107 protein-coding genes, 2 pseudogenes and 1 riboswitch (1 of these 110 only partly in view) are annotated in these 115,343 nt (G+C 35.3%); of the genes and pseudogenes, 58 read left to right on the top strand and 51 right to left on the bottom strand.

Going from position 1 to position 115,343, the window contains the following annotated elements; all coding sequences use genetic code 11:
- Nucleotides 1–302: 302 nt before the first annotated feature.
- Nucleotides 303–1,346, bottom strand: a complete 1,044-nt coding sequence (sohB, locus tag J3U27_RS03605) for a protease SohB (protein WP_065734628.1) — start codon at nucleotides 1,344–1,346, stop codon at nucleotides 303–305.
- Between the two features lie 151 nt (nucleotides 1,347–1,497).
- Here sohB and J3U27_RS03600 point away from each other — a divergent pair, with 151 nt between their 5' ends.
- Entirely contained in the window at nucleotides 1,498–3,198 is a 1,701-nt protein-coding gene (locus J3U27_RS03600) for a formate--tetrahydrofolate ligase (RefSeq protein ID WP_220225742.1), read from the top strand.
- Between the two features lie 13 nt (nucleotides 3,199–3,211).
- Complete coding sequence (locus tag J3U27_RS03595) at nucleotides 3,212–3,598, top strand: RnfABCDGE type electron transport complex subunit B (protein WP_065563547.1); 387 nt, start codon at nucleotides 3,212–3,214, stop codon at nucleotides 3,596–3,598.
- A gap of 39 nt (nucleotides 3,599–3,637) precedes the next feature.
- Here J3U27_RS03595 and typA read toward each other — a convergent pair whose 3' ends face one another.
- A complete protein-coding gene (typA, locus tag J3U27_RS03590) occupies nucleotides 3,638–5,461 on the bottom strand; it encodes a ribosome-dependent GTPase TypA (RefSeq protein WP_065563548.1) in 1,824 nt (607 codons plus the stop codon).
- 154 nt (nucleotides 5,462–5,615) lie between these two features.
- Entirely contained in the window at nucleotides 5,616–6,152 is a 537-nt protein-coding gene (gene hemG / locus J3U27_RS03585) for a menaquinone-dependent protoporphyrinogen IX dehydrogenase (protein ID WP_416380531.1), read from the bottom strand.
- Between the two features lie 153 nt (nucleotides 6,153–6,305).
- On the opposite strand from hemG, the gene glmU reads away from it, so the two are divergent.
- Together glmU and glmS are read left to right on the top strand one after the other, a co-directional pair.
- Nucleotides 6,306–7,682 (top strand): bifunctional UDP-N-acetylglucosamine diphosphorylase/glucosamine-1-phosphate N-acetyltransferase GlmU, encoded by a 1,377-nt coding sequence (gene glmU / locus J3U27_RS03580; protein ID WP_416379890.1) that lies wholly within the window; start codon nucleotides 6,306–6,308, stop codon nucleotides 7,680–7,682.
- A 3-nt stretch (nucleotides 7,683–7,685) separates the two neighbouring features.
- On the top strand, nucleotides 7,686–9,518 hold the full coding sequence (glmS, locus tag J3U27_RS03575; protein WP_267330499.1) for a glutamine--fructose-6-phosphate transaminase (isomerizing): 1,833 nt from the start codon (nucleotides 7,686–7,688) through the stop codon (nucleotides 9,516–9,518).
- A gap of 158 nt (nucleotides 9,519–9,676) precedes the next feature.
- Here glmS and J3U27_RS03570 read toward each other — a convergent pair whose 3' ends face one another.
- Nucleotides 9,677–10,474: a hypothetical protein gene (locus tag J3U27_RS03570; RefSeq protein WP_267337027.1), complete on the bottom strand. Its 798-nt coding sequence runs from the start codon at nucleotides 10,472–10,474 to the stop codon at nucleotides 9,677–9,679.
- Nucleotides 10,475–10,858: 384 nt separating this feature from the next.
- On the opposite strand from J3U27_RS03570, the gene J3U27_RS03565 reads away from it, so the two are divergent.
- The 4 genes from J3U27_RS03565 to rlmKL all read left to right on the top strand — a co-directional run bounded on the left by J3U27_RS03565 (nucleotide 10,859) and on the right by rlmKL (nucleotide 16,851).
- Nucleotides 10,859–12,742, top strand: coding sequence for a PTS mannitol transporter subunit IICBA (locus J3U27_RS03565; RefSeq protein ID WP_065563554.1), 1,884 nt, complete (start codon nucleotides 10,859–10,861; stop codon nucleotides 12,740–12,742).
- A gap of 65 nt (nucleotides 12,743–12,807) precedes the next feature.
- Nucleotides 12,808–13,968: a mannitol-1-phosphate 5-dehydrogenase gene (locus tag J3U27_RS03560; RefSeq protein WP_065734634.1), complete on the top strand. Its 1,161-nt coding sequence runs from the start codon at nucleotides 12,808–12,810 to the stop codon at nucleotides 13,966–13,968.
- A gap of 6 nt (nucleotides 13,969–13,974) precedes the next feature.
- A complete protein-coding gene (locus tag J3U27_RS03555) occupies nucleotides 13,975–14,517 on the top strand; it encodes an MltR family transcriptional regulator (RefSeq protein ID WP_220225735.1) in 543 nt (180 codons plus the stop codon).
- 213 nt (nucleotides 14,518–14,730) lie between these two features.
- Nucleotides 14,731–16,851: a bifunctional 23S rRNA (guanine(2069)-N(7))-methyltransferase RlmK/23S rRNA (guanine(2445)-N(2))-methyltransferase RlmL gene (gene rlmKL, locus J3U27_RS03550; protein WP_267376843.1), complete on the top strand. Its 2,121-nt coding sequence runs from the start codon at nucleotides 14,731–14,733 to the stop codon at nucleotides 16,849–16,851.
- A gap of 329 nt (nucleotides 16,852–17,180) precedes the next feature.
- Here the strand turns inward: rlmKL and J3U27_RS03545 are convergent, their stop codons facing one another.
- Nucleotides 17,181–17,609, bottom strand: coding sequence for a universal stress protein (locus tag J3U27_RS03545; protein WP_065734636.1), 429 nt, complete (start codon nucleotides 17,607–17,609; stop codon nucleotides 17,181–17,183).
- Nucleotides 17,610–17,747: 138 nt separating this feature from the next.
- On the opposite strand from J3U27_RS03545, the gene J3U27_RS03540 reads away from it, so the two are divergent.
- Entirely contained in the window at nucleotides 17,748–18,158 is a 411-nt protein-coding gene (locus tag J3U27_RS03540) for a GNAT family N-acetyltransferase (protein ID WP_267376842.1), read from the top strand.
- Nucleotides 18,155–18,736 (top strand): Maf family protein, encoded by a 582-nt coding sequence (locus tag J3U27_RS03535; protein WP_267357197.1) that lies wholly within the window; start codon nucleotides 18,155–18,157, stop codon nucleotides 18,734–18,736. Before J3U27_RS03540 ends, J3U27_RS03535 begins: the two co-directional genes overlap by 4 nt.
- Nucleotides 18,737–18,760: 24 nt before the next feature.
- On the opposite strand, the gene J3U27_RS03530 is transcribed toward J3U27_RS03535, so the two are convergent.
- The 10 genes from J3U27_RS03530 to J3U27_RS03485 all read right to left on the bottom strand — a co-directional run bounded on the left by J3U27_RS03530 (nucleotide 18,761) and on the right by J3U27_RS03485 (nucleotide 28,140).
- Complete coding sequence (locus J3U27_RS03530; protein WP_065563561.1) at nucleotides 18,761–19,426, bottom strand: ABC transporter ATP-binding protein; 666 nt, start codon at nucleotides 19,424–19,426, stop codon at nucleotides 18,761–18,763.
- Nucleotides 19,426–20,631, bottom strand: coding sequence for an ABC transporter permease (locus J3U27_RS03525; RefSeq protein ID WP_267376841.1), 1,206 nt, complete (start codon nucleotides 20,629–20,631; stop codon nucleotides 19,426–19,428). The genes J3U27_RS03530 and J3U27_RS03525 overlap by 1 nt, the downstream gene beginning before the upstream one ends.
- Nucleotides 20,632–20,693: 62 nt before the next feature.
- Entirely contained in the window at nucleotides 20,694–21,161 is a 468-nt protein-coding gene (locus tag J3U27_RS03520; RefSeq protein ID WP_267331767.1) for a DUF4418 family protein, read from the bottom strand.
- Between the two features lie 20 nt (nucleotides 21,162–21,181).
- Nucleotides 21,182–21,841, bottom strand: a complete 660-nt coding sequence (locus J3U27_RS03515; RefSeq protein ID WP_065563564.1) for an ABC transporter ATP-binding protein — start codon at nucleotides 21,839–21,841, stop codon at nucleotides 21,182–21,184.
- Nucleotides 21,842–21,852: 11 nt separating this feature from the next.
- Nucleotides 21,853–22,995: an ABC transporter permease gene (locus J3U27_RS03510; protein ID WP_267376840.1), complete on the bottom strand. Its 1,143-nt coding sequence runs from the start codon at nucleotides 22,993–22,995 to the stop codon at nucleotides 21,853–21,855.
- Nucleotides 22,996–23,008: 13 nt separating this feature from the next.
- Entirely contained in the window at nucleotides 23,009–24,277 is a 1,269-nt protein-coding gene (locus tag J3U27_RS03505) for an ABC transporter permease (RefSeq protein WP_267376839.1), read from the bottom strand.
- A gap of 22 nt (nucleotides 24,278–24,299) precedes the next feature.
- Nucleotides 24,300–25,520 (bottom strand): Fe-S-containing protein, encoded by a 1,221-nt coding sequence (locus J3U27_RS03500; RefSeq protein ID WP_267376838.1) that lies wholly within the window; start codon nucleotides 25,518–25,520, stop codon nucleotides 24,300–24,302.
- A gap of 98 nt (nucleotides 25,521–25,618) precedes the next feature.
- Entirely contained in the window at nucleotides 25,619–26,182 is a 564-nt protein-coding gene (locus J3U27_RS03495; protein ID WP_065734643.1) for an iron transporter, read from the bottom strand.
- Between the two features lie 132 nt (nucleotides 26,183–26,314).
- Entirely contained in the window at nucleotides 26,315–27,502 is a 1,188-nt protein-coding gene (locus tag J3U27_RS03490) for an FTR1 family iron permease (RefSeq protein WP_267376837.1), read from the bottom strand.
- Nucleotides 27,503–27,513: 11 nt separating this feature from the next.
- Nucleotides 27,514–28,140, bottom strand: coding sequence for a nitroreductase family protein (locus J3U27_RS03485; RefSeq protein WP_065563570.1), 627 nt, complete (start codon nucleotides 28,138–28,140; stop codon nucleotides 27,514–27,516).
- 223 nt (nucleotides 28,141–28,363) lie between these two features.
- Here J3U27_RS03485 and J3U27_RS03480 point away from each other — a divergent pair, with 223 nt between their 5' ends.
- The 13 genes from J3U27_RS03480 (at nucleotide 28,364) to thiD (ending at nucleotide 40,326) form a co-directional block, all read left to right on the top strand.
- Nucleotides 28,364–29,806 (top strand): LTA synthase family protein, encoded by a 1,443-nt coding sequence (locus J3U27_RS03480; protein ID WP_267376836.1) that lies wholly within the window; start codon nucleotides 28,364–28,366, stop codon nucleotides 29,804–29,806.
- Nucleotides 29,803–30,426: a LysE family transporter gene (locus tag J3U27_RS03475; RefSeq protein WP_267376835.1), complete on the top strand. Its 624-nt coding sequence runs from the start codon at nucleotides 29,803–29,805 to the stop codon at nucleotides 30,424–30,426. The genes J3U27_RS03480 and J3U27_RS03475 overlap by 4 nt, the downstream gene beginning before the upstream one ends.
- 170 nt (nucleotides 30,427–30,596) lie before the next feature.
- On the top strand, nucleotides 30,597–31,559 hold the full coding sequence (gene gutQ / locus J3U27_RS03470) for an arabinose-5-phosphate isomerase GutQ (protein WP_267376834.1): 963 nt from the start codon (nucleotides 30,597–30,599) through the stop codon (nucleotides 31,557–31,559).
- Nucleotides 31,560–31,747: 188 nt separating this feature from the next.
- A complete protein-coding gene (aroK, locus tag J3U27_RS03465) occupies nucleotides 31,748–32,269 on the top strand; it encodes a shikimate kinase AroK (protein ID WP_065563574.1) in 522 nt (173 codons plus the stop codon).
- A 60-nt stretch (nucleotides 32,270–32,329) separates the two neighbouring features.
- Complete coding sequence (locus J3U27_RS03460) at nucleotides 32,330–33,139, top strand: SPOR domain-containing protein (RefSeq protein WP_065563575.1); 810 nt, start codon at nucleotides 32,330–32,332, stop codon at nucleotides 33,137–33,139.
- Between the two features lie 9 nt (nucleotides 33,140–33,148).
- Nucleotides 33,149–33,967: a Dam family site-specific DNA-(adenine-N6)-methyltransferase gene (locus J3U27_RS03455; protein WP_065563576.1), complete on the top strand. Its 819-nt coding sequence runs from the start codon at nucleotides 33,149–33,151 to the stop codon at nucleotides 33,965–33,967.
- A 39-nt stretch (nucleotides 33,968–34,006) separates the two neighbouring features.
- Nucleotides 34,007–34,684, top strand: a complete 678-nt coding sequence (gene rpe, locus J3U27_RS03450) for a ribulose-phosphate 3-epimerase (RefSeq protein ID WP_267376833.1) — start codon at nucleotides 34,007–34,009, stop codon at nucleotides 34,682–34,684.
- A complete protein-coding gene (locus tag J3U27_RS03445) occupies nucleotides 34,677–35,372 on the top strand; it encodes a phosphoglycolate phosphatase (RefSeq protein ID WP_267376832.1) in 696 nt (231 codons plus the stop codon). Before rpe ends, J3U27_RS03445 begins: the two co-directional genes overlap by 8 nt.
- Before the next feature lie 23 nt (nucleotides 35,373–35,395).
- Nucleotides 35,396–36,391 (top strand): tryptophan--tRNA ligase, encoded by a 996-nt coding sequence (gene trpS, locus J3U27_RS03440; protein WP_267330483.1) that lies wholly within the window; start codon nucleotides 35,396–35,398, stop codon nucleotides 36,389–36,391.
- Between the two features lie 114 nt (nucleotides 36,392–36,505).
- Entirely contained in the window at nucleotides 36,506–37,867 is a 1,362-nt protein-coding gene (gene trkA, locus J3U27_RS03435) for a Trk system potassium transporter TrkA (protein ID WP_065563580.1), read from the top strand.
- Nucleotides 37,868–37,921: 54 nt separating this feature from the next.
- Nucleotides 37,922–38,023: riboswitch (TPP riboswitch) on the top strand.
- A 52-nt stretch (nucleotides 38,024–38,075) separates the two neighbouring features.
- The gene (gene thiM, locus J3U27_RS03430) at nucleotides 38,076–38,861 is read left to right on the top strand and encodes a hydroxyethylthiazole kinase (RefSeq protein ID WP_267330482.1); all 786 of its coding nucleotides are present in this window, start codon (nucleotides 38,076–38,078) and stop codon (nucleotides 38,859–38,861) included.
- Nucleotides 38,861–39,502, top strand: coding sequence for a thiamine phosphate synthase (thiE, locus tag J3U27_RS03425; protein WP_267376831.1), 642 nt, complete (start codon nucleotides 38,861–38,863; stop codon nucleotides 39,500–39,502). Before thiM ends, thiE begins: the two co-directional genes overlap by 1 nt.
- An 11-nt stretch (nucleotides 39,503–39,513) precedes the next feature.
- The gene (thiD, locus tag J3U27_RS03420) at nucleotides 39,514–40,326 is read left to right on the top strand and encodes a bifunctional hydroxymethylpyrimidine kinase/phosphomethylpyrimidine kinase (protein ID WP_065563583.1); all 813 of its coding nucleotides are present in this window, start codon (nucleotides 39,514–39,516) and stop codon (nucleotides 40,324–40,326) included.
- A 196-nt stretch (nucleotides 40,327–40,522) separates the two neighbouring features.
- On the opposite strand, the gene J3U27_RS03415 is transcribed toward thiD, so the two are convergent.
- Nucleotides 40,523–40,729: a heavy-metal-associated domain-containing protein gene (locus tag J3U27_RS03415; RefSeq protein WP_267376829.1), complete on the bottom strand. Its 207-nt coding sequence runs from the start codon at nucleotides 40,727–40,729 to the stop codon at nucleotides 40,523–40,525.
- Nucleotides 40,730–41,157: 428 nt separating this feature from the next.
- Between J3U27_RS03415 and J3U27_RS03410 the strand changes: the two genes are divergently transcribed.
- Both J3U27_RS03410 and J3U27_RS03405 read left to right on the top strand, forming a co-directional pair.
- Complete coding sequence (locus tag J3U27_RS03410; RefSeq protein WP_267376827.1) at nucleotides 41,158–42,330, top strand: M20 aminoacylase family protein; 1,173 nt, start codon at nucleotides 41,158–41,160, stop codon at nucleotides 42,328–42,330.
- Between the two features lie 15 nt (nucleotides 42,331–42,345).
- Complete coding sequence (locus J3U27_RS03405) at nucleotides 42,346–43,770, top strand: MFS transporter (protein ID WP_267353007.1); 1,425 nt, start codon at nucleotides 42,346–42,348, stop codon at nucleotides 43,768–43,770.
- A gap of 89 nt (nucleotides 43,771–43,859) precedes the next feature.
- Here J3U27_RS03405 and J3U27_RS03400 read toward each other — a convergent pair.
- Both J3U27_RS03400 and J3U27_RS03395 read right to left on the bottom strand, forming a co-directional pair.
- A pseudogene (locus J3U27_RS03400) lies at nucleotides 43,860–44,042 on the bottom strand (tRNA uridine-5-carboxymethylaminomethyl(34) synthesis GTPase MnmE); the annotation flags it as partial.
- Nucleotides 44,043–44,314: 272 nt separating this feature from the next.
- Nucleotides 44,315–45,217: a DMT family transporter gene (locus J3U27_RS03395; protein WP_065734652.1), complete on the bottom strand. Its 903-nt coding sequence runs from the start codon at nucleotides 45,215–45,217 to the stop codon at nucleotides 44,315–44,317.
- Nucleotides 45,218–45,365: 148 nt separating this feature from the next.
- Here J3U27_RS03395 and J3U27_RS03390 point away from each other — a divergent pair, with 148 nt between their 5' ends.
- A complete protein-coding gene (locus J3U27_RS03390; RefSeq protein ID WP_267376825.1) occupies nucleotides 45,366–46,256 on the top strand; it encodes a LysR family transcriptional regulator in 891 nt (296 codons plus the stop codon).
- Between the two features lie 182 nt (nucleotides 46,257–46,438).
- Here the strand turns inward: J3U27_RS03390 and mnmE are convergent, their stop codons facing one another.
- From mnmE to J3U27_RS03375, 3 genes are all read right to left on the bottom strand, one after another.
- The gene (gene mnmE, locus J3U27_RS03385) at nucleotides 46,439–47,800 is read right to left on the bottom strand and encodes a tRNA uridine-5-carboxymethylaminomethyl(34) synthesis GTPase MnmE (protein ID WP_267330476.1); all 1,362 of its coding nucleotides are present in this window, start codon (nucleotides 47,798–47,800) and stop codon (nucleotides 46,439–46,441) included.
- A 95-nt stretch (nucleotides 47,801–47,895) separates the two neighbouring features.
- Complete coding sequence (locus J3U27_RS03380; protein ID WP_267376824.1) at nucleotides 47,896–48,489, bottom strand: YdcF family protein; 594 nt, start codon at nucleotides 48,487–48,489, stop codon at nucleotides 47,896–47,898.
- A gap of 19 nt (nucleotides 48,490–48,508) precedes the next feature.
- The gene (locus tag J3U27_RS03375; RefSeq protein WP_267330474.1) at nucleotides 48,509–49,060 is read right to left on the bottom strand and encodes a DNA-3-methyladenine glycosylase I; all 552 of its coding nucleotides are present in this window, start codon (nucleotides 49,058–49,060) and stop codon (nucleotides 48,509–48,511) included.
- A 243-nt stretch (nucleotides 49,061–49,303) separates the two neighbouring features.
- Here J3U27_RS03375 and J3U27_RS03370 point away from each other — a divergent pair, with 243 nt between their 5' ends.
- Nucleotides 49,304–50,653, top strand: a complete 1,350-nt coding sequence (locus tag J3U27_RS03370; protein ID WP_267353001.1) for an MFS transporter — start codon at nucleotides 49,304–49,306, stop codon at nucleotides 50,651–50,653.
- A 74-nt stretch (nucleotides 50,654–50,727) separates the two neighbouring features.
- Here the strand turns inward: J3U27_RS03370 and gorA are convergent, their stop codons facing one another.
- The 11 genes and pseudogenes from gorA to ribE all read right to left on the bottom strand — a co-directional run bounded on the left by gorA (nucleotide 50,728) and on the right by ribE (nucleotide 60,553).
- Nucleotides 50,728–52,080: a glutathione-disulfide reductase gene (gene gorA / locus J3U27_RS03365; RefSeq protein ID WP_065734658.1), complete on the bottom strand. Its 1,353-nt coding sequence runs from the start codon at nucleotides 52,078–52,080 to the stop codon at nucleotides 50,728–50,730.
- 192 nt (nucleotides 52,081–52,272) lie between these two features.
- On the bottom strand, nucleotides 52,273–53,697 hold the full coding sequence (gene hldE, locus J3U27_RS03360; protein ID WP_065563591.1) for a bifunctional D-glycero-beta-D-manno-heptose-7-phosphate kinase/D-glycero-beta-D-manno-heptose 1-phosphate adenylyltransferase HldE: 1,425 nt from the start codon (nucleotides 53,695–53,697) through the stop codon (nucleotides 52,273–52,275).
- Between the two features lie 44 nt (nucleotides 53,698–53,741).
- A complete protein-coding gene (gene tatC, locus J3U27_RS03355) occupies nucleotides 53,742–54,503 on the bottom strand; it encodes a twin-arginine translocase subunit TatC (RefSeq protein WP_065563592.1) in 762 nt (253 codons plus the stop codon).
- 14 nt (nucleotides 54,504–54,517) lie between these two features.
- Nucleotides 54,518–54,841, bottom strand: a pseudogene (gene tatB, locus J3U27_RS03350) (Sec-independent protein translocase protein TatB); the annotation flags it as partial.
- Nucleotides 54,842–54,844: 3 nt separating this feature from the next.
- Nucleotides 54,845–55,057: a twin-arginine translocase TatA/TatE family subunit gene (gene tatA / locus J3U27_RS03345; protein ID WP_065563594.1), complete on the bottom strand. Its 213-nt coding sequence runs from the start codon at nucleotides 55,055–55,057 to the stop codon at nucleotides 54,845–54,847.
- 72 nt (nucleotides 55,058–55,129) lie between these two features.
- The gene (ubiB, locus tag J3U27_RS03340; protein WP_267376822.1) at nucleotides 55,130–56,671 is read right to left on the bottom strand and encodes a ubiquinone biosynthesis regulatory protein kinase UbiB; all 1,542 of its coding nucleotides are present in this window, start codon (nucleotides 56,669–56,671) and stop codon (nucleotides 55,130–55,132) included.
- A gap of 15 nt (nucleotides 56,672–56,686) precedes the next feature.
- Nucleotides 56,687–57,457: a bifunctional demethylmenaquinone methyltransferase/2-methoxy-6-polyprenyl-1,4-benzoquinol methylase UbiE gene (gene ubiE / locus J3U27_RS03335; RefSeq protein WP_065563595.1), complete on the bottom strand. Its 771-nt coding sequence runs from the start codon at nucleotides 57,455–57,457 to the stop codon at nucleotides 56,687–56,689.
- 62 nt (nucleotides 57,458–57,519) lie between these two features.
- The gene (gene nadR / locus J3U27_RS03330) at nucleotides 57,520–58,455 is read right to left on the bottom strand and encodes a multifunctional transcriptional regulator/nicotinamide-nucleotide adenylyltransferase/ribosylnicotinamide kinase NadR (protein ID WP_065563596.1); all 936 of its coding nucleotides are present in this window, start codon (nucleotides 58,453–58,455) and stop codon (nucleotides 57,520–57,522) included.
- 144 nt (nucleotides 58,456–58,599) lie between these two features.
- Nucleotides 58,600–59,637, bottom strand: a complete 1,038-nt coding sequence (locus tag J3U27_RS03325; RefSeq protein ID WP_267330469.1) for a TrmH family RNA methyltransferase — start codon at nucleotides 59,635–59,637, stop codon at nucleotides 58,600–58,602.
- Nucleotides 59,638–59,658: 21 nt separating this feature from the next.
- On the bottom strand, nucleotides 59,659–60,078 hold the full coding sequence (nusB, locus tag J3U27_RS03320; RefSeq protein WP_267376821.1) for a transcription antitermination factor NusB: 420 nt from the start codon (nucleotides 60,076–60,078) through the stop codon (nucleotides 59,659–59,661).
- Between the two features lie 4 nt (nucleotides 60,079–60,082).
- Entirely contained in the window at nucleotides 60,083–60,553 is a 471-nt protein-coding gene (ribE, locus tag J3U27_RS03315) for a 6,7-dimethyl-8-ribityllumazine synthase (RefSeq protein ID WP_065563599.1), read from the bottom strand.
- A gap of 360 nt (nucleotides 60,554–60,913) precedes the next feature.
- Here ribE and lpcA point away from each other — a divergent pair, with 360 nt between their 5' ends.
- Together lpcA and J3U27_RS03305 are read left to right on the top strand one after the other, a co-directional pair.
- Nucleotides 60,914–61,489, top strand: coding sequence for a D-sedoheptulose 7-phosphate isomerase (gene lpcA, locus J3U27_RS03310; protein WP_065734664.1), 576 nt, complete (start codon nucleotides 60,914–60,916; stop codon nucleotides 61,487–61,489).
- Between the two features lies 1 nt (nucleotide 61,490).
- On the top strand, nucleotides 61,491–62,270 hold the full coding sequence (locus J3U27_RS03305) for a class II glutamine amidotransferase (protein WP_065563601.1): 780 nt from the start codon (nucleotides 61,491–61,493) through the stop codon (nucleotides 62,268–62,270).
- Here the strand turns inward: J3U27_RS03305 and mdtH are convergent.
- The 6 genes from mdtH to pncB form a co-directional block, all read right to left on the bottom strand.
- Complete coding sequence (gene mdtH / locus J3U27_RS03300; protein ID WP_065734665.1) at nucleotides 62,248–63,459, bottom strand: multidrug efflux MFS transporter MdtH; 1,212 nt, start codon at nucleotides 63,457–63,459, stop codon at nucleotides 62,248–62,250. The genes J3U27_RS03305 and mdtH overlap by 23 nt on opposite strands.
- Complete coding sequence (locus J3U27_RS03295; RefSeq protein WP_065734666.1) at nucleotides 63,460–63,918, bottom strand: methylglyoxal synthase; 459 nt, start codon at nucleotides 63,916–63,918, stop codon at nucleotides 63,460–63,462.
- 132 nt (nucleotides 63,919–64,050) lie between these two features.
- Nucleotides 64,051–65,196 carry a porin gene (locus J3U27_RS03290; protein WP_065734667.1) on the bottom strand — a complete coding sequence of 382 codons (1,146 nt, stop codon included), beginning with the start codon at nucleotides 65,194–65,196 and terminating at the stop codon, nucleotides 64,051–64,053.
- Between the two features lie 309 nt (nucleotides 65,197–65,505).
- Nucleotides 65,506–66,699 (bottom strand): porin, encoded by a 1,194-nt coding sequence (locus J3U27_RS03285; protein ID WP_267376820.1) that lies wholly within the window; start codon nucleotides 66,697–66,699, stop codon nucleotides 65,506–65,508.
- 306 nt (nucleotides 66,700–67,005) lie between these two features.
- A complete protein-coding gene (gene asnS / locus J3U27_RS03280) occupies nucleotides 67,006–68,409 on the bottom strand; it encodes an asparagine--tRNA ligase (RefSeq protein ID WP_267376819.1) in 1,404 nt (467 codons plus the stop codon).
- 161 nt (nucleotides 68,410–68,570) lie between these two features.
- The gene (gene pncB, locus J3U27_RS03275) at nucleotides 68,571–69,758 is read right to left on the bottom strand and encodes a nicotinate phosphoribosyltransferase (RefSeq protein ID WP_267376818.1); all 1,188 of its coding nucleotides are present in this window, start codon (nucleotides 69,756–69,758) and stop codon (nucleotides 68,571–68,573) included.
- Nucleotides 69,759–70,031: 273 nt separating this feature from the next.
- On the opposite strand from pncB, the gene pepN reads away from it, so the two are divergent.
- Together pepN and J3U27_RS03265 are read left to right on the top strand one after the other, a co-directional pair.
- Complete coding sequence (pepN, locus tag J3U27_RS03270) at nucleotides 70,032–72,659, top strand: aminopeptidase N (RefSeq protein ID WP_267376817.1); 2,628 nt, start codon at nucleotides 70,032–70,034, stop codon at nucleotides 72,657–72,659.
- 114 nt (nucleotides 72,660–72,773) lie between these two features.
- Entirely contained in the window at nucleotides 72,774–73,106 is a 333-nt protein-coding gene (locus tag J3U27_RS03265; protein ID WP_065563609.1) for a rhodanese-like domain-containing protein, read from the top strand.
- Nucleotides 73,107–73,137: 31 nt separating this feature from the next.
- Here the strand turns inward: J3U27_RS03265 and J3U27_RS03260 are convergent, their stop codons facing one another.
- On the bottom strand, nucleotides 73,138–73,986 hold the full coding sequence (locus tag J3U27_RS03260) for a MetQ/NlpA family ABC transporter substrate-binding protein (RefSeq protein ID WP_220225705.1): 849 nt from the start codon (nucleotides 73,984–73,986) through the stop codon (nucleotides 73,138–73,140).
- A 182-nt stretch (nucleotides 73,987–74,168) separates the two neighbouring features.
- Between J3U27_RS03260 and J3U27_RS03255 the strand changes: the two genes are divergently transcribed.
- From J3U27_RS03255 to J3U27_RS11600, 15 genes are all read left to right on the top strand, one after another.
- Complete coding sequence (locus J3U27_RS03255) at nucleotides 74,169–75,305, top strand: amidohydrolase (protein WP_267337058.1); 1,137 nt, start codon at nucleotides 74,169–74,171, stop codon at nucleotides 75,303–75,305.
- A gap of 13 nt (nucleotides 75,306–75,318) precedes the next feature.
- A complete protein-coding gene (locus J3U27_RS03250; protein ID WP_267376816.1) occupies nucleotides 75,319–76,362 on the top strand; it encodes a methionine ABC transporter ATP-binding protein in 1,044 nt (347 codons plus the stop codon).
- 98 nt (nucleotides 76,363–76,460) lie between these two features.
- The gene (locus J3U27_RS03245) at nucleotides 76,461–77,060 is read left to right on the top strand and encodes a methionine ABC transporter permease (protein WP_065563747.1); all 600 of its coding nucleotides are present in this window, start codon (nucleotides 76,461–76,463) and stop codon (nucleotides 77,058–77,060) included.
- Nucleotides 77,061–77,324: 264 nt separating this feature from the next.
- On the top strand, nucleotides 77,325–78,143 hold the full coding sequence (mlaF, locus tag J3U27_RS03240; protein ID WP_081299570.1) for a phospholipid ABC transporter ATP-binding protein MlaF: 819 nt from the start codon (nucleotides 77,325–77,327) through the stop codon (nucleotides 78,141–78,143).
- Nucleotides 78,143–78,922: a lipid asymmetry maintenance ABC transporter permease subunit MlaE gene (gene mlaE / locus J3U27_RS03235; protein WP_267376815.1), complete on the top strand. Its 780-nt coding sequence runs from the start codon at nucleotides 78,143–78,145 to the stop codon at nucleotides 78,920–78,922. Before mlaF ends, mlaE begins: the two co-directional genes overlap by 1 nt.
- 11 nt (nucleotides 78,923–78,933) lie before the next feature.
- Nucleotides 78,934–79,506, top strand: a complete 573-nt coding sequence (gene mlaD / locus J3U27_RS03230) for an outer membrane lipid asymmetry maintenance protein MlaD (RefSeq protein ID WP_065563613.1) — start codon at nucleotides 78,934–78,936, stop codon at nucleotides 79,504–79,506.
- 2 nt (nucleotides 79,507–79,508) lie between these two features.
- Complete coding sequence (mlaC, locus tag J3U27_RS03225) at nucleotides 79,509–80,150, top strand: phospholipid-binding protein MlaC (protein WP_065563614.1); 642 nt, start codon at nucleotides 79,509–79,511, stop codon at nucleotides 80,148–80,150.
- 6 nt (nucleotides 80,151–80,156) lie between these two features.
- On the top strand, nucleotides 80,157–80,429 hold the full coding sequence (locus J3U27_RS03220; RefSeq protein WP_267330454.1) for an STAS domain-containing protein: 273 nt from the start codon (nucleotides 80,157–80,159) through the stop codon (nucleotides 80,427–80,429).
- 77 nt (nucleotides 80,430–80,506) lie between these two features.
- Entirely contained in the window at nucleotides 80,507–80,764 is a 258-nt protein-coding gene (locus J3U27_RS03215) for a BolA family protein (RefSeq protein ID WP_220225699.1), read from the top strand.
- Between the two features lie 89 nt (nucleotides 80,765–80,853).
- Entirely contained in the window at nucleotides 80,854–82,881 is a 2,028-nt protein-coding gene (gene prlC, locus J3U27_RS03210; RefSeq protein WP_267376814.1) for an oligopeptidase A, read from the top strand.
- Entirely contained in the window at nucleotides 82,868–83,599 is a 732-nt protein-coding gene (locus J3U27_RS03205) for a class I SAM-dependent methyltransferase (protein WP_267376813.1), read from the top strand. Before prlC ends, J3U27_RS03205 begins: the two co-directional genes overlap by 14 nt.
- Before the next feature lie 15 nt (nucleotides 83,600–83,614).
- A complete protein-coding gene (gene rsuA / locus J3U27_RS03200; protein ID WP_220225696.1) occupies nucleotides 83,615–84,304 on the top strand; it encodes a 16S rRNA pseudouridine(516) synthase RsuA in 690 nt (229 codons plus the stop codon).
- Between the two features lie 82 nt (nucleotides 84,305–84,386).
- Nucleotides 84,387–85,628 (top strand): Bcr/CflA family multidrug efflux MFS transporter, encoded by a 1,242-nt coding sequence (locus tag J3U27_RS03195; RefSeq protein ID WP_220225695.1) that lies wholly within the window; start codon nucleotides 84,387–84,389, stop codon nucleotides 85,626–85,628.
- A gap of 2 nt (nucleotides 85,629–85,630) precedes the next feature.
- Nucleotides 85,631–86,152, top strand: coding sequence for a gamma carbonic anhydrase family protein (locus tag J3U27_RS03190; protein ID WP_065734685.1), 522 nt, complete (start codon nucleotides 85,631–85,633; stop codon nucleotides 86,150–86,152).
- Between the two features lie 105 nt (nucleotides 86,153–86,257).
- Nucleotides 86,258–89,137 (top strand): DNA translocase FtsK 4TM domain-containing protein, encoded by a 2,880-nt coding sequence (locus tag J3U27_RS11600; RefSeq protein WP_416380528.1) that lies wholly within the window; start codon nucleotides 86,258–86,260, stop codon nucleotides 89,135–89,137.
- A gap of 68 nt (nucleotides 89,138–89,205) precedes the next feature.
- Here the strand turns inward: J3U27_RS11600 and J3U27_RS03175 are convergent, their stop codons facing one another.
- On the bottom strand, nucleotides 89,206–90,360 hold the full coding sequence (locus J3U27_RS03175) for an MFS transporter (RefSeq protein ID WP_267376812.1): 1,155 nt from the start codon (nucleotides 90,358–90,360) through the stop codon (nucleotides 89,206–89,208).
- Nucleotides 90,361–90,616: 256 nt separating this feature from the next.
- Here J3U27_RS03175 and J3U27_RS03170 point away from each other — a divergent pair, with 256 nt between their 5' ends.
- The gene (locus J3U27_RS03170; protein ID WP_267376811.1) at nucleotides 90,617–92,461 is read left to right on the top strand and encodes a beta-glucoside-specific PTS transporter subunit IIABC; all 1,845 of its coding nucleotides are present in this window, start codon (nucleotides 90,617–90,619) and stop codon (nucleotides 92,459–92,461) included.
- 10 nt (nucleotides 92,462–92,471) lie between these two features.
- On the top strand, nucleotides 92,472–93,875 hold the full coding sequence (locus J3U27_RS03165; protein WP_267362407.1) for a glycoside hydrolase family 1 protein: 1,404 nt from the start codon (nucleotides 92,472–92,474) through the stop codon (nucleotides 93,873–93,875).
- A 342-nt stretch (nucleotides 93,876–94,217) separates the two neighbouring features.
- On the opposite strand, the gene metB is transcribed toward J3U27_RS03165, so the two are convergent.
- Nucleotides 94,218–95,402, bottom strand: coding sequence for a cystathionine gamma-synthase (gene metB, locus J3U27_RS03160; RefSeq protein WP_267376809.1), 1,185 nt, complete (start codon nucleotides 95,400–95,402; stop codon nucleotides 94,218–94,220).
- Nucleotides 95,403–95,573: 171 nt separating this feature from the next.
- Between metB and metJ the strand changes: the two genes are divergently transcribed.
- Nucleotides 95,574–95,891, top strand: a complete 318-nt coding sequence (gene metJ, locus J3U27_RS03155) for a met regulon transcriptional regulator MetJ (protein ID WP_065563626.1) — start codon at nucleotides 95,574–95,576, stop codon at nucleotides 95,889–95,891.
- 73 nt (nucleotides 95,892–95,964) lie between these two features.
- Here metJ and rpmE read toward each other — a convergent pair whose 3' ends face one another.
- The 8 genes from rpmE to J3U27_RS03115 all read right to left on the bottom strand — a co-directional run bounded on the left by rpmE (nucleotide 95,965) and on the right by J3U27_RS03115 (nucleotide 104,313).
- Complete coding sequence (gene rpmE / locus J3U27_RS03150) at nucleotides 95,965–96,180, bottom strand: 50S ribosomal protein L31 (protein ID WP_065563627.1); 216 nt, start codon at nucleotides 96,178–96,180, stop codon at nucleotides 95,965–95,967.
- A gap of 141 nt (nucleotides 96,181–96,321) precedes the next feature.
- Nucleotides 96,322–97,374: an outer membrane-stress sensor serine endopeptidase DegS gene (gene degS / locus J3U27_RS03145; RefSeq protein WP_065563628.1), complete on the bottom strand. Its 1,053-nt coding sequence runs from the start codon at nucleotides 97,372–97,374 to the stop codon at nucleotides 96,322–96,324.
- Between the two features lie 110 nt (nucleotides 97,375–97,484).
- Entirely contained in the window at nucleotides 97,485–98,858 is a 1,374-nt protein-coding gene (locus J3U27_RS03140; RefSeq protein WP_065563750.1) for a Do family serine endopeptidase, read from the bottom strand.
- A gap of 78 nt (nucleotides 98,859–98,936) precedes the next feature.
- Nucleotides 98,937–99,344, bottom strand: a complete 408-nt coding sequence (locus J3U27_RS03135) for a YhcB family protein (RefSeq protein WP_065563629.1) — start codon at nucleotides 99,342–99,344, stop codon at nucleotides 98,937–98,939.
- A gap of 48 nt (nucleotides 99,345–99,392) precedes the next feature.
- Nucleotides 99,393–99,854 carry a DUF721 domain-containing protein gene (locus J3U27_RS03130; RefSeq protein ID WP_065563630.1) on the bottom strand — a complete coding sequence of 154 codons (462 nt, stop codon included), beginning with the start codon at nucleotides 99,852–99,854 and terminating at the stop codon, nucleotides 99,393–99,395.
- Between the two features lie 265 nt (nucleotides 99,855–100,119).
- Nucleotides 100,120–101,385, bottom strand: coding sequence for an MFS transporter (locus J3U27_RS03125; RefSeq protein WP_065563631.1), 1,266 nt, complete (start codon nucleotides 101,383–101,385; stop codon nucleotides 100,120–100,122).
- 35 nt (nucleotides 101,386–101,420) lie between these two features.
- Nucleotides 101,421–102,827: a glucuronate isomerase gene (gene uxaC / locus J3U27_RS03120; protein WP_267376806.1), complete on the bottom strand. Its 1,407-nt coding sequence runs from the start codon at nucleotides 102,825–102,827 to the stop codon at nucleotides 101,421–101,423.
- A 16-nt stretch (nucleotides 102,828–102,843) separates the two neighbouring features.
- The gene (locus tag J3U27_RS03115; protein WP_220225687.1) at nucleotides 102,844–104,313 is read right to left on the bottom strand and encodes a mannitol dehydrogenase family protein; all 1,470 of its coding nucleotides are present in this window, start codon (nucleotides 104,311–104,313) and stop codon (nucleotides 102,844–102,846) included.
- Nucleotides 104,314–104,591: 278 nt separating this feature from the next.
- Here J3U27_RS03115 and J3U27_RS03110 point away from each other — a divergent pair, with 278 nt between their 5' ends.
- The 3 genes from J3U27_RS03110 (at nucleotide 104,592) to J3U27_RS03100 (ending at nucleotide 107,643) form a co-directional block, all read left to right on the top strand.
- Nucleotides 104,592–105,353: a GntR family transcriptional regulator gene (locus J3U27_RS03110; RefSeq protein ID WP_065734694.1), complete on the top strand. Its 762-nt coding sequence runs from the start codon at nucleotides 104,592–104,594 to the stop codon at nucleotides 105,351–105,353.
- Between the two features lie 75 nt (nucleotides 105,354–105,428).
- Entirely contained in the window at nucleotides 105,429–106,610 is a 1,182-nt protein-coding gene (gene uxuA, locus J3U27_RS03105; protein WP_065734695.1) for a mannonate dehydratase, read from the top strand.
- Between the two features lie 583 nt (nucleotides 106,611–107,193).
- A complete protein-coding gene (locus J3U27_RS03100) occupies nucleotides 107,194–107,643 on the top strand; it encodes a DUF3597 domain-containing protein (protein WP_065563636.1) in 450 nt (149 codons plus the stop codon).
- Between the two features lie 92 nt (nucleotides 107,644–107,735).
- Here J3U27_RS03100 and pth read toward each other — a convergent pair whose 3' ends face one another.
- On the bottom strand, nucleotides 107,736–108,320 hold the full coding sequence (pth, locus tag J3U27_RS03095) for an aminoacyl-tRNA hydrolase (RefSeq protein ID WP_065563637.1): 585 nt from the start codon (nucleotides 108,318–108,320) through the stop codon (nucleotides 107,736–107,738).
- Nucleotides 108,321–108,389: 69 nt separating this feature from the next.
- Nucleotides 108,390–109,337 carry a ribose-phosphate pyrophosphokinase gene (locus tag J3U27_RS03090; RefSeq protein WP_086319756.1) on the bottom strand — a complete coding sequence of 316 codons (948 nt, stop codon included), beginning with the start codon at nucleotides 109,335–109,337 and terminating at the stop codon, nucleotides 108,390–108,392.
- A 260-nt stretch (nucleotides 109,338–109,597) separates the two neighbouring features.
- Here J3U27_RS03090 and trmB point away from each other — a divergent pair, with 260 nt between their 5' ends.
- The 6 genes from trmB to galT form a co-directional block, all read left to right on the top strand.
- A complete protein-coding gene (trmB, locus tag J3U27_RS03085; RefSeq protein ID WP_065734697.1) occupies nucleotides 109,598–110,299 on the top strand; it encodes a tRNA (guanosine(46)-N7)-methyltransferase TrmB in 702 nt (233 codons plus the stop codon).
- 18 nt (nucleotides 110,300–110,317) lie between these two features.
- Nucleotides 110,318–111,043 carry an oxygen-insensitive NADPH nitroreductase gene (nfsA, locus tag J3U27_RS03080; protein WP_065734698.1) on the top strand — a complete coding sequence of 242 codons (726 nt, stop codon included), beginning with the start codon at nucleotides 110,318–110,320 and terminating at the stop codon, nucleotides 111,041–111,043.
- Entirely contained in the window at nucleotides 111,040–112,200 is a 1,161-nt protein-coding gene (locus J3U27_RS03075; RefSeq protein ID WP_267331820.1) for a histidine-type phosphatase, read from the top strand. The genes nfsA and J3U27_RS03075 overlap by 4 nt, the downstream gene beginning before the upstream one ends.
- Nucleotides 112,201–112,633: 433 nt before the next feature.
- The gene (locus J3U27_RS03070; RefSeq protein ID WP_256122109.1) at nucleotides 112,634–113,908 is read left to right on the top strand and encodes an MFS transporter; all 1,275 of its coding nucleotides are present in this window, start codon (nucleotides 112,634–112,636) and stop codon (nucleotides 113,906–113,908) included.
- A 36-nt stretch (nucleotides 113,909–113,944) separates the two neighbouring features.
- Complete coding sequence (gene galE, locus J3U27_RS03065; RefSeq protein WP_065563641.1) at nucleotides 113,945–114,961, top strand: UDP-glucose 4-epimerase GalE; 1,017 nt, start codon at nucleotides 113,945–113,947, stop codon at nucleotides 114,959–114,961.
- Between the two features lie 50 nt (nucleotides 114,962–115,011).
- Nucleotides 115,012–115,343: the 5' portion of a galactose-1-phosphate uridylyltransferase gene (gene galT, locus J3U27_RS03060; RefSeq protein ID WP_065563642.1), read on the top strand. Its footprint extends 718 nt past the window's final position; only the first 332 of its 1,050 coding nucleotides appear in the window; its start codon is at nucleotides 115,012–115,014; the stop codon falls past the right edge of the window.

Below are 115,343 nucleotides of genomic sequence, written 5' to 3'. Positions count from 1 at the left end.
AAGTATAGTGACTGAAAAAATACGATGCAACAATTTTTCACTTTAGATCGTTAATCTTTGTAAAGAAAAACATCTAAAAAAACAAAAATAACCGAGCAGATGCGGTTTAATTCAAAAACAGTTTATTTACAATTCTTTAAGGATCACATTTTTAAGATAAATCGTTTTGTATTAGAAATTAGACTTTTTAGTAATTTTGAGATTTTTAGACCAAATTTTAGGGTTAAAAAACCCCGCTCCTCAACTTTTTTTGAGGAATCGGGGTTTTAAAGATGTAAAATAGTGATTTTAGGTTAAACCTTTTACAGTCCGTTTCCTTGTCTAAAAAATAACTTTTCCATGCCTTTCACGACATTTTTGGAGAGTTTTTCGGATAGTTTTTGTTTGCGTTGATAGTTAACAGCAATGATTTTATGCGTTTCTAGGTGTGATAAGATAAAATCATCACTGGTGCTAATTTCGTCAACCAGCCCCATTTCTTTGGCTTGAGTAGCAAACCAGTGTTCGCCTGTTGCAACCTGATCTATATCGATATTTGGTCGATATTCTTTTACAAAGTCTTTAAATAATAGATGCGTTTGTTCAAGTTCTTGTTTGAATTTTTGGCGACCTTCGTCCGTGTTTTCACCAAACATAGTTAGGGTTCGTTTGTATTCTCCTGCCGTTTGTAATTCAATATCGACATCATGTTTTTTTAGCAATCGGTTGAAGTTAGGAATTTGGGCAACAACACCAATTGAACCCACAATTGCAAATGGCGCTGCGACAATTTTGCTAGCAGTACAAGCCATCATATAACCGCCACTGGCTGCAACTTTGTCAACTACAGCAGTAAATGGAATGTTACGCGTTCTAAAGCGTAATAGTTGGGAGGCAGCAAGGCCATATCCATGCACTACTCCACCAGGGCTTTCAAGTTTTACGACCACTTGATCTTCAGGTTTGATGACAGCTAGGACTGCGGTAATTTCTTGACGCAGTTCTTCAACTTCATGTGCATCCATACTGCCGTTAAACGATAAGACAAATAATTTAGGCTTTGCATCTGATGATTTAGCATTATCATCTTTCTTTTTAGCCGCTTGTTTAGCTTGTTTCTTTTCAAGTTTTTTTTGTTTTTTGAGATCTTTTGTAAACTGTTTAGCTTCGATTTCATCCATGCTCGACGTTAGCATGTCATCTTTGACTTGTTCATATTCTTCGCTAATATCTTTGACAGATAAACGTCCAGCAATTGTTGATGATTTTCGGCGTTGACTTAAAATAAAAATTAATACCGCTAAAATAGCAATAACCACCGTTGCTGTTTCAGCCAAGAAGAGAGAATACTGCGAAAACCAGTTCATTTAATCATTATCCTTTAGTTGAAAATTTTCGCTATTATAACAAGATAATTAGAGATTGTGCCGAAAATCAATAAAGATTAAATTGTTGCTTTATTCGGCATTTTAAATTCTTTATACTGACAGCCTAATTTATTGTTATACGAGAATGAAAATGCCACTACGCCCAATAACTGAAATCGCTAAACAATGTCAGATCCCTGAACAATACGTGCTTCCTTACGGTAAATATGTTGCCAAAATTGATTTATCAATCCTTAATGCGAAGGAAAATCGCGCTAATGGTAAATTAGTTTTAGTTACCGCTATTACACCAACACCACTCGGTGAGGGTAAAACCGTCAATACCATTGGTCTAAGTGAAGGCCTTAATTATTTAGGTAAATCAGCTATCGCTTGTATTCGTCAACCAAGCTTAGGACCTGTTTTTGGCGTAAAAGGCGGTGCAGCCGGTGGTGGGCAAGCAGAAGTTTTGCCGATGGAGACGCTAAATCTTCATCTTACTGGTGATATTCATGCAATAACGGCAGCACATGATTTAGCATCTGCCGCGTTGGATTCTCGTCTTTATCATGAAGATCGTCTTGGCGATGAGTTTACCGCTCAAACCGGTTTACCTCGTTTAAATATTGATGTTAATCGCATTGTATGGAAACGGGTTATCGATCACAATGATCGCGCTCTGCGTAATATCACTGTCGGTGTTGGTGGCGGTGTGAATGGTGTTGAACGCCGTGACGGATTTGAGATTACGGCAGCGTCTGAGCTAATGGCAATTTTGGCTTTGGCTTCTGATTTACATGATATGCGTGCGCGTATTGGTCGTATTATTTTGGCCTATAATACGCAAGGCGAGCCAATCACAGCTGAACAGCTCGAAGTTGCAGGCGCGATGACAGTACTTCTTAAAAATGCGATTAATCCTAACTTGATGCAAACCGTTGAGAATACGCCTGTACTAATCCATGCTGGACCATTTGCTAATATTGCTCATGGTAATTCATCAGTTATCGCTGATCGCATTGCAATGAATTTAGCCGATTATGTGATAACCGAAGCTGGTTTTGGTTCTGACATGGGTATGGAGAAATTCTTTAATATTAAATATCGTCAAGCTGGCATTAAGGCTTCTTGCGTGGTTTTAGTGGCAACGGTTCGTAGCTTAAAATCCAATAGTGGTAAATATAATATCAAACCAGGACAAGCTATCCCTAAAGAGATTTCAGAATCAAATGTGGAGTTACTTGAAATTGGTGCAGCCAATTTAGCTTGGCATATTAAGAATGCAAAGAGCTATGGTTTACAAGTGATTGTTGCGATTAATCGATTCCCACATGATAGTGAAGAAGAGTTGGCGTTTTTACAAAAATATGCCGTTGAACATGGTGCTTTTGCTTGCGAAGTGAGCGAAGTGTTCACTCAAGGTGGTAAAGGTGCTGAAAAACTTGCTAAACATGTTATTGAGGCATGTGATATGCCAAGTGAAATCAAATTACCTTATCCTGACAGTATGTCATTGATGGATAAAATCCAAACTATGGTTAAAAAGTACGGTGCCAATAAAGCGAACTTGTCTGAAACTGCGCTTAAGAACATTAAAGAGATTGAAGCGTTAAAACTTGATCACTTACCACTTTGTATTGCCAAGACGCCGATGTCGATTAGCGCTGATGCTAATTTAAAGAATGTACCAACTGACTTTGATGTTGATATCAGCCATTTAGCCATTTCAGCCGGTGCTGGTTTTATTCGAGTTTATGCCGGTAATGTGATGACCATGCCGGGGCTTGGCACGAATCCAGCTTATCGACATATTGATATTGACAAAGATGGTAATATTGTTGGTTTAAGTTAATTTAAATTTTATTATGCAATATAAAGCCTTTATTGATGAAGAAAATTGTATTGGTTGTGGCAAATGTATCCGTGTTTGCCCTACTGATGCTATTGTTGGTAGTAAACAGGTGTTACATACGGTATTACCGCAATTTTGCACTGCGTGTAGTAATTGTATTAATACCTGTCCAACTGACTGTATTACCTTAAGTACTCTTGGCGTTGAATTAAGTGAGCAAGAAGAGTTGCTGTTAACTGAGAAGAAACAACAACGCTTAAATCGTAATCAATTGGTTCCACCGACTATTCTATTTCCTAGGTCGATGCCTGCAAGCAGTGCGACTACTCAGAAAGATCGTAAACAATCGATTGCCGATGCTATTGCTCGCGTTAGAGCCAAAAAAAACCTCGCTAATTAGCGAGGTTTTGTAATTTGATTATTTAAATCATAATTCACATTATTCTTTATTACTTCTAAATGCACGTTTACGATCGTTTTCAGTTAGATGACGTTTACGTAGACGAACAGATAATGGTGTTACTTCAACTAATTCATCATCATCAATAAATTCTAACGCTTGTTCTAACGACATTTTTACTGGTGGTGATAAGGTCGTCGCTTCATCAGTACCTGATGCTCGCATGTTAGTTAATTTTTTACCCGTTAAGCAGTTAACGGTTAAATCATTTGAGCGAGTATGGATACCAATAATTTGCCCTTCATAAACTTCAGCACCATGACCAAGGAATAATTTACCACGATCTTGCAAGCTATAAAGCGCATAAGCCAAAGCTTTACCAGTACCGTTTGAAATCATTACCCCATTATTACGTTGGCCGATTTCACCCGGACGCACATCATCGTAATGGCTAAATGTTGAGTAAAGTAAACCAGTACCTGATGTCATGGTCATAAATTCAGTTCTAAATCCAATAAGACCACGGCTAGGAATCACATAATCTAGACGTACACGTCCTTTACCATCAGGTAACATATTGGTCAAATCACCTTTACGTAAACCTAAGGCTTCCATCACTGAACCTTGGTGTTGCTCTTCGATATCTAAAGTAACTTGTTCGAAAGGCTCTTGTTTTTTGCCATCGATTTCTCTGTAGATAACTTTAGGACGAGATACCCCAAGTTCATAACCTTCACGACGCATATTTTCAATAAGAACAGATAAGTGCAATTCACCACGACCAGAAACTTTGAATGCGTCCGGATCTGGGGTTTCTTCAACACGAAGAGCCACGTTATGTACAAGTTCTTTATTTAGACGTTCAAGAATTTGACGAGAAGTTACATATTTACCTTCTTTACCTGCAAATGGTGAACTATTTACATTAAAGAACATGGTAACTGTTGGTTCATCAACGCTTAGTGCTGGCAGAGCTTCAACACAGCTGTTATCACAAATTGTGTCAGAAATACCAAGTTCACCTAATCCAGTGATAGCAATGATATCCCCTGCTTCTGCAACTTCAGCTTCATAACGTTGTAAGCCTAGGTGACCTAATACTTGTCCGACTTTGCCAGTACGTTTGTTACCTTCGCTATCGACAATAGTAACTTGTTGATTTGGTTTAACGCGACCGCGTTTAATACGACCAATCCCAATAACACCAACATAATTGTTGTAATCAAGTTGAGAAATTTGCATTTGGAATGGACCATCTAAATCAACTTTAGGTGGTTCTACATGTTCAACAATTGCTTCAAATAGTGGTGTCATGTCTTGTGCCATATCTTCATGATCAAGACCTGCAATCCCCATTAAAGCTGATGCATAAACGATTGGGAAATCAAGTTGTTCATCAGTTGCACCAAGGTTAACGAATAAGTCGAATACTTGATCCACAACCCAATCTGGGCGCGCACCCGGACGGTCAACTTTATTAATAACCACAATTGGTTTTAAACCATGAGCGAATGCTTTTTGAGTCACAAAACGTGTTTGTGGCATTGGTCCGTCCATTGCATCAACAAGCAGTAGTACAGAGTCAACCATTGACATTACACGCTCAACTTCACCACCAAAATCGGCATGGCCTGGAGTATCAACGATATTAATTCGGTAACCATTCCAATCGATAGCCGTATTTTTAGCTAAAATAGTAATACCACGCTCTTTTTCAAGCGCATTTGAGTCCATTATTCTTTCATTGTCATCACCACGCAAATTATCAAGCGTGCCTGATTGTTTTAATAGTTTATCAACCAAGGTTGTTTTACCATGGTCAACGTGAGCAATAATGGCTATATTTCTTAAATTTTCAATCACAATTAAAATCCCAGTTAGGAGACAGATTCTTTAGGCGCAATATTGTACACCTTTTTAGTAAAAAAGTTGATCTATATCACAAAGTTTCTTCAAAACAACTTTAAGACTTGATATTTAACGAAAATAGTGACTTATTTTATCAAGATAACTAAGACTAATTATCAATAAGTTCCACAAATTGCTCGGCAAATTCATCCACTTTTGTCCAATTTGTGTACTCTATTACTTCTTTTGTCACATCTGTATCACCCTTACCTAACCACATAATAAATCGAATCATATTACGATCAAACCAGTTATATTTAGGATAATAAAGCGCACCAGCAAATACCGCTTTGATAGTCGGTTGCCAGGCAATTTTGGCAAGGAATTTTTTAGTATATAGGTTAGTTTCAGGTGTATTTTTATTTGGTTTTCTAGCCACCACATTTACCCCAAAAAAACCTGATTTTAACGCATTTAATTGCTGATAATTGGCATCAATAAACTTCTTCATGGTTTTACTGTAAAAACCATATCGAATTGAACAACCAATTAATACGGCTTTGTAGTTACCAAGATCAATCTTGGTATCGGGCAATAACTCAATCAAATCACAATCACATTTACCCTCAAGATGTGTTTTTATTCGTTGCATAATTTTAAGGGTTTGCTTTTCGTGAGTGGTGTAAAGCAATAAGACCTTGGTAATGCTATTCATAACAATGCTTCCTTTTATTAAAACACTTGGTAAATTTCAATAATTCTTTTTTTAGGATAAAAATTAACAATTACGGGATGATTTCGTGGAAAACTTTGATTATAGTATTAGCCTTATTTAACCAGACCGGAACTGATTATGGCAATTTCACCTCCAAAACGTAGTGCAATTATTTTGGCGGCAGGAAAAGGCACACGGATGTATTCCAACCTACCTAAAGTTTTACATAAAATCGGCGGTAAGCCGATGTTACAACATGTTATTGATACAGTTCAACAACTTAATACTGATCGCATCAATATTGTTTATGGTCATGGCAAAAGCGAGTTAGAAAAATCGTTACAAGATCAACCTGTGCAACTTGTTTATCAAGCAGAACAGTTGGGTACAGGACATGCTGTTCAACAAGCTATTCCCTTTATTGAAGATGATGAAGATATCTTGATTTTATATGGTGATACACCTCTTATCTCAATTGAAACTTTGCAGAATTTAATTGCCAGTAAACCACATGAAGGCATTGCCTTATTGACAGTGATTTTAGATGATCCTACTGGCTATGGGCGAATCGAACGCAAAGACGGTAAAGTGGTAGCGATCGTTGAACAAAAAGATGCGAATGTTGAACAACAAAAAATTAACGAAATTAATACCGGTATTATGCTGGTTACCGGCAAGTTACTTAAAAAGTGGCTATCTCGTTTAACCAATAATAATGCGCAAAAAGAGTATTATTTGACCGATATTATCGCCTTTGCCCACCAAGATGGTTACGACATTTTAACGTCTCACCCAGTTAAAAAATTCGAAGTTGAAGGTGTCAATAATCGCTTGCAACTTGCAACTTTAGAACGGCATTATCAACAGCATCAAGCTGAGCAACTTTTACTTGCCGGTGTCACGTTGCTTGACCCTGCGCGTTTTGATTTACGTGGTAAATTGACTCATGGCAAGGATGTCACTATTGATACAAATGTGATTATTCAAGGTGATGTTACATTGGGAAACAATGTCGTTATCGGTTCAGGTTGCATTTTAAAAAACTGCACCATCGCTGATGATAGCGTAATTAGCCCTTTCTCAGTAATTGAAGATTCAATCATTGCCAAACACTGTACTATCGGACCTTTTGCTCGAATAAGACCTGGTAGCCAACTGGATGATCATGCCCATGTTGGTAACTTTGTCGAATTGAAAAAAGCTCATCTTGGTCATGCTACCAAAGCAGGACATTTAAGTTATTTAGGTGATAGCGAAATTGGCTGTAACGTCAACATTGGTGCTGGCACAATTACTTGTAACTATGATGGTGCGAACAAATTTAAAACCGTGATCGAAGATGATGTATTTGTGGGTTCCGATACTCAACTAATTGCACCAGTCAAAATTGGCAAAGGTGCAACCATTGCAGCTGGAACAACGGTAACCAATGATGTCAATGACAATGAGCTTGTGGTTAGCCGGGTAAAACAGAAACAACTTGCAGGTTGGAAAAGACCAACTAAATTGAAAGAGGAATAAACAATGTGTGGTATTGTGGGCGCGATCGCCAAACGTGATGTGGCAGAAATATTATTAGAAGGTTTAAAACGATTAGAATATCGTGGTTATGATTCTGCTGGGCTTGCTATTATCTCTCCAACAGGTGAATTACAGCGAGTAAGACGTGTCGGAAAAGTAAAAGCGCTTAAAGATGCGGTAGATGAGCATCCAATCAAAGGTTCAACTGGGATTGCTCACACTCGTTGGGCGACGCACGGCGAACCAGTCGAACACAATGCACACCCTCATGTATCGGGTTTTATTGCCGTTGTGCACAATGGTATTATTGAAAATTTTGAGCCTCTGCGTGAAACACTCATCGCAAAAGGATATCAATTCCGTTCAGAAACCGATACCGAAGTTATTGCCCACTTAATTCACGATATTATCTCAACCGAAGATTGCTCACTTTTTGAAGCAGTACAAAAAGCAATCCCACAATTACGAGGTGCTTATGGCACCGTTGTAATGGATACGCGTAATCCCGATATTCTCGTCGCGGCACGTTCAGGTAGTCCACTAGTGATTGGTTGTGGCGTTGGTGAAAACTTTATTGCTTCAGATCAATTAGCTTTATTACCGGTTACTCGTCAATTTATCTTCTTAGAAGAGGGTGATATTGCACTAATCACCCACCGCACTGTGAATATTTTTGATAAAAACCATCAAGAAGTTAACCGTCCATGCATCGAATCTGATGCGAAATATGACGCAGGCAGTAAAGCTGGCTTTAATCACTACATGCAAAAAGAGATTTACGAACAACCTAATGCTATAAAAAATACCCTTGAAGGACGAATGGCTCATGGCAAAGTGGATTTATCTGAACTTGGCGATGATGCGGAAAATATTCTTAAGCAAGTTGAACATGTGCAAATTGTTGCTTGTGGTACCGCCTATAATGCCGGAATGGTTGCTCGTTATTGGTTTGAGGCATTAGCTGGTATTCCTTGTGATGTGGAGATCGCTTCGGAATTTCGCTATCGAAAACCCGCTCGTCGTAAAAACAGTTTATTCATCACGCTATCACAATCAGGTGAAACGGCAGATACGCTTGCAGCATTACGCTTAGCAAAAGAGAATAATTACTTAAGCACTCTTGCCGTTTGTAATGTGGCTGCCTCTACCTTAGTTCGTGAAGCTGATTTGGTGTTACTAACCAAAGCTGGCGTTGAAATTGGCGTTGCTTCAACTAAAGCCTTTACCACACAATTAACCGTATTATTGCTTTTAGTTGCCAAATTAGGCCGACTTAATGACATGGCTGAAATCACTGAACAAGCGATCGTCCATGCCTTACAAACTTTGCCAAATCGCATTGAGCAAGTGTTAATGGCCGAGCCAGAAATCAAAAAACTTGCTGGACACTTTGTCGATAAACATCACGCCCTATTTTTAGGCCGTGGCGATGAATACCCAATCGCAATGGAAGCGTCATTAAAACTAAAAGAGATCTCCTACATTCATGCAGAAGCGTATGCCGCAGGTGAATTAAAACATGGTCCTTTAGCGCTTATCGATGCAGATATGCCAGTTATTGTTATGGCTCCGACCAATGACCTACTCGAAAAACTTAAAGCTAATATCGAAGAAGTTCGTGCCCGTGGTGGACAACTTTATGTATTTGCAGAGCAAGATGCAGGCTTTGTGAGTGATGACACAATGCATATCATCAACTTACCTCATATTGAAGAACTTACAGCGCCAATCTACTACACGGTACCAACCCAATTGCTTGCTTACCATGTAGCTTTAATCAAAGGTACAGATGTCGATCAGCCTCGTAATTTGGCAAAATCTGTGACTGTGGAGTAAAGTTCGTTGTATTAATGTGAGAAGTTAGTGGATGGTTTTAAAATCATCATTAAGTTCTCGCATTAAATCAATTAGAAAAGATTAAAGTATAGATTAATTTAGCTAATTACCATCTTATTTGTATTAACAAGTTTTGTGCCAATATTAGTTTTACATAATTACCAATACTCTATTTCTCTCGTAAAATTCCCTATATTTTTTTTATTTAAAACACAAGAACCTTTGGTCCAATCTCCATGTTTGTTATGGTCAGTAAAATAACAATCCATATTAATTACATCTTTGGTTTCACTTAAATGCATTGATTGTTTGGTTTGAAGAAGTTGATTAGCATCATCATATATATATTCTATTACTTCATTACCCATTTCATCCGATGGTGAAAGTTTTGGTTCTATAAAGCTTTCACTAGTAATTAATTTAGCTAAATTTTGGTTTGTATAATCAATTTTTTTTATTATAGAAATACCATTAACTTTTTCTTTAGAATCGATTAATCTTTTATTTTCGTCATAATTATAAATAGTGTTAATAGCAAAATAATCATTTTTAGATAGCGACTCTTTTTTAATATCATTATTTTCATTAAAAGTAATCTCAAATTTAGAAGTATTTGTAAATTCATAATCAGAACTTAAATTAAAAAAAGAGTTACTATGTAATCTAATTTTTTTATCGTAATCAATGTACCACGAACCTTTAATTTTTTTACCAATAAAAAAAATCAAACCATTCTTTTGAGACTCTATAATTGCATTTTCTCCAGCAACTCTAGTAAATATGATGTTAAAAGGTATCGTAGAGGAAATTTTTTGTCGTTTTATCGTATTGGAATGAGGTGACAATTCAGGAGTAGAGTATATTAAGTAATTATTATATATTTTAGTATTTACATCTGCATATGAACAACAACTGATAACACTAAGTACGGCTAATAAACATTTTCTCATCGTCATAATAGAATCTCTTTATTTACCTTTTCAAGATAATTACGATGATATTAAAAAATCATTTAAAGTACCAGCGATTTAGTTTAGTTCAGTTAATTTAGTTGCCTAAACAAAATTATGTAAAATTTCTTATCAAGTTTACGATTTAATCATTTTCTGACAAAAAATTACCTCACCAATACTCAAAACCACCAAATAAATTTAGAAAAATTTAGCTTAAAAGCGTTCTATCACTGCATTAATGTGATCTAGATCACAAAACCTAAAAATACCCCACTTTTAACAGTGTGATATATGTCACATTTTTTGATTATTTTGGATGAATCGAGTAACTAAATGCTTCTACAATAACAGCATAATGATTATATCAATCAATAAGGAAAGATTTGTATGACAACATCAAACATTAAACTTAAAGTCCAAAATTTTGGGCGATTTCTAAGTAATATGGTGATGCCTAATATCGGCGCATTTATTGCTTGGGGCTTTATTACTGCAATTTTTTTATATAATGCTAACGATCCATCTGCTGGAGGATGGTTTCCAAATGAAGGCGTATCAACTGCTTTTATTGGACCAATGATCACTTATCTACTTCCATTATTAATTGGTTATACTGGTGGTAAATTGGTTTACGGTGATCGTGGTGGTGTAGTTGGTGCGGTCACCACAATTGGCGTAATTGTTGGCGTATCGATTCCAATGTTTTTAGGCGCAATGATATCTGGACCTTTAGGTGGATGGTGCATTAAACAGTTCGATAAATTCATTGATGGTAAAATCAAAAGTGGCTTTGAAATGTTAGTTAATAACTTTTCAGCTGGCATTATTGGTATGATTCTTGCGCTTATCGCTTATTTTGGAATCGGTCCGGCTGTTGCTTCGTTAACTAATGTACTTATTGTTGCAGTACAATTCATGGTTGATCATGGTTTATTACCACTTACTTCAATTCTGGTTGAACCAGCAAAAATACTCTTCCTTAATAATGCTATCAATCATGGTGTATTTACTTCACTAGGTGTAACACAAGTAGCAGAAACAGGTAAGTCTATCTTCTTCTTGATTGAAGCAAACCCAGGTCCAGGTTTAGGTTTATTACTTGCTTATATGTTCTTTGGTAAAGGTGCGGCAAAAGGATCAGCAAGTGGTGCGGCAATTATTCACTTCTTTGGTGGTATCCATGAAATTTACTTTCCTTATGTTTTAATGAATCCTCGACTAATCATTGCTGTAATTTTAGGTGGCATGACAGGTGTATTTACTTTAACTTTATTTAATGCAGGTTTAACAGCACCCGCATCACCAGGATCTATTTTTGCGGTAATGAGTATGGCAAAAGGTTCATATTTAGGTGTAACGTTATCTGTGCTTGCAGCAACTACAGTATCATTTATTGTGTCGGCTATTTTATTAAAAACAACAAAAGATAATGGCAAAAGTTTAGACGAAGCCATGTCTGATGTCACTGCAATGAAAAGCGAAGCCAAAGGAGTAAGCGAAAATAGTAAACTTGATCTTGCTAAAGTGAAAAAAATCATCGTTGCTTGTGATGCAGGTATGGGCTCAAGTGCTATGGGTGCGGGTGTTTTACGTAAAAAAGCAGAAGATGCTCATTTAGATATCAGTGTTACCAATTTAGCAATTAATAACTTGCCAACTGATGCGGATATCATCATCACACATAAAGATTTAACCGCACGAGCAAAACAATATGCACCAAACGCTTATCATATTTCATTAACTAACTTTTTAGATAGTGATTTATATACTCAGTTAGTGAATGATTTAGTCAAAGCAAAAGGTGGTCAACAAGTTGTACAACCAACACCTACCCACCAACCGCTGTTTAAGTTGAATGCAAAAAATGTCTTTTTAGGTTTAACGGCGCAAACTAAAGAAGAAGCCATCCGTTTTGCAGGCCAAAAACTAGTCGAAAATGGTTACGTAAAAACAGCTTATATTGATGCCATGTTAGAACGTGAACGATTAACATCCACCTATTTAGGCGAATCGATTGCTGTACCTCACGGCACAATTGAGTCTAAAGATGATGTGATTAATACAGGTATCGTATTTTGCCAATATCCAGCAGGTGTACAGTTTGGCGAAGAAGAGCAAGATAAAGCAAAAATCGTAATTGGAATTGCTGCTCGTAACAATGAACATCTTGATGTTATCGCCAAGTTAACCAATGCACTTGATGACGAAAAGATTATTGCAAAACTGACTACCACTAATGATATTGAAGAAGTTCTAGCAATATTAAGCTAACTTTCCTACGAAGGTAGGAAGTGTTTTAACAGATTAAAAATGATTCAAAATTAAGGATTATTATTATGCAAGCATTACATTTTGGCGCCGGCAATATTGGCCGTGGTTTTATTGGTAAATTATTATCTGATGCCGGTGTCCACGTCACTTTTGCAGATGTTAATCAACAAGTTATTGATGAACTTGCTAGCCGTCATCAATATCCAGTCAATGTGGTTGGTGAGCAGTCGGTTACCGAAACGGTGAAGAATGTTGATGCCATCAACAGTACTTCACCTAAAGTCGCTGATTACATCGCGAAAGTTGATCTAGTTACCACTGCGGTCGGTCCTCAAATTTTAGCGCGCATTGCGCAAAGTGTGGCACAAGGCATTATTGCTCGACATGCTCAAGGTAATAACGCTCCACTCAATATTATTGCTTGTGAAAACATGGTACGTGGCACGAGCCAGTTCAAACAGGAAATCGTAAAGTATCTACCAGAAAATCTTCACCAATGGGTTAATGAGCATATTGGTTTTGTTGATTCTGCGGTTGACCGCATTGTGCCACCTGCAACTTCTAAAACAGGTGATATTTTAGAGGTGACGGTTGAAACATTCTCTGAATGGATTGTCGATAAAACTCAATTTATTGGCACAATCCCTCAAATCAAAGGTATGGAGCCCGTTGATAACCTAATGGCCTTTGTGGAGCGTAAACTATTTACTTTAAATACCGGACATGCTATTACAGCCTATCTCGGTTTTTATAACAATATTGCGACCATTCGGGATGCGATTTTAAACGATAAAATTCGTAAAATTGTACGTGGAGCCATGGAAGAAAGTGGACAAGTACTGATCAAACGCTATGATTTTGATCCAGCCAAACATCAAGCCTATATTGAAAAAATCCTAACTCGATTTGAGAATCCTTATCTACATGATGATACCGCACGAGTAGGACGTCAACCAATACGCAAACTAGGTCCTGGCGATCGTTTGATCAAACCATTACTTGGCACATTTGAATATAAACTTAGCAATCAAAATCTGCTTATCGGTATTGCAGCTGCACTTAACTATCGTAATGATGACGACGAACAAGCAATCGAACTGGCAAATCAAATTGCTAACAAGGGTTTAAAACAAGCATTTTGCGATATTTCTGGTATTGAAAGTGATAATCCAGTTGTTAGCCAAATCGAACAACTTTATACTGCTATGCAAAATCATCAATTTTAAGTGACAATGCAAACATTAGCAGAAGACACCATCCTCGAAAAACTCAATCAGCAAGCTGATATACACAGCTTGCTAAAGGTTGCGATCAATTTGATTAATGACAGTGTCAATCAATTGATTCTAAAGGTTTTTCGTAAAGAGCCTCATGCTATCAAGTTTGTTATTCCATCATTGGTGGGCAAGAATGGCCCACTTAATGATACCTCTGTCTGTTTGAAATTACTTTATGCACTAGGCATCATCACGCGTGAAGATTATGAAGATATTGAATTGTTAATGGCAATTTTAGATGAGCTAGAACAAGACGATAAAAATTACACCTATCTGGATGACGAAATCCTAGGTCCAATCAGCTTACTGCACGACATGATCCTTCCCCCTAACTCTCCATTAAATAACCCGCAAGAGAACGGTATTGTCGATACCTTAAAATCATCCATTTACCAAAACCGTTATCAACAAATGATCCGCTCAGCGTTGATCATCGCCATTACAGATTTAACCTTACGTATCGTAAATAAACAGAAAATTGATTATTTCCCTGAGTAATATTAATTTATAGAGATGAATTTTAAGTATTAATATAAAAAGGATATTAAGTGAATAGTCAAAAATTGGGCGATTTTGAAGCTCAAAAACCCCGCTCCTCAACTTTTTTTTGATTACTTTTTAGTTAGATTGGCTGTTGTTTAGGGCAATCATTTCCCACTCTGGTAATTAGTCGGTATAATGCCTGCAATTTTATTGTTAAGTGGATTATGCATGAAAACGCTATTTGCCAGCACATCGCGCGGGCTTGAAGAGTTATTAAAAAAAGAGTTAGAAAATATTGGGGCGGATAATTGTCGGGTGGCGCAGGGTGGTGTCTATTTCGATGCTAATGAATCAACGATGTACCAATCGTTATTGTGGTCTCGTTTAGCCTCTCGTATTTTATTGCCAATTGCCGAGTTTGACATCTATAGTGATTTAGATCTTTATTCATGTGTGATGAATATCAAATGGACCGATATCTTCGCGGTAGATAACTCATTTGTTATCAACTTTGTTGGTGTTAATGACTTTATTCGTAACAGTCAATATGGCGCGCTAAAGATCAAAGATGCCATTGTTGATCACTTTATGCGACAAACCAATCAGCGCCCAAATGTTGCAAAGCAAAATCCTGATGTTCGTTTACATGCTTATCTTAGCAAAAATCGAGTTACACTATCATTAGATCTGAGCGGTGAAAGCTTACATCAACGTGGTTATCGCCAACAAACAGGGCAAGCACCGTTAAAAGAGAGTCTAGCCGCGGCTATTATTCTCCGTTCTGGCTGGCGGTTTGATGAACCACTTATCGATCCAATGTGTGGTTCAGGAACGTTATTGATTGAAGCTGCGATGATGGCGTCTCATATCCCACCAGGGCTGCTACGCAAACAATGGGGATTTTTTGCTTGGAAAGAATTTAACCCGACACTTTGGAATGACTTACTGTTTAGCGCTAAGCATAATGTAAAAAAAACTAACACGATTTTTATCGGTTATGATAATAACCCTACAGTACTGGAGCGAGCCAAACAAAATGCGATCCAAGCAGGAGTTGGTGATTTAATTACGTTTGCATTGCAGGATGTGACACAATTAACCAATCCACTTGATCACCATATACATGGCATGATCATCAGCAATCCGCCTTACGGTGAACGGTTAGAAAGCGAACCAGCACTTGTAGCTTTACACTCAGCACTTGGTTGCCAAATTAAACAACAATTTGGTGGGTGGAGATTATCATTATTTAGTGGCGCGCCACAGCTTTTAGATTGTTTACAAATGCGTGCTGACAAACAATTTAAAGCCAAAAATGGCCCTTTAGATTGTCTACAAAAAAATTATTCGATTGCGGATCGTCAAGTGGAGCAGGCGGTCATATCAACAAATTTACCAGCTGCCGACTTTGCCAATCGTTTACGTAAAAATTGTCAAAAATTGGAAAAATGGGCCAACCAAGAACAACTTGAATGTTACCGTCTTTATGATGCTGATTTGCCGGAATATAATGTGGCTATCGATCGTTACAAAGATAAAATTGTGGTACAAGAATATGCTGCACCTAAAAATATTGATCCACAAAAAACTCGGCAACGACTATTTGATATTATTAATGCTACCATGTCGGTATTGAAATTAACCGCCGATCAATTGGTACTAAAAACCCGTGAAAAGCAAAAGGGAAAACAACAATATCAAAAACTTGGACAAAAACAAGATTATTTTTTAGTTCATGAATATCCAATTAATCACAAAAAAACGCAGTTTTGGGTTAATGTGGTGGATTATTTGGATACTGGTTTGTTTTTAGATCACCGCTTAGCCAGAAAAATGATCGGACAAATGAGTGCAGGCAAAGACTTTCTAAATCTATTTGCCTACACGGGTAGTGCAACCGTCTACGCAGGCCTTGGTGGAGCAAAATCGACCACGACAGTTGATATGTCACGCACCTATTTAGAGTGGGCCGATCGTAATCTAAAACAAAATGGCTTAACCGGTAAAAATCATCGATTAATACAGGCTGACTGCTTGCTCTATTTATCTCAAGCTGATGAGCAGTTTGATTTAATTTTTATCGATCCTCCAACATTTTCCAACTCTAAACGGATGAACGATACTTTTGATGTTCAGCGCGATCATCTTAAATTAATGAGTGATTTAAAACGATTATTAAGACCAAACGGTGTAATTGTCTTTTCTAATAACAAACGAGGCTTCAAAATGGATGCCGACGGTATGCAAAAATTAGGTCTGACGTTTCAAGACATCACCGACAAAACCTTATCGCTCGATTTCAGACGCAATAAACAGATCCACTGCTGTTTTCTTGTTAAACATCAATAATAAAATACCGCCGAAAGGCGGTATAATCTTAGCTTAGCTATGATGTTCAATTCTTTAGGAAAGCCCCACGAGAAATCATGACGGCATACCCCCTACTCCATCATTCCATCTTCGCGTACACTAGATTATGCCATTAATTATCTCTAATTTATAAAAAGACAACCTTTTGCACAACAATCTTATTTGGAGTAAATAAATTTTTTATTATCGTTTCCAGTACTTACTTTTTGTGAATATATTGGAGCTTAAAAGCTTTTTTAAAATCAAAAAAGGTTGAGGATTTTGAGCAAAAACTGATGTCCTTTTGGAGGACATCAGAAAAATAAAAATTAACGTACTACTAGCACTGATGTTTGTGCACCTCTCACTACACCAGAAGCATTTGATCCAAGTAGATGTGTTGAGATATTTGGCCGTCTAGACCCTATGATAATTAGATCAGGCTCAATCTCTTCCGCTAGATGTAAGATCTCATCTCGTGGATTACCAAACGCGATTGAAAAAGATAAATTTTCTTTTGGTAAATTAATTGAGTCAATCAAGCGATGTAGCCATTGCTCTGTTTGTACTGTAGCTTGATCTTTAAACTCATCAAAACCAAATGAGTAAGCATTTACAATAGCCGATGCAACCGGTAAGGTATGAAAAAAGATAACTTGCGCATTGGATAACTTCGCTAAACACTCAACATGGGGGATCACTTTTTGAGTGAGTTCATCTTCAAGGACATCAATCGGAACTAATATTTTTTTGTACATACCGCCTCCTCATTTTAACTTATCTTTCTTAATTAATTTAAGATGGTGTTAATTTTAAATTAAATCTAATATTGTTATCCTAACGCTAATTTAAAATATTGAAATAACTTTTTTGCAAAATCATGATGGAGATCAACTATGGGTAATATTATTTATCGCCATGACATCAAACCCAGTATAGAACAAGCGATATTATTATATTCTCGCTGCTCATTGGCGGAACGTCGACCAATAAGTGATAAACCTCGTTTTCAAGCAATGTTAGATAATGCTAATTTAGTCATTACCGCATGGCATGATCAGAAACTTGTCGGTATTGCCCGCTGTTTAACTGACTTTGTCTACATAACTTATTTAGCTGATTTAGCCGTTGATGAAGCTTATCAAAAATCAGGTATTGGTAAACAGTTGATAAAAGAGATTCAAATTCATACCGATAATCAATGTGCAATTACTTTGCTTGCAGCACCTCAAGCAGTCGATTATTATGGTCATATTGGTTTTAATGCTCATCCTTCCGCATGGATTTTACAAGAACAGTTAAAATGAAAATTATCCTAGCATCAACATCACTTTCACGTAAAAAAGTACTTGAAAAATTAGCTATTCCTTTCGATTGTGTGCCACCGATTTGTGATGAAACACCTCTACCAAATGAAAGTGCACAGCAGCTGGTGGTACGATTGGCTAATGCTAAAGCGCAGTCATTGGTGGCAAGCAATCCTGATAGTTTAATTATTGGTTCCGACCAAGTAGGTGTTTTAGATGGAAAGATTGTATGTAAACCCCTCACTATTGAAAACGCTAAGCAACAATTAAAAAATAGCAGTGGTAAAGCGTTTTACTTTTATACTGGAATGACGGTCATTAATACTCACACAGGCCAATCGCAAACGATTTGTGAACCGTTTAAAGTCACCTTTCGTCAGTTAACTGATGCAGAAATTGACGCTTATATCGCTAAAGAGATGCCACTACAATGTGCTGGCAGTTTTAAATGTGATGAGTTAGGGATTACTCTTTTCGATAAGCTTGAAGGCGATGATATTAATTCTTTAGTCGGATTACCGCTAATAAAGTTAAATAAAATTATGATTGATATGGGCTGTAATCCGCTGTTTTTATAATTGATGATAATGACAGCGCCGAATTTAATCGATTAACCGCCCCGCTGACATTTTTAATGTTTTTTGGCTGTAACTTGCTACATCATTATCATGAGTAACAATCAAGAGTCCTGTGCCTTGTTGATGAATATCGGCTAATAATGCCATAATTTGTGTTGAACTTTCATCGTCAAGATCGCTGGTGGGTTCGTCGGCAATGACTATTTGTGGCTGGCAAATTAGTGCACGTAAAATAGCTATTCGACGCATTTCACCACCTGACATGTTGGCTGGATAAGCATCTTTTAAATAACTAATTTGGGCTTTTTCTAGCAGTTCCATTGCAGAATTTAAGCTCGATTGGTTTTCACGTTTCGTTAAAGAAAACGGTAAGCGAATATTTTCCAGAGCAGTTAAATTAGGTAATAAACTGCTGCCTTGTGGAATGTAACCAATATTTTGATTACGAAACGCCGATACTTGTTTGTCATCAAGATCGAATAAATTGGTGCCGTTAATCGTGATTTTACCTTGAGTAGGCGTTAACAACCCAGCAATCATATTAAGTAGCGTCGTTTTACCACTGCCTGATTTACCCATAATGCTGATAAAGTCACTTTGTGCCATTGAAAAACTAACATTATTCACCGCTGAAAAGTGTTGTGATCCGCGCTTGTAATCTTTGCGAAGGTTTTTGATATCCAATAACATTATTCACCCTCTCTTAATGTTTGATAAGTATCAAACTTAGTTAATGATAATGCTGAATAAATACTAGACAGCGGACCAATAATTAATGTCAGCAAAAATACGATGAATGCATAAATTAATCCATCCGTAATTGAAATATTCATACATGGCAAACCTATCGTTTGGCATATCAATAAGCTGAAGGCATAAATTAATACGCCAGCAACCACTATACCTGCAAGGCCACCTAAAGCACTAATGATAAGGGATTCTCGCAGTAACATTTTAACCAGATCACTGCGCGATGCACCTAGAATACGTAATAAGCTGATTTCGCGTTTTCGTTCATTAAGAGATGATGAAAATATTACAAAGATCACAATAATCGCTAACACCCAAAATATTGCCGATAAGCTATAGACAATAGTTGAGAAGCCATTTAACCATTTAGATATATTACTTAACATACCTTTGGTCATCACAAAATCAATATTGTAATCGATAGCATATTTGGGCATGATTTGATTAACAATATCTTTAGACTGATAGTCAGGGTCGACTTTAACAAAAATCGATGACACATAGTTAGCAAAGTGGTCAGTATCGCCTTCAATTAAATTGGCTTCTTTCATAAGCGAATGAGCAGCAGGAATGGTCATAAAAACTGAGGTGTCAAAGCCCATTCCTGTGCTATCCATTTTAGCGGCAATTTTAAAGGGATGATTGAAAAATTTAATTTCATCACCTACATTTGAGGTAATTTTGCTGCCTACCACGACCTGATTGTCTTGCAATGGTTGCTCTAACTGAGTTTGTAGCCAAGGTTTGATTACAAAATCACTTTGCTGATCAAAACCAATTAATTGAACTTTAGAAGTACAACAACCAGCACTTAACGAAGCAATGAATAGTTGTGGTGAGACCGCTTCGATTCCTTTGATATCTTTGATTTTATCAACTAAGTCGGCTTTTAGATAAAAGCTACTTGGTTCACCACGTAATAAGGCGACTTCAAGATTTTTTTCATAACCATAAGGTACAATAAGAATGTCCGCACCTAACCGATTAGCCATGCCTGAAATTCCTAAGCTTAGGTTTTTCATCAATACACTACCACCAAATAGCGTAGCGGAAAAAAGCATAATGATGATAATCAAGCAACAACTTCGAAATGGTCGTCGTTGGATATTTCGCCATGCTAAATTCGCTATAGTTATTTCTTGCATGTTGGAGTTCTCTATAATTGGTGTTAAGGCTGATTAATGCTTTTAATAGTTGCTAATAGTTACTAGCGATTAGCTTGTTTATTTAAATATATCACATTGATAATAGCAACAATCGCTAATAATATTGACAATAATATCAATGCTGGTTTAGCTCCCATATTGCAACGCATCATTTCATTACCACATACACCAATTAAAATAGTTGGAATCGCAGCTGCTAAGACCGCAGTGCAAGCTATAGCCATACTTAACCCCATACGTACAAATAACGAGCGGCTAAGTAATACCAAGGCACCAATAGCTATCACTAAACTACCAATACCAATTTCCGCCCTTGATGTCCAAAAACATTTCATGATTTTGCCACCAGCATTGTGCATGTGGCCATCCATCGGTGCAGAATGCATAGCATCGGCTGGCATAGATTGCACATCCGGCAGTGGGCAGACGGGTAAAATATAAAGCGGGAATAGAATAAGTAACGCTCCGATTAAGATAAATAGTACAGATGAAACAATGCGATTTTTCATAAATATAAACCTTATAATCATTAATTATTGATAATACTTGCTACTTTACCATGTTCAAGAACTACCGTTGTTTGCGCATGTTTTGATACTTCCGGTGAATGCGTAACAACGATGATTGTGCTTCCTTCTTCGTGAAGTTGATGTAGTAAGTTCATGACCATTGCTTCATTGCTTTCATCTAAATTACCGGTTGGCTCGTCAGCTAAAATCAGTTTTGGGTAATTGATTAATGCCCTAGCAATACAAACGCGTTGTTGTTCACCCCCCGATAATTGACGCGGTAAATGTTTGGCCCGCGCTGCAAGCCCCACACGCTCTAATGCTTGTAAGGCTTCTTTTTCATCTACCATGCTATGATAATATTGTGCCACCATGACGTTTTCTAATGCGGTTAAATAAGATACAAGGTGAAATTGTTGAAAAATTAAGCCGATTTTATCACGCCGAATTTCCGTTAGTTGGGGTAATGAAAGTTGGGTAATATCTTGTCCATCTAGAATTACTGAACCCAGCGACGGTTTATCCATACAACCAATAATATTCATTAACGTGGTTTTACCACTGCCTGAAGGTCCCATAATGGATAGCCATTTACCTTCTTCAACGGTTAAGTTAACTTCTGACAAGGCATGTAAAGAGCCATAGATCTTTGAAACATTATTAACTTCTAGCATATTCATACTTTACTATCCTATTCGCCACGTAAAACTAATGCTGGTTCAACTTCAAGTGCACGTTTTACCGGAATCAAACACGCAATGATGGTTACCACAGCCGAAATAACAATCGTTGTTGGTATCAAATAAAATTCAATGACAATTGAGCGCCCAAATACATTGGCGCTAATTACTTGAGCAAAAATTAAACCACAAATAACCCCAATCACCCCACCAATAATACCTAAAATCATCCCTTCGGCTAAAAATTCTTTGGCAATACTCCTATTGGTTGCACCGATGGCTTTTTTCAGTCCTATCTCTTTGCGACGCTCCATTACTACAGTCATCATGGTAGTGGCCACACAGATCATGGTCAAAATTAACACCACTAAAGTTACTAGGTAGAGTAAAGATGATAGCTTACCGAGCACAGATGCTTCTGATTGCGTTACCCATTTTATAAGATGCGGTTCGATTGTGGTGGAGTGTTCTTTGATGGTTTGAATATAGTGCTGTAACTCATCTTGGGTTGCTGTAATACTAATTTCGACTACTTCAGCTTGATTGCTTTCTTCAAGTAGCGTTTCAAGAACGCTAAGATCGATAAAGATAAAATTATCCTCAACACGGCCAGTTTTCACAATACCAGTAATAGTTAAATCTTCATCAAAACGAGAGTTTTCTTTAGATTTTCCTGAAATCGGCATGGTGCTACCAATGCTAAGTTTAGCAAACTGGGCTATATCAGTACCGATCATAATTTCATTGGCTTTTTGAGGTAATTCACCTTCTATCTTCCAATAAGGACTGGTTTTGGTGACCTGATCAAATTGTGTGCCAACGATGGTATATGGTTGTTGATTACTGCGGATAGAGTTATAACGAAAAGGTGTGACACCTAGTACTTTATCTCTCGGTAGTAAATCAACCGCTTTTTTCACCTCAGTCATTGATATGGTAGGTTGATTATTGGCTGGCATCATTAATAAATTTGCGCCATAAGAGCGGAACTCTTGTCCCATTTGTCTTGGAATATCATAACAAAGCGTCACCATACCAAGTAATACTGTCGCTCCAATTGCTACGCCGAGTAGAGCAATAATAATCCTAGAACGACGGCGAATTAGCGAGCTAAATATCGTTTTTAAAATAAAACGTTGGTTTCTATTCATCATCATTTAGCCTCGCTTATCGTCCATGCAATACATCGGTTGGGCGTAAGAACATCATAATACGTAATGCTGGCAAGCTACCTAACAATGTAATCAGGCTTACCATAATTAATACCAATGGAACAATAATCATTTTAGGCTCAACAAACGAACCAAACACCGTCTGGCCAATAATTTGTGCAAAGCCGAGACCAATAAAATAGCCGGCCATACCGCCAAATAATGCAATAATCAGTATTTCGCTAAGAATCAACATGGATACCGAGGTATTAGTTGCGCCTAGTGCTTTTAATAAGCCAATTTCAGTGCTACGTTCAATCACGTTAGCAGTAACTAAGTTAGATATCGCCAGTGCCGAACAGATTAACGATAAAATTGTCAGCAATAACATTAATAATTGTGTTTTTTGTAAAATAGAGCCTTCTGATTCAGCTACTTGCATTATCGCTTTTACTCGAATATCTGGCATTAATTCTTCTAATTGATAGGCGATCGAACTGATGTAAGCAGTACAATACCATTTATCCCACTCAGCTCGCGTTAAGCTGTTGGGATCTTGTGCTGCTTTACGGGCTAAATCGTTTTCAGGAGTGGTGAGAGCACTTACTTCAACCCGTTCTACCAAACCTTCTTTGTTCGCCATATACTGAGCAACTGGCAGTGATACATAAAAATCGTTGTCTTCAACACCACCACTATGAAAGATGTTATTCACAGTTAGGGTAGTTTTTTTAGTAGCTGAAGTTATCTCAATATTATCACCTAATTTAAGATTCAATTGCTTGGCAATAGTTTCTCCCACCATTACGCCTTGCAAATTATCATCCTTCATGGTGTTGCCTTCAATCGACCACCATGACTTCATGGCTAATATTCCAGTGTCAACTTTGTCACCAGTTGGAATAGTCAGATGTTTATTAAACCATGTTCCAACTAGTGTAACCGGTTTATCATTAACCGTAACTTGGGTGGTTAAATAAGGGGCAAAATCAACAATGTTATACGCCCAGAAAATCATTTTAATTTTGACTAAATCATCTTGCTTAATATATGCGTTTTGTTTGTCATCGAGCTGATATAACTCATTAACCATCGACGCACCTTTTGGCACAATGCTTAAGTTAGCGCCATAGGCTTTTAACTCTTGGTTAACTTTGTCACCAACATCAAACATCACATTTAACATGGCAGTCGCAAGTGAAACACCTAAAGCAACGGTTAAAGCAATTAAAAATAGCTTCTTTTTTTGACGAACTAACACGCTAAGTAACATTCTACGAAACATATTTTCTTCCTTTTTATACCGTCTACTTAAAGCGGCTCTTTTCTGCTTCAAGATGAGTAGGTCGAATAATCATATTGCCATCTAAAATTTCGTATTTGAGCGGGACAGGATTACAGCCACCAGAAAAACCAATCGTGGCAATGTTCATCACCACATCACACAAAATGCAGACAACTTGATTACCGCGCTGATAGTAACCACTTGCACCACAGATGTCACAAGCATCAAAGCCAACACCATAAGCATTTTCACTTTTCTTTATTACAATAAATCTGATTAATGTTCCATCCGTTGCTTTGTAACCATAACGATGCAGATTGCCATCATTGACTTTATCTAATGGGATTACAATCAAACCATCGGCATTAGGTGTTACTGGCTCAGCCGGGGTTAATTCCACCCCTTTTTCAAAAATATAGCGCGCACGAGTAACGGTGTAAGCGGTGATAGCAATGCCCGCCATTAATAATAATGAGGTCCGACGATCCCGGCGTAAACTTGCTTTCAATTTACGCACTTGGGCAGGATTACTGCCGACTAAGGAGGTAGTTTTGGATTTAATGTATAACAAAATACTTAGTACTAGCACCAATACAATAAAGATAAAGGTAAACAAATTGACATGATCTAAAACGGAAGTCACTAAATCCATCATCCACTTTTGTGGTGAGATAAACCGTCTCACAATTAGGATTCGAAGTAAGTTAATTGCATTTTGTACAGTAAAGAAAATAATGGCTAGCGATGTAATGGCAATTACAAATCGAGTTGAAAACCTTGTACAAAGCCGATAAACAAACAATCCAATTAAAATACAAACGAATAAAGAAAAACCGTAACCCACCCATTTAAACAGATAATCATTATTGAAAATTGAGTCCATGCCAACATCAAATTCAAATGGGTAAAGCAAAATATTCGGTAGGTTTTGTGAGGTGATAATTACGGTAGCAATCACTATTAATAAAATATTGAGAGCTTGAGATTTTCTAAAAAATAAACTAATAAGCAATGGAACAACAATGATGCACCAAGCAACATTGGTACCAAGATCATAAAATTCACGAACTGCAATACCCGTATTTCGTTTCAATATTGCATAAATAAACGCGGCTATCATGCCCAATACAAAACCGATGATAAGATGTTTTTTACTTAATTGAATAACTGTCGCACTAAGTAATGCAAACATGATCACTGGTATAAAAGTATTATCGGTAATTTTGATAAGATATTGGAGCATAATAATTGCCTAAAAATTACAACGTCTATTGGCGAGCTGTTATACTCGCCAATATTACAACTAATTATTTATTAATTTAATTCAATTAAAAATAATTATTACCATGCATGAGGGATATAGTTAAAGTCCCAAGAAACTTCAATTGGTTTAGTCCAGAAACGACCTTCAACGCCAGTTTCTTTATCAACATGTAATAAATAACCTTGTTTTTCAGGGTTTTCGATAGTAAATGTTACTTTGTATTTACCTGCACCATCTAACTTAATATTGTTACCATAGTGAGGACCATCTGAAGCATTCATAGGCATAAAAGTACCTTCGATAGCTTTATCACTGCCTTCTTTTTGGATTTTATATTTTACAGTTAAGTAAGGCACGAAATCACCAGTACCAAAACCTAAGTTATTACCTTCAGCCGCTGAAATATCAGCTTCAATATGCATATCAGATTTTGAAGCAGGTAAACCACCCATACCAGCAGGTTCCATATCAACAGGTTGGAAATAAACTGCACCAATATGTAAAGGACCAACAGTTACTTCATCACCAATTGGAAACTCTTCGAAGCCTTTTTCTTCACCTGGTGCAGGTGCAGCAGCATAAGCCATTGAAGAAAGTGCAAGTATTGATGAAATACCAGCAGAGACTAATAGTTTTTTCATTGAAAACTCCTTAATTTTGTTTTTCACTTTTGATCACTAATCAATAAAATCATGACTAGTCAATAACAATTTACTACCAATGTATTTACGATTTATCACTAATCATTAATCGTTTTTAATGTTTTATATTAATTATTTCTTTTTATATTTTGTGGAATAGATAATCGACCCTATCACTGCCACTACCATGAACAACTGTGGTAGTAATGTTTCAACTGTTGGATAGATACCCAATATCTCAACCGAATGAACAAAATCGACCGGTGTAACCTGAATAATATCAGCTTCTTGCAACTCTTTTACACCACCACCAGCAAACGCAATCGCCATCAGATACATTAAGGCACTGGTACAAATAAAGAACGGTTTAAGTGGCAATTTAACCGTACCAAAGCGAATAATAACAAACACAAACGCTAATACAATCATTCCCACGCCCAAACCATACCACACCATATCCATATGCTCATTAGCATCTGCTAACATGGCTTGATAGAAGATGATAGTTTCTGCGCCTTCACGAAATACGGCTAAAAAGGAAGCAAATCCTAAAGCAAAACTACTGCCTGTAGAAACCGCATTTTGGACCTTACCTTCTACATAGTTTTTCCATGCTATGGATTCTGACTTAGACAGCATCCAATTACTAATAAAGAACAGCATTACCGTTGCCAATAACATGGCGCAACCTTCCATAATTTCTTGGTTGGCACCACTTAATCCCACAATTGTATGTAACGCTATCGCCGCTAAAATACTAGCGAACACCGCAAAAAAACTGCTAAGATAAACGACTTTAAGCATCGGTTTATTATTTGAGCGAACAAGATAGGCAGAGATAGCCGCGATAACCAATATCGCTTCTAGCCCTTCTCGGAAAATGATGATAAACGACGCCAAAAAGACACTCCAACCACTCTCTTTTTTACCATCTAACTCGTTGGCATCTTCATGGAGCATTTTTAAAATAACGTCAATTTCTGCTCGCACCGTTTTATTCGGCGCATTTTGTGTCATTAATCGTTTAATTTTTGCAAACTGGTATTCAGTATCAGTACCGCGCTTACCTGAAATATAAGACATCACTGCGCGCTCAACGCCATGCTTTTCGTAAAATCCAAAGTAAGCATTGTTAACACGGGCTTTAGCACCTTCGACGTCTTTCATAAAATAGATGTTGTAGGCATCATTCAAAATGATATCCATCTCATCAATAATTGCATTCCAGCTTTCATATTTCTTTTCGGCTGCATAAGAAGGGGAACTAAAAACAGCTAAACTGGCAATTAGTAGAACAACTAAAGTTAAATACCTTTTCACTTCCTACTCCTTTATTTTCCTAACAACATAATCCCTATTGGTTTGCTGTTTTCTGGCAATTGTAATGATTGACTAATAAATTCAGGATTGATTGAATGGATATAACGTGTGCTGAGTTTTAATGCTGTCGCCGACAAATAAACATTTTGGCTCATTGCGCCAACAGCAATTTGACTAAAATCATTGGCTTGTTGGGTATCATAATCTTTAAGATTGTCACCATCAGACACAAAAATAAAAATATAAGGTGCACGTTTAGTAAAACTTTGTTTACCGATGTCGCCACGAATATCTTGATTATTGATCTCACGAAGATAGTGCCCTTCCCACTCGTATATAAAGGTTCCTTTTTCACTTGCAACATACAGGCGAACATAAGGCGGTTTACCACTTGCCATTGGTACTGTCCAACCGTTTTTACCCCGATTTAAGCCACTGGCTGCCCAAAGTACACTTGAAAGCTCATCGTCAGACACCATACCTGTTGGAAATCCTCCACCCGGCGTTGAAGCACGCTTTTTAAGACTATCAAATAATCCCATACCCTCTTTCTTTTGTGGGGCCGGTAAAGTGACATCAGCATAGCTATAGGAAAAACAAGATAATAGCAAAACAATGGCAAATCTACGTAACAACATAGCATAAACCTTTCAGCTTTAGGAAATAAAATAATTGTTGCTATCTTATTGCTAATGCTTTCAATTATCAACAACAAACAATAATAATTATCATTAAGCTTGTTACATATAATAAAATCAACGCATTAATATTACCTTGCAATCTACGATTTTTATTTTTCTGATTAAAACGTATATACTGATGCAATATTCCCGTTTTAAGAAAATCTGAGTATCATTAACTATGCCGTTTTCGACTTTAATCGTATTACCACTTTTTATCTTAACTATTACCTTAGCTTCTTTTTTTAAACAAAAAAAATGGCAACTGCTCACTATTGTCTTAATGACCGTCATCATTGTTATGGAACTCACCTCTATCTATTTTAGTGGTGGATTTATTGATTATCAGTTTTACGTGAATTTAAATGTGAATGACATTATTGAAGGATTATTTATCTTCAAGTTACAGGCTGTATTAGTGATTGTAGTCTTTTTAGGATTAGTTTTTATAATTAGTAAATTAGCCAACTTATTTCGCAATAAATGCCGATTGTTATGGCGCTTATCGTTTGCTGTCATCGCAATTGCTTCAATTAGTTATCATAATGGTCCAATTAGTCGCCTCTATGAAATCTATCAAGTCACCTGTGCGCCAAAAGCAACCTTTGAACAGGCATTACAAACGCTCAATATGAATGATTATGTTGCAAAATCACAGTTAAACAGTCAAAAAGGCAAAAATATTATTGTGTTATCGTTAGAATCTTTCGAGCAAGGATTTTTAGATTTTGCTGATATTACGCCTAATTTAAGACAGCTAAAGCAACAATATACCTTTTATCCAAATATGCCAATGAGTGCAGGTAGTACCTGGACAACCGCCTCAATGTACACTTATATGACCGGTGTACCATTTTTAATTGGTGAGCATTCAACATCCCCTTTAAAAAACGCTAACTCGACTAAATTAGTCACATTAGGCGATGTGTTAAAACAAGCAGGCTACCAAACTCGTTACGTTATGGCTGGTCCTGAATTTGCGAGCATTGGCCACACAGCAGAAGTAGTTGGAATGCAGGTGGTATCTGAAAAAAACTATCCAGGCAAATACCCAAATGCGCCATTTGGGTTATATGATAAAGATATATTAGACATCGCCGAACAGCAAATACAAGAGATGAAAAATAATGACAAACCATTTGCGCTATTTGTTTCGACCGTCTCAACCCATGCACCAAATGGCTTTAACGATGAACGCATGACCTCTGTTATTAGCCCAAAGCATGACAACATGTCTTTTGTAGCCGCATCTCTCGATTACAATTTAGGGCAATTTATTAACCACCTAAAAGAGCAAGGTTTACTAGACAATACCGTATTTTATATCTTCCCTGACCATTTAATGATGGGTGCGGGTACCGAAACCGTTAAAAAATTGTCGGAAAAAGAACGCAAATTGTACTTATTAACCAATGCGAATAGTGATGATTTACAAAAATCATCCAACCAAACCATTTACCAAATCGACTTACCAAGAATGATTTTGAATGGTGCACAAATTAAAACGAATGCAAAATTCTTAACTGATTACTTAATTGATGAAAATTTCGATAAAAAGCAATTTATCGAACAACATAAATCAAACATCGCCACGTTAAACAATGCAGCACAAGAGCAAAAATGACAGTCGATACCTTAATTTTGGTCATAACCATTAGTTGTTTAGGCATGATATCACCCGGGCCAGATTTTTTTCTGGTCTTAAAAAATAGTTTAAGCTATAACCGAAAAATAGCATTAATGACCTGTTTAGGAGTAATTAGTGCTATCGCCATTCATATGAGTTACTGTGTGGCAGGCATTGCTGTATTAATCACCGCCACCCCTTGGATCTATAATGCATTACGTTATGCCGGAGCCGCTTATTTGTTATGGATTGGAGTTAAAGCGTTACTAGCCAAAAGCAGTGGCACCGCCTATGTTTCCAAACAAGCGCTGGAACTGAATGTCACAGCCAAAGCTGCGTTTATGCAAGGGCTATTGTGTAATTTACTTAATCCAAAAGCCACGCTGTTTTTTCTAGCTATCTTTACTCAACTACTTAATGCCAGCTCAACGATGGTAGATAAACTGGTAGTTGCTTTTATAATCTGGCTTGAAGCTGCAATTTGGTGGCCGATGGTAGTATTCGTCTTCCAAACCCAAATTGTCCAACGTCGTTATTTTAAGTTACAGGTGATTATTGATAAGTTGTTAGGCGTGATATTAATCGTGCTTGGAGTGAAAGTTGGATTAGGATTCTAAAGCTTTAAAAACCCCGTTCCTCAACATTTTTTATTCCAAAAAGTGCGCTCCTCAATTATTTCTTATCTTTTTATTCTAAAAGGCTTTTGAATATTGAATAGTTAATTGCTAGACTATTAATAATTTAATCAATATATATTTTTTAGTTTTAATTTGATGAGTGGCTAAAAATGGACAAATTATTACAATATGGTCGAGAATTACTTGAACTTGAGCTTCATGAGGCACAGAAGCTGCCAGCTCGGCTTGGTGAGAGTTTTGTTAAGGCTTGTCAGTTAATTTTGTCAACAAAAGGCAAAGTTGTAGTGTCAGGCATTGGTAAATCTGGTCATATTGGTAAAAAGATCGCAGCATCATTAGCCAGTACTGGTAGCCCAGCATTTTTTATGCATCCATCTGAAGCATTACACGGTGATTTAGGAATGGTGACCGAGAATGATGTCGTGATTTTGATTTCTTATTCAGGACGAGCTAAGGAATTTCAATTTATTTTACCCATTCTTGCAGCAATGAATATTCCAGTTATTGCCATAACAGGTGGGCTTGATTCCCCATTAGCATTAGCTGCGCAAGCAGTGCTGGATATTTCAATCGAAAAGGAAGCGTGTCCAATGGGATTAGCTCCAACCTCAAGCTCAACTAATACGTTAATGATGGGCGATGCGCTGGCAATTGCCATTATGCGAGCTCGTGGATTTAAGGAAGAAGATTTTGCTCGTTCACATCCAGCTGGCAGTTTAGGCGCTAAACTATTAAATCATGTAAAAGATATTATGCGTAAGGGTGATTTAATTCCTAGAGTACCACAATCTGCAACAGTTCTTGATGCCATGTTAGAATTAAGTCGTACTGGTGTGGGGTTAGTTGCAATATGCCAAGATGATAATAAAATAGTTGGCGTTTTTACAGATGGCGATTTACGCCGTTTGTTACTAAAACATGGTACATTACAAGATAATATTGTCGATGTAATGACAAGTCCAGGACATCAAATACCTGAAACTTGGAAAGCGGTCGAAGCTTTAAAATCATTTAATGATCATAATATTACTGCTGCACCTGTGGTAAATAATCACGGCGAATTGGTTGGTGCGCTGAATATTCATGATCTGCATCAAGCAGGTATTAGTTAATCGATTAATAAATACCTGTTGCAAAATGGGGCTATCTATTGAGATAATTACCGACCTAAATTTTTGTCGTTAGACGGAGATCCAAGTAAGTTACACAATTCAATACCGAAATGATGAGTTATTTAAGTCATTATAAATTGATATTGTGTTGTAAATTTTAACCAAAATTAATAGATGATGAAACTACAATGGCAGAAAAGCGAAATATCTTTCTAATTGGCCCTATGGGGGCAGGAAAAAGCACAATAGGCCGACAAATTGCACAACAGTTAGGTATGGAATTTTTTGATTCTGACCAAGAGATCGAGAAACGTACAGGTGCTGATATTGCATGGATTTTTGACTTAGAAGGTGAAGACGGATTCCGAGCCAGAGAAGAGAAAGTCATTAATGAGTTGACTGAAAAACAAGGTATAGTTCTTGCTACTGGTGGTGGTTCGATTTTATCTAAAGAGACACGTAACCGTTTATCAGCTCGCGGTATTGTAGTTTATTTAGAAACTACAATAGAAAAACAGATGGCAAGAACCCAGAAAGATAAGCGTCGTCCTTTATTACAAGGTGGCAATACTCCCCGTGAACTTTACGAAGAATTAGCCGAAGAGCGTGATCCACTTTACGAAGAGATCGCTGATATTACGATTAAAACTGATGAGCAAAGTGCTAAAGGTGTTGCTGGATATATTATTGAAAAAATAGAACAAATTTAAAATTTCAATTTTTTAAATTCGGCTGGCCATGAGGCAATAAACCATTTGAAAGGAGTTAATATGCGTGTAGATAAAGATGATCGTTATATACCAGAACAATCAAGTAAGTCTTCTACGCCTTCTTTTAGTATATCAACTTTTTTTCAGCATTATTCGAAGAAAAAATTGATTATTATGGGATTAGCTTTAGCTATTATTGTCTTGTTGGTTTGCTTTGTGATATCTCGTCCTTCAAAAAAAACAACCATACTGACTCCTCCGGAAGTCAATGGTGTTTCGTCGACGCAAACGCCTGATTCAACAATCAGTGGCGATAGTGGGGCGTTAGCGCAAGGTCAACAAAATTCTGCACCTGTGCCACCAGCCCCAATTAATAGTAATGTTAATGAGCACGATAATGGGGTTAGTCAACCTCCAGCATCAACACAGTCAACATCGGGTTCTAGACCAGAGCTGCAACCAACGGGTAACAGTACAACTCAAAATACTAGTGGTTCATCAACTAATTTAAATAAACCAATAAATCCAGATAGAGGCAATCCTACTGTTTCTAACTCAAATAATAGTGTAATAACAGGTAATAATTCAACTTCGATTGCCAAAATTAAGAATGATCAGTTTTCAATTCAACTTAGTTCTTCTAGTTCAGTTGATGGTTTGAAAAGATTGGTTAAAGAACATAATCTTACTAATTACCAAATTTATGAAACCAAACGAAATAATGTTAAATGGTATATCTTAGTTAAAGGTACATATGATTCTGCTGACGAAGCCAGAAAAGCGATCAAATCTTTACCAAGTGCACTACAAAAAGATAAGCCTTGGATTAAATCTGGCGAAACAATTAATAAAGAAAAATCAGCAAAATAGGAGTTTCCTTTGAAGAAGCAACGAGCCTTTTTAAAATGGGCTGGAGGAAAATATGAGCTTGTGGACACAATTAAACAATATCTACCAGAAGGGGACCAACTCATTGAGCCCTTTGTAGGCGCTGGTTCTGTTTTTTTAAACACAAACTTTAAAAGTTATATTTTAGCTGATATCAATCATGATCTAATTGCGTTATTTAGGTTATTACAATCCAATCCTGATAAGTTTATTAATGATCTTAAACTATTATTTAATCATCAGAATAATCAAGCTGAGGCTTTTTATCAGCTACGAGATGTCTTTAATTATAGTAAAGATCAATATCTACGATCGCTTTTGTTTGTCTATTTGAATCGCCACTGTTATAACGGTTTATGTCGCTATAATAATAGCGGGCTTTTTAATGTACCCTTTGGACGTTACAAAACTATCTATTTTCCTGAGAAGGAGCTCTACTATTTTGCTCAAAAAGCACAAAAAGCTGAGTTTATTTGTACTCCTTATCATGAAGCAATGAAAATGGCAAAACGCAATTCTGTCATTTATTGTGATCCGCCTTATCTTTCTCCAAATGAATCTATCGGTTTTACGGCTTATTATTCCAATAATTTTGGTTTTGAAGAACATAAGCGATTGTCACAATTAGCTGAAAAAATAGCTTATAAAAAAAATATTCCTGTACTACTATCAAATCACGATACAGAGTATACCAGAACGTTATATAGTAAAGCGCGCCATCTTTACCGTGCAGAAATGCGACGCTCAATTAGCTGTGCTGGCGAAGGACGCAAAAAAATTGATGAAATATTAGCCTTGTACCAAAAATAACCTATTTTATGTATAAGGTTTTATTAGTAGAGGTATGTTATGAAAGAGTTTATTATTGCACCATCAATATTATCCGCTGATTTTGCTCGTCTTGGAGAAGATACGCAGAAAGTATTAGACGCTGGTGCCGATGTTGTCCATTTTGATGTAATGGATAACCATTTTGTACCAAATTTGACGATGGGTAGTATGTTTTGTAAGGCTCTTCGTGATTATGGTATTAAGGCTCCGATTGATGTTCATTTGATGGTTTCGCCGGTTGAAGATTTAATTACCTCATTTGCCAAAGCTGGCGCAACTAATATCTCTATTCACCCTGAAGCTACTATTCACCTTGACCGTTCTTTGCAATTAATTAAAGATCATGGTTGCAGTGCGGGAATTGTACTTAATCCTGCAACGACGTTAGATTATTTAGATTATGTGATGGATAAAGTCGACATTATTTTATTAATGAGCGTTAATCCAGGTTTTGGTGGACAATCATTTATACCAAGTACTCTAAAAAAATTGCAACAAGTTAAACAGCGCATTATTGAGTCTGGCAGAAAGATTCGTTTAGAAATTGATGGTGGTGTTAAAGTTGATAATATCGCTGAAATTGCCAGAGCGGGTGCTGATATGTTTGTTGCTGGTTCGGCAATATTTGGTCAACCGGATTATAAAGCCGTAATTGATGCAATGCGTAAAGAATTAGAAGGTGTTAACCATGGCTAAGTTAAATGATATTCAAGCTATTGCTTTCGATTTAGATGGAACTTTAGTCGATAGTGTGCCTAGCCTTGCCTTAGCTGCACAAAAGATGTTAGCAGATTTGGAGTTACCCACCGTTACTAATGAGCAAGTAAAAAACATGGTCGGTAATGGCATTGATGTCATGCTCGAACGCGTATTCAACGTGATTGGTCGCAATCCGTCTAAAGAGGATTTCAATAAAGCGAAACAGTTGTTTAATCATCATTATGATAAGGTTATGGATGAGCAAACAACGCTATTCCCGCATGTTAAAGAAACCTTAAAAACGCTTTATGAAAATCATTATCCCTTAGCTTTAGTTACCAATAAACCTGCACAATTTTTACCTGCTTTATTGACGTCATTAGGTATTAAAGAATACTTTTCATTGGTACTTGGTGGTGGTGATGTGATTAAGTTGAAACCACACCCTGCCCCACTTTATCAAGTCATGGCAACCTTTGGATTGTTTAGTGATCAGTTGCTGTTTGTTGGTGATTCAAAGAATGATATTACTGCTGCTAAAAATGCTAATTGCCCGACTGTAGCATTAAGTTATGGTTATAATTATGGGGTGTCGATTGCATCTAGCAAGCCTGATTTTTTATTTGATGATTTTAAAGATATTTTAACCTTATTACCTCAGCCAAAGGCTGATGCAAAAAAATAATGAGTATAAATTAGGAATAAATTATGAGTAAACCAATTGTATTTAGTGGCGCTCAGCCATCAGGAGAACTAACATTAGGCAACTATTTAGGGGCTTTGAAGAATTGGGTGTCTTTGCAAAATGAATATGATTGCGTTTATTGTATTGTCAATCAACATGCGATCACGGTCCGTCAAGATCCTAATAAGTTGCGAAAAGCAACACTTGATACGTTAGCGCTTTATTTGGCGTGTGGTATCGATCCACAAAAAAGTACTATTTTTGTTCAATCACAAGTACCAGCTCACGCTGAATTAGGTTGGGCGTTGAACTGTTATACTTATTTTGGTGAACTGAGCCGTATGACGCAGTTTAAAGATAAGTCATCTCGTCACTCTGAAAATATTAACGCCGGGCTATTTGATTATCCAGTATTAATGGCTGCTGATATTTTGTTATATCAAGCTAATTTAGTTCCTGTAGGTGATGATCAGAAACAACATCTCGAGTTATCACGTGATATCGCTATGCGTTTTAATGCACTTTATGGCGATATTTTTACTGTTCCTGAGCCGTTTATTTCTAAAGTAGGTGCTCGTGTGATGTCTTTACAAGATCCAACCAAAAAGATGTCTAAATCAGATGAGAATCGTAACAATGTTATTGGTTTACTTGAGAATCCGAAAGATGTCGAGAAGAAGATTAAACGGGCAATGACCGATTCAGACGAACCACCTGTTGTACGTTATGATTCAAAAAACAAAGCCGGTGTTTCAAATCTGTTAGATATTTTGACAGGTATTACAGGTAAGCCGATTGCTGAACTTGAAAAAGCGTTTGAAGGCAAAATGTATGGTCATCTAAAAACCGAGGTGGCAAATCAAGTTATCGAGATGTTAACCGGTTTACAAGCAAAATATCATCAATATCGAGATGATGAAAATTATCTTCTTTCAATTATGCAAGAAGGAGCACAAAAAGCTCGCGCTAAAGCAGAGCCTACGTTGAAGAAGGTTTATGACGCAATCGGTTTTGTATAATCTAAAATAAGATTGCGATTATTACTAAATAATATCAAACGGCTTTAATTGATATGAGCTCTATTGTTCTAATAATGAGTTAGCTTGAGGCCTTTTGATTATAATAGGTTTATTATGAAAATTATCATTCTTGGTGCAGGCCAAACTGGTAGTGCACTTGCTGAATATCTAGTAACTGAAAAGCAGAACGATGTGACTGTCGTTGATGAAGATCATGATAAATTGCAATCTTTGCAAGAGCGTTTTGATTTACAAGTCATTTGCGGTAAATCCTCTTACCCACAAGTATTAGAGAGTGCTGGCGCGGAATCAGCCGATATGTTAGTTGCCGTTACCAATTCTGATGAAGTCAATATGATGGCTTGTCAGATTGGGCATGTGATGTTTAATATTCCACAAAAAGTTGCTAGAATCCGTGCTCCTGAATATAACGATGAAAGATACCCATTCTTCAATAAAGATTGTATCAACATCGATCATATTATTGCTCCTGAAAACTTAATTACAAATCATATTAGCCAATTAGTTCAATATCCTGGTGCTCTACAGTTTGCTTCGTTTTATGATAATCGTGTATGTTTGGTTGCTGTAACCGCTTATTACGGTGGTGCGTTAGTGGGGAGCGAACTGTCCGAACTTAAAGAGCATTTACCACATGTCGAAGCGCGTGTTGTTGCTATTTATCGTCAAAATCGTTTTATTCGCCCAATAGGTTCGACTTTAATTGAAGCTGGAGACATGGTTTATTTTATTACCCCTCCCCTCAATATTAAAGCAGTAACCAGTGAACTACAAAGGCTAGAAAAACCTTATAAACGTATTATTATTAGCGGTGGCGGTGGCGTTGCCATTGCTTTAGCTAAACGTTTAGAGAATGATTATCAAGTTAAGTTGATTGAACGTAATGCAGAAAAAGCTGAATTAATAGCTGAGCAGTTAGTTAATACCACCGTGTTACATGGAGAATCATCAGACCAAGAATTATTATCACAAGAGCAAGTTGAGTTAACCGATCTGTTTGTGGCGGTCACTAGCGATGATGAAGCCAATATTATGTCATCTATGCTGGCAAAAAGAATGGGGGCAAAAAAAGTCATCGTTCTTATCCAGCGACAAGCCTACTTAGAATTGATTAACGATAGTGTTATTGATATCGCGATTTCACCACAACATGCCACTATTTCAGAACTACTAAGCCATGTTAGGCAAACGGGTGTAGTTAAAGTTGTCTCATTACGCCAAGGTGAATCGGAAATTGTCGAAGTAGTTGCTCGTGGTGAAGCGGAAAATTCAAAATTAGTCGGTAAAAATATTAACAGTTTAAAATTACCTTCAGGTGCTACGATTGGTGCCGTGGTTCGTGGTGAAGATGTAATTATAGTAAATACGGATTTAATGATTGAAGATGGCGATCATTTAATAATTTTCTTACCGGATAGACGAGCCATTAGTGATATAGAAAGATTATTACAATAACTTGTTTAATTTTTAAACTCAGTTCATAATAGATTCAATTTTATCCAAATTTGTTATTTAGACTCGGGGTGTTTTTTGTTAGAGCAAAAAACTGAGAATTTACCCGTTGAACCTGATCTGGATCATGCCAGCGTAGGGAAGTCTCTGTCTTAATTACCGCTTTTGACACATTCTTCCCTTAATATTATTTATTAGATAAGGAAAGAATATGTCGGTCATTAAATTATTTTCAAATCAAGATGCCATTCCTTTTATTGAGCAAGTTCATCAGAAGCGACCTTTAATCCATTGTATTACCAATGATGTGGTACAAAATTACACCGCTAACGTTCTTTTGGCGATTGGGGCTTCACCAGCGATGGTGGTAGCTGAGCAAGAAGTTGAGGACTTTGTTGCCATTGCAAATGGTTTGTTAATTAATATTGGCACGATCAATAGTCACAGCGCTAAAAGCATGTTACTAGCCGCCGCAAAAGCTAATCAAACTCCTTGGGTATTAGATCCTGTCGCAGTTGGAGCAGCATTGAAATATCGTACTGAAATTGCTAAGCAATTATTAACATTTAAACCGACAGTTATTCGAGGAAATGCTTCAGAAATTCTAGCATTAAGTGGTCAACAATCATCATCAAAAGGGCCTGATGGGCTGGATTCTACTGATTCTGCATTAGATGCGGCAATGCTATTAGCCAAGAAATATCAAACCATTGTTGCAATAACAGGTGAGACCGATTATGTCACAGATGGTGAGCAGGTTTATAGCATTGTTGGGGGTGATATCGCGCTAACACAAGTAACTGGTACTGGTTGTTCATTATCTGCGATTGTGGCAGCATTGATTGCAAGTTCTGAAGATCATTTAAAGGCTACTGCTTCAGCCTGCTTTATGATGAAAAAAGCGGGTGAACTTGCTAATAAACAGCAAGGGCTAGGTACTTTTGCTATGTCAATTATTGACCAACTTTCTCTTTTCACCACAAATAAGGATTTTTGATGAAGAAGCAACTTGATTTAACACTCTATTTAGTACTTGATCCAGTACTTTGTGATGGCATAAATGGTATGGTTAATACCACTAAGTTTGCAGTTGAAAATGGTGTTACTGCCGTTCAATTACGTTCAGAACAAGAATATTCAGGTAGAAATTGGTATAAAGCCGCCCAAGCTTTAAAAGAAGTATTAATCGACACTCAAGTTCCACTATTGATTAATGATCATATTGATATAGCTTTAGCTGTCGATGCCGATGGTGTTCATGTTGGACAAAGCGATCTACCTGTCGAAGTTGCACGACGATTAATTGGAGAAGATAAATGGATAGGGCTTTCAGTCTCTAATTATTCGCAACTTGAGCGCGTTCCTTGGCAACTAGTCGATTATCTAGGTATTGGCCCTATCTATCCAACCCCCACCAAAAAAGATGCAGCAAAAGCAATAGGCATCGCCCAATTGACTGAACTTGTTAAAGCAAAACAATGCCCTGCCGTTGCGATCGGTGGTATCGGTGTAAACAATTTAACTGAAGTGATTCAAACTGGCATTGAAGGTATTGCCGTTGTATCCGCAATTTGCGGGCAAGGAGATATTGCTAAGGCCACATCTGATTTGATTAGAAAAATAAGACAAGCAAGATAGGAAATTAAACCATGACAACAGTTTCATTAACTATAGCTGGTAGCGATCCTAGTGGCGGTGCAGGTATTCAGGCCGATTTAAAGGCCTTTTCAGCGCTTGGCGCTTATGGGATGTCAGTCATTACTGCTTTAACCGCACAAAGTACACAAGGTGTTAATAGCATATACCAAGTGCCACCCGAATTTGTTAAGGCTCAATTTAACACACTTTATCAAGATATCCATATTGATAGCGTTAAAATCGGTATGCTGATGAATAAAGAGATTGTAACCACGGTTAATCATCTATTAAGCAATAATCCTATTGCCAATATTGTTCTTGATACGGTAATGATAGCCAAAGGGGGGCATCCTTTATTGAGAAATGATGCCATTACCGCTATTCGAGAATTGCTATTACCATTAGCCACCATCATCACCCCTAACCTTCCAGAAGCAGCAGCATTACTTGATTGTCATGAGGCACAAAACGAAGATGAAATGCAACAACAGGGTTATGAGCTACTCAAATTAGGCTGTCAGGCAGTATTAATGAAAGGGGGACATTTGCCAAGTCAAGAAAGTCCGGATTATCTAATCACGCCAACAAAGATCATCAGAATGGCATCACCACGTATCCAAACTAAAAACACTCATGGTACAGGTTGCACATTATCGGCAGCTATTTCAGCATTACTACCAAAATATGAGTTAGAAGAAGCCGTTAAACAAGCAAAAAAATACCTACAAGGTGCCATTGAAAATGCAGATAATTTGAAAATTGGTAAAGGAATTGGACCTACTCACCATTTTTATCAATGGTGGGACACCGCAGGAAAAGGCTAGAAAGCTAAATGTAGTATTTTCGGCAAACGCTATTTTCAACAGCTATATACTTCATCGACAATCCGTGCCAATGAAGTATATGAAAACTTTTTTAGTGCATCATCTAGTAAAATAGAGGCTATTGGATATTTGTATTATCTAGTATTTAAGCGATTGTCTTAATCGTTTAAAATGAGAAATTGTAAATAGTATTGCCTTAATACGAAATACCCACAAACTCAAACCCCGCTTGATTAACGGCTTGAATTGCAGCTTCTTGTGAGATAGTACCACCTTCTATATCAACCTCATGCTTCGCTAAATCAACGGTCACTTTAGCTTTAGGATCAATATCATTAATTGCTTTAATAATGGTTTTAACACAATGTTGACAACTCATATTATCGACGATTAATTTCATCATTATCCCCTTTTGTTATCTATAATTCATCTAGTGCAACGTTGGAACATCTATAATTAAAATAAATTTGTCTGTCATATAAAGTATAGTGATTATATTACGCCAATAAGCCTACAAAAAAAACACCTCAGAATAGTGAAAATTTATAAGATTTATATCTGTTATTAATAAAACGTAATGATTGAGCGTTTCTGCTCCTTTATACTCAAATAAACCATGGTGCCAAGAAAAATAAGCAAGGTTATCCTTCAAGAATAAAAATTGAATAACAGAAATAATCGACTTATACAAAATTAGATTGTATATTTATTCATCTATGTGGTTTTGATAATAAAGTTATTTTTTGTTTTTAAATATAATTTTAACTTAGATGTATAGTTCCATTTTTATTTTTTCTCATAAACGATATTCAGGTTAATTAGGAGCCTAAAATGCAGCATATTATGGAAACGATTAGAAAAACAGAACAAGAATTTGTTGATATTCGACATCAGATTCATAAACATCCTGAGTTAGGTTTTGAAGAGAAAAAAACCAGTGATTTAGTTGCAAATAAGCTATCTGAATGGGGCTATGAGGTTCATAGTGGTCTAGCAAAAACTGGCGTCGTTGGTGTTTTGAAAAATGGCGCTAGTAATAAGAAAATAGGTATTAGAGCTGACATGGATGCATTACCTATTGTTGAAGCTTCGGGTAAACCTTGGAGCAGTGTTAGCCATGGTAAATTCCACGGTTGTGGTCATGATGGGCATACCACTATTTTGCTATGTGCAGCTAAATATCTTGCCGAAACACGCAACTTTGATGGGACTTTACATGTCATTTTTCAACCAGCTGAAGAGTTGTTATATGGTGGGAAAGTGATGGTCGATGAGGGTTTATTTAAACAATTTCCTTGTGATGTGATTTTCGGTATTCACAATATGCCCGGATTTAAGGAAGGCCATTTTTATTTTAAAAGCGGTGCTCTTATGGCTTCATCCGATACGATTCATATCACCATCAAAGGGAAAGGTGCTCATGGAGCCATGCCTGAGCGAGGAATTGATGCGACGCTTGTTGCTTGTTATATTGGCATTGCTTTACAAAGTATTGTTTCCCGCAATGTTTCACCCTTTGAGAAAGCTGTTATCACGATTGGTTGTATTCAATCTGGCGAAGCCCCCAATGTGGTCAATAGCGATGCATTGATGAAGCTAACCGTCAGAGCATTAGATAATAATACCCGGACTTTATTGCTCAAGCGTATTACCGAAATTGCCACTTCGCAGGCGGAAAGTTTTGGCGCCTCAGTTAAAATCGAACATATCAATGGTAGCCCTGTTTTACATAATGGTGCTAATGCAACAAAATTTGCATTAGAAGTTGCTCAGAAATTAGTCGGTAAAGATCGTGTTCATGATAATTGCCATCCTTTTATGGGCAGTGAAGATTTTGCTTTTATGTTAGAGAGCAATCCAAATGGTTGTTACATGATTATCGGCAATGGAGACGAACCAGGATTTTGTAGTGTTCATAATCCTGGTTATGATTTTAATGATAAATGTATTGTTCCTGCTGCGTCATATTGGGTTGCATTAACTGAAACATATTTAAGTAAATAAGGATAAATCGCTTCTATGTCTGGTTTAAATATGTCAACTTCAAAGAATTCTAGCACCAAGCAAGTTAAAAGTTATAACCGGTTAACATTAGGTATTGTATTAGGAGTTATTACTTTTTGGCTGTTTGCTCAATCAATAGTCAATGTTGGACCGGCTGTTCAGCATACAGTTGGTATCACTCCAGCCTCTTTTAATTTAGCAGTAAGTTTGACTGCACTTTTCTCTGGCTGCTTTATTGTGGTTGCTGGTGGTTTAGCTGATCGCTTTGGACGAGTTCGTTTTACTTACTTTGGTTTTATTTTAAGTATTATTGGTTGTCTTTGTTTGATTTTCGCCCAAGGAGAAATATTATTTACCTTTGGACGCATTATTCAAGGCTTATCTGCAGCCTGTATTATGCCATCGACTTTAGCATTAGTGAAAACCTATTATCAAGGCAAAGATCGTCAGCGTGCATTGAGTTTTTGGTCGATTGGATCTTGGGGCGGCTCGGGCACTTGTGTGCTTGCTGGCGGTGCAATAGCGACTTATTTAGGTTGGCAATGGATCTTTATAATCTCTATTATCTGTGCTGTATTAGGTATGCTTTTGTTGAAAGGAACTCCTGAAACCAAAATTGAAGATCCTTCGAGTCTGCCAAAATTTGATTATGTAGGGCTATTTGTTTTTGTTATTACGTTAGTTTCATTAAATCTTGTGATAACCAAAGGTTCTACTTTTGGATGGACTAGTCTAACAACATTATCGTTGGCTACCGTTTGTTTTGTTTTTATGATTTTATTTTTTGTTATTGAAAAAAGTAAAGCGAGTGGCGCTTTCATTGATTTTGCATTATTTAAAAATATCCCTTACCGTGGTGCTACCTTATCCAACTTTATGCTAAATGCTGTTGCAGGCACGTTAATTGTGGCCAGCACTTATACCCAACAGGGGCGAGGGTTTACCTCTTTCCAAAATGGATTATTAACTATTGGTTATTTAGTTTCGGTTTTATGTATGATTCGTGTTGGTGAAAAAATCTTACAAAAGGTAGGTGCGAAAAAACCAATGTTAATGGGACCGTTAATTACTGGTTCCGGAATTGCATTGATGACGCTGACATTTTTACCAGATATGCTTTATATCATTTCAGTATTAGGTGGCTATATTTTATTTGGTCTTGGTTTAGGTTTTTATGCGACACCTTCGATCGACACAGCAATTTCTAGCGCCCCTGAAGATAAAGTTGGTATTGCATCAGGAATATATAAAATGGCAAGTTCATTAGGCGGTGCTTTTGGTGTCGCCATTTCAGCATCAATTTATGCTGCAGTTATTGCCAGTGGTCAAAGTATAGCAACTGGCGCAGCAATTGGATTATGGATTAATGTCGGATTTTGTCTGTTATGTTTTATTTCAATTTTATTTTTAGTTCCAAATAATGCCGGCAAAAATAAATAGCTTAAGTTAATTTTTAATTCTTAAAACACTTCATAGGGATATGACTTTTTATTTCTATCCCTATATTTCTAACCAACATTATGTTCAGCTTATTTACCAATGCAAAATGAGCTGAATATGCGCCCTAGTAGATCATTGGAGGTAAATTCGCCAGTGATTTCACTCAATGACTCTTGCGCAAGCCGAAGTTCTTCTGCTAATAGTTCGCCAGCATGAAATGTTGTGAGCTGGTATTTACCATTATTTAAATGCTCTGCTGCTTTTTCAAGTGCTTATAAATATCAGTGATAAGCCAAAAGTCTCATCCCGTGCTACTCATAAAACACATTACCTGTTTGATATAATCACATATTTAGGTTAATAGCTGATCCTTTTCGTACTAATTGAATGAGGGAATAGCCATAACGAGTACAAATCTACTTAACCGTCATTGCACAAAACATTAAATGACATTTTACTCAAAAAATCTTTAAACAAAAAAACTCTCGAACTTATGGTTAATTATGTCAAATAATGATTATTGAATTGTGATATTAGGACTTTTTTAACGATTAATTTTTAATATTTGATAAGATCCTGTCGCATATATCACTCCACTTATAACTAAAAGGGCTCCAGCTAACTGTAATAAATTGGGTATTGTACCGGTTATAAAAGCGAGTAATAAAGTAAAAACAGGTACGAAATTGAAAAACAATGAAGTATTAGCTGCTCCTAGTTCTTTTATCCCAACATTCCAAAATAAATATGCTAATACTGAACCAACAAGTCCCATATAAATAAGAATAATTTGATTGTATGTTGAAATTTCTTCAATCTCTTTTATTAAGTCACTTTGATAAAAAGAAAATACAACTATTCCTATAGTACCAAATAACATCGTAAAAGCTGTTGTTTGTAATGGTGTCGAATCGGATATAAATCTACGACATCCAACAGTGTAGGTTGCCCAAGCCAGATTTCCCAATAAAATAATCAAATCACCACGAGTAAAATGTAATTTAAGTATATTATTTATATCACCATGGCTTATCACTAAAATTACACCAATCAAGCTGATCAACATCCCTACAGTTTGTGGCAATGAAACACGGTGTTTTTCTATAATTGATGATATTAATATGGTTGTCACTGGCGATGTAGCCATAATAAGTGCACCATTTAAAGCGGATGTAGTTTGTAATCCGATAAAAAAGGCTAAATTGAAGCCTGTAATGCCACATAACCCAAGTAAAATTAATGGTTTCCAATTTAATCTAAATGTGCTGATGTTGCCTTTATCTTTAATGATCATAAAAACAAAAATAGCTAATGTTGCAATAATAAATCGTTCAGAAGCTGCTGTAAGTGGCGATACGGAAGAGACAACTATTGAACCTGCATTAAAATTAGTTCCCCAAAAAAAGGTTGATAGTGTAACAAGTAAAATTGTAATTTTTTTTTTCATTTTAATCTCTATTTTATTCATAAAAAGGCATCTGATGATATCAAGTTAGTCCTCGTTGCTTAAGGTAGGTCAATAACTGATAGATTTTGATTTTATGAATAATCCATTTATAATACAATAAACAAAAAAAGAAGGTTAAATTTCAAAAATGAAATTATCATTAGATGATTTGGTCATTTTCATTAATGTAATTAAAGAAGGTAGTATTGTTAAGGCATCGCATAAACTTTGTATGCCTTCACCAACTATAAGCAGACGTCTAACTCAATTAGAAGAAGCTATTGGCGGTCTTTTGATGCATAGAAGCAGTAGGAAGATCACCCTTACCACATTAGGACAAATGTATATTGCTAAATTTACTACCTTAGTTGAGGAGTTCGTTGAAACAGCTGAAGATTTGTATGATTTTAATAAAAAGTTATCCGGAACAATAAGAATAACTGCACCATTAAGCCTAACACATCAATGGCTTGGAAACTGTGTGTTTTCATTTATGAAAACATACCCTGATATAAAAATAGATTTAATGGCTACGAATCAAATTGTCAATTTAGCTGATATGAATATAGATATTGCCATACGTGTGGGAGATTTGACCGATAGTGATTGGATAGCAAAACGAATACTATTATCGAAAAATATATTGTGCTCATCCAAAGATTATTTAGAACAAATACCTATATGTACACATCCAATTGATTTACTCGACAAAAATTTAATTAATATAAGCCATAACCTAAGCTGGTCACTTACTAATACCACAAATAAAGAATATTATGAGGTACAAGCAAATCCTTATTTAATTATGGATGATACTGAACTAATAATTGACGCAACCAAAGCAGGAATGGGGATATGTTTTGTTCCATCTCAGTTTGTTCAAAAAAGTTTAGTTAATGGAGAGTTAGTGCAAGTGTTACCTAATTGGATCGGTAGCATTCGACCTATCTCTTTAATATTCAAGGATAGAAATTATATGCCAAACAGAGTGAAAGTTTTTAAACAATACATTGAAAATTATGTAAATTTAATGCTTTAGAATCCATACCTAAACGATTATCTCTCGTATTTACTGAGTATATTTTTTATCTTTTTTTGAATAACACTGAATTATTCCAGACATTACAGTAGTTCAACTCTTCTATGTCTTTATGTTCAAAAACCAAAACAACTGAATTCTGGTTTTTGACAAGTATTAGCTCGTTAACTGTAAAACTTGAATTATTTACCAATACAAAATGAACTGAATATTCTTCCTAATAAGTCATCAGATGTAAATTGACCAGTGATTTCACTCAGAGATTCTTGAGCTAATCTGAGTTCTTCCGCTAATAGTTCGCCTGCATGAAATGTTGTGAGCTGGTATTTACCATTATTTAAATGCTCTGCTGCTTTTTCAAGTGCTTGTAAGTGTCGTCGACGAGCTAAAAAGCCCCCTTCTGTACTACTAGTAAAGCCCATTACCTGTTTAAGATGATCACGTAATAAGGTAATACCTTCTCCAGTTCGTGCTGATAGTTGGATAAGGCAATAACCATTTTGCTCACTATAGCCTAATGGTTCACCAGTTAAGTCTGCTTTGTTTCGAATAACGGTTACTGGCATATTTTTAGGTAAGCGTTCAATAAATTCTGGCCAAAGTTTTTCTGGATTGGCCTCATTGGTTGTTGTGCTATCAACCATAAATAACACCCGATCCGCTTGGTCAATTTCTTGCCATGCCCGTTCAATCCCGATTCGTTCTACTTCATCGCTGGCTTCGCGTAGTCCGGCAGTGTCAATGATATGCAAAGGCATACCATCGATATGAATATGTTCACGCAAAACGTCACGTGTTGTCCCTGCTATGTCAGTAACAATAGCCGCCTCACGACCGGCTAATGCGTTAAGTAAACTTGATTTACCCGCATTAGGTCGACCGGCAATGACAACTTTCATGCCTTCCCGCAGTAATGAACCTTGTTTGGCTTCATGACGAACTTCATTTAATCGTTGAATAACTTGGTCAAGCTCTGCTTCTATTTTTCCGTCAGATAAAAAGTCTATTTCTTCTTCAGGAAAATCAATAGCTGCTTCAGTAAAAATACGCAAATGAATAAGCGATTCAACTAATTCATTAATCTTCTTGGAAAACACGCCTTGTAAAGAGGACAAAGCAGATTTGGCCGCTTGCTCTGAACTTGCATCAATTAAATCTGCAATGGCTTCAGCTTGCGCAAGATCTAATTTATCATTTAAGAAAGCTCGCTCTGAAAATTCACCTGGTCTTGCTATACGCACACCAGATATTTCTAATATACGTTTTAGCAGTAGATCTAAAATAACGGGTCCACCATGGCCCTGTAGTTCAAGCACATCTTCACCTGTGAACGAGTTTGGATTGGGAAAGAATAAAGCAATGCCCTCATCTAACGTTGTTCCATCAGCGGCTAAAAACGGTAGATAATGAGCATATCGCGGTTTAGGTAAGATACCTAAAACTGCTTTGGCAACCTCTTGTGCTTTAGGACCAGAAATACGCAATATGCCAACACCACCACGACCAGGTGGTGTTGCCTGTGCAACAATTGTGTCTGAATTCATATTTATTAATTGTAATTAAAAATAGCAATGATTAATCATACCATGACTATCATTAAAAATCTGTAAAGGCAAGCTATCTAACTTAATTAGAATGGCTAATTATTATTTTCAACATAATCTAATGGATGGTCAAACAGCCATGAATTAAGTAAAGCTAATGGCTCTCTTATCATTGCTATATATTTATCAATATTGGTATAAGCTAACGGTGCAGGTAAACCAGTAATATCACTAATACCCGAGCGTTTAGCTAGCATAATTGAACGAAGAATATGAAAATCATTGGTCACAACAACTGTTTTGCCTAGTGGTAAAATTTGATTAGCATAAACAAACTGTTGAGCCGTTCGCCTTGATCTGTCTTCAAGATATACTCTTGAGGAATTAATACCTTTTTTAATTAGGTAATCAGCCATCACACTTGCTTCAGTTGCAGATTCATCGCTTCCTTGCCCACCACAAACAATTACTTTGGTATTTGGATTACTCTGCAAATAATTAAATGCTGTATCTAAACGATTTTGTAAGGTAAGTGGCGCTTCAGCTGGTGTTCCAACCACTTGTGATCCTAATACGACTAAAGTATCAGCATTAGTTGATGGCTTTTGATTAGCGTAAATAAAAATAATGATATTACAAACGATGAAATAAACTAATATTAATATTAGGCAATATTTTATTAATTTCATGATTGTCAGCAATTTCCCCTCATTTTTTAAAGCAATCTTCGAAATGGTCGTTAACTAAGCCCATAGATTGCATAAATGCATAACAAATTGTTGATCCTACGAATGAAAATCCTTTCTTTTTCAGTGCTTTTGACATTTTATCGGATATTTCTGTACTAACAGGAACCTCACTTTTATCTTTGTAGTGATTGACTATTGGCTTACCATCAACGAATGACCAAATAAATTGTGAGAAGTCCTCATTATTATTTTGCATAGCTAAATAGGCATGAGCATTTTTTATAATGCTATTAAGTTTTAAACGATTTCGAATTAAGCCTTTATTTTTAATTAATGACTCTATATCAATAGCGTTTAATTGAATAATTTTTTCTGGGTCAAAATTAAAAAAACATCGACGATATTCTTCTCTTTTTTTTAGTACGGTAATCCAAGATAATCCAGCTTGTTGTCCTTCAAGACAAATTTTTTCAAATAGTTTAAGGCTATCATATTGTGGATAACCCCATTCATTATCATGATAATTTATATATAACGGGTCTTTTGTAACCCAACTGCATCGTTTTGCCATTATTTTTATCCAAATATTTTAAAATTATTATATGCGATATATAGATAGAATTTTAGCTTAATATCATTTTTTATACATATTATAAATCAAACAAACATATCGTTATTGTTGATTAAATTTTTTTATGATTAAACAAAAGACTACTTTTTATGGCAGAATGCCTTTTCAAGATTAAAATTTATCAAAGAATAGTCATTTCCTTTACTGGCTATATTCATTTAATAATAAAAATAAGGTTTTTTCATGAGTCAATCTGAAATTAACGCTGAATGGCAACCGGTCGCCCGACCATTGAATAGTAAGGATTTTAAAACATTAATATTGTCATCTTTAGGCGGAACGCTTGAATTTTATGACTTTGTTATCTATGCGCTATATATTGATACCATTGTCAAGCCACTATTTTTACCACATACCTTGTCACCATTAACCTTAGATTTATTTGCATGGGGGATTTTTGCTGCTGGTTATTTAGTTCGTCCTGTTGGCGGAATTATTATGGCCCACTTTGGAGATAAAGTTGGCCGAAAACGGATGTTTACCTTAAGTGTAGCAATGATGGCTTTACCTACTTTTATTATCGGTATTTTACCGACCTATGAAACAATTGGTATTGTAGCACCATTATTATTGTTGTTGATGCGTATGTTACAAGGCGCAGCTATTGGTGGAGAAATGCCTGGTGCATGGGTATTTATCGCAGAACATACACCAAAACAACGCTATGGTTTGGGCGTTGGTACGTTAACATCAGGTATTACAGGCGGAATTTTACTTGGATTTTTCGTTACAATTATTGTTGATCTCTATTTTACTAGCCAAAATATTTTAGATTATGCTTGGCGTATACCGTTTATTATTGGTGGAATTTTTGGTGTGATTTCAGTCTACTTACGAAAATTTTTATCTGAAACGCCAATCTTCAAGGAATTAGCTGCACGTAAAGCATTAGAAAAAAGCATTCCTGTTGTTACCGTACTAAAAAAACATAAGACAGCTTGTTTGATAGTCGCTTTGTTAACTTGGTCATTATCAACAGCAATTATGGTTGGTATTTTAATTACTCCTGGCCGTATCGTTGGCGGTATGTATCATTTTGCTAATCTGGATTGGCGTATTGGTGGATGTATTGCTGCCTTAACATTATCAATTGGCTGTGTTATTTCTGGTTGGTTAGATGATAAATTAGGTACAGCAAAAACAGTCGTCATAACTTGGGGTGGATTGGCTGTGGTAAGCATCTATTTCTATAGTTCACTAACGCCAGATATGTCATTAGCTAAATTATATTCGATTTGGGCGATATTTGGCTTATTTATCGGATCAATCGCTATGACACCAATTATAGGAACTAGAACCTTTCCACCAGCCATTCGCTATTCTGGTCTATCATTATCTTACAATTTAGCCTATGCATTGTTTAGTGCAATAACGCCGACTTTAACTATCTACTTATTAAGTCCCGATCATATATTAGGTGAATACAGTTATCTGGGAGCAGGTATTTACATCTCAGCAGTGGCTTTACTTGCTGTTTTAGTTGGTTTTTCATCATTAGCTCAAAAGGGTTGGCAAAATAGATTAGATAATTAATCACTTAACACCATATAAAAACAGGGCTAAAGCCCTGTTTTTTTTTTAACAAGATATAATAAATTTTCAATACATTAGCGCATTGTAACAAACTCTTCTGCCGCTGTTGGGTGAATGGCGATGGTGTTATCAAAGTCTTTTTTTGTTGCACCCATTTTTAATGCGACAGCAAAACCTTGTAAAATTTCGTCCATACCATAGCCTATACCATGAATGCCGACTATTTTTTCTTGTTCACCAATACAAACTAATTTCATTTTACACGGTTGACGATGAGAAGTTACGGCAGTATACATAGCAGTAAACGTAGATTTATAGACCTTCACGTTTTCAGGGCCATATTGTAACATTGCTTGTGGTTCTGTTAACCCAACTGTCCCGATCGGTGGATGGGTAAATACCACCGTTGGAATATTAGTATAATCTAGATGTTCATTTGGTTTATTGTTGAAAAGTCGCTCAGATAAGCGTCGACCAGCAGCAACTGCAACTGGAGTTAATGCCGCAGCTCCAGTATCATCCCCAACAGAATAAATTCCTGCTACATTAGTATTTTGATACTCATCAACAATAATAAACCCATTACTGTCAACTTTAATGCCAGCTGCAGATAAATTCATTTCTTTAGTTGCAGGTTCTCGTCCTATTGCCCAAATTAAACAATCAACAGTATAACTTTTACCATCTTCTAATGTTAACGTTAATGATTCATCAACGTTTTTAGTGACAGAAGATGGAATTGCAAAAGTATGCAAATGCTGACCATCATTAGTTATAACTTCCATTAATGTTTCAACAATTAATGGATCGAAAGCACGTAATGGTGTGCCTTGCCGAACAAATTGATGAGTTTCAGCACCTAGCGAGTGTAAAACACTGGCAATTTCACAAGCTATATAGCCTGCACCAACAACGGCCACTCTTTTTGGTAATGCTTTTAATTCAAAGAATCCATCAGAAGTAATTCCATATTGCGCTCCGGGAATATTGGGTATACTTGGCTTACCACCGACAGCAATAAGAATATGATCGGCACTATAATGCACACCATTGACATCAAGCGTTTTGCTATCAATAAATTTAGCATATCCATGAATAACATCGACATTATTATTGTTTAATACTCGATCATAAGATTGATGAACACGATCAATATAAGCTGTTCGGCTAGCGATTAGTTTATCCCAATCAAAATGATTAATTGTCGTATCAAAACCATAATCAGGGCCATAATGATTAATCGCCTCAGCAATTTGTGCACCATACCACATAATTTTTTTGGGAACACACCCAACATTGACACAAGTTCCGCCTAATAATTTAGCTTCAATAATAGCGCACTTTTTACCGTAAGATGCCGCTCGATTAATTGAAGCAATACCCCCACTACCACCACCGATAGCAATATAGTCATAGTGTTTAGTCATAAAAGAAATCCTTTAAATAAATTAGCATTTGGTAGTTGATAGGTTTGCATAAAGCAGATAATAAAAAAAGTATTAATTATGAAATTTAACGATAGTTAATACCTATTGATTGGTTTTAAAATATACCCAAACCTAAATTATTCGATAATTGACTAATTAGCTACTTAAATAAATAGCTAATTATTATATTATTTATTTCCGTTTAATCTTATCAATGATGTTTGTAGTCGAACAACCATCTTCAAAATTAAGGACTTTAACTACTCCACCTGCTTCTATAACTTCTTTTCCACCGGCGATATCTTCAGGTTTATAGTCACCACCTTTTACTAATACATCAGGTAAAATACTGGCAATCAACCTTTGTGGAGTCTCTTCTTCAAAAGGAACAACCCAGTCAACTGAATCAAGTGCACCTAATACTATCATTCTTTGCATTAATGGATTTATTGGTCGGGATTCCCCTTTCAATTGTTTTACTGAGGTATCACTATTTACTGCTACAATCAAACGGTCACCAAGCTTACGAGCATTAGCAAGATATGAAACATGCCCAGCGTGCAAAATGTCAAAACAACCATTAGTCATGACAATTTTTTCACCACGTAACCGTGCTTTTCGAATTTCTTCTTTTAATTCATCTTCAGTCATCACCCCAAAACCATCATCTGCGCGAGCCCGAATAGCATTACTTAATTCAACTTGCGAAACAGTTGATGTTCCCAATTTACCGACAACTACACCGGCTGCAGCGTTTGCTAAATAACAGCTTTCTTCAAGTGATTGCCCTGCAGCTAATGAAGCTGCTAAAGTTGCGATTACAGTATCACCCGCACCGGTAACATCAAATACCTCTTTAGCTTGAGTTGGTAGATGGTAAACAGGTTTATCTAATTGTATTAACGTCATGCCTTTTTCACTACGAGTAACAAGCAAGGCTTTAAGATCATATTGCTTAATAAGTTGGGAACCTTTTTCAATGATCTCTTCTTCTGTTTTACATGTTCCAACTACAGCTTCAAATTCAGACATATTTGGTGTCAGTAATGTTACACCACGATAACGCTCAAAATCAGTACCTTTAGGATCAACCAATATTGGTACATTAACTTTTCGTGCTTGTTTTATCATTTCTTGTACAGCAGTTAATGCACCTTTGGCATAATCCGATAGAACCATTACTTTAGAAGTTGTAAGTGCGGTATCAATACGCTCTAAAATAGGAGTATGATCCACATTATTAAAACCTTCCTCAAAATCAATCCTTATTAATTGTTGATTTCTTGATAACACTCTTAATTTAGTAATAGTTGGATGTGTTGAAACAGATACAAAATCGCAATGAACATGTCGATTAGTAAGTTGCTCATCAAGTACCTTAGCAGGTTCATCCATTCCAGTAAGACCAATTAAACGTGCTTTACCTCCGAGGGAGGTAATATTGAGTGCAACATTAGCTGCACCGCCAGGACGTTCTTCAAGAGAATCAATTTTAACAATTGGTACAGGCGCTTCTGGTGATATGCGATTGGTACCGCCATACCAATAGCGATCTAACATAATATCGCCAACAACAAGAACATTTGCCAGATTAAACTCAGGAAGAGATGTTTTCATTTAGTTATCCTTTACTCGTATTCATTGGATCAATTATCAATCTATTATTCATCGTCTATATTTTTATCATCATCTTGTATGATTTTTTTTCTTGGTTGATAAAACCGGGCAAAGAATGTCCCAACTTCAAATAATAAACAGATAGGTACAGCTAATAAAATTTGTGAAAATACGTCTGGTGGTGTAACAAACATAGCTACAGCAAATACTGCTACAATAATATAAGGTCTTTTTTTACGTAGATTTTTAGGGGTTGTTACTCCTGTCCAGCACAGCAATATTATTGCAACAGGGACTTCAAATGCAAAACCAAAGACTATAAATAATGTCATGACAAAATCAAGATATTTAGTTATATCGGTATTTATCGCAACATCAACTGGAGCAGTATGAATAAAGAAGTAAAAAGCGAGAGGAAATACTGCAAAATAAGCAAACGCAATACCAATATAAAAAAGTACCGTACTTGAAATTATCAATGGCATAATTAGACGTTTTTCATGTTGATATAATGCAGGTGCAATAAATCCCCATACTTGATACAAAATATAAGGAATCGAAATAAATATCGAAACAACAGCAGTCAGTTTAATAGGAGTAAAAAATGGTGCCGCAATGTCAGTTGCAATCATGCTACTACCTTTTGGCAATTGACTAATAAGCGGATTAGCAACAATATGGTAAATATCATTCGAGAAATAGAGTAAACACGTTAATACAATTAATATACAGATGATACATCGTAAAAGCCGTGTTCTTAGTTCTACTAGATGACCAATAAGTGGTTGCGTTGCGTCGTCTGTCATAATTTATCTTTATCTGAATGAATTGTTGTATCTATTTGAGAGGCGGAATCGATCTCTTTTTGTAGTGTTTCGGTTACGCGTTTTAATTCATCAATGGATTCTTGAATTTCCGATGTTAGGGTATTTAGCCCACTTTGTTCTGCTTTTTTTAAACTATCTTGTAACTCTTGTAATTTAAGCTCTTTATTCAATTCTAACTGAACAGTTGCAGACATACGGCGGAGTACTTTTATCCAGCTTGCAACAGTTTTAATTGCAATAGGTAGACGCTCTGGCCCTAATACGACCAACCCGATAATTAAGACTAATAGTAGCTGACCAAAGCTAATATCAAACACAAGTTACTCTTTATTGGTGTGGTTATCATCAGATGAGTTAAGACGTTCCACTTTTTGTGAATCATCTGTCTCTTTTTGATCATCGTCGTCATTCATAGCTTTCTTAAAACCTTTAATGGAAGCCCCAAGATCAGAGCCCAATGAACGCAATTTTTTTGTTCCAAATAATAGAACGATAACCGCTACAAATATGAGTAATTTGGGCAAACTTGGCATATGATAAGTCTCCAATAGCTTAAAATAGTAAAATTATACACTTAAATGGTGAGATTCCAAAAAATAACTCGCTTAATGCCCGACAAGTAAAGCAATACATAAAAGACTAAGAATACTAATTGCAAACATTAATCTTTGTTGGTTTCTTTTACTACGTTGAAGTTGTTGATTAATCTGTTTTAACTGAACATGCATCAGCTTAGTCATCCGAGCCTGATCATTCAACTTTTCCGGTAGCTCAACAACAAGGTTTTTCCATTCTGGTAAGGAAGTCCAAACTTGATGTAATAACTTTTTAGCACTGTATTTATCTTCATACCAATTTTCTAAAAATGGTTTAGCCGTTTGCCACAAGTCAAGTTCTGGATAGAGTTGACGCCCTAACCCTTCTATATAAAATAACGTTTTTTCAAGTAAGGTTAATTGAGGTTGAATATCCATCTCAAATTGACGTGCAACTTGAAATAGTGATAATAAAATTTGCGAAAAGGAGAGCTCACCAAGTGGTTTAGCAAATGCAGGTTCGCAAACATTGCGCATAGCCATTTCTAATGCGGCAACATCCGTTGTTTCAGGAACCCAACCAGATTTGATATAAATTTGTGCAATTTTTCGATAATCTTGGTTAAAAAATGCAAGAAAATTTTCAGCCAAATAGCGTTGATCATCTTCAGTCAAAATACCTACAATTGCACAATCTATCCCAATGTAACGAGGATTTTGGGGTTCGCTTATATCCACAAAGATATTGCCCGGGTGCATATCTGCATGAAAAAAATTATCCCTAAATACTTGGGTAAAGAAAGCTTGAACACCACGCTCTGCTAATAACCTCATATTGACATTATTTCTTTTTAATTCATCAACATTAGCTATCGGAGTACCGTAAATTCGCTCTTCAACTAAAACATTTTTTCGGCACAAATCTTGGTACACATAGGGAATATAAAGGATCTCACTATTAATGAAATTGTCGCGCAAACGAGCTGTGTTATAGGCTTCTTTCTGAAGATCCAATTCTTTTAGAAGCGTGTTTTCATAATCACTGACAATTTCTACAGCCCGTAACTTTTCACCAAATTTTATCCGTTTAGTAAATTGGTTAGCAATCCAATACATTAAGCGAATGTCAGATTTAATTATAGGTAAAATATTTGGTCGCAAAACTTTGATTACCACTTCAGCTTGGCTACTTTTTAAAGTTGCTGTATGAACTTGTGCGATGGATGCTGATGCTAATGGTTGATCATTAAAATCTGAAAAATAAAAATCTATAGGACACCCTAGAGCAGTTTCAATAATTTGTTTTGCAATTTTTCCATCGAAAGGGGTAACTTGGTCTTGTAATTTGGCTAGAGCATCGACAAGATGTTTTGGCAACACATCGCGTCTTGTTGAAACCATTTGCCCAAATTTTATCCATACCGGACCTAGCTCTTGTAAGGCTTGACGCAACCTTTCACCAATCTCTTGTTGATTTGATTTAGGTCTAACCCAAAACAAACAAAACAATAATACTCGTAACCACCTTGAGACACGGTGTTTTGGTAATAGCTCTTCTAATCGATAAGCTCGAAATATGGTTAATATTTTATAAAGTCGAAAAAATGTCATTATTTGTTTATCACATTAAAATTTAAAACCAGTATGTAAGGCTACAATACCGCCTGTCATATTGTGATATTTAACATCGACAAACCCAGCATCTTCCATCATTTTTTTCAGTGTTTTTTGATCTGGGTGCATTCTGATAGATTCAGCTAAATATCGATAACTATCTGAATCATTCGCTACGATTTTTCCCATTAATGGCAACATAGTAAATGAGTAAAGATCGTAGGCTTTATTTAAAATTTGGTATTGTGGTTTAGAGAATTCTAGAATCAATAAACGCCCTCCTGGCTTTAAAACTCGCCACATAGATTCTAGCGCTTTTTGCTTATCAGTCACATTTCGTAGACCAAATGAGATAGTGATACAATCAAAATAGTTATCTGCAAATGGTAACTCCTCTGCATTTGCTTGTACATATTCAATATTTTTAAATAAGCCTTTATCTCGTAGTTTATCTCTACCAACCTTAAGCATCGACTCATTGATATCTGCTAATACAACTAAGCCATCATCTCCAACTATTTGTGAGAATTTAGCTGTTAAATCACCTGTACCACCAGCTAGATCAAGGACTTTTTGGCCCTTCCTAACACTACTATACTCAATAGTTATTTTTTTCCAGATTCGGTGAATACCAAATGACATTAGATCGTTCATGATATCGTATTTATCTGCAACAGAATGAAACACCTCTGCTACGCGTTTTACTTTATCTTGTTTTGGAACTTGGGTGTAACCAAAATCAATTTTATCCTGATTTTCATTTGGTTGAGAAGATTGAGACATAAAAATTCACCTATCACAAAAAGTTAGCTTATTTTAACATAAGCTAACCTAAATGTGATGAGCTAAATCAATAACGATTCAACCATTTTAGAAACAATTTCAAAATGCTGTAATGGAGTGGAATTCGCCGGTAATTCGTTTTCATGAATAATTAAATCAAATTGGTAACTACTTTTTAGTCCAATTAAGACTTCATTAGATTTGCCAAAAATTTGCTCGTAGTAGTTAGATAATGTCCCAAAATCGATAGAAGTAAAGAGAAGTTTATTAGCATTTTCTAATGATTTACTCATTCTCTCTACATGTAACATTGCAATTCTTAGATAATCATTTTCACTTAAGTAACGTTTATTTTCTAGAGTTGAAATTTCTCGTTGAATATAATTTATATACCCATTTGAAACATATTGTGTATTATAAATATTAGCTAATTTTACGGGCAATTCATTAAATTTATCATGTCCTATGATGGCGACTTTTTTAACAAAAAAAGGTCTAGCTGCTTGGGCAATAAAAGACCAATTTTGATAAGGATTTTCTCGAATTTTGGTCGCACTGATATTAACGAATTCACGATTAGCATCAATAACAACTACTGGGCAACCAAAATAGCGCTCATGCTCCGTTACATCTTGTGGTTCACTAGTAAACACAACAGATGGTTCAATTTTATTTTCTGATAATATATGTTTAATACTATCACTCCACTCTTTCCAACCATTAGGATAATAGTTAATTCCAGTTTCATCAGAAATATAAATATGAATATTATGTCTATCTTTGAAGGTATCTTTTAACCATGAAAAACGATCACTAACTTGTGGCTGTCTAGGTAAACGACTTTTCTCAAATAGTTGTTTATCGCGAGTTGCTTCACAACCAAGCATTACATGTAATTCATCAACTTGCGTTAACGCTTTTTCAATAAGATAAATGTGGCCACTGTGTAATGGATAGAACTTACCAAAAATTAAACCAACTCGATGTTTAGATGACATAATAATTACCAATACATTAAAAAACTCGATACCAATGTACAGAAAAAACAACCATTTTCTAACCAATTGATGCTATTTAATATAATGAGAAGATAAAAGTGTTAACTTCATCAAAATATTCAAAAATAACTAGAGCAATATCAATTAAGATTGATATTTAATAGTAGATAAAACAATCCCTGCTGCAACAGAAATATTTAATGCCGACATATTATCATTACCACTCAAATGCACAACATTATCAGCACAATTAATTAACTTTGTATTAATTTGTTGAAATATAATTAATACAACTTTCTTTTTAAATTCAAGTTGTGATAATTCGGTTGATTTAATGGATTTTGACTGACATGGTAATAAGGCAATTATTTGATAACCATTCTTTTTTAATATATCTATGGATACAATAAAATCATCACTTTTAATTGGTTCAATCGCTTCAATACCACCTTCAGCGACTCGCATTGCTGATCCACTATCAAGCAAATTAGTTTGACGCAAAATGATACCATTAACGCCAAAAAAAGCAGCGCTACGAACTAATCCACCTAAATTATGAGGGTTATTAACATCATCAATCGCAAGAATACAATCACGAACTCTATCATCATGTTCATGTAAATAATCAAGTAAAGAGAGCGGTATCCGTTTTTTAACAATTAAACAGACTCCACCATGATGTAGGTTTTGCGTTATTTTAGTAATTTGTTCTGTTGATACAACATCATAACCTAGTCGTTGTTTGACTAACCAATTAATTAAATCTTTAAACTGATAAGTCATTTCTTGAGTAATAAATAATTTCACTATAGCAGAGCGTCGATGCTTAAATACAGCTCTACAACTGTTTTCACTATAAACTAAAGTCTCTTCTTTTTTTTGTCGATACTCATCATAGCCAAATGTTGGAGTTTGATCGTTATCTTTAACTTTTTTTTGCCAGGGAGAATCATGTTCATCTGATAAATTTAAGTTTACTTTAGATGACTTTATAGTTTTATTTGATGATTTTACTTTAAATGTTTCAATTCGATCATGTTTTGCTTTTGAATTAGACTGAAGACTATCATTTTTACGCTTACTTCGATGATCATTGCCTTTGTTTTTTACAGATTTCACACTTGATTGACTATTTTTGGCATAAAAAATTGAAGGCCTGCTTTTTTCGATCGTGTCGTTCATAATATTCCCAATTTAAGACAGTTATCGTGTACGAATAGTTGGAGCAACTTTATCCAATACACCATTTATAAATTTGTGGCTTTCTTCTGCGCCAAAAGTTTTTGCCAGATCAATTGCTTCATTGATAACCACTTTATAAGGGACATCATGTCTCTTCATTAATTCATAAGTTGCAATTCGTAGTACCGCTAATTCAATTTGTCCTAACTCATCAACAGTTCTTTCTGTTAGGTAAGGTGCCATTTTTTCATCTAATTCTGCTGTGTTTTTGGCAACACCATGAAGTAATTCTCTAAAATATTTACTATCAACACCTTTCATATCTTGTTCAGCTATAAAACCGCTCTCAACATCAGCAAGATCATTCTTAGAAATTTGCCAAGAGTAAATGGCTTGAACGGCACACTCTCTTGCTCGACGACGAGGATTAACTAACGCCACTAAATTACCCCTTAATTGTTTTGATAACATTTAACATTTCAAGTGCGGTTAATGCTGCTTCAGCACCTTTATTACCCGCTTTAGTTCCAGCTCGTTCGATCGCCTGCTCAATACTTTCGGTGGTTAAAATTCCAAAACCAACTGGTATTGAATACTCTAAACTAGCATTCAATAAACCTGAACTTGATTCTCCAGCAACAAAATCAAAATGAGCCGTACTGCCACGAATTACCGTACCTAATGCTACAATGGCATCATATTTTTTTGATTGTGCAGCAACTTTTGCTGCTAAAGGAATTTCGTAAGCGCCTGGTACCCAAATAACTGAAATGTTTTTATCTTCAACTTGACCAATACGAGTTAATGCATCTACTGCTCCATTAACTAAACTTTCGTTAATAAATTGGTTAAAACGTGCCACGATAATGGCTACTTTAGCTTTTGGTGCAGCAACTTTACCTTTAACTATTTGCATATTTATTCCTTATCGATAGATTCTAGATGCAATTTTATAATCACTTTTAGTGAAAAATTTATAAGCCAATTATAGCACAGATTAAAGGGTTATCCTATTAGCAAAAATGGGGAATTAACATGTTTATAACAAGCATAAGTAAGTATGATTATTTGAAAGTTATTGTTTGTAAATTTACTGTTTATAAAATGTAATTTTTACATTTATAAATTATCATTCCTTCAACAAAGATTTATAAATTTTTAATAATTGCATCAAAGTTTTTTCTTACTATAAGAAATTTCATTTTTATTACTTGCAAGCTGTTATTAACGAATTACAATGGTAAGAAAAAAGCTTTCTACAAAAGAGGTAAAATTGATGTACATTAACACTATTCGAGATGAGCTAAATCAAGCAATTGACGTATTAGCTAATTTTATTTCAAATGATGAAAATCTTAAACAAATTCAACAAGCGGCAATTTTAATCGCTAACTCATTTAAACAAGGTGGTAAAGTACTTTCATGTGGTAATGGAGGTTCTCATTGTGACGCTATGCATTTTGCTGAAGAGTTAACTGGCCGTTTTCGAGATAATCGACCATCCTATCCTGCCATTGCAATTTCAGATGTTAGTCATATATCTTGCGTTGGTAATGATTATGGTTTCGATTCTATTTTTTCTCGCTATGTAGAAGGTGTTGGTCAAAAAGGTGATGTACTACTAGGTATTTCAACTTCAGGAAACTCAACTAATGTTATTAAAGCGATTGAAGCAGCAAAACAAAAAGGTATGAAAATTATTACGCTTACCGGTAAAGATGGTGGAAAAATGAATGGTTTGGCTGATGTAGACATTCGTGTGCCTCATTTTGGTTATGCTGATCGAGTTCAAGAAATCCATATAAAAGTGATTCATATTTTGATTTTACTCATTGAAAAAGAGATGGCTTAAAATGTGCGAATTATTGGGTATGAGTGCCAATGTGCCGACTGATATCTGTTTTAGTTTTACCAGTTTAATCAAACGTGGCGGTGATAAAGGTCCACATAAAGATGGCTGGGGAATAACATTTTATGAAGGTAAAGGGTGTCGTACATTCAAAGATCCTGAACCTTGTAGTTTTTCACCTATAGCTAAATTAGTTCAACAATACCCAATAAAATCAACGGCAGTTATTGCTCATATTCGTCAAGCTAATCGAGGAGGGGTGGCCCTAGAAAATACCCATCCTTTTACTCGCGAATTATGGGGAAAAAATTGGACTTTTGCCCACAATGGGCAATTAACTGATTACGAAAAGCTGCATATGGGAATTTTTCAACCAGTTGGATTAACCGACAGTGAATATGCTTTTTGTTACTTAATTAATCAGTTACATAAAAAATATCCCAAACAACCTACCGATGATATTGAACTTTTTGATTATATTCGAGAGTGTGCGATTAAATTAACCGAACTTGGTATTTTTAATATGTTACTTTCAGATGGTGAATATGTATTTGCCTATTGCTCAACTAATCTTCATTGGATCACCCGAAAAGCGCCATTTGGTAAAGCAAAATTAATTGATGAAGATGTTGAAATCGATTTTCAAAAGCATACTACACCAAATGATATTGTCACTATTATTTCAACTATGCCGTTAACCTCAAATGAAACTTGGCATAAATTAAACACTGGTGAAGCAATTTTATTTAAATATGGTGAAATTAATCAATTTTTTTCATCTTGACTAAATTAAAAGGTGGTTCATCCTTAAATAAATATTGTAAATAACCTAACGTTAATAAACCAACTAAAGTTAAAATAATCCACGGCAAATGCGGAAAACCCATCTTGATTGCAATTTCATAAAGCCAACCGGCACCGGTATAACCAACAAACCCACCTAAAGCAAGCCCTAATCGACTAAATCCCATATAACTACCTTTGGCTTTTGGATTAGTTAACACGGTTGCTAAAGTTTCTCTAGCCGGCTCTGCAATAATTGCACCAAGGTAAAAAAGCGCAATCAAGGATAGCAAAATAGATAATTGGGATGTAAATCCGATTATTATAAAGGCAAACGACATCAAAAGTAATCCAAATTTAAGGCGTTGATCTAATCTAAAATATTTTTCACTAAACCGAGCAATAGGATAAAGCAGAGTTAGTGAGATAGTTGCTTCAATCACGTACATCCATTTCACATAGCTTGAACTTCCTGAAATATTGGTAATAGTTAGAGGTAGCATCAACATGACTTGTACCCCAAGCACATAATAACCAGTTAAAGTAAGCACATAATGAGTAAACTTTTTATCTTTCAAAACCATTTTCATACCATTAATAATTGAAGCTTTACCAATTGCAATATGATAAGAGGGTAAAAAAAACAGATTAAAAATGCCACATAAGAAAAAGATAAAAGCACCACACCAACAAACTAATTGGAAATCATAATCTATTAAGATACCACCAATAAGAGCACCAATAACTGCACCGGCATTATCTTGTATCATTAATAATGATATAAATTTGCCTCGTTCGTGAGGTCTAGTAAATTTTATGGTTAATCCCATTCGAGGTGGATCAAATAACAGTCCACCCAATGCAGACAATAAGCAAGATACAAGTAATAACCAGTGTTCAGTTGCTAAAGCCATTGAAATAAAGCCAATCGACCGCAAAAACATACCTGTTATGATCATAGGTTTTGCACCAAATCGATCAGCTATAGCACCACCAATTAAGCCAAATCCTTGTTGAACAAATTGACGAAATCCTAAAGCAAAACCAACAAATAGTGCACTCCAACCTACTTGGCTAACAAAGTGCGTAGAAACGAGCGGAAATACGACATAAAATCCCAATACAATAAACAGATTATCAAATAATAATATGTATCTACCTGTTTTGCGAACTTGTGAAGGAATTGGCATCTATTTTACTCTTTCATTTAAATAGCCTTGATAATCAGGGATCTCTATCTCCACTTCTTGAGTAAATATTGAGGACTGTATTAATGCGTTAGCTGTTGCTTGATTAGTTGCAACAGGAATGTTCCAAACCGTTGATAAGCGTAACAGTGCTTTTACATCTGGATCATGAGGAACGGCATTTAGAGGATCCCAGAAAAAGATAAGAATATCAATTTTACCTTCTGCGATTAAAGCGCCGATTTGCTGATCGCCCCCCATTGGACCACTAAGCATTGGCGTAATATTTAATCCGGTTTCTTTCTTAATTAATGTACCTGTTGTACCTGTTCCACATAAATTATGATGAGAGAGTTCTTCGCGATTTGTTTTGCACCAATTTAATAATGCTTCTTTCAAATGATCATGTGCAACCAATGCAATGCTTTTCTTTGCAGGTAGCTTTCGAGTAATATAAAGCATCAAATAATCCTAATTCCTTATTATTTTTTGTATTTTTTAACAAACTATCTATTAAAGTGCAAGCAGTATTTGATCCAGAAAGACAAGAAAAAAGGCACCGAAGTGCCTTTATCAAATCAAAAGATAAAATAATTAGAATTGATAAATTAATCCTAATGCAACAGTATCCTTAGCTGTTGCTTTAATTTGAGATTTACTAAATGTACCGTCTTCATATAAAGCACGACGTGCGCCAATATCATTCTTATCTAACAAGTTGATTTTATAATCAACAATGGCTGATAAATTTTTATTGAAATCGTAAGTTAAGCCAACATCAACATATTTAACTAAATCATTACCTTTAAGGCCTGCATCACCACTTCTTGAGAAGCTTGAAGCATCTTGTACTTTATGTTGAATATATGCAACAGAAGGTGTTAAACGGCCAACTTCAAAGTCAATACCATATTGTGCAACTAATTCAAAACCTTTGGTTTTCAAATCATCAGTATTACTTGTACTTGACGCTTTTTCCCAACCATATTTTTGTTTACCTTGAATATAAAGTGCAGCTAAATAAAGATTGTCGTTATTATATTTAGCACCTGCTGACCATGCTTTAGCATCTTTATGTCCACCAGTTTGCGCATAACCTGCACCAATAGATAAACCACTATCAAGCACATCCCAATCAATTACAGAACCCCATGCTTCTGCACTATCATGGTCAGTACGATCATGCTTATTTAGATATTGAGTTGAACTATTATCTCCGTTATCTGCATACTGTACTGCAAAACGTAAACCGTTAACTAATCCAAAAAAGTTTGAATTACGGTAAGTCGCTACAGCTTTTGTTCTAGCCGTTAATGCGTAAATATCATTATTTGAAGCATCACCACCAAATTCAGGTAGAACGTCAGTATAAGAAGTTAAAGTTTTTAATACGCCGTCGTTACGACCGTAGTCAAATGAACCAAAATCACCAAAATTTAAACCAGCATATGCATAACGAGTTTCGTTATCAGCATCTGATCCAGTTTTTGCTTCATATTCCCAACGACCATAGCCACTCAAACTATCTGAAATTTGCGTTTCACCAGACATACCTAAACGAGCTGTCGTTTTGTCACCTTCGCCAGTTTGATTATTTCGATCAGTAAGATAATTTAAAGCATAGACTCGACCATAAAAGTCAACTTTATTGCCATCTTTGTTCCACACTTCAATAGAAGCGCTAGCTGTTCCGGCAATTAATAGTGCAGGAATAGCAATTGCTAATAGATTACGTTTCATTTAATTACCCTCTTAGGTATTTTATTATTTAAAAAAGATACAAAAATATTTGTTCTTGGTTTAATAAATAGTTGCTTTCAAATAGCAACTAAATTATTACTGGGATATCTACTATTGAATACTAGATTTTTATTGAAACACTGTAGATTAACAATGTTTATCACATGTAATTCTGCGAATTAGGACTATTTTATGACTTAAAATTAATTTTTTTTAAGCATAAAATGTTTTTTTGTATGGTTTGACATTTAATAGACGAAAAAAAAGGCACATAAGTGCCTTTTTGAGATATTTAAGGATATTAAGAGATTAGAATTGGTAAATTAAACCAACACCTAACACGTCTTTAGTACCTGGTTTAGTCGCATGTTTACCACGTGGAGACTTGGTATTACTTGCTGCACCAATATCTTTATGGTCAAGTAAGTTAAATTTATATTCAACAATCGCACTAAAGTTTTTATTTAGATCATAAGTTGCACCTACAGATACATACTTAACTTCTGGTGAATTAAACCCTCTATATTTCCAAATATAACCATATTTATGGAAATTACTATAATCAGAAGATTTAACTTTGTGTTGAACGTAAGCAATTGATGGAGTTAAACGACCAACCTCAAGATCAATACCGTATTGAGCAACTAATTCAAAACCTCTAATTTTGATATCAGTATCTCTTAAAAATGCTGAATTAACGCTTGAGTCACCAAAGGTAGCACGAGCATTTTTATGTTTACTTTGGAAGTAGTTAGCACCTAAATATAGATTATAGTTGTCATATTTGATACCTGTTGCCCAAGTACTATGGCGATTTTCACTTCCTGAATCTTGTGCATAACCACCACCAAGAGTTAAACCAGTATCAAAAATACGCCATTGTGCATTTGCACCCCAAGCTTCTTTCGATTGCTTATTATATCTATCTAGATGATTTTTTGAAAGACTATATGGTTTAGTAGCATCACCATTATCAGCATATTGTAATGCAAAGCTCAAGTCATCAGTTAAACCAAAGAAGTTGTTATTACGGTAAGTAGCAACAGCTTTAGTACGTTCAGTTAATACATGCCATGCGTTGTTTGCTGCATCACCACCAAATTGTGGTAATACGTCAGTATATGCAGTGATTGCTTTTAACACACCGTCATTACGACCATAATCGAATGAACCAAAGTCACCAAAGTTCAAACCAGCAAAAGCATAACGTACTTCGCTATGACTGCCTTCTCCATCATTATCTTTACCAGCTTTCGCTTCATATTCCCAACGACCATAACCAGTTATGCCGTCAGTGATTTGTGTTTGACCAGACATACCTAAACGAGCTGAAGTATCATCACCTTCACCTTCTTGTCCACGGTCAGTGATGTTGTTAGCAGCTTTTACTCGACCGTAAAAGTCTACTTTGTTACCATCTTTATTCCATACTTCGATAGAAGCATTTGCACCTGCTGCTACTAAAAGAGCAGGGATAGCGATTGCTAATAGATTACGTTTCATTTCTTACCCTCATGGTTATTTTTCTTAAAAGACACGTCTTTTGGGTTGTGTCAATTTTGTTACAATGATTATTCATCCAAAAATAATGTTTTTAACTAATGTTTATAACTATTATTTTTATCTCAATTTTCACAGTACTGTAAATTATGTATAAAAATTTATTAAAATCAAGTGAACTTTTCCTAAAACTTCGTGTCTAAGCTTAAAATTGCATCCGTTTGATTAATTTTTATACGATTTTTGTATTTTATTTATATTAATTTTTATATCAACTGACAAAAAGTCAGTTGAAAATTTGAGCAAATTTTAGAAATTTGCATTACGCGGTGTTCTTGGAAATGGGATCACATCACGAACATTTTGTACACCAGTGACATACACAATCAATCGTTCAAAACCAAGTCCAAAACCTGAATGTGGAACAGTTCCATAACGACGCAAATCACGATACCACCAGTAGTCTTCTTTTTTAAGACCTAACTCATCCATACGTTTATCTAACATATCTAAGCGTTCTTCACGTTGCGAACCACCAATGATCTCGCCGATTCCTGGTGCTAATACATCCATTGCTGCAACAGTTTTACCATCATCATTCATACGCATATAGAATGCTTTGATATCCTTAGGATAATTTTTAACAACAACAGGCGCTTTGAAATGTTGTTCAGCCAAATACCGTTCATGTTCTGAGGCTAAATCAATTCCCCAACTGACAGGATTTTCAAATTTTGCATCACAGTTTTGTAAAATAGAAATGGCATCGGTGTAATCAACTTGAGCAAAATCAGCATTAATAAAGTTTTCTAAACGATTGATTGCTTCTTTATCAATATGCTGAGCAAAAAACTGCATATCATCAGCACGTTTCTCTAATACCGTCTTGAAAACATATTTCAACATATCTTCGGCGAGTTTTGCATTATCGTTAAGATCAGCAAAAGCAACTTCCGGCTCCATCATCCAAAATTCGGCTAAATGGCGAGTAGTATTTGAATTTTCAGCTCTAAATGTTGGACCAAAAGTATAAACTTTAGAAAGTGCACAAGCATAAGTTTCTGCATTGAGTTGACCCGAAACAGTTAAAAAGGCTTCTTTACCAAAAAAATCTTTATCAAAGTCAATTTTACCATTACCTGTTTTAGGTAGATTTAACATATCAAGAGTTGAAACTCGAAACATTTCTCCCGCACCTTCTGTATCTGATGCGGTAATAATTGGTGTTGATAACCAGAAGAATCCACGTTCATCAAAAAATTGGTGAATAGCTTGGGCTAATGTATGTCGCACACGAGTGATTGCTCCAACAATATTGGTTCTAGCTCGTAAATGGGCAACCTCACGAAGATATTCAATTGAGTGACGTTTAGCGGCCATAGGATAAGTTTCAGGATCATCAACAAAACCATAAACTTCAACATTCGTTGCTTGCAACTCATATTTTTGACCTTGACCAGGCGATTCAACTACTTTTCCTGTTACTTTTACTGAACAGCCAGCAGTTAAACGTAAAATATCCTGTTCATAATTTGGTAGATCTTTTTCTATAACAGCTTGAATAGGATCAAAGCATGAGCCATCATAAACAGCCAGAAATGAAATACCGGCTTTCGAATCACGGCGCGTTCGTACCCAGCCTTGAACAGAAATAGTGCTACCAACAGCAATTTTGCCTTGTAACACGTCAACAATAGGAGCAACTGAATTCATTTTAATTATCCATCTCTATTTTATTATCTATATAGTTAATGTTATTAAAAGCAATATAAATTAAAAATGACTAACCATAGAAAATTTTCTTTATGATTAATAATACCGGTTAATAATATATTACTTATTAAATTTTTAGCATTAATAATCTACTTTTATTATTAATGATTGACTTTGAACGTTCTTTTCAATTCGTCAATAAAGGCCAAATCTTTCGAAATCGTTTTTCCAGGACTATCTGATAATTTAGCCACAGGTTGATTATTACATTCAGTGAGTTTTAACACAATATTCAAGGACTTGGTATTAAACTCTGTAGACGGAATGTCACAAGCTAAAAAACCGCCTATACCAAAAGATAATTTTACTCGGTTATTGAAGTATTGATAGATTTTAAGCGCTTTATCAAAGTTTAGGCTATCAGAAAAAACCAGTAATTTTGTTTTAGGATCAATTCCTAATTGCTGATAATGACGAATCGCTTTTTCGCCCCACTCTATCGGATCGCCTGAATCATGGCGTAATCCTTGATAATGAGAGGCTAAATAATAATCAAAATCCCGTAAAAATGCATCCATCGTAATACAATCAGTTAAAGCAACACCCAAATCATGTGGATACTCATCTAACCAAACTTGTAGTGCCGTCTTCTGGCAGTCTTGTAAATTGGTACTTAAACGCTGATGAGCTTGAAACCATTCATGTGCTTGAGTACCAACCGGTGTCAATCCTAAACGATATGTCAATAAATAATTACTAGTACTATTAAAATTGGTAAAATGGTTTTGCAAATAACTAACAACGGCTTCTTGTACAGCAAAAGAGTAACGTCTTCGTGTGCCAAAATCCATCAAATTAAAACCAGATATATCAATATCATTAGTATCAAATATTGCTAATTTATCTTTAAGTCTTACCAGTGCTTGATCAACACCAATATTAGGAGAACGATCTTTATGAACAATCTCACTAATTACTGCAAGCAATGGCACTTCCCACAAAATTACATCAACCCATTTACCTTCAATTTGAATAACTAGCTGACCATCTTCATTTTTAATCGTTAACAATTGACTATTAAAATGCCAATTTTTTAGCCAATTTAAATAATCTGGTTTAAAAAAAGAAATATGCGACAAATAAGCGAACTCATCTTCAGTAAGAGCTAGAGACTCCATTAATTTAACTTGATGAGCAATTTGATCAGCATACTGACCAAGTAAATCATCACTACGACACCGGAACTGTGCATTCACAGTCACATCAGGATAATGATGAAAAACAGCTTGCTGCATATGCAATTTATAAGCATCAGTATCTAATATTGATGTAATTATTGCGGGTAACATGTCTATCTATTATCAGTTCTTTCAAGAAAATTCTGGAGATTATAGCAGAATAATAATTAAGATATAGATTAATTATCTAATAAGATTATTTTTAATACGCTATAATAGCCAATAAAGATATTTTGATAAATTAATCCATATCTATTCCAAAATGATTAATATTGATGATTCATTTACTTTTATCTGATTAATAAATGAAAGTGAAAGTAATTAAGACCTATTTTGATGAATTCAAATACATGATCAGCGCATCACTTTAGAAGGCAAAGAAAAATGAGTACAACTGATATCCAACCAATTGCTAAATTTCGTCATGACTATAAAACTCCCGACTTCACGATTACTGATATTGACCTCGATTTTGATTTAGCTGCAGAAACAACTACAGTTATCGCTCGTAGTCATGTTATTAATAAAAATCCTCAAGCTGACGATTTAATTTTAGACGGTGAAGAACTTAAATTAGTTTCAATAAATATTGATGAGCAACCTTGGAGTGATTATCAAATCACAAAAACCGGATTAATCATCAAAAATGTTCCATCTGAATTTACTTTAACCATCGTCAACGAAATCAAACCAATTGATAATACCGCACTTGAAGGACTATATGTTTCAGGTGATGCACTTTGTACACAATGTGAAGCGGAAGGTTTTCGCCATATCACTTACTACCTTGATAGACCAGATGTATTAGCTCGTTTTTCAACTCGAATTACTGCCAATAAAAAACAATATCCATTTCTATTATCTAATGGAAACCGCATTTCACAAGGCGAACTAGCCGACGGTAGACATTGGGTTCAATGGCAAGATCCATTTCCTAAACCAGCCTATTTATTCGCATTAGTAGCTGGTGATTTTGATATATTAAAAGATCACTTTATAACCCGTTCTAATCGAAAAATTGATCTAGAAATTTATGTAGATAAAGGGAATTTAGAGCGTTCTCAATGGGCTATGACTAGTTTAAAAAATGCCATGCGCTGGGATGAAAATCGTTTCGATTTAGAATATGACTTAGATATTTTCATGATTGTGGCTGTTGATTTCTTCAATATGGGCGCAATGGAAAATAAAGGACTAAATATTTTCAATTCTAAATATGTCTTAGCTAAACCTGAAACCGCGACAGATGACGATTACATTGGAATTGAATCCGTAATTGGTCACGAATATTTTCATAACTGGACTGGTAATCGCGTTACTTGTCGAGACTGGTTCCAACTTAGTTTAAAAGAAGGATTAACTGTATTTAGAGATCAAGAATTTACTTCTGACCAAGGACTTAGATCAGTAAAACGTATTAATGATGTCAAACTACTACGAACCGTACAATTTGCTGAAGATGCCAGCCCTATGTCTCATCCTATTCGCCCTGAACAAGTAATTGAAATGAATAATTTCTATACTGTTACCGTATATGAAAAAGGTGCAGAAGTTATACGTATGATGCATACATTATTAGGTGAAGAAAACTTTCAAGCAGGGATGAAACTCTATTTCAAACGACATGATGGAAGTGCTGCAACCTGTGATGATTTTGTTGCTGCTATGCAAGATGCATCAGGCATTGACCTAACACAATTCAAATTATGGTACAGCCAATCGGGCACGCCCGTTTTAACTGTAACTGACAGTTACGATCCACAAAATCATCAATATACCCTTACTGTTGAGCAACATACGCCAGCAACGCAAGATCAAAGCCAAAAACAAGCACTACATATTCCATTAGATATTGAACTTTATCAACATGATGGCGAAGTGATTAGATTGCAATATCAAAACAAATCTATACATCATGTATTAAATGTAACACAAGCAAAACAACAATTTGTATTTGATAATATTAGTGAAAAACCAATTATATCTTTATTGCGTGATTTCTCAGCACCGGTAAAATTCAATTACGATTACCAAGATGGTGATCTTATATTCTTAATGCAACATGCTAGTAATGCTTTTAGTCGTTACGATGCTGCGCAAATGCTATTAGCAAAATATGTGCGTTTAAATGTCAGTAATTATCAACATAATCTACCTATGACTTTCTCTGAACTTGTTTTGGATGCTTTTAGAGGAATACTATTATCAGACTCTGTTGAGCCTGCACTTATTGCACAAATATTAACATTACCTTCAGAGAATGAATTAGCAAATCTGTTTGATATTATTGATCCGATTGCGATTTATCAAGCACGCCAATTCTTATTAGGTGTGTTTGCTAATGAACTTTATGATGAGTTAACAGCGGCCTATCATCATAATCAAACAGCTCAATATCATATTGAACATTCAGATATCGGCAAACGTATGCTGAAAAACTGCTGTTTGTCATTATTGGCATATGCTAATGATAAACCACAAGTAGATGCCTTAGTCAAAAAACAATATGAACAAGCGAATAATATGACAGATTCATTAGCTGCACTTACCGCAGCGGTAAAAGCACAGCTTGATTGCCGTCATACTTTACTTGTCGATTTTGATAATAAATGGCATCAAGATGGTTTGGTTATGGATAAATGGTTAGCCTTGAATGCAACAAGTCCTGAGCAAAATGTATTATCAACAGTAAAAAAACTACTCAATCACCGCTCATTTTCACTGAATAATCCAAATCGGATTAGAAGCCTAATTGGTGCTTTTGTAAATAATAATCCTATCGCTTTCCATGCGGAAGACGGTAGTGGTTATCATTTCTTAGTAGAAATATTAACAGAGTTAAACCAAAAAAATCCACAAGTGGCATCACGACTCATTGATCCACTTATCCGTCTAAAACATTATAATAAAGACCGTCAGAAAAAAATGACAGCAGCTTTAGAAAGCTTATTGAAGTTGAATAATTTATCTAAAGATCTTTACGAAAAAATTAGTAAAGCTTTAGCTGCATAATAAAATCCCATCTTGTCATTCTTTAGCAATGATGGGATTTTTAATAAAAAATACATAAAATAGCGTTCAAAAACCCCGTTCCTCAACTTTTTTTAGATAGAATGAGTTTGAATAATGTCAATAATAAAAGAAATAACACCTTTGCAACTAAAACAACAGATCGATAATAACGTACCGCTTTTTTTACTTGATGTACGCGAACCTAATGAAGTAGAAATTTGTGCAATAGCGGGAGCAATACATATTCCTATGAATCTCATACCACTTTATTTAGATAAAATCCCTGATGAAATTGATATTATTATTTATTGCCATCATGGTGTAAGAAGTCTTAACGTTGCAAGTTACTTGGTTGAAAATGGATTTGATTGTGATTTTCTCTACAATCTAACTGGTGGCATTGACGCTTGGGCTAGAACTGTTGATACCAGTATGCCTAAATATTAAAAAGCCCGCATTTAAACGGGCTAAATGATCACTATTCTTGTGGCATAACCCAATAACCATTTTGATTATGTGTTTGCATGTAATCTTTAAATTGTTGTGATTGGTAAATACGCTTTATATCTTTTGCCCATTGACTATTTTCATTACCTTCATTAACTACAACCATAATTTCTAAATCAGGAATAATTGTTTCAGACAAAAGTGCTTTTTTCGAGTCAATATTAGCGGAATAAACGATACTGCCTGGAATGACGGCGAAATCTAACTCATTTAAAACTCTTGGAATATTGGCTGAATCCATTTCAACAATATCAACACCCGCAATATTTTCGGCAATATCATTTTTGCCGACAATAATTGGATTACTATTTGGTTTTAACTTAATCCAACCAGCTTTTTCCAACAAGTTGTAAGAACGTGCTGCATTTGATGCATCTTGAGGAATTCCAATTTTAGCACCCGGAAAAACATTTTTTATCGACGTATACTTATTCGAAAATATTGCAGCGGGAACCGAAGGTACATGCACCACTGGTTTTAAATGAGCTTTGCGTTGACTATTAAACACATCCATATATGCAGTATGTTGAGCTACCGTTAAATCAATACTGCCTTCACTTAATGCCACATCTGATTCTAATAAATGTGGAAAATTAACTAACTTAACTTTATAGCCTTCTGATTCTAGTATTGGTTTAACCGCATCATTAAACAGATCATTGTACGGTCCTGGTGAAACGCCCATACTGATCTCTTTTTTAGTTTGATTATCGGTTTTCGATGATGAGTTATCACATGCTGTAATAAAAAAAAGAGAACTAAATAAAGCTAACACCACAACATTATTAACTAATTTTTGCTTGATGAACCTCATTTTCATTTGAACTATCCTCAGTGAAGTGTAAATTTTAAAACTACTCTAACACATAAAAAATAATTCATTTATTCCATGTAATTCTATCTTATAACTTTTTGGAATAAGTTATAAAAAACGATTATTAGAGCCAAAATATCAGCTGTGCTACTGTAAAAATATCAATATTTTTATCAATTGGACTTACCATGACAAAAGCTATTGCACCTATTATCGAGCAGCTTTTTCTCGACTTACATCAAAATCCAGAGCTTTCAAATCAGGAGTTTGAAACAACCAAAAAATTAAGGTATTACTTAGAAAAAGCGAATATTCGCATATTAGAGCTAGGCGCAAAAACTGGTGTTATTGCTGAAATTGGTTCAGGCTCACCAGTCTTAGCCTTAAGAGCCGATATTGACGCCTTACCCATTTTTGAACAATCAGATTGCCAATACCGTTCAACCCAAAAAGGAGTAATGCATGCTTGCGGTCATGATCTGCATACTTCTGTTTTAATGGGAGCAGCTTACTTATTGAAAGCCAATGAAGAGCATTTGAAAGGAACGGTTCGATTACTTTTTCAACCGGCTGAAGAAAATTTTAGTGGTGCATTACATTTCATAGAAATTGGTGCGCTTAATGGCGTTGATGTTATTTTAGGAATGCACAATAATCCTAATTTAACCATTAACCAAATGGCTTCACGAGCTGGCCCCTTTTCAGCAAACGTTGACCGAATTGAAATCACAATAAAAGGTGTTGGAGCCCATGCGGCAAGGCCTGAGTCAGGTATTGATCCAATTGTTATTGGTTCACAAATTATTAGTGCTATCCAAACAATATCAAGTCGTACAATAAGTGGGCTTGATGCTGTGGTTGTCAGCATTACAAAATTCTTAGGAGGGAACACATGGAATGTCATTCCTGAAATTGTTGAGATGGAAGGCACTGTAAGAACGCTAACTCCTGATATAAGGTTAAAAGTCAAACAACAATTAAAAAGCATTGTTGAAAATATTGCACTTAGCATGGGAGCCAAAGCAGAGTTGAGATGGTTTGATGGCCCGCCATCAATCATAAATGTTGCTAAGTGGGTCGATTTTTGTCAAAAGATTGCCAAACAACAAGGTTATGACGTTGTTGATTTTCAACCGCAACTTGGTGGTGAAGATTTTGCCCACTATTTGCATCATGTACCTGGCGCATTTATCAATCTTGGTTCACAAAGCCCTTATGCTTTACATCATCCAAAATTTTTAGTTAATACTGACATGATTATGCCAGCAGCCAACTATTTAGCCAATCTCGCTAAGCAAGGATTAATTGAAGTAGCACAACATTGATAGGTATCACATAATGATAAAATTTGAAAATGTATCGAAACAATACGAACGAAATGGAGTTACCACCCAAGCATTACAAAACATCAACTTAACTATCCAAAAAGGCGATATCTACGGCATTATTGGTTATAGTGGTGCAGGAAAAAGTACGCTAGTTCGTCTGATAAACTTTCTTGAAAAACCAACTCAAGGCAATGTTGTTATTCAAAACCAACCATTGAATCAGTTATCAAACTCTCAATTACGCCAAGTTCGCCGTAAAATAGGCATGATTTTTCAACATTTCAATTTACTTGAATCCAAAACCGTATATGAAAATGTTGCGATCCCTCTAGTCCTCATCAAAAAAGATAAACAAACGATTAAAAAGAAAGTTCATGAACTGCTCGAATTTGTTGGATTAAACGATAAAGCTAATAGCTATCCTAAAGAGCTATCAGGTGGACAAAAGCAACGTATTGGAATTGCTCGGGCCTTGGCGAACGATCCCGATATTTTACTTTGTGATGAAGCCACATCGGCACTCGATCCACAAACTACTCAAGCTATTTTGGAATTAATAAAAAAAATTAATGATAAATATAAAATAACTGTCGTTCTAATTACCCATGAAATGCATGTAATACAGCAAATATGTCACAAAGTAGCAGTTATGGAAAAAGGTAAAATTATCGAACATGGCAATGTACTTGATGTCTTTGGTCATCCAACGCATAAAACCACACAAAAATTTGTTAGTTCAGTTATTAATGACCAAATCCCTGAAGGTGTTGTTGAAAATCTGCTAAAAATTGAGGGTGATAAACATAATATTAAGTTGTTTAAGCTTGAATTTTTAGGTCGTTCGGCCTCAGAGCCGGTTATGAACGCATTGATCTTACAGCAGAAAGTAGTAGTGAATATTTTATTTGCCCATATGTCTGAAATCGAAAAAACGGTATTAGGCAGTATGTTTGTTCAATTAAAAGGAAGTGATAATAATATCGAACAATCAGTGCAATTTCTTCGCGAAAATGGGGTTAACGTTACAGAAATCAAACATTGGGAGAACAACTAATGGAAATAGTCAACGATTTTATCAATTATATAAATACTAATTTTCTAACCAGAGTAACCGTTGAGCAATATGCACAAGCATCATTAGACACATTATATATGGTTGTTTTTTCATTAATATTAGGCGCATTAATCGGCGTTCCATTAGCGATCTGCTTAGTCACCACCCGACCATCTGGTTTACTCGAAAATAAACGGGTTTATCAGATTATTAACCCAATTATTAATTTTGTTCGCTCATTACCTTTTATTATTTTACTCTTTTCACTTCATTCATTTACTTACTTTATAGTTCGCACATCAATCGGTACGACAGCTGCAATTGTGCCCTTAACTTTTTATGTTGCTCCTTATATTGCTCGGCTTGTTGAAAACTCATTATTAGAGGTAAAAAGTGGTATTATTGAAGCAGCTGAATCGATGGGCGCAACGCCAGTACAAATTATTTGGCACTTTATGCTACCAGAAGCATTTAGTTCATTGATTTTAACTTTCACTACCGCCACAATTGGTTTGATTGGGGCTACAGCAATGGCAGGGGCTATTGGCGCAGGTGGTATTGGAGATGTCGCCTATTCGCAAGGTTATCAACGTTTTGATGATACCGTCATTTATATCTGTGTTGTGATCTTAGTTATTGCAATACAAATTGTACAAAGCATTGGTAATTATTTGGCACGCAAGGCAAGACACGAATGATCTCAACTAATTAAACCCTATTGCAACACTTTATACTGGCGTTTATTTCAAAACGCCACTATTTACTACAAAAAATCAATAAATATAATTCAATATTCTCATATAGTTAAAATATTAAAAAAGTTTTAGCATAAAATGACGAACAAATAAATTCAGCATATTTTATGATTACCATCACTAAATCAGCTACTTGGTTAATACATTTGTTTATTTGTGATAATCAAGTAAAATAACCGACATTTAATTATGGTAGTGTAGGAACTCATTGTGACCAACACATTACAACAAAATCTGGTCGAAATACACGATATGTCATTTTATCGTGGGACTCGTCCAATTTATAAAAATATGAACTTGACGGTTCCCAAAGGCAAAGTTACCGCAATTATGGGGCCATCGGGAATAGGTAAAACTACACTATTAAGACTGATTGGCGGGCAACTTAAGCCACAATCAGGTCAAATTCTATTTGATGGTGAAGATATACCTAGTATGACTCGTTCAAGGTTATATGAAGTCCGTAAAAGAATGAGTATGTTATTCCAATCTGGGGCTCTATTTACTGATTTATCAGTATTTGATAATGTTGCTTATCCATTAAGAGAACATTTTAATTTACCAAAACCTATTTTACATAATTTGGTATTAATGAAATTACAATCAGTAGGACTTCGTGGTGCAGCTAACATGATGCCTTCAGAACTATCTGGTGGAATGGCACGGCGGGCAGCATTAGCCAGAGCAATAGCACTCGATCCTGATCTAATCATGTTTGATGAACCTTTTGCTGGGCAAGATCCTATATCCATGGGCGTAATTGTCAAACTTATATCTGAAATTAACCAATCACTTGGATTAACCTGTATTGTTGTTAGCCATGATGTTAGTGAAGTATTAAGTATTGCCGATTATGCCTATATTGTTGCTGAACAACATATTATTGCTGGCGGTACATCTGAAGAATTACGCAATAATGATGATTTACGAGTAAAACAATTCCTTGAAGGATTAGCCGATGGCCCAGTACCATTTCATTATCCTGCGGATGATTACAAATTAGACCTAAGTAGAGGTGCAAACTAATGTTAAACTTAATTGCAAAACTTGGGCGATCAATAATCAATATTATCGCGATGCTAGGTCGCTCAGGCGTAATGCTATTTGGTGCACTTATCGGTAAACCTCAATTTAGCAAACAATTCCCATTACTTGTTAAACAATTTTACTTTGTCGGTGTACAATCGCTTTCAATTATCATCGTATCCGGTCTTTTCATAGGAATGGTACTAGCGCTACAAGGTTACTTCATTTTAACCACCTTTGGTGCTGAAGCCAGTTTAGGGATGCTAGTCGCACTTGCGCTGTTGAGAGAACTTGGACCTGTAGTTGCAGGATTACTATTCGCAGGTCGTGCCGGCTCAGCTTTAACCGCTGAAATTGGTCTAATGAAGGCCACCGAGCAATTATCAAGTATGGAAATGATGGCAATCGACCCATTAAGACGAATTATCGCGCCAAGATTTTGGGCTGGATTTTTTTGTATGCCGTTTCTAACAGCAATTTTTGTCGCTGTTGGCATTTTAGGTGGTGTATTAGTGGGTGTTGATTGGAAAGGTATTGATGCAGGATTTTTTTGGTCATCCATTCAAAGTAATGTCGATTGGTGGCACGATTTAGGCAATTGTTTTGTTAAAAGCTTTGCATTTGCAATCGCTAGTACTTGGATTGCTCTATTTAATGGCTATGATTGTGTGCCAACATCAGAAGGAATCAGTCGGGCAACAACGAACACCGTTGTCTATTCATCATTAGTTATTTTGGGGTTAGATTTTATTTTAACCGCATTAATGTTTAGTAATTGAGGTCATTAAACATGAGTCGTAAAGTTGAAATTACAGTAGGGTTATTTATGGTGCTGGTTATCTGCTCAGTGCTATTTTTATGTTTTAGAGTTACCGATCCAACGTCTTTCGCTCGTCATAACTCCTACCGTGTTTATGCTGTATTTGATAACATTGGTGGATTAAAAGTAAGATCACCAATTAAAATTGGCGGTGTAGTGATTGGTCGTGTAAGTAATATTAGTCTTAAATCAGAAAAAGGTGCAACGTATAAACCTTATGTCACTATGGATTTAGATGCTCAATACAATAGAATTCCAAGTTCTAGCTCGCTTTCAATCAAAACTTCTGGCCTATTAGGTGAACAATTTATTGATATCAATTTTGGGTTAGATCAAAGCATTGAACACGAACTTGATTCATTAGATTCTGATACCACTACAACAACGAGTAATAGTAATAATAAACCAGCTTATCTTATAGATGGTTATGTCATTAACAATACAAAACCAGCCATGGTGATCGAAGATTTAATTGGACAGTTTTTATATAGCACTGGCGGATCATCAGATAAAAAACAAGATACCAATGATAGTAAGGAGTAACTATGTTAACCAAATTTAAACAAGCCCTTTTTTTAGTACTTGCATTAGTAATAAGTTCTTCAGCATTTGCAAACGATCCTTATAACGATATGCAAGTTGCTGCTGACAAAATATTTAGTACGATGAAAGCTCAATCAGCATCAATTAAGTCAAATCCAAATAAACTTAAAGATATTGTAAGAGCGGATTTATTGCCTTATGTCCAAGTTAAATATGCAGGCGCATTAATTTTAGGTGATGCTTATAAATCAGCAACTGACGCACAACGAACAGCTTATTTCAAAGCTTTTGAAAACTATTTAGTTCAAGCTTTTGCTCAAGCACTTTCTATGTACAACGGTCAAACTTACCAAGTTGAAGCACCAAAAGATTTAACTAACAAATCACTTATTTCAATTCGCGTGCTTTTAAATCAGCCAGATAAAAATCAACAACCTATTCGTATCGATTTCCAATGGCGAAAAAATACAGTAACAGGTGAATGGAAAGCTTATGACTTAACAGCTGAAGGAGTAAGCATGGTTACAACTAAACAAAACGAATGGGCAGCTATTCTTCGCCAAAATGGAATAGATGCATTAACCAAACAATTAAATGATCTATCCAATCGCAAAATTGATCCAAACGCTAAACAAAAAGGTTAGTTCATTATGTCGCGAATCCAAGCAGAAAAACAACAAAATGCACTTAATTTAATCGGTGAACTTGATTTTCACTCTTTAAATGATTTATGGATTGCTCAAGATACACTATTAAGCAATGTAAGCCATATCGATGTATCTAGAGTAACACGGGTTGACTCTTCTGGACTCGCGACGCTTGTCTATTTTTGTAATCAATATAATGTAAAATTGACTGGGATCAGCCCACAATTACAAACACTCATTGAGCTTTATGATTTGCAAACAGTGATTAATCATTAAAAATGATGCAATTTGAAAGCTCAAAAACCCCGTTCCTCAACTTTTTTTTATAAAATAGTTAATACTGAGTTTAAATAATGGATAAACAAGAAATTATAGCTAAATTAAAAAATTCACTTAACCTCGACGATGTGCATGTACTGACAAACGACGGCAGCCATTTTCAAGTTATTGCCGTTGGTGAAATGTTTGCTGAATTAAGTCGTGTAAAAAAACAACAAGCTATTTATGCACCATTAGCGGAATTTATTAATGATAATCGAATCCATGCATTATCAATCAAAACCTATACACCAACTGAATGGCAACGTGAGCGAAAATTAATGGGTTTATAATTAACCCCCATGAACATAGAAACTTGAATAAAGTTTTTTTAGCCACATGTTTTATAAATAAACATAATCATTGCATAAGGTATTCCAGAATGACTAACCCACTATTAAGTAATTCATCATTACCCCTATTTTCACAAATCAAACCTGAGCATGTTTTACCAGCGATTAAAGAGACATTAAACAATTGTCGTAAAACGATTGAATCTGTGCTTGAACAAAATAGTGAATATACTTGGGATAATCTTGTTCAACCCATTGATGAAATGGATGAAAAATTTAGCCGAGCATGGTCACCGGTTAGTCATCTTAATTCAGTGAAAAACAGCCCAGAACTACGTGAAGCATATGAAGCTTGCTTACCTTTGCTATCTCAATACAGTACTTGGGTAGGACAACATAAACCACTATATAATGCCTATAAACAACTTAAAGATAGCAAACACTTCGAAAATTTAAGCAAAGCACAAAAAAAAGTAATCAACAATGCATTGCGGGATTTTGAATTATCGGGTATTGGATTGGCAGATGATAAACAAAAACGTTATGGTGAAATTGTTGCCAAACTTTCAGAATTATCATCTCAATATAGTAATAATGTATTAGATGCCACTATGGGCTGGTCAAAATTAATCACGAATATTGAAGATTTATCCGGAATGCCTGAAAGTGCCTTAGCCGCAGCTAAAGAGCAAGCTAAGGCAAAAGAGCAAGATGGTTGGTTATTAACGCTCGATATCCCAAGTTATTTACCGGTAATGACTTATTGCGATAATCGAGATTTACGATTTGAACTCTATCAAGCATACAATACTCGAGCGTCTGACCAAGGACCTAATGCCGGTAAGTGGGATAATACAGAAATCATTAAACAAATTATATCGCTTCGAGCTGAACTTGCTCAGTTACTTGGTTTTGACACATATGCCGATAAGTCATTAGCAACTAAAATGGCTGAAACTGTAACGCAAGTTACCGCATTTTTAACCGATTTAGCAACCAAAGCTAAACCACAAGGTGAAAAAGAATTAACCGAACTTAAAAGATATGCTTATGAGTATTTTGGTGCAAGTGATATCAAACCATGGGATATCGCTTATTACAGCGAAAAACAAAAGCAACATCTTTATACCATCAATGATGAAGAACTTCGTCCATATTTTCCAGAGGAGCGAGTTATTAGTGGATTATTTGAAGTCGTTCGTCGTATTTTTGGCATTACTGCAAAACAGCGTCATGATGTTGAAGTTTGGGCACCTGAGGTAAAATTTTACGATTTATATAATGCCAATGGTGAATTAAAAGGTAGCTTTTATCTTGATTTATATGCTCGTGAACATAAACGAGGTGGTGCTTGGATGGATGATTGTATTGGTAAAATGCGTTTTGCTGATGGCCATATCCAAAAACCTGTTGCCTATTTAACTTGTAATTTCAATCGACCAATCGGTGATAAACCAGCATTATTTACTCATAATGAGGTAACCACATTATTCCATGAATTTGGTCATGGACTACATCATATGTTAACTGAAATTGATGTGTCATCAGTGGCTGGTATTAATGGTGTTCCATGGGATGCCGTTGAATTACCGAGTCAATTCTTAGAAAATTGGTGCTGGCAGCCTGAAGCTTTAGAATTTATTTCAGGTCATTATCAAACTGGCGAACCATTACCACAAGAAATGCTAGAAAAAATGCTTGATAGCAAAAACTTCCAAGCTGCATTATTTATTCTGCGTCAGTTAGAATTCGGTTTATTTGATTTTAAATTACATAGCGAAAAAACACCTGATATTTTAGAAACTTTAAAACAAGTCAGAGAACAAGTTGCAGTAGTACCAACCGTAGATTGGGGTCGATTCCCTCACGCATTTAGTCATATTTTTGCAGGAGGTTATGCCGCGGGTTATTACAGTTATCTATGGGCTGAAGTTTTATCTGCTGATGCGTTTTCTCGCTTTGAAGAAGAAGGTATCTTCAATGCAAATACAGGTAATGCTTTCCTAGATAATATATTATCTCAAGGTGGCAGTGATGAACCAATGACATTATTCAAAAATTTCCGTGGTCGTGAACCGCAACTTGAGGCATTACTTCGTCACTATGGTATCCACTAAAGTTAACACTGCTCAGCTCAAAAAGTTAGCTGAGCAGTGGCTATTCGAGCATCCTGATCTTCCATTTACTCTCGTTAATCAAAACAATCAACTTGAGTTACAAAAAACTGATGAACCTAAATTAGGTGCAATCGCGGTTAATTTTGTGTCTGGTGCGATGGCTCATCGTCGTCAATTTGGTGGTGGTCGTGGTGAAGCGATAGCTAAAGCTGTTGGCGTTAAAGGTAATTATTTACCCACTATTATTGATGCAACAGCTGGATTAGGACGAGATGCATTCGTATTAGCTTCCATTGGTTGCCATGTTACTATGTTTGAGCGACAACCTGTTGTTGCTGCCTTGTTAGAAGATGGGCTTAATCGTGCTTATCAAGATCCAATCATTGGTCAGCAATTACAAAAGCTGTTACATTTAATTTATAATTCAAGTTTACTTGGGCTCAATTCACATCAAGAAAAACCTGACGTTGTTTATCTTGATCCGATGTTTCCGCATCGACAAAAAAGTGCATTAGTGAAAAAAGAGATGCGAATTTTTCAACAATTAGTTGGTAACGATCTCGATGCAGAAAGCCTACTTGAACCCGCAAGACGATTAGCTAAAAAACGCGTTGTGGTTAAACGACCTGATTATGCACCATTTTTAGCCAATCAAAAACCAACGGCGGAAATTAAAACTAAAAATCATCGTTTTGATATTTACACACCATGTTTATAGGAATAGTATTTGAATATGCGACTGGATAAATTTCTAGCTCACCATCTAGGGGTAAGCCGAACAATAGTCAATAAAGAACTGAAAGCCCAAAAGGTAACTGTTAATGGAGCTGTTGTAAAATCAGGTGCTTACCATATCTCAGATGATCAAATTGTAGAATATGATGGTTTCGAAATTATACCTATTACCGAAAATCGTTACTTCATGCTCAATAAACCACAAGGTTATGTTTGTTCTACTGATGATCCTGATCACCCAACTATCCTCTATTTTATTGATGAACCTATGTCTGAAAAGCTGCATTCAGCAGGTCGACTGGATTTAGACACCACTGGGCTAGTTTTATTAACCGATGATGGTAAGTGGTCACATCGCATTACTTCTCCTAAACATCATTGTGAAAAAGTTTATCAAGTAACCGTTGAGCAACCTCTTAATAATGATCTTATTGAGATATTTAAACAAGGTATTCAGCTAAAAAGTGAAAAAACACTTACTCAACCAGCTAAATTAGTTATCCTTGATGATTACCATGCAGAACTTACAATAAGTGAAGGCCGATATCACCAAGTGAAACGAATGTTTGCAGCTGTAAATAACCATGTCACCCAGTTGCATCGTAAACAGATTGGCAATATTATTCTTGATATACCTGAGGGCGAATACCGCCCTCTTACTCAAGATGAGATCAATTCGTTTAATTAGCCGTTTGATTCTTAACTAATGTTTTCTTTTACTAGGTTTTATAGTTAAAACTTAGTAACTTTGTATCCAAAGGAATGACAACGTGCAAACACAAGAACCACAAGTAGAAATTAAAGTTTCTAAACAAGCACTTATCTTTATTCTTGGTTTCATTTCAATGTTAATGCCATTATCTATTGATATGTATTTACCAAGTATGCCAACTATTGCGAACAAATTTAATGTCGCCGATTCAACTGTGCAGTTGACAATCAGTTTCTATTTATTGGGATTTTCATTAGGTCAGCTTTTGTTTGGTCCACTCACCGATAGTTACGGACGAAGAAAAGTTTTAACTGCTGGACTAATTATTTTCATAATTGCAGCATTATGTTGTGGTCTTGCTGCTAATATAAATCAGTTAATCACAGCCCGATTTTTTCATGGAATAGCAGCATCAGCAACCACTATTGTTATTAATGCACTAATGAAAGATATCTATCGCGATCGTGATGATTTTTCTAAAATGATGTCTTTTGTAACATTGATATCGAATGTTGCCCCATTACTCGCACCGATTATTGGTGGTTTTATTCTTTATTGGTTCGATTGGCAAGCTAACTTCTATGCGCTCTGCTTAATGGCGATTATTTGTTTTGCATTAGTAACAATCAATATCCCTGAGACATTAGCCAAATCCAAACGTGATAAATTCAGTATAATTCGAATTTTAAGCAACTTTATTGCCCTATTTAGACATAGACAAGTGTTTACTTACATGATGATTGGTGCATTTTCCGGAGCCGGATTATTTTCATTTCTAAGTTTAGGACCATTTGTCTATATGAACTTACATGGTGTTGCATCAACCAATTTCGGCTATTACTTTGCTATTAATGTTATGGTCATGGTTTCAATGAATACACTCAATAGCCGTATTGTAAAACGGGTTGGTTCTATTAAGATGATTCAGTTAGGCTTACTCCTCCAATTTATTACAGCCATAGGTATGGCTACAGTGAGTATATTTGACTTAGGTTTTGTCTTTTTAGTGGCATGTATTGCTGGTTATATCGGTTGTATTTCAACCATAGGTGGTAATTGCATGGCTGTAATACTCGATTATTATTCTCATATAGCAGGCACAGCTTCCTCGCTTGCAGGCACCATCCGCTTTGCCGTCGCTGGCGCTATCGGAGTCTTACTTTCAACACTCGTTTCAACTCATAATACAGCAACTGTTACGAATAATTTAACAGAATGGCTAATGGTTGGCTCAATGGTTATCTGTAACTTTTTTGCGGCTGGATTGTTTTTGAGTGTCAAAAATATAAAAAGGAATTAACCATGATTTATCAATTAGAAAATCTAAAACCACAAATTAATTCTAAGTGTTTTATTGCTAAATCAGCAGACATCATTGGTGATGTTATTTTAGAAGAAGGCGTATCTATATGGTTTAACGCAGTTTTGCGAGGTGATATCGCAACGATTCATATTGGTAAAAATAGTAATGTTCAAGATAACAGTACTATCCATACAGAAACTGACATTCCCTGTATTGTTGGTGAGAATGTCACCGTAGGCCATAATGTTATTTTGCATAGTTGTAATATTGAGGATAATAGTTTAATTGGTATGGGAAGTACTATTTTAAACAATGCTAGAATTGCCAAAAACTGCCTAGTAGGTGCTAACTCACTAGTTACACATAGTCTGCCTTATGAGGAAGGTTGTTTGATTATGGGGTCTCCAGCTAAAATTATTCGTAAACTCACAGATGAAGAAATTCAAGCAAATATTAAAAATGCTCAACATTACGTGTTGAATGCAAAAAGATTTAATCAAACCTTAACGCTATCGAATTAATAGTTGCTAATAAATTAGTTTTTATACACCTTTCACGCTATGAGTAGGTTCAATTTATGATAAAATACTCAAAATTTTTAATTAAGATAGTTTTTAGGTACGTGTTTGAAAAAATCTAAAATTACAAGAAGACAGATTGTTGCACAATTAATTCTATTATCATTAATAGGCTTATCTGTTTACTTATTTTTATCACTGTTTACTTACAACCCATCAGATCCTGGCTGGTCACGTACAGCTTGGCACTATCCTATTAGCAATTTAGGCGGTTATATTGGTGCATATATTTCTGATATCTTATTTCAGTTTTTTGGATTAATCGCCTATAGTTTACCGGTTATTATTATCTTTTTTTGTTTACAATTAATGGGTTACTTTTACCGTCATGCCAGTGATCCTATTAACTATTTTAGTGTTTCATTCCGAATTATCGGCATTTTAGCTTTTGTACTTAGTTGTTGTGGTTTTTTTGCCCTTAATATTCGCGATCCAGAACAATTCCAAGCAGGTGGTTATTTAGGTTCGATAGTAATTGAAAGCCTTCTACCTGTTATGAGTAGCTTAGCTACCTCTCTAGCTTTGCTTGCAACAACACTAGCGTGTATTACGCTTTTAACTGGTTTCTCTTGGCTTTATCTGTTTGAAAAAATTGGTGCGTTAGTTATGTTCATCCTGTCACCAATAAAATGGTTATTTACTCCGGATAAAGTTTCACAACCAGCTGATTCGAATCAAGAAGACAAATTAACAACAGAAAAACAGCCACAATTTGATCTACCTATTGATGTTGATACTAGTGATAATATTGACTCAACCAAATTGGCGACAGAATCAGATATTAGTACAATTAAACCTATTTCATTAAAAGATGATGAAGTATTTATAAAAACTGCTGCTCAATTATTGCAATCTATTGAGGCAAATACATCTCCTAACGAAACCAACCAACCGACTAAAGATATATCTAAAAAAGAAATGGATCCTGACGCGATTTTAGCGCGAATGGAAACTATTTTGAAAAATATGAATGAAAGCACCACGAGTGATATGAGTTCAACAGAATCTGATGGAGAAATTAATAGTCGTGAGGCCTTAGAACCTTTTGAAGAAGATAAATACGCTATTGCCGATGCACCAAGTAAACCTTTATTCACTATGGAGCATAATGAGCCAAAAATTAATCTAAATCATATTACATCTCAAGATTCAGTTGATCCAATTGTAATCGAACCTTTAGCGGAAACATCACCAAGTATTACACCTGAATATCATAATACTAATGATATTCCAGCCGAATTTGAGATACCCGAAGATGTTGATATATCACTTCTTAAAGAAGAAAATCCTCTCATTGATGACATATATCAAAATGAGGTAGTAAACGAATCAAATGAACAACAAACTAATAATGAAATAAAAGAAGTTATGGATGAGGATGAGGAAGAAAGCCTTATTCATCCTTTGCTAAAACGCAATGATAAGCCTTTACCAAAACCAACAACGCCGTTACCTTCGTTAAATTTATTAACACCACCACCAACAACTCGAATTGAAGTTGATCACGCGGCGTTAAATGCAATGTCAGAGCAAATCGAAAAAAGCCTCTCTGATTATCGAGTAAAAGCTAGAGTTGTCGATTATTTACCTGGACCCGTTATTACTCGCTTCGAAATTGAACTTGCGCCAGGCATTAAGGCAGCAAGAATTTCAACACTTGACCGAGATTTAGCACGCTCATTATCAATGCCTTCAGTACGGGTGGTCGAGGTTATTCCAGGTAAACCGTATGTCGGAATTGAATTACCAAATAAAAATCGACAAACTGTTTATTTCAGAGAAGTATTAGATAGTCCACAATTTAAAAATGCACAATCTCCTTTAACAATTGTATTAGGAAAAGATATCGCAGGACAATCAGTGGTTGCAGATTTAGCTAAAATGCCACATTTATTGGTTGCAGGAACGACCGGTTCAGGTAAATCAGTAGGTGTTAATGCCATGATATTAAGCATTTTATACAAATCACAACCTGAAGATGTTAGGTTTATAATGATTGATCCTAAAATGTTAGAACTATCTATCTATGAAGGGATTCCTCATCTATTGACCCAAGTAGTAACTGATATGAAAGATGCGGCTAACGCACTTAACTGGTGTGTTAATGAAATGGAGCGTCGCTATCGATTGATGTCAGCATTGGGCGTTCGTAACATTGCTGGTTTTAACGAAAAAATCAAACTTGCCGAAGAAATGGGCCGACCAATTCCAGATCCTCTTTGGAAACCCACTGATAGTATGGATCTTGAAATGCCAACGCTTGAAAAACTTCCATATATTGTAGTTATGGTGGATGAATTCGCCGACTTAATTATGGCCGTTGGAAAAAAAGTCGAAGAGCTCATTGCACGACTTGCACAAAAAGCTCGAGCGGCTGGCATCCACTTAGTGCTTGCAACCCAACGCCCATCAGTTGATGTGATTACTGGTTTAATTAAAGCCAATATACCAACTCGAATAGCATTTACTGTTTCAAGCAAGATTGATTCACGTACAATCTTAGATCAAATGGGGGCTGAATCACTTCTAGGTATGGGTGACATGCTCTATTTAGCACCAAATAGCTCAATTCCTATTCGTGTTCATGGCGCATTTGTACGTGATGAAGAGGTTCATGCAGTTGTGCAAGATTGGAAAGCGCGTGGCACACCTAAATATATCGAGAATGTAACAGTTTCAACTGATGATAATGAAGGTAATAGCTTCGATATGACCGACGAAGAACTCGATCCACTTTTCGATCAAGTAGTAGCATTTGTGGTTGAAACCCGTCGAGCATCAATATCTAGCGTCCAACGCAAATTTAGAATTGGTTACAATCGCGCTGCACGAATAGTAGAACAAATGGAAGTGGAAGGCATTATAAGTGCGCCAAGTCATAATGGTAATCGCGAAGTACTTGCACAAGCATCACCTAATGATTATTAGGCTAAATTTCAACAGTAAAACCATTTAACTAATAAGATAGTGTGTCACTATATAAAATTTTAAGAGGTCTACTTTCTAAATTTTAACCAGTAAATCATTGATAAAATTGCGCCTATTATTGCTATACCGGCTAAGGCAAAATAGGCGATTATCATCGACCATTTCAAACTAATTATTCCAACAATAATTGGAAATAGCGTCATACCTAGTGCATAAATAGCTTGAAATAATCCCATGGCAGCAGAACGGGCATACGATGGCACATCTATCATCGCTTCAAAATTTAAAAACGAAAATAGTATACCCGTCCCTATACCTGGGATAATTTGCAATAGAAGAATAATATAAACAGAAGAGACCTGAGGTACTAAAATACAATAAAGTGCTAGTAATAGAAAAGATAAAATTACCCAGCTTGAAATTCTCATCAGATTAATCCACTTAGTCGCCCCCAATTTAGCAAATAGAACTGAAGATAACATATAGACAATTGAAGAAATGCCAATTAAATAAGCACTTCCACCCAAATCACTCAATATCTGATTAGTAAAAGACATTGTGGTAGACATTTGAATCCCTTGCTGAATTAAAGCAAGAAATGAGAAAAACAATAATTTTCGATTACATAATGCGCTAAACAAAAGATGATAGTTAAAATCATGATGGATCTTTTCCGGATATTTTAGCTTTATTGCTAAAATAAAAGCCAATAACCCGCTAAAGCAACTAAGCACACAAATTCCTACCATATGAATATAATCATACAATAATGTACTTGTTAAAAAGGCTAAAAACACACCTAGATTATTAACCATTATAATTAAACTAGTTGCATACCCTTTTTTTGACTTGGGATAAAAACCTAAAAAAAGCACCATAAAAGAGATCCACATTGCACTGGCGAAACCTGAAATTATATTACCAATGAGAAAACCAGCTCCATTCGGTTCAATAATACGAATCACCGATGCAATTCCAGCAAAAAAGGTGCCTAATACAATAAAAATTTTATGTTTCTCTTTTACATTGGCTAATAAACCAACCGGCAATCTTAAGAATAATTGCGAAAATCCATAAGCACTAACCACCATTCCGATCATAGTAGTCGATATATTTATCGCCGCAAGATAAGGGGTTTGATAAGGAATATAGATATATTGCGCATACCAGAAAAAAAACACAATACACAACAATAAATAAGACTTCTTCTTGGCTGACTTCATTTATCCACAATTTTAATACTGATAATTTTTTGCTCTAAAAATATATCTAAATAAATTATTTAGCAATAATTATGACAAACTTGTCTAATTTTTTAAACTATGCTAGCTTGAAGTGAATTAAAAAGTGATAAAAATTGATCTTACTAAATTCATAATACAAACATCTTAACTTTATGATTTATATAATAATGATAATTTTTAGTGTATTAAGCTTTTTTATCAATGAATAACCATTCTTTAAGTAATGGAGAAAATAATGGACTATCAAAAAATTGCACAGCAAATACTCGAATTAGTCGGCGGTAAAGAGAATATTATCAACTTAACACACTGCTTTACTCGCTTACGGTTTCAATTAAATGACAGTAAAAAAGCTAATCGCGAAAAATTATTACAGACAGAAGGTGTGATTTCCGTTGTTGAAAGTAGTGGACAATACCAAGTAGTATTAGGCAATAAAGTCACCAAAATTTATGAGCAACTCCTTCCTCTAATTGGCGAGTTAGAACAAAGTAATCAAACGGAACCTAAAGTTTCATTAGGGGTAAAAATACTTAATGCTTTTGCAGCTATTTTTACACCAATCATCCCAGCTATTGCAGCATCAGGTATGTTAAAGGGAATTTTAGCTATAGCGGTTATGATAGGTAATTATTACTATCAAACTGATATCAAAACTTATAACACCTACACGATTTTACATGCTGCATCAGATGCAGTTTTCTACTTCATGCCAATAATACTTGGCTATACCGCTGCTAAAGTATTTAAAGCACATGAATTTATATCGATGATAATTGGTGCAACATTATGTTATCCATCAATTGTCAATTTAATGACAAGTAAAACTGAAGTCACTCTGTTTACCATTGAATTAACCAAAGCAAGTTACACGTCTAGCGTTATCCCAATTATATTAGCGGTATTTATTTTAAGTTATGTACAAAGATTTTTGGAATATATTATCCCTGAAGTATTAAAAATTATCATGGTGCCAACTTTTTCATTACTTATCATGATACCAGCTACTTTACTTATTTTCGGTCCTATTGGCATCTATATTGGCGAATTTATAAACTGGATCTATTACTACATTATGGGCGTTAGCCCTATATTATTAGGAGCATTTATTGGTGGTGTATGGTGTATTTTAGTCATCTTTGGCGCACATCGTGCTATTGTACCAATCGGCATTAATGACGTAGCTCAAACTGGACGCCAGAACTTACTTGCTTTCGCTGGAGCGGCGAACTTTTCACAAGCTGGAGCCGCATTAGGTGTATTTTTCAAAACCAAAAATAAAAATTTAAAAACAGTTGCTGCATCGGCAACAATCACAGCCTTGTTCGGCATTACCGAACCCGCGATTTATGGCGCTAACTTAAGATTGAAAAAACCAATGATTTGTGCAGTTGTGTGTGGTGCACTTGCCGGAGGATTAATGGGTTGGGGAGGATCTTATGGTACAGCCTTTGCCAACCAAGGGGTATTAACAATACCTGTTTATGCGGAAGCAGGTACAAAAGCGTTCTTATGCTATTTAATTGGTATAGGCTTTGCATTTTTTGGTTCATGCATTATGACGATGATTGTTGGATTCAATGACATACCAAACGAAAAAGAATCAAAAACAATTCAAACTCCATTAACCACTGATACAACTATTCTATCGCCTGTTGAGGGTGAGGTCATTGCCTTAAATCAAGTCAAAGATGAAGTATTTGCTTCAGGAGCGATGGGCAAAGGGATCGCGGTTTATCCTAAGGTAGGAGAAATAGTTGCACCAGCGGATTGTACAGTATCAGTACTCTACCCTACTTTACATGCTATTGGTCTAACATTAGATAATGGTATTGAACTGTTGATTCACATTGGAATTGACACCGTTAAATTACAAGGTAAATATTTTAAATCCTATGTACAAGCAGGCCAACACATTACAAAAGGAACCAAAATAGTTTCATTTGATATTGATAAAATAAAAGAATTCGATTTAACGACTTCGGTTATTGTCGTTAATTCGGATCAATATAAAAATATAGAATATTGTCAAGAAGATCACGTCAGTAAAAAAGACAATTTATTATTTATTCAAGTTTAGAGGTTAATATATGAAAGCTTTTGCTAAGGATTTTTGGTGGGGAGCATCATCTTCTGCTTTTCAAATTGAAGGTGGATGGGATGCTGATGGAAAAGGGATGACCGTTGCTGATTATAACTCATTTCAACGCTCTGCAGTGCAAGCCGATAGCAAAGTTGCCAGTGATTTCTATCATCATGTAGAGAGTGATATTGCTTTGTTTAAAGAATTGGGATTAAAAACTTATCGTTTTTCAATATCATGGGCACGTATTATTCCTGATGGGGACGGTGAAATAAATCAAGCTGGAATTGATTTTTATAATCGAGTAATTAACGAATTAATCAAAAATAATATCATTCCATTTATTACTCTTTATCACTTTGATTTACCATTTGCCTTAGTTGATAAATATAATGGTTGGCAAGACCGCCGTTGTGTCGATGCGTTTAGACGCTATGCTCAGGTCTGCTATAAAGCATTTGGTGATCGGGTAAAAAACTGGCAAATCAATAATGAACAAAATTTGATGATTCGTGTTAATGAACGAATGAACATGTACAAAGTCGCACCAGGCGACACAGAAAAAGTGAGAGCTCAAATGGATTATCACATGTTTGTTGCTCATGCGATGGCAACAAATGATTGTCATGAACTAATTGCTGGAAGCAAAGTAGGACCAGCGGTATCATCCACCATGACCTATCCTGCAAGTAATAAACCAATGGATGTTTGGGCAGCTAAAATGAATGATAATTTTAAAACTAATTATGCCCTAGATATGTACTGTTTTGGTGATTATCCGGGATACTATAAACATTATTTGCAACGTTGTGGTATCTACCCTATCACACAACCAGAAGATGCCGAAATATTAAAACAAGCTAAACCGGATTTTATTGCCGTAAATTACTACCGAACATTAGTCGCAAGCTATTTACCGGAAGATGATGCTCATCCATTTGGCACTAAAGAAAAAGATATTGATTTCGATCTATATGGCTATTTCAAGATCGAGAAAAACCCAAATTTAACCGCTTCTACTTATGGCGCACAAATTGACCCGATGGGGTTGAGACTAGTATTAAATGAATATTATCGCCAATATCGTTTACCATTAATTATTACTGAAAATGGATTAGGTACTCCAGATACATTAACTGCTGACAATAAAGTACATGATGATTATCGAATTGATTATATCAAATCGCACATATTAGCTTGTCATGATGCAATTGAAGATGGGGTTGAACTATTTGGATATTGTCCATGGTCAGTATTTGATTTACTAAGTTCTCATCAAGGTTTCAAAAAACGTTATGGCTTTGTTTATGTTGATCGAGATGATCATGACTTAAAAACACTTAATCGAATTAAAAAAGATAGTTTTTATTGGTATCAGCAAGTCATCAAAGATAATGGCATTAAAGATTAAAAACAGGGATGGGCTTTAAAAAAGCCCATCATGATAGTTGTTGAAACAAACAGCTATACTGGAAATAATTGTTTGCCTAATCTCTTGTCATAACTTCAAATATGAACTACATCACTGTATTAGCCTGATAATAATTCAGTTTTAATGTAAATTAGATGATTTATAGATATGGAGTGATATTGAATTTTTGAGTTGAGGAACGGGGTTTTTGAGGCAAATATAAACACTAATTTAACCACTTTAGTTAGTCAAAAAGTAAAATAGTGCATTATTATGAAAGTAAAGGAAAATAGGATTGATAAAATCAATTATTTCTCAATCCTATTGATCAGCAGATAAAATTTAGATTTGAGCTAGTGCTTGTTCTAAATCATTAAGAAGATCACTGATATCTTCAAGACCAACCGAAATACGTAATAATTGATCGGATATACCTGCGGTTTTACGTGCTTCAGCACTAATTCCTGAATGAGTCATAGTTGCAGGATGACAGATTAAACTTTCCACACCACCAAGTGATTGGGCTAATGTAAATATATTGAGTGCATTTAAAAATTTCGGCATAACATTAGCATCACCTGCTAATTCAAAACTTAGCAGTGAACCAAAACCTTTTTGTTGTCTTTTCGCAATATCATGTCCAAGATTTGAAGGTAATGATGGATGAAAAACTTTTGCAATTTTAGGGTGATTTGCTAAAAATTCTACCACTTTTTGCGCATTTTCTTGCTGTAATTTAACTCTTGCTGCTAGCGTTCTTAAACCACGTAATAACAAGTAACTATCAAATGACGAGGTAGATGTTCCGATATTATTGGCCCACCATAGTACATCCGTTGCTAATTGTTGATCTTTAAACACCAATATTCCAGCGAGTAAATCTGAATGGCCATTTAAAAACTTAGTACAAGAATGGCTAACAATATCAGCACCAAGCTCCAATGGTTTTTGTAAAATTGGTGTCATAAAAGTGTTATCGACTAAAACCAAAGCACCAACCTCATGAGCTTGTCGAGTGATCGCTTCTATATCGACAACTCGTAACAAAGGGTTACTTGGTGATTCAATTAAGACTAATTTAGGTTTTAAGCTAAGTGCTTCTTTCAAAGCAACAGAATCTGATTGGTCAACAAATTTTGTTTTAAAATAGCCTTTTTGACTCAAACTATTAAATAATCGATAACTACCGCCATAACAGTCATGAGGCGCAACAACAACATCATTTGGACTAAGTAAGGCAACGCTAATTAGATGTATTGCTGACATACCGCAATTAGTTAAAATAGCATCCGCCCCACCTTCTAATTTAGCAACGGTTTCTTCGACTAATCGTCTACTTGGATTGGATTTGCGACCATAATCAAACTTCCTCGGTGTTGCAAACTCTTCATAACGATAACATGTTGAAGGCGTAATAACAGGAACTACGCTACCAAATTGATCATCTGTATTAATTCCACCACGAACAGCTATCGTGCCTTGGCTAAAATTAGTACCTTGTCTTAGATTTTTAGAATCACCAGCCATAACAACCTTCCTACCAAGCATTTTATATATCTAATAATTGTATAAGAATAGCACAATAAAAAAAGACGTCAACATGTCTAGACGTCTAACTATCTTGGTGTATAGATTGCAGCTAAATAAAAAAAACGCTAAAATTACCCACATTATTTGTGATGTGATTTGGTGAAAAATATGATGGAATGGAACGGCGATTATATCAGCCCTTATGCTGAACATGGTAAAAAAAGTGAACAAGTAAAAAAAATTACAGTCTCAATTCCGTTGAAAGTACTTAAAATATTAACTGATGAGCGAACAAGGCGACAAGTCAATAACTTACGTCATGCAACGAATAGTGAATTATTATGTGAAGCCTTTTTACACGCTTATACTGGTCAACCACTCCCTTGTGATGAAGATCTTCAGAAAGATCGTGATGATGGAATTCCACAACAAGCACAAAAAATGATGAGAGATTTAGGCATCGATCCGGATTTAATCGACGAATGATTGAATTAAAATAGAATAGTAGATACAAAAAAGGCGCTTAAAGCGCCTTTTTGACAACGTTAGTTTAGTAAAACTATTTTTTACCACCAACCATTGCAAAACGTTGTTTGAATTTATCAACACGTCCGCCAGTTGCAACATCACGTTGTTTACCAGTATAAAACGGGTGACATTCACCACATACGTCAAGATGAATATCATGACCAATAGTTGAATGAGTTTTAATTGTGTTACCACAAGAACAAGTTGCTGTAATTGCAGTGTATTCTGGATGGATACCTTCTTTCATAATAAACCTCTAAAGTTTGTTCGTATCGCTATATAAACGGCTTAATCGCAAAATCTATACACCATACGAGTGTTAAATAACATGATAAGGGTGCGAATTATACGTCCTATATGAAAGATAATCAAGTAATAATCGACCAATCTAAACCGGTAATTGCCCGATAGTTACTTGAAGTTCAATCTTTTCTCCATTTCGCAAAACTAATATGGGGACGATTGTTCCTGGTTTCAACTCTGCAATTTGATCCATAGTTTCTACTATGGATTTTACTGGTTTATTATCAACCATAATTAATATATCATTTGCTTCAACGCCAGCCTGTAATGAAGGTCCTTCAGCATTGGTAACTAATATACCTAATACCTTCGGTAAATCACTAGGATTTTGCGTTGGGGCGAATTCTAACCCATCAATGCCAATATAGCCTCGAATCACTTTCCCATCTTGAATTAATTTATCCATTATTTTAACGGCTAATGCTGTTGGGATGGCAAAACCAATTCCTTCAGGAACATCATTACCGAGATTTTTAGCAAATGTTAATGTATTAATGCCTACCAACTCACCTTTAGTATTTACTAAAGCTCCACCTGAATTACCATGATTAATCGATGCATCAGTTTGAATAAAGTTTTGTCGACGATATGGGCTTAATCCGTCACGCCCTGTCGCACTAATAATACCTTGGGTAATCGTTTGACCGATGTTGTATGGATTACCAATAGCTAAAACAACATCACCAATTTTTGGGTCTCGTTTAGAATTAATAGGTATGACCGGGATATTAGTTGCCTCTATTTTAAGCACAGCAATATCAACCAACTTATCGGAACCTACAGGTAATGCTTCAAAAATTCGACCATCTTGCAAGGCAACAATAATTTGTTCAGCTCCATCAACAACATGATAATTGGTAATGATATAGCCATACTCACTCATAATTACACCAGAACCTAGCGGTGTAATTGGGCCATCTTGTGATTGTTTTGGAACAGAATTAATCGATCGACTGTAGATATTTACTACTGCTGGAGCAGCAATCTTAACCGCGTCAGAATAACTCATAGGTTCTTCATTAAAAATAGATCTAGAAAAATCTGATTGTGTTCCATTTCTTAAAGAAGGGAAAATAATGAGTAATACTATCGCTAACACACCACCAATTAATATTGGCCAAAGAAACTTTTTAAGCATAATTATTATAAAGATGAGAATAGTTGATAGGATTCTATCATATCTAACTGATGGTTAAAATGAAGTTTTCGTCGATGCAAAGCATCGACGATTTTTAGCTATATAATTACTTAGCGTAAGATAAGATATAAACGGCTATCTCCTCGGACAATATTTAAAGCGATTGCAGAAGGATTGCTATCAATCACTTTACGTAGTTCAGAAATACTATTAACTCTAGACTTATTGACCCCAGTGATAAGATCACCTTCTTGTAAACTTAAACGTGAAGCAGGAGAGTTTTTAACAATACTCTCAATTAATACACCTTTTTGTCCTTTTATATCACCATTAACAAGTGTTGCACCTTCAAGTGCTGGATGTAAAGATTTTGCTTCGGTACTGGATGCATCACCGTTTTTCAATTTAACCTCAACAGAAATCTCTTTGCCATCTCGAATCAAACCTAATTTAACTGTACGACCAGCTCCAGTTGTCGCGATTTTTGCGCGTAACTCTGCAAAACTATCAACCGGTTTACCGTCCATAGAAATGATGACATCACCAGATTTAATTCCTGCTTCTTTTGCAGCAGAATCATCTATAACTTCACTAACAAAAGCACCTTTTTGTACTTCAAGGTCAAAAGCTTTAGCAATATCTGATGTTAATTCATTACCTTTTATACCTAAAACACCTCGTTTAACTTCACCATACTCAATAAGTTGAGAAGTCAAACTTCTAACCATATTACTAGGTATAGCGAAACCAATTCCTACATTACCCCCACTTGGCGCAATAATAGCAGTGTTTATCCCAACTAGTTCACCATTTAAGTTAACTAAAGCACCACCGGAATTACCTTGGTTAATTGACGCGTCAGTTTGAATGAAATTTTCAAAGCCATCCATACTTAACCCACTACGAGCTAACGCAGAAATGATACCAGAAGTAACAGTTTGACCGATACCGAATGGATTACCAATCGCAACAACGTAATCACCAACTCGTGTTTTATCTGAATCAGCAAGTTTGATTGAGGTTAATTTTTTTGCATTATCCACTTTCAATAAAGCAATATCACTTTGTGGATCTTTACCAATTAGTTTTGCTTGATATTCATGACCGTCATTTATTACTACCGTAATTTTATCGGCGCTATCAATTACATGATTATTGGTAACAATATAACCTTTTTCAGCATCAATAATGACACCAGAACCTAATCCCGAGAAAGGCCTAGATTGACTATCCGGATAGCCGAAAAATCGTCTAAATTCTTCCGGCATATTATTTTGCATTTGAGCAGTGCCTTCAACTTTAATACTTACTACCGAAGGTAAAACGGTTTCCAACATTGGTGCCAACGATGGTTGTTGTTGGTTATTATCCGTTGGTAAAAATGGGAATGCCGCATTGGCATTAGATAATGTAGCTAAACTTAAACCTAAACTTAATGCAATTATACTTAATAATTTTTTTGGTTTTCGTAAAGAATGACTCATCATAAAACTCTCTTATTTAAGAAATTTGATATTTAAAACATAAATAGCCTAATAAAACTAAGAAATGTTGAAAATTAATTAAGATTTCACTTCATCATTTTTGAATAATCCTGAAGGATTATCTGAATAGTCTTTAGGCTGCTTTTCAAGTGTTAATTCATTTTTGACACTGATATCATTATTGACGGCTTCTAAATCAATCATAGGCATATCATCAGAAGTTACAAATTGCCCAGAAGTTTCAGCAATATGTTGATATAAGCGACGAAAATCTTTGGCCATATTATCCAATATTTCAGCACTATGAGAAAAATGTTTAACCATCATCTGTTTTTGAGATGCTAATTCTTCTTGGGCTTGTTCCAATTCGCGTTTAACTTTGGCATATTTACGTCCTTTTTGAGAAACAAAATTGATGAAAATTATACCCACAATAAAACCAATTATTAGGCCGATGATAATATAGGTCATCATACTTTTATCCATATTTCACTCCTGTATCTTTTCATTTATTATTTCTAAATATTGTTTAGCTTATTTTGCATGGTTAGCAAGTTTTATCAATTGTTTTTTTAGTTTTTCAGGTGCTTGCTCAGCCAAAGCATTTAAATATATTGCTGTTTGAATCGTAATCACATTATTAATTTTAGCATTCTTATTTGAAAAATTAACTAATTGTGAGTTATTTGTCGCAATAGTGGGATTAATCTTATATTGAATAGAGGATAACGAAGGTAAGATTTTTTGACGTATACCTGAAATCAAATTACTTTGTTCGTATTTTATTCGTGTAAGCCAATTAGCCGAACTGATCTCAAGAATAAGAATACCTTGACGATAATTTGCAACTCTATATTGCTGATTCAACGGTGCTGGAAGCAATTCATCAATAACCTTCGTTAATTGACTCAGTGCTAATGTCCTTTCTTTTATTTGGGATAATAAAGCCCCTTGTGACAAAAGGCTGGTCAACATTTTTGGCTCATTATCACGCATGAATTAGGCTCATCCTTAGTTCTTGCTAAAATTAAAACAAATCTATTTTTAATATAAATAACTCAATACTCAATAATTTACCTGATCTATTCAAAAAAGTCGTGTAAAAAAATAATATTTACACATTATTTGAACTATTAAAAATGAAATAAATAATAAGGCTAATTAAAATAATTATTCAATTTCAAAAAAATAGGTAGAATCAAAAATTTTGATCCTACCTATGTTAGTTATTATTAATTATTTGTTAGTTATCTAGTTATGATTAATTAGTGGTACTTTGATTAACTTGGTTCTCGCGAATAAATGTCCAAAGCACAATTGCACCGATTACATCAAAGAAAGCTAATGCAATAAAGAAAGGACCAAAACCAATTATGCCTACAAATGCACCAATGAAAAGGTTAAATATTAATTGACCTGTCCAAGCACAAGCACCGGCCATCCCAACTGCTGTAGCAACCTGATTTTTCTTAAATAAATCACCGCCTAAAGTTGATGCAACAGTAGATAACAATTGATGTGAAAAACCACCAAGGCTGATTAAAAATACCGCTAAATATGGGTTTTCAACAATACTAACAAAACCAATGGTCATCATTAACACAGCGCCGATGGTAAAGGTGATCAATCTTGAATTGATTAATGATATTCCACGGTCATTAAAAAACTTCGCAACAAAACCACTTGCTAAACAGCCTAGATCAGCCATCAAAAACGGTAGCCAAACAAACATAGCAATTTCTTTTAAACTAAAGTGCAATGTTTCAACGAAGAAAATTGGCACCCAAAAATTGATTGTCCCCCAAGCTGGATCTGCAAGAAAACGTGCAATACCAATACCCCAGAAATTACGCTGAGTAAGGATCGTTTTTAAAGATACTTTTTCTTTATCATTGTCTAAATATTTTTCTTGACCTGCTTCAATATATTCTCTTTCTTCAGGAGACAATATTTTTGAATCTTTAGGGTCACGATAAAAAATAAACCAAGCAAGAGCAGCAATTAATGCTAACGAACCAGAAACAACGAAAGCAAATTCCCAACCTTGGAATAAAATACACCAAGCGATTAGAGGGGGAGCTAACATAGCACCAAAAGATGTCCCCATATTAAACACACCTGATGCGATCCCTCTTTCTTTTGCAGGGAACCATATAGAGGCAGTTTTTATTCCTGCTGGGATAGCTGATGCTTCACTAAAGCCCATTACACCGCGCATGAAAGCTAAACCTTGCCATGTACCTGTCAATGCATGACCCATGGTTGCTAATCCCCAAATTACCGCACAGATAGCAAACCCAAGTCTTAGACCTATAGTATCAATAAAAAAGCCCATGATAGGTTGACCTATCGTATACGCTAACTGGAATGCGCTAACAATCCAAGAATATTGCTCTTTAGTAATACCTGTGGTTTCTAAAATTGTCGGCGCGGCAACGCCTAATGCCGTTCGATCAAGATAATTGATTATTGTAATAGCACAGACAAGTAAAATCATGTACCACCGAAATTTTGGAATTGTTCTCATTTTATTTCCTTCATCTTATTTATTGTTAATTCGTGTTATTTAGAAAAATAATGATTTGCATTGTTAAAACAAATATTTCTAATCATGTTGCCAACTAAGTCAAAATCTTCAGGAATTTCTCCATTTTCCATCCAATTCCCCACCATATTACAAAGAATTCGTCTAAAATATTCATGTCTTGTAAATGATAAAAAACTACGGGAATCAGTTAACATACCAACAAATTGACTTAATAATCCCATTTGAGAAAGTTGCATTATCTGACGTTCCATTCCATCTTTTTGGTCATTGAACCACCAGCCCGAACCAAATTGAATTTTTCCTGCAATATTTGAACCTTGAAAGTTACCAGCCATAGTCGCTAAGACCTCATTATCACGAGGGTTTAGACAATACAAAATAGTTTTAGGCAGTTCATCAGTTAAGTCCAAAATACCTAATAATGAAGAAAGTGGTTCAGCGATGGGTCTATCACCAATCGAGTCAAACCCAGCATCAGGACCAAGCATTTTAAACATTCGTTGATTATTATTACGCAAAGCTCCTAAATGTAATTGCATAACCCAATTACGTTTATGATATTGCTTACCTAACCAAACAAGTACTGCCGTACTAAATTGTGCAATTTCCAGTTCAGAAAGGGACTGATTAGCAAGACGTTTTGCTATTATTTGATCAAGCTGTTTTTCCGAAGGAATATCAGCATAACGGAGAATTTCGATGCCATGATCTGCAGCTTCACAACCATGTTGTTCAAAATGATCTAATCGTTTGGTTAACGCACAAAGTAATTTTTCAAAACTATTAATTTCAATATCAGTTACTTTTCCTAATTCAACAATGTAATCAACAAAGCCTGTTAGTTCTATTTTAAAAACTCTGTCTGGTCGCCAACTTGGTCTTACTTTAGTTTTAAATGAAGCATCTAAAGCGATTTGTTTGTGATATTCAAGTGAATCAATAGGGTCATCAGTTGTTCCTACTGCTTTGACATTCATTTGTGTCAAAATACCTCTGGTTGAGAATTCAGCAGTCGCTAATTTATCATTAGCCTCAGACCAAATTTTATCAGCTGTTTTTTCGTTAAGAAGAATATTTTTTATACCAAATGGTCTTTTTAACTCCAGATGAGTCCAATGGTAAATCGGGTTTCCAAGCGTTAAAGGAACAACTTTTGCCCAAGTAAGATATTTTTCATAGTCAGATGCATCACCTGTGATATATTTTTCATCAATTCCAGCTGTCCGTAACACTCGCCATTTGTAATGATCACCTGCTAACCAAATTTCAGCTAAATTACGGAAATTTTTATTTTCAGCAATATCTTTTGGTGGTAAATGGCAATGATAATCGTATATGGGTTGATCTTCAGCGTAATCAAAATAAAGCTTTTGTGCCGCATCAGTTTGTAACAAAAAGTTATCATCTAAGAATTTTTTCATTGTTTTTCTTTCCAATTTATAAAGCTAAATCCTTAATAGTCTGTTTAGCACCTTTTTTCATTAAAGAAAGATAATGTTCTGTTATTTTTTCTCTGAATAATGAATTGGCGGGTAAATCTGATCCAAAAACAGCTTCTAAACTTAATAACGAGTTAACTCTTTCTACCCCTTCATCACTCTCAGCAACAAGTTTTTTCAACTCATCAACCATTGGATCACGAATATCGATTACTTGTTTATGGTCATCAATACCACCAACATATCGCATCCAACCAGCTACCCCTAAAGCTAGTAATGAAAAATCAGAATTATGTTTAATATGCCAACGGATAGAATCAAGTATGCGTTGCGGTAGTTTTTGTGTACCATCCATAGCGATTTGCCATGTTCTATGTTTTAGTGATGGGTTACTAAATCTTTCAATAAGTTTTTCAGCATATTGTTGTAAATTAACGTGCGAAGGAACATTTAAGGTTGGTGCTTGCTGTTGCATCATTAACGATAAAGTCGCTTTTTTATAATTTTCGTCATTCATACAATCATTGATATGCTCATAACCAGCTAAATAACCTAAATAGGCTAAAAATGAATGGCTACCATTTAGCATTCGAAGTTTCATTTCTTCATATGGCACTACATTATCAACAAATTCAGCACCAGCTTCGTTCCAATTAGGTCGTGAAGTGACAAAATTATCTTCAATAACCCATTGAATAAATGGCTCACAAGCAATACCACACGGATCATACATTCCACCTAAAACATCTTGAATTTCTTCTAAGGTTTCAGATGTTGCAGCAGGAACAATACGGTCAACCATCGTACAAGGGAAAGTTGTATTATTTTCAATCCATTTAGCCAGCTCAAGATCGCGTGCATTCGCTAAATCTAAAATAGCTTTCCTCAAAACTAAACCATTTTCTGGCATGTTGTCACATGATAAAGCCGTAAACGATTTCAATCCTCTTTGCATTCTTCTATATAAAGCTTCAACAATAACACCTGGCGCTGACATAGGTTTACTTGGAGAAGCTAAATCTGCTTTGATTAATTCATTATTCAAATCCAAACCAGTCCCACCAGGCAACATACAGTAACCTTTTTCAGTTACCGTTAATGAAACAATTTCGACAATAGGATCAGCCATTTTTTCTAAAATTGTTTCAATACCGTCTGTTGGTGCTAATAATGATTCTTTTACACTTCCAATAATATAGGCTTGTTTAGATGTCGCGCCTTTTTCAAGCACTGTATATAGATGATCTTGTTTTCTAATATCATTGATTAACTCTTCACCACCAACAATATTTACCTCGCAGATAGCCCAATCACTATTACCTTTATTCAATAAACGATCAGTAAATAGTGCCTGATGTGCTCTGTGAAATGCACCAAAACCTATATGTACAATACGAGCGGTCATTTTCTCCCTATTGTATAAAGGTTTATTTTTGATTGATTGTGGTATTTCTAATAAATTCAACATTTTATACACCGTAATTAACTAACTGCAATATTTATTGGTTAGACATATTTTCATTTGTTGACAAAATTTTCATCTTTATTTTTCAATTTTTGTGATTCATGTCACATTTTTTGGTTTATTTTATAGGGATGATTGCTAAAATCTTTATAATGGCCGACAATATTGGTAAACCAATTTAAAGATGTAATGGATTTCTTTTATTATTAACTTAGAGGAGTTTAATAATTAGCGTATAATTATCTTCAATAAACTTAATAGTATTCTGAGGATTATAGATTATGCCAAGAGGCAAACGACTCTATCAAGAAATTGGTAATGAGTTAAAATTGTTATTAAAAAGTGGAACTTTTAAAATTGGTGACCGTCTACCACCAGAAAGAGATATTGCTGAGACCTTTGATGTTAGCAGAACGGTAGTTCGAGAAGCATTAATTATGTTAGAGCTTGAAAAATTAGTTGAAGTAAAAAAAGGCTCTGGTGTTTATGTAATTGGTTTACCAAGCGAGTTCTTGTCTGAAAAAGACAGGGAAATAGAAGAAGAGGATTTTGGTCCTTTTGAATTATTACAAGCGAGACAATTAATTGAAAGTAATATTGCCGCTTTTGCTGCCTCACAAATTGTAAAAGCTGATATTGTAGAGTTAAGAGCTATATTAGAACAAGAACGTCAAATTTTAGAACAAGATGTGCTTGATGACTATAGTGCTGATGAAATGTTTCATATTGCAATAGCTCGAGCCACAAAGAACTCAATACTTGAGCGGTTATTAGAAGATCTATGGACAAAACGTTCATCAAGTAAAATGTGGGACCAACTACAAAGTAGAATAACCGATCATAGTTATCGAAAAAAATGGTTATATGATCATGAAAAAATTCTACAGGCATTACAGTTGAAAGATGCAATGGCTGCACGCCATGCTATGTGGCAGCACTTAGAAAATGTTAAACAAACATTAATGACTGTTTCTGACAGTGAAGATCCAAATTTTGATGGTTATTTATTTGACTCTATACCGGTCACTATCGTTAACCAATAGAAACAAATATGCATTGTTTATGGATCTTCATTTTAGAATAATTTTGTAAATGAAGTATCTTTGAGGAGAATTTAAATGGAACAAACAATGCGTTGGTTTGGACCTAACGACCCTGTATCATTGGACGATATTAGACAATCAGGGGCAACAGGAATTGTTACAGCTTTACATCATATTCCCAATGGTGAAATCTGGACAATCGACGAAATTAAAAAACGAAAAAAAATGATTGAAGACAAAGGTCTAACTTGGTCAGTTGTTGAAAGTATTCCTGTTCACGAAGAAATTAAAACCCATTCTGGCAACGTTGAACAACATATTGCCAATTATCAACAATCAATTCGTAATTTAGCCGCTTGTGGTATTGATACTGTTTGTTACAATTTTATGCCAGTATTAGACTGGACTCGCACCGATCTAGGTTATGAATTATCAGACGGTTCAAGAGCTCTACGTTTCGATCAAATTGCTTTTGCTGCATTTGATATTCATATTTTAAAACGACCTAATGCCGAAAAAGATTATTCACAAGAAGATCAGATTTCAGCAAAAAAATATTTTGAAAATATGACGCAAGCCGATAAAGATAAACTTGTTGGAAATATTATCGCTGGGTTACCAGGTGCCGAAGAAGGTTACTCACTAGATCAATTTCGAGCACATCTTGCAACATATGACGGTATTGATAAAGCTAAATTACGTGAGAATTATGCTTATTTCTTGAAAGCTATCGTTCCAGTCGCCGAAGAAGTTGGCGTTGTTCTGACAGTTCATCCTGATGATCCTCCTAGACCTATTTTAGGTTTACCACGCATTGTTTCAACTATTGAAGATATGCAGTGGATAAAAGAAACAGTTGATAGCATTCATAATGGATTCTGCTTCTGTACTGGTTCTTATGGCGTTCGTAGCGATAATGATTTAGTTACAATGGCTGAAAAATTTGCTGATAGAGTTCACTTTATTCATTTGCGCGCAACAGTTCGTGAAGATAATCCATTATCTTTCCACGAAGGTGATCACTTAGCAGGTGATGTTGATATGTATGGCGTAATTAAAGTGCTTATTGCTGAAGAAGAACGACGTAAAAAAGCGGGAATCAAACGTTTAATACCAGTTCGTCCTGATCATGGTCACCAAATGCTTGACGATCTTAAAAAGAAAACCAATCCAGGTTATTCTGCAATAGGACGCTTAAGAGGTTTAGCGGAAATTCGCGGCGTTGAATATGCGATTAGACGTGCATTTTTTGAATAAAGACTAATCGCCTTTGACTAGAGAAGCCCATAATATTGGGCTTTTTTTAATTTGAACATAAAAATAGCGTGATATACACGCTATTGTTCTTATATAGTTAGAATGTCTTTATTTAAAATCATGATTTTAAATATTTATTATCGATATTTTTTATTTAAAGCAACACCAAAAAGATAGCCGAATAAGCACTGCTTAAAAAACATCATATTAAAGAAAGAAATTTTACTGTCTATCCAATTATTTATTCAAATAAAATATAACCAATAATTGGTGAACCAAATACTACTATTATTTTTAGTCGCTGTATTGAGTTATTTATTGAATTTGTGATGTATATCACAATACTTTCTCAAATTGGTATAATAAGTTTTTTGATTGTCGATAGCTTTAATTAATTTGAAAATATGAGCTATTGAATAAAAATATATTTCTAAAACTTTAATAGCATTATTACAAAAAATGCTATTGGTTCATTGTTGCTTTGACACAATTTATATTTAACAGCTATACTTTAGGGGATATTTTCTACATCTATATCGTTAAGCAGTTTTTTAATAAGCAGTTTAAACATAAGGGGTGTAAAATGGGTATCTTAAATAATATTTTTTCTAAAATATTTCCAAGCGCACAAGCCGCTGTAGGTCATGCAAAAGATGCAGTGAAAGAGCAAGTTGATAAAATCACTGACACCGTTAAAGGCAACACATCAAGTAACAACACAAATAGTAATACTGAACAAAATCAACAAAATACATCAGAAAATAAAAACCCAATTTCTGAAATCGATGTGATGTCAATTTTAGATAATTTAGCTAAAAAATTTCCTGAAAAACTTAACTGGAAGACATCAATTGTTGATTTATTGAAATTATTAGGTATTGATAACAGTTTAGATGCACGTAAAAAATTAGCAACTGAACTTAATTATACCGGTAGTACAGACGATACAGCAGCAATGAATACATGGTTGATTAAAGAAGTTATGAAGAAAATTGCTGAAAAAGGTGGTAACGTTACTCACTTATTTTCTTAGTCTGGAATGAATACGTGATTTGTCATCCACCTGTTAATCAGGTGGATTTTTTTTAATTTAGTTGAATACAGAAAATATTAATCTTAGCAAATTTAAGCTTTGAATGAATGCAAACGATTCATTGCACTTTCTACTCCATCTTTCAGTAAGATATCTGTGCAATATACTGATTCATCGATTGCTTTATCAATTAAATCTTGTTCTGGTTTAGATGGTTTATTTAATACATAACCAACTACTTTATTCTTATCACCAGGGTGTCCAATACCAATTCTTAACCGATAAAAATTCAAATTATTGCCAAGTTTATTTGCAATATCTTTCAATCCATTATGACCGCCATGACTACCACCAAATTTTAATTTAGCAATACCTGGATTAAGATCTAACTCATCATGAGCAACTAATATCTCATCGGGCTGAATTTGATAAAAAGAAGCCATTGCTTGAACAGCTTTACCACTTAAATTCATAAAGGTAGTTGGTACTAACAAACGGACATCATGACCATGAATATTAATCCGTGAGCTATATCCAAAAAATTTAGGATCAATTTTTAGCGGTTGGTTATAACGTTCAGCAAGAAGATCTACATACCAAGCTCCTGCATTATGGCGAGTTGCAGCATATTCGTTACCTGGATTAGCTAAACCTACAATAAGTTTAATAGTTGTCATAATAGTCTGTCGTCAATTATTAGCAAAAAAGCCCCTAGAAGGGGCATTTATCTAATTCAGAAAAAAAGATTATTGATGGAACATTGCTGAAATTGATTCTTCGTTACTAATACGTCGAATTGCTTCAGCAAGCATACCTGATAATGTAAGTTGGCGCACATTTTTCAATGCTTTCACTTCTGCTGTTAATGGAATTGTGTCACAAACTACAATTTCATCAATGGCAGAATCTTTAATGTTACTTACCGCTTTTCCTGAGAAAATAGGGTGAGTTGCATAAGCGAAAACACGTTTTGCACCACGAGCTTTCAATGCATCAGCCGCTTTACAAAGTGTTCCGGCAGTATCAATCATATCATCAACTAAAATACAATCTCTGTCGGCTACATCACCAATAATATTCATCACTTCTGCTTCATTTGCACGTTGACGACGTTTATCAATAATGGCCATGTCAGTATCATTTAAAAGTTTTGCAATTGCACGTGCACGAACAACACCACCAATATCTGGTGATACCACGATTGGGCGTTCAAAATCACGTTGTAACATATCTTCTAAAATTACAGGGCTACCAAATACGTTATCAACAGGTACATCAAAAAAGCCTTGAATTTGTTCAGCATGAAGATCAACCGTTAAAACCCTATCTACACCAACAGTTGATAAAAAGTCTGCAACAACTTTAGCTGTAATAGGCACACGGGCTGAACGCACTCGACGATCTTGTCTTGCATAACCAAAATAAGGAATAACAGCAGTAATACGACCGGCAGATGCTCGACGCATCGCATCAATCATTACTAGTAATTCCATTAAATTGTCATTTGTAGGCGCACAAGTTGATTGGATAATAAAAACATCTTCACCACGGACATTTTCATTAATTTGGACATTGACTTCACCATCACTAAAACGGCTAACAATAATATCACCAAGAGAAGTATAAAGACGATTAGCTATACGTTTTGCTAGTTCGGGTGTGGCGTTACCAGCAAAAAGCTTCATATCAGGCACGAGAAATCCTCAAGCATGTAATCATGATTACATAAAACGTAATCGGTTAAATCGGAGTGATAATTATATAATCATTTACAGATCATCCTCAACTACATTATAAAAAATTATTACAAATATTTTATATCTATCACAATAATATATAGAAATATAAGTTAAAATGATGTTTTTTGAAGTAGATTAAAAATCGGTTAAAATACTGTACCACAAAGGTGAATAATTACCTTGATAAATCATTTAATACTAACAGCAGACACACAATGAGTGAACAATTAAAAACGAATAATCAAGAGACAGAATCTAAACGAACAATACGTAGTTTTGTATTGAGACAAGGCCGCTTAACTAAAGGGCAGCAACAGGCTTTAACTCATTTATGGCCTATATATGGCATTGAATATAATGCACACTCACAAATCACTTTCGAAAATGACAAACCGCTGGTTCTAGAAATCGGTTTCGGTATGGGTGCATCATTGATTGAGATGGCAAAATCCTCACCAGACAAAAATTTTATAGGTATTGAAGTCCATCGACCTGGCGTAGGCGCTTGCTTAATGGCAATCGAAGAAAATAAATTAACCAATTTAAAAGTAATGTGTCATGATGCAGTTGAAGTATTAGAAAATATGATACCTAATGAATCATTAGATAAAGTTCAAATTTTCTTCCCTGACCCTTGGCATAAAGCAAGGCACAATAAACGCAGAATTATTCAACCCGAATTTGTTAAATTAATTCATGAAAAATTAAAAGTTGATGGAGTATTACATTTAGCTACTGACTGGCAACATTATGCTGAGCATATGCTTGAAGTATTAAGTCAAGCTGATGGGTTTAAAAATTTATCTACAACAAATGACTATATCCCGAGACCTGATGACAGACCTATTACCAAGTTTGAAAAACGTGGGCAAAATCTAGGGCATGGTGTTTGGGATTTGCAATTTATAAAAAAATAATGGTGCCTAGGAGCCAATATGCAAAATGAAACAATCGATTTAATTTGTCAGCGCCGCTCAATTCGGTCTTACAAATCAACACCACTGACTAATGAACAGTTGGAATCAATTTTTCAAGCGGCACAATCGGCTCCGAGCTCTAATTTTCTACAATGCACCACAATTATCCGAATTACAGACAGCGATAATCGTTCAAAGCTAGCACATTATTCAGGAGAGCAAAGTTATATTAATCAAGCTCCTGAATTTTGGGTATTCTGTGCCGATTTTAATCGCCACTTTCAAATTGATTCAACTATTCCACTTGAAAAAGCTGAGCAGCTTTTAGTTGGCTGTATCGATACGGCACTTATGGCGCAAAATGCCGTTATTGCAGCACAGTCATTAGGTTTAGGGACAGTTTTCATTGGTGGATTACGCAATAATATTTCGAAAGTTACCGAATTACTAGCATTACCTAAATATGTCCTTCCTTTATTTGGGCTTTGTATCGGTCATCCTGATCAAAATCCAGAAATAAAACCAAGATTACCGAAAGAATTAGTGTTTTTTGAAAATTACTATCAACCAATAGATGATCAACTATTAGCAAAATACGATACTCAAATGAGTGAATACTATAGTCATCGACAGACAAATCAAAAAGCAAGTGGTTGGAGTGATAAAATTGCTGAAACAATTATCAAAGGGCAAAGAGATTTCATTTTAACTTATTTGCATGAACAAGGATGGATAACTAAATGAACAACACTCAATATCAGTTAGACAAAGTCGTTATACTAAGTCGCCATGGCATACGTACTCCATTAGAAAACACGATAGCGTTCTTAGAAAAATCAAGCCCTTTTAAATGGCCAATTTGGGATCATGCTTATGGTTATCTAACAACACGAGGGGCCGTTTTAGAAACGTTTTTTGGACATTATCTATCACAATGGCTAGAGCAACGAAATATTAAGCTCTCACCAGAGAATCCTGATATATATGTTTATGCAAATAGCCTTCAAAGAACAGTAGCTACGGCTCAATTCTTAGTTGGCGGTGCTTATGCTGGTTATGACATACCTGTTCATCACAAATATACCATCGAAAAAATGGATCCTATTTTTGATCCAAGTGTACAAGATGACTCCCCAGAAATTAAACAAAAAGTCTTAAAAGATATTAATGATGCAGACAAAGCAGCATCAATTTTCAAAAATTTAGCGCCGGCTTATCAAATCGTGTCGGATATATTAGATTATAAAAATTCGCAATTATATTCTGAACTTAAATGTGATTTTGCTGATATTCCTTATGAGCTTCATTTTGTGAAAAATGAAGAACCCGAATTACATGGACCATTAGCAATTGGAATCTGTGCCGTTGATGCTTTTTTATTACAGTATTACTCTGCATTTCCTAAAGAACAAATTGCTTGGGGAAGAATAACCAGCCAAGAACAATGGCAACAAATAATACAAATTCGTAACCACTATATTAACTTAGTTTTTCACTCTAAAACGATTGCACGAAGTATTAGTAAATTATTAATCAATAAGATAGATGATTTAATACACAGTCAATCTCATAAAGTCAATTTATTGGTTGGTCATGATAGTACTATTGCTGCACTGCTCGGTGCTTTGGATTTTGCTGAATATCAACTGCCTAATCAATTTGAAAATACACCAATTGGCGGAATGGTTATATTTCAACGTTACCGCCATCTACCATCAGGTGAATACTTCTTCAAAGCTGAATATGTCTACCAAAGTTTTGATCAGCTATTTACTGGTGAAGCTATTGATATTAATAATCCACCACAACATTATCAACTTAAGTTGCTTAATGCAGAACAAAACAGTGATGGATTCTACCCATGGCAACATTTTGAAAATAGGCTAAAAGAGTTTCAATAAAATTTCAGATTAGATTGCCGATATGACTTTAAGTTTCAAATCATTAGGCAATCTATAAATATCAGACACATTTAAAATTGTTATTTTAATTTCGCCTCAAAATGTAATCGATACCACAAAATAGATAATAATTTTCATAAGTATCTATTCATTGTATAAAATTTGTTACTTAAAACTTAATTAAAATACTATTAATTACTATTTCAATTAGGCACATATTGAATTTTAATATAACTTATTTGAATGTTATTTAACTAATCCAAAATAATTTAATAAAAATGTAATCGATTTCACAAAATGTTAACTAGATCACTTTTTTTGCATTTTTTTAATGTTATTATCCTGAGCAATTTATAGCTTTTAGTTTATTTCTTACATAAACGATTTCTGAATGATTAGGTAATCATTTAAAGCTTAGCAAAGGAAATTCACTATGAATCAGAAAATTAAATCTGCAATGCATAACAAAAATTATTGGGTATTTAGCCTCTACTTTTTTCTTTATTTTTTCATTATGGGAGCTTACTTTCCATTTTTCCCAGTTTGGTTAAAAATGATAGGTTTAGATCAAGCGGATACTGGATATGTTTTCTCATTTATCTCATTATTTGCACTATTCTTTCAGCCGTTATTTGGGTTGATATCCGATAAGTTAGGTTTAAGAAAACACCTTCTTTGGATTATCACCTTCCTTTTAGTTTTATTTGGACCATTCTTTATATTTATATTAGGTCCTTTACTTAAACTAAATGTTACTCTAGGGGCTACTGCAGGCGGCTTATATCTTGGTATGGTCTTTAGTGGTGGTGCTCCTGCAATTGAAGCATTGGTTGAAAAAATCAGTAGACGTAGTGGATTTGAATTTGGTCGTTGCCGTATGTTTGGTTGCTTCGGCTGGGCGATTTGTGCTTCATTTGTTGGAATCATGATTTCTAAGGATATTAATGCTGTTTTTTGGTTATGTTCTGGCTTTGCCTTAGTGTTACTTATTTTAGTCAAAATAGCCGATCCAGCTAAAACAGCAACCACAGATGTTGTCGACCAAATGGGACTAAATAAACCTGAACCATTTAATTTAAAACTTGCGGTTAATTTACTTAAAATGCCTAAAACTTGGTATTTTATGCTCTACATTATTGGTGTGGCTTGTACTTATGATGTATTTGATCAGCAATTTGCTAACTTCTTCACCTCATTTTTCTCAAGTGAACAAGTTGGTCGTGAAGCATTTGGCTACGTCACAACACTGGGTGAATTTTTAAATGCGACTGTAATGTTTTTTGCTCCAATTATTGTCATGAAAATCGGAAGTAAAAATACTTTACTCGTTGCTGGTGCAATTATGTCAATTCGTATTACAGGTTCAGCATTTGCTAGTAGCGCAGTTGAAGTTATTATTTTAAAAACCTTACATATGTTCGAAGCACCTTTATTGTTAGTTGGTGCATTTAAATATATTACAAAACATTTCCCAATTCGATTATCAGCAACGGTTTACTTAATTGCTTTTTGTTTTGCAAAACAATTATCTATAATGTTTATGTCCACCTTTGCTGGTTTAATGTATGTTAAAATTGGATTTGAAGGGGCATATTTAGTGCTTGGCTTAATTGCATTAAGTTTTACACTTATTTCTGCTTTCACCTTATCAGGACGTGGACCTTTGGATCTTTTCAAAAAGAAAAGCAACGTTGAAATTGAAGAATAGTTAAATAATAACAATTCAAAAAATTAAGGTATCAAAATGAAAATATTAGTAACAGGTGGTTGTGGGTATATAGGCAGTCACACTTGTGTTCAATTAATTCTTGCTGGCTATACTCCTATTATTATTGATAATTTATTTAATAGTAAAGCCTCAGTATTAGAAAGAATAAAAACCATCACAGGAAAATCAGTCGATTTCTATCATGGTGATGTTTGTGATGGAAATTTGCTTGCAAGAATTTTTAAAGAACACGATATTAAAGCTGTTATTCATTTTGCAGGATTGAAAGCCGTTGGTGAATCAGTATATAAACCACTTGAATACTATGAAAATAATGTTTATGGCAGTATTGTTTTAATGAAAGCAATGCGTGATGCTGGCGTTAAACAATTAGTCTTTAGTTCTTCAGCTACCGTATATGGTGAGCTAGCGCCAGTTCCTTACGTCGAAACATTACCACAAGGTTTACCAACTAGCCCGTATGGAAAAAGTAAGCTTATGGTTGAACAATGTATGATGGATTTAGCTATTGCTGAACCTGATTGGTCCTTAACTTTACTGCGATATTTCAATCCTGTAGGTGCTCATCCTAGCGGTTTAATGGGAGAAGATCCGCTTGGCGTGCCCAATAATCTGATGCCTTTCATTACCCAAGTTGCGATAGGTAAACGAGAATCGCTATCAGTATTTGGTAATGATTACCCAACAGTTGATGGCACATGTGTGCGTGACTTTATTCACGTTGTGGATTTAGCAGATGGTCATATTGCAGCACTTAAAACTGATAGAAATAAAGCTGGAGTTCATATCTATAATTTAGGTTCTGGTGTAGGCTTCAGTGTACTGCAAGTGATTAAAGCCTTTGAAAAGGCATCAGGAAAATCACTTAATTGGCATTTCGCACCAAGGCGAGCCGGTGATCTACCTGCATTTTGGGCTGACGCGAAAAAAGCTGAACAACAATTAGGTTGGAAAACAAAGTTAACCCTTGATGATATGGTAAAAGATTCATGGAATTGGCAATCAAAGAATCCGCAAGGTTATCCTGATTAGAGAAATGTTTACATCAAAATTGCAGTAAAACTATAATTAAAGAGGCAAATATGGATATTTTTAACCCAGTTGATCATCCTCATCGCCGATATAACCCATTGACCGCACAATGGGTGTTAGTTTCGCCCCACAGAGCAAAACGCCCTTGGCAAGGTCAACAAGAAACCTTAAATGAAGAACAGAAACCCCATTATGATCCTAATTGTTATTTATGTCCGGGCAATAAACGTGTCACTGGCGATATAAATCCTAACTACACTGGAACGTACGTTTTCACGAATGATTTTGCTGCATTAATGGAAGATACGCCTAATTCACCCGATAGTAACGATCCTCTATTTCAAATCCAAAGTGCCAGAGGAACAAGCCGAGTTATCTGTTT

Origin of the sequence: Gilliamella sp. B2911, assembly GCF_026536965.1 — a bacterium.
GTDB lineage: Bacteria > Pseudomonadota > Gammaproteobacteria > Enterobacterales > Orbaceae > Gilliamella > Gilliamella apicola_E.
Note: the sequence above shows the minus strand (reverse complement) of the source record. Positions and strands in the feature narration are given on the sequence as shown.

Bases quoted from the DNA above. Each gene is read 5' to 3' on its own strand.
- sohB (WP_065734628.1), bottom strand. From the start codon at position 1,346: ATGAACTGGTTTTCGCAGTATTCTCTCTTCTTGGCTGAAACAGCAACG.
- J3U27_RS03600 (WP_220225742.1), top strand. From the start codon at position 1,498: ATGCCACTACGCCCAATAACTGAAATCGCTAAACAATGTCAGATCCCT.
- J3U27_RS03595 (WP_065563547.1), top strand. From the start codon at position 3,212: ATGCAATATAAAGCCTTTATTGATGAAGAAAATTGTATTGGTTGTGGC.
- glmS (WP_267330499.1), top strand. From the start codon at position 7,686: ATGTGTGGTATTGTGGGCGCGATCGCCAAACGTGATGTGGCAGAAATA.
- J3U27_RS03570 (WP_267337027.1), bottom strand. From the start codon at position 10,474: ATGACGATGAGAAAATGTTTATTAGCCGTACTTAGTGTTATCAGTTGT.
- J3U27_RS03565 (WP_065563554.1), top strand. From the start codon at position 10,859: ATGACAACATCAAACATTAAACTTAAAGTCCAAAATTTTGGGCGATTT.
- J3U27_RS03560 (WP_065734634.1), top strand. From the start codon at position 12,808: ATGCAAGCATTACATTTTGGCGCCGGCAATATTGGCCGTGGTTTTATT.
- J3U27_RS03555 (WP_220225735.1), top strand. From the start codon at position 13,975: ATGCAAACATTAGCAGAAGACACCATCCTCGAAAAACTCAATCAGCAA.
- rlmKL (WP_267376843.1), top strand. From the start codon at position 14,731: ATGAAAACGCTATTTGCCAGCACATCGCGCGGGCTTGAAGAGTTATTA.
- J3U27_RS03545 (WP_065734636.1), bottom strand. From the start codon at position 17,609: ATGTACAAAAAAATATTAGTTCCGATTGATGTCCTTGAAGATGAACTC.
- J3U27_RS03540 (WP_267376842.1), top strand. From the start codon at position 17,748: ATGGGTAATATTATTTATCGCCATGACATCAAACCCAGTATAGAACAA.
- J3U27_RS03535 (WP_267357197.1), top strand. From the start codon at position 18,155: ATGAAAATTATCCTAGCATCAACATCACTTTCACGTAAAAAAGTACTT.
- J3U27_RS03530 (WP_065563561.1), bottom strand. From the start codon at position 19,426: ATGTTATTGGATATCAAAAACCTTCGCAAAGATTACAAGCGCGGATCA.
- J3U27_RS03525 (WP_267376841.1), bottom strand. From the start codon at position 20,631: ATGCAAGAAATAACTATAGCGAATTTAGCATGGCGAAATATCCAACGA.
- J3U27_RS03520 (WP_267331767.1), bottom strand. From the start codon at position 21,161: ATGAAAAATCGCATTGTTTCATCTGTACTATTTATCTTAATCGGAGCG.
- J3U27_RS03515 (WP_065563564.1), bottom strand. From the start codon at position 21,841: ATGAATATGCTAGAAGTTAATAATGTTTCAAAGATCTATGGCTCTTTA.
- J3U27_RS03510 (WP_267376840.1), bottom strand. From the start codon at position 22,995: ATGATGAATAGAAACCAACGTTTTATTTTAAAAACGATATTTAGCTCG.
- J3U27_RS03505 (WP_267376839.1), bottom strand. From the start codon at position 24,277: ATGTTTCGTAGAATGTTACTTAGCGTGTTAGTTCGTCAAAAAAAGAAG.
- J3U27_RS03500 (WP_267376838.1), bottom strand. From the start codon at position 25,520: ATGCTCCAATATCTTATCAAAATTACCGATAATACTTTTATACCAGTG.
- J3U27_RS03495 (WP_065734643.1), bottom strand. From the start codon at position 26,182: ATGAAAAAACTATTAGTCTCTGCTGGTATTTCATCAATACTTGCACTT.
- J3U27_RS03485 (WP_065563570.1), bottom strand. From the start codon at position 28,140: ATGTTGTTACGTAGATTTGCCATTGTTTTGCTATTATCTTGTTTTTCC.
- J3U27_RS03480 (WP_267376836.1), top strand. From the start codon at position 28,364: ATGCCGTTTTCGACTTTAATCGTATTACCACTTTTTATCTTAACTATT.
- J3U27_RS03475 (WP_267376835.1), top strand. From the start codon at position 29,803: ATGACAGTCGATACCTTAATTTTGGTCATAACCATTAGTTGTTTAGGC.
- gutQ (WP_267376834.1), top strand. From the start codon at position 30,597: ATGGACAAATTATTACAATATGGTCGAGAATTACTTGAACTTGAGCTT.
- aroK (WP_065563574.1), top strand. From the start codon at position 31,748: ATGGCAGAAAAGCGAAATATCTTTCTAATTGGCCCTATGGGGGCAGGA.
- J3U27_RS03460 (WP_065563575.1), top strand. From the start codon at position 32,330: ATGCGTGTAGATAAAGATGATCGTTATATACCAGAACAATCAAGTAAG.
- rpe (WP_267376833.1), top strand. From the start codon at position 34,007: ATGAAAGAGTTTATTATTGCACCATCAATATTATCCGCTGATTTTGCT.
- J3U27_RS03445 (WP_267376832.1), top strand. From the start codon at position 34,677: ATGGCTAAGTTAAATGATATTCAAGCTATTGCTTTCGATTTAGATGGA.
- trpS (WP_267330483.1), top strand. From the start codon at position 35,396: ATGAGTAAACCAATTGTATTTAGTGGCGCTCAGCCATCAGGAGAACTA.
- trkA (WP_065563580.1), top strand. From the start codon at position 36,506: ATGAAAATTATCATTCTTGGTGCAGGCCAAACTGGTAGTGCACTTGCT.
- thiM (WP_267330482.1), top strand. From the start codon at position 38,076: ATGTCGGTCATTAAATTATTTTCAAATCAAGATGCCATTCCTTTTATT.
- thiE (WP_267376831.1), top strand. From the start codon at position 38,861: ATGAAGAAGCAACTTGATTTAACACTCTATTTAGTACTTGATCCAGTA.
- thiD (WP_065563583.1), top strand. From the start codon at position 39,514: ATGACAACAGTTTCATTAACTATAGCTGGTAGCGATCCTAGTGGCGGT.
- J3U27_RS03415 (WP_267376829.1), bottom strand. From the start codon at position 40,729: ATGATGAAATTAATCGTCGATAATATGAGTTGTCAACATTGTGTTAAA.
- J3U27_RS03410 (WP_267376827.1), top strand. From the start codon at position 41,158: ATGCAGCATATTATGGAAACGATTAGAAAAACAGAACAAGAATTTGTT.
- J3U27_RS03405 (WP_267353007.1), top strand. From the start codon at position 42,346: ATGTCTGGTTTAAATATGTCAACTTCAAAGAATTCTAGCACCAAGCAA.
- J3U27_RS03395 (WP_065734652.1), bottom strand. From the start codon at position 45,217: ATGAAAAAAAAAATTACAATTTTACTTGTTACACTATCAACCTTTTTT.
- J3U27_RS03390 (WP_267376825.1), top strand. From the start codon at position 45,366: ATGAAATTATCATTAGATGATTTGGTCATTTTCATTAATGTAATTAAA.
- mnmE (WP_267330476.1), bottom strand. From the start codon at position 47,800: ATGAATTCAGACACAATTGTTGCACAGGCAACACCACCTGGTCGTGGT.
- J3U27_RS03380 (WP_267376824.1), bottom strand. From the start codon at position 48,489: ATGAAATTAATAAAATATTGCCTAATATTAATATTAGTTTATTTCATC.
- J3U27_RS03375 (WP_267330474.1), bottom strand. From the start codon at position 49,060: ATGGCAAAACGATGCAGTTGGGTTACAAAAGACCCGTTATATATAAAT.
- J3U27_RS03370 (WP_267353001.1), top strand. From the start codon at position 49,304: ATGAGTCAATCTGAAATTAACGCTGAATGGCAACCGGTCGCCCGACCA.
- gorA (WP_065734658.1), bottom strand. From the start codon at position 52,080: ATGACTAAACACTATGACTATATTGCTATCGGTGGTGGTAGTGGGGGT.
- hldE (WP_065563591.1), bottom strand. From the start codon at position 53,697: ATGAAAACATCTCTTCCTGAGTTTAATCTGGCAAATGTTCTTGTTGTT.
- tatC (WP_065563592.1), bottom strand. From the start codon at position 54,503: ATGACAGACGACGCAACGCAACCACTTATTGGTCATCTAGTAGAACTA.
- tatA (WP_065563594.1), bottom strand. From the start codon at position 55,057: ATGCCAAGTTTGCCCAAATTACTCATATTTGTAGCGGTTATCGTTCTA.
- ubiB (WP_267376822.1), bottom strand. From the start codon at position 56,671: ATGACATTTTTTCGACTTTATAAAATATTAACCATATTTCGAGCTTAT.
- ubiE (WP_065563595.1), bottom strand. From the start codon at position 57,457: ATGTCTCAATCTTCTCAACCAAATGAAAATCAGGATAAAATTGATTTT.
- nadR (WP_065563596.1), bottom strand. From the start codon at position 58,455: ATGTCATCTAAACATCGAGTTGGTTTAATTTTTGGTAAGTTCTATCCA.
- J3U27_RS03325 (WP_267330469.1), bottom strand. From the start codon at position 59,637: ATGAACGACACGATCGAAAAAAGCAGGCCTTCAATTTTTTATGCCAAA.
- ribE (WP_065563599.1), bottom strand. From the start codon at position 60,553: ATGCAAATAGTTAAAGGTAAAGTTGCTGCACCAAAAGCTAAAGTAGCC.
- lpcA (WP_065734664.1), top strand. From the start codon at position 60,914: ATGTACATTAACACTATTCGAGATGAGCTAAATCAAGCAATTGACGTA.
- J3U27_RS03305 (WP_065563601.1), top strand. From the start codon at position 61,491: ATGTGCGAATTATTGGGTATGAGTGCCAATGTGCCGACTGATATCTGT.
- mdtH (WP_065734665.1), bottom strand. From the start codon at position 63,459: ATGCCAATTCCTTCACAAGTTCGCAAAACAGGTAGATACATATTATTA.
- J3U27_RS03295 (WP_065734666.1), bottom strand. From the start codon at position 63,918: ATGCTTTATATTACTCGAAAGCTACCTGCAAAGAAAAGCATTGCATTG.
- J3U27_RS03290 (WP_065734667.1), bottom strand. From the start codon at position 65,196: ATGAAACGTAATCTATTAGCAATTGCTATTCCTGCACTATTAATTGCC.
- J3U27_RS03285 (WP_267376820.1), bottom strand. From the start codon at position 66,699: ATGAAACGTAATCTATTAGCAATCGCTATCCCTGCTCTTTTAGTAGCA.
- asnS (WP_267376819.1), bottom strand. From the start codon at position 68,409: ATGAATTCAGTTGCTCCTATTGTTGACGTGTTACAAGGCAAAATTGCT.
- pncB (WP_267376818.1), bottom strand. From the start codon at position 69,758: ATGTTACCCGCAATAATTACATCAATATTAGATACTGATGCTTATAAA.
- pepN (WP_267376817.1), top strand. From the start codon at position 70,032: ATGAGTACAACTGATATCCAACCAATTGCTAAATTTCGTCATGACTAT.
- J3U27_RS03265 (WP_065563609.1), top strand. From the start codon at position 72,774: ATGTCAATAATAAAAGAAATAACACCTTTGCAACTAAAACAACAGATC.
- J3U27_RS03260 (WP_220225705.1), bottom strand. From the start codon at position 73,986: ATGAAAATGAGGTTCATCAAGCAAAAATTAGTTAATAATGTTGTGGTG.
- J3U27_RS03255 (WP_267337058.1), top strand. From the start codon at position 74,169: ATGACAAAAGCTATTGCACCTATTATCGAGCAGCTTTTTCTCGACTTA.
- J3U27_RS03250 (WP_267376816.1), top strand. From the start codon at position 75,319: ATGATAAAATTTGAAAATGTATCGAAACAATACGAACGAAATGGAGTT.
- J3U27_RS03245 (WP_065563747.1), top strand. From the start codon at position 76,461: ATGGTTGTTTTTTCATTAATATTAGGCGCATTAATCGGCGTTCCATTA.
- mlaE (WP_267376815.1), top strand. From the start codon at position 78,143: ATGTTAAACTTAATTGCAAAACTTGGGCGATCAATAATCAATATTATC.
- mlaD (WP_065563613.1), top strand. From the start codon at position 78,934: ATGAGTCGTAAAGTTGAAATTACAGTAGGGTTATTTATGGTGCTGGTT.
- mlaC (WP_065563614.1), top strand. From the start codon at position 79,509: ATGTTAACCAAATTTAAACAAGCCCTTTTTTTAGTACTTGCATTAGTA.
- J3U27_RS03220 (WP_267330454.1), top strand. From the start codon at position 80,157: ATGTCGCGAATCCAAGCAGAAAAACAACAAAATGCACTTAATTTAATC.
- J3U27_RS03215 (WP_220225699.1), top strand. From the start codon at position 80,507: ATGGATAAACAAGAAATTATAGCTAAATTAAAAAATTCACTTAACCTC.
- prlC (WP_267376814.1), top strand. From the start codon at position 80,854: ATGACTAACCCACTATTAAGTAATTCATCATTACCCCTATTTTCACAA.
- J3U27_RS03205 (WP_267376813.1), top strand. From the start codon at position 82,868: ATGGTATCCACTAAAGTTAACACTGCTCAGCTCAAAAAGTTAGCTGAG.
- rsuA (WP_220225696.1), top strand. From the start codon at position 83,615: ATGCGACTGGATAAATTTCTAGCTCACCATCTAGGGGTAAGCCGAACA.
- J3U27_RS03190 (WP_065734685.1), top strand. From the start codon at position 85,631: ATGATTTATCAATTAGAAAATCTAAAACCACAAATTAATTCTAAGTGT.
- J3U27_RS03175 (WP_267376812.1), bottom strand. From the start codon at position 90,360: ATGAAGTCAGCCAAGAAGAAGTCTTATTTATTGTTGTGTATTGTGTTT.
- J3U27_RS03170 (WP_267376811.1), top strand. From the start codon at position 90,617: ATGGACTATCAAAAAATTGCACAGCAAATACTCGAATTAGTCGGCGGT.
- J3U27_RS03165 (WP_267362407.1), top strand. From the start codon at position 92,472: ATGAAAGCTTTTGCTAAGGATTTTTGGTGGGGAGCATCATCTTCTGCT.
- metB (WP_267376809.1), bottom strand. From the start codon at position 95,402: ATGGCTGGTGATTCTAAAAATCTAAGACAAGGTACTAATTTTAGCCAA.
- metJ (WP_065563626.1), top strand. From the start codon at position 95,574: ATGATGGAATGGAACGGCGATTATATCAGCCCTTATGCTGAACATGGT.
- rpmE (WP_065563627.1), bottom strand. From the start codon at position 96,180: ATGAAAGAAGGTATCCATCCAGAATACACTGCAATTACAGCAACTTGT.
- degS (WP_065563628.1), bottom strand. From the start codon at position 97,374: ATGCTTAAAAAGTTTCTTTGGCCAATATTAATTGGTGGTGTGTTAGCG.
- J3U27_RS03140 (WP_065563750.1), bottom strand. From the start codon at position 98,858: ATGAGTCATTCTTTACGAAAACCAAAAAAATTATTAAGTATAATTGCA.
- J3U27_RS03135 (WP_065563629.1), bottom strand. From the start codon at position 99,344: ATGGATAAAAGTATGATGACCTATATTATCATCGGCCTAATAATTGGT.
- J3U27_RS03130 (WP_065563630.1), bottom strand. From the start codon at position 99,854: ATGCGTGATAATGAGCCAAAAATGTTGACCAGCCTTTTGTCACAAGGG.
- J3U27_RS03125 (WP_065563631.1), bottom strand. From the start codon at position 101,385: ATGAGAACAATTCCAAAATTTCGGTGGTACATGATTTTACTTGTCTGT.
- uxaC (WP_267376806.1), bottom strand. From the start codon at position 102,827: ATGAAAAAATTCTTAGATGATAACTTTTTGTTACAAACTGATGCGGCA.
- J3U27_RS03115 (WP_220225687.1), bottom strand. From the start codon at position 104,313: ATGTTGAATTTATTAGAAATACCACAATCAATCAAAAATAAACCTTTA.
- J3U27_RS03110 (WP_065734694.1), top strand. From the start codon at position 104,592: ATGCCAAGAGGCAAACGACTCTATCAAGAAATTGGTAATGAGTTAAAA.
- uxuA (WP_065734695.1), top strand. From the start codon at position 105,429: ATGGAACAAACAATGCGTTGGTTTGGACCTAACGACCCTGTATCATTG.
- J3U27_RS03100 (WP_065563636.1), top strand. From the start codon at position 107,194: ATGGGTATCTTAAATAATATTTTTTCTAAAATATTTCCAAGCGCACAA.
- pth (WP_065563637.1), bottom strand. From the start codon at position 108,320: ATGACAACTATTAAACTTATTGTAGGTTTAGCTAATCCAGGTAACGAA.
- trmB (WP_065734697.1), top strand. From the start codon at position 109,598: ATGAGTGAACAATTAAAAACGAATAATCAAGAGACAGAATCTAAACGA.
- nfsA (WP_065734698.1), top strand. From the start codon at position 110,318: ATGCAAAATGAAACAATCGATTTAATTTGTCAGCGCCGCTCAATTCGG.
- J3U27_RS03075 (WP_267331820.1), top strand. From the start codon at position 111,040: ATGAACAACACTCAATATCAGTTAGACAAAGTCGTTATACTAAGTCGC.
- J3U27_RS03070 (WP_256122109.1), top strand. From the start codon at position 112,634: ATGAATCAGAAAATTAAATCTGCAATGCATAACAAAAATTATTGGGTA.
- galE (WP_065563641.1), top strand. From the start codon at position 113,945: ATGAAAATATTAGTAACAGGTGGTTGTGGGTATATAGGCAGTCACACT.